This window comes from Kaistella sp. CFF1-2 (genome assembly GCF_059509915.1).
In genome coordinates this window covers 173,015-288,357 of sequence record NZ_JCAKLF010000002.1, presented here as the reverse complement: position 1 = coordinate 288,357, position 115,343 = coordinate 173,015, and the positions used below count along the sequence as shown (strand labels likewise).

At 36.4% G+C, this 115,343-nt stretch carries 116 protein-coding genes, 1 tRNA gene and 2 riboswitches (2 of these 119 running past the window's edge); of the genes, 67 read left to right on the top strand and 50 right to left on the bottom strand.

Annotation, left to right across the window (positions count from 1 at the left end; all coding sequences use genetic code 11):
- The 26 genes from rplB to AC5XHR_RS06350 form a co-directional block, all read left to right on the top strand.
- On the top strand, nt 1–292 hold the 3' end of the coding sequence (gene rplB, locus AC5XHR_RS06475) for a 50S ribosomal protein L2 (RefSeq protein WP_495949966.1). Its footprint begins 530 nt before the window's first position; 292 of the gene's 822 nt are visible here — the last part of the coding sequence; the start codon falls outside the window, past its left edge; the stop codon is at nt 290–292.
- Nucleotides 293–294: 2 nt separating this feature from the next.
- The gene (gene rpsS / locus AC5XHR_RS06470; RefSeq protein WP_495949965.1) at nt 295–573 is read left to right on the top strand and encodes a 30S ribosomal protein S19; all 279 of its coding nucleotides are present in this window, start codon (nt 295–297) and stop codon (nt 571–573) included.
- A gap of 2 nt (nt 574–575) precedes the next feature.
- On the top strand, nt 576–974 hold the full coding sequence (gene rplV / locus AC5XHR_RS06465; protein WP_495949964.1) for a 50S ribosomal protein L22: 399 nt from the start codon (nt 576–578) through the stop codon (nt 972–974).
- Nucleotides 975–982: 8 nt separating this feature from the next.
- Complete coding sequence (gene rpsC / locus AC5XHR_RS06460) at nt 983–1,720, top strand: 30S ribosomal protein S3 (protein WP_495949963.1); 738 nt, start codon at nt 983–985, stop codon at nt 1,718–1,720.
- A 97-nt stretch (nt 1,721–1,817) separates the two neighbouring features.
- A complete protein-coding gene (gene rplP / locus AC5XHR_RS06455; RefSeq protein ID WP_495949962.1) occupies nt 1,818–2,243 on the top strand; it encodes a 50S ribosomal protein L16 in 426 nt (141 codons plus the stop codon).
- A 10-nt stretch (nt 2,244–2,253) separates the two neighbouring features.
- Nucleotides 2,254–2,442, top strand: a complete 189-nt coding sequence (gene rpmC, locus AC5XHR_RS06450; RefSeq protein ID WP_495949961.1) for a 50S ribosomal protein L29 — start codon at nt 2,254–2,256, stop codon at nt 2,440–2,442.
- Between the two features lie 12 nt (nt 2,443–2,454).
- On the top strand, nt 2,455–2,709 hold the full coding sequence (gene rpsQ, locus AC5XHR_RS06445) for a 30S ribosomal protein S17 (RefSeq protein WP_495949960.1): 255 nt from the start codon (nt 2,455–2,457) through the stop codon (nt 2,707–2,709).
- Nucleotides 2,710–2,711: 2 nt separating this feature from the next.
- Nucleotides 2,712–3,080, top strand: a complete 369-nt coding sequence (rplN, locus tag AC5XHR_RS06440) for a 50S ribosomal protein L14 (protein ID WP_002983226.1) — start codon at nt 2,712–2,714, stop codon at nt 3,078–3,080.
- 21 nt (nt 3,081–3,101) lie between these two features.
- Entirely contained in the window at nt 3,102–3,422 is a 321-nt protein-coding gene (rplX, locus tag AC5XHR_RS06435; RefSeq protein ID WP_495949959.1) for a 50S ribosomal protein L24, read from the top strand.
- Between the two features lie 13 nt (nt 3,423–3,435).
- Entirely contained in the window at nt 3,436–3,987 is a 552-nt protein-coding gene (gene rplE / locus AC5XHR_RS06430; protein WP_495949958.1) for a 50S ribosomal protein L5, read from the top strand.
- A 3-nt stretch (nt 3,988–3,990) separates the two neighbouring features.
- Nucleotides 3,991–4,260 (top strand): 30S ribosomal protein S14, encoded by a 270-nt coding sequence (gene rpsN / locus AC5XHR_RS06425; RefSeq protein WP_495949957.1) that lies wholly within the window; start codon nt 3,991–3,993, stop codon nt 4,258–4,260.
- 160 nt (nt 4,261–4,420) lie between these two features.
- The gene (rpsH, locus tag AC5XHR_RS06420; RefSeq protein ID WP_495949956.1) at nt 4,421–4,819 is read left to right on the top strand and encodes a 30S ribosomal protein S8; all 399 of its coding nucleotides are present in this window, start codon (nt 4,421–4,423) and stop codon (nt 4,817–4,819) included.
- 17 nt (nt 4,820–4,836) lie between these two features.
- Nucleotides 4,837–5,382: a 50S ribosomal protein L6 gene (gene rplF, locus AC5XHR_RS06415; protein ID WP_495949955.1), complete on the top strand. Its 546-nt coding sequence runs from the start codon at nt 4,837–4,839 to the stop codon at nt 5,380–5,382.
- Nucleotides 5,383–5,396: 14 nt separating this feature from the next.
- Nucleotides 5,397–5,750 carry a 50S ribosomal protein L18 gene (gene rplR / locus AC5XHR_RS06410; RefSeq protein WP_495949954.1) on the top strand — a complete coding sequence of 118 codons (354 nt, stop codon included), beginning with the start codon at nt 5,397–5,399 and terminating at the stop codon, nt 5,748–5,750.
- A 23-nt stretch (nt 5,751–5,773) separates the two neighbouring features.
- Nucleotides 5,774–6,295, top strand: a complete 522-nt coding sequence (gene rpsE, locus AC5XHR_RS06405; protein WP_495949953.1) for a 30S ribosomal protein S5 — start codon at nt 5,774–5,776, stop codon at nt 6,293–6,295.
- Nucleotides 6,296–6,306: 11 nt separating this feature from the next.
- Nucleotides 6,307–6,483 carry a 50S ribosomal protein L30 gene (gene rpmD / locus AC5XHR_RS06400; RefSeq protein WP_495949952.1) on the top strand — a complete coding sequence of 59 codons (177 nt, stop codon included), beginning with the start codon at nt 6,307–6,309 and terminating at the stop codon, nt 6,481–6,483.
- Between the two features lie 80 nt (nt 6,484–6,563).
- Nucleotides 6,564–7,013, top strand: coding sequence for a 50S ribosomal protein L15 (gene rplO / locus AC5XHR_RS06395; protein WP_495949951.1), 450 nt, complete (start codon nt 6,564–6,566; stop codon nt 7,011–7,013).
- 9 nt (nt 7,014–7,022) lie between these two features.
- Nucleotides 7,023–8,402: a preprotein translocase subunit SecY gene (secY, locus tag AC5XHR_RS06390; protein WP_495949950.1), complete on the top strand. Its 1,380-nt coding sequence runs from the start codon at nt 7,023–7,025 to the stop codon at nt 8,400–8,402.
- A gap of 3 nt (nt 8,403–8,405) precedes the next feature.
- Nucleotides 8,406–8,621 (top strand): translation initiation factor IF-1, encoded by a 216-nt coding sequence (gene infA, locus AC5XHR_RS06385; RefSeq protein WP_079667196.1) that lies wholly within the window; start codon nt 8,406–8,408, stop codon nt 8,619–8,621.
- 50 nt (nt 8,622–8,671) lie between these two features.
- The gene (rpmJ, locus tag AC5XHR_RS06380; protein WP_007839480.1) at nt 8,672–8,788 is read left to right on the top strand and encodes a 50S ribosomal protein L36; all 117 of its coding nucleotides are present in this window, start codon (nt 8,672–8,674) and stop codon (nt 8,786–8,788) included.
- Nucleotides 8,789–8,797: 9 nt separating this feature from the next.
- Nucleotides 8,798–9,175: a 30S ribosomal protein S13 gene (rpsM, locus tag AC5XHR_RS06375; protein ID WP_495949949.1), complete on the top strand. Its 378-nt coding sequence runs from the start codon at nt 8,798–8,800 to the stop codon at nt 9,173–9,175.
- Between the two features lie 12 nt (nt 9,176–9,187).
- Entirely contained in the window at nt 9,188–9,577 is a 390-nt protein-coding gene (gene rpsK / locus AC5XHR_RS06370) for a 30S ribosomal protein S11 (protein ID WP_484026127.1), read from the top strand.
- 20 nt (nt 9,578–9,597) lie between these two features.
- Nucleotides 9,598–10,206 (top strand): 30S ribosomal protein S4, encoded by a 609-nt coding sequence (gene rpsD / locus AC5XHR_RS06365; protein WP_495949948.1) that lies wholly within the window; start codon nt 9,598–9,600, stop codon nt 10,204–10,206.
- 31 nt (nt 10,207–10,237) lie between these two features.
- Nucleotides 10,238–11,233, top strand: a complete 996-nt coding sequence (locus tag AC5XHR_RS06360) for a DNA-directed RNA polymerase subunit alpha (RefSeq protein ID WP_495949947.1) — start codon at nt 10,238–10,240, stop codon at nt 11,231–11,233.
- Between the two features lie 6 nt (nt 11,234–11,239).
- Nucleotides 11,240–11,761 (top strand): 50S ribosomal protein L17, encoded by a 522-nt coding sequence (rplQ, locus tag AC5XHR_RS06355; protein ID WP_495949946.1) that lies wholly within the window; start codon nt 11,240–11,242, stop codon nt 11,759–11,761.
- 108 nt (nt 11,762–11,869) lie between these two features.
- Nucleotides 11,870–13,747, top strand: coding sequence for a glycoside hydrolase family 35 protein (locus AC5XHR_RS06350; protein WP_495949945.1), 1,878 nt, complete (start codon nt 11,870–11,872; stop codon nt 13,745–13,747).
- A gap of 59 nt (nt 13,748–13,806) precedes the next feature.
- Here AC5XHR_RS06350 and AC5XHR_RS06345 read toward each other — a convergent pair whose 3' ends face one another.
- Nucleotides 13,807–14,208: a hypothetical protein gene (locus AC5XHR_RS06345; protein WP_495949944.1), complete on the bottom strand. Its 402-nt coding sequence runs from the start codon at nt 14,206–14,208 to the stop codon at nt 13,807–13,809.
- 149 nt (nt 14,209–14,357) lie between these two features.
- On the opposite strand from AC5XHR_RS06345, the gene AC5XHR_RS06340 reads away from it, so the two are divergent.
- The 3 genes from AC5XHR_RS06340 (at nt 14,358) to AC5XHR_RS06330 (ending at nt 19,134) form a co-directional block, all read left to right on the top strand.
- Nucleotides 14,358–16,274 carry a SulP family inorganic anion transporter gene (locus AC5XHR_RS06340; RefSeq protein WP_495949943.1) on the top strand — a complete coding sequence of 639 codons (1,917 nt, stop codon included), beginning with the start codon at nt 14,358–14,360 and terminating at the stop codon, nt 16,272–16,274.
- Between the two features lie 64 nt (nt 16,275–16,338).
- Nucleotides 16,339–17,631 (top strand): phosphopyruvate hydratase, encoded by a 1,293-nt coding sequence (gene eno / locus AC5XHR_RS06335; RefSeq protein ID WP_495949942.1) that lies wholly within the window; start codon nt 16,339–16,341, stop codon nt 17,629–17,631.
- A 216-nt stretch (nt 17,632–17,847) separates the two neighbouring features.
- Nucleotides 17,848–19,134: a citrate synthase gene (locus AC5XHR_RS06330; protein WP_495949941.1), complete on the top strand. Its 1,287-nt coding sequence runs from the start codon at nt 17,848–17,850 to the stop codon at nt 19,132–19,134.
- 45 nt (nt 19,135–19,179) lie between these two features.
- Here the strand turns inward: AC5XHR_RS06330 and AC5XHR_RS06325 are convergent, their stop codons facing one another.
- A complete protein-coding gene (locus AC5XHR_RS06325) occupies nt 19,180–20,070 on the bottom strand; it encodes a DMT family transporter (protein WP_495949940.1) in 891 nt (296 codons plus the stop codon).
- 250 nt (nt 20,071–20,320) lie between these two features.
- On the opposite strand from AC5XHR_RS06325, the gene AC5XHR_RS06320 reads away from it, so the two are divergent.
- Nucleotides 20,321–21,235 carry a dimethylarginine dimethylaminohydrolase family protein gene (locus AC5XHR_RS06320; protein ID WP_495949939.1) on the top strand — a complete coding sequence of 305 codons (915 nt, stop codon included), beginning with the start codon at nt 20,321–20,323 and terminating at the stop codon, nt 21,233–21,235.
- A 73-nt stretch (nt 21,236–21,308) separates the two neighbouring features.
- On the opposite strand, the gene AC5XHR_RS06315 is transcribed toward AC5XHR_RS06320, so the two are convergent.
- From AC5XHR_RS06315 to AC5XHR_RS06300, 4 genes are all read right to left on the bottom strand, one after another.
- Nucleotides 21,309–23,570, bottom strand: a complete 2,262-nt coding sequence (locus tag AC5XHR_RS06315; protein ID WP_495949938.1) for a glycoside hydrolase family 3 C-terminal domain-containing protein — start codon at nt 23,568–23,570, stop codon at nt 21,309–21,311.
- 126 nt (nt 23,571–23,696) lie between these two features.
- Nucleotides 23,697–26,171, bottom strand: a complete 2,475-nt coding sequence (locus AC5XHR_RS06310) for a beta-mannosidase (protein ID WP_495949937.1) — start codon at nt 26,169–26,171, stop codon at nt 23,697–23,699.
- Nucleotides 26,168–26,833, bottom strand: coding sequence for a copper homeostasis protein CutC (locus AC5XHR_RS06305; protein ID WP_495949936.1), 666 nt, complete (start codon nt 26,831–26,833; stop codon nt 26,168–26,170). Before AC5XHR_RS06305 ends, AC5XHR_RS06310 begins: the two co-directional genes overlap by 4 nt.
- Nucleotides 26,834–27,835, bottom strand: coding sequence for an isoaspartyl peptidase/L-asparaginase family protein (locus tag AC5XHR_RS06300; protein WP_495949935.1), 1,002 nt, complete (start codon nt 27,833–27,835; stop codon nt 26,834–26,836).
- Between the two features lie 139 nt (nt 27,836–27,974).
- Between AC5XHR_RS06300 and AC5XHR_RS06295 the strand changes: the two genes are divergently transcribed.
- The gene (locus AC5XHR_RS06295) at nt 27,975–28,670 is read left to right on the top strand and encodes a hypothetical protein (RefSeq protein WP_495949934.1); all 696 of its coding nucleotides are present in this window, start codon (nt 27,975–27,977) and stop codon (nt 28,668–28,670) included.
- A 19-nt stretch (nt 28,671–28,689) separates the two neighbouring features.
- Nucleotides 28,690–29,250, top strand: coding sequence for a hypothetical protein (locus AC5XHR_RS06290; RefSeq protein WP_495949933.1), 561 nt, complete (start codon nt 28,690–28,692; stop codon nt 29,248–29,250).
- Between the two features lie 14 nt (nt 29,251–29,264).
- On the opposite strand, the gene AC5XHR_RS06285 is transcribed toward AC5XHR_RS06290, so the two are convergent.
- Entirely contained in the window at nt 29,265–31,523 is a 2,259-nt protein-coding gene (locus AC5XHR_RS06285) for a glycoside hydrolase family 20 protein (RefSeq protein ID WP_495949932.1), read from the bottom strand.
- Nucleotides 31,524–31,650: 127 nt separating this feature from the next.
- Nucleotides 31,651–31,749: riboswitch (SAM riboswitch) on the top strand.
- Nucleotides 31,750–31,865: 116 nt separating this feature from the next.
- Between AC5XHR_RS06285 and AC5XHR_RS06280 the strand changes: the two genes are divergently transcribed.
- Entirely contained in the window at nt 31,866–33,161 is a 1,296-nt protein-coding gene (locus AC5XHR_RS06280; RefSeq protein ID WP_495949931.1) for an O-acetylhomoserine aminocarboxypropyltransferase/cysteine synthase family protein, read from the top strand.
- Between the two features lie 87 nt (nt 33,162–33,248).
- Nucleotides 33,249–34,172 (top strand): citrulline utilization hydrolase CtlX, encoded by a 924-nt coding sequence (ctlX, locus tag AC5XHR_RS06275; protein WP_495949930.1) that lies wholly within the window; start codon nt 33,249–33,251, stop codon nt 34,170–34,172.
- 188 nt (nt 34,173–34,360) lie between these two features.
- Here ctlX and AC5XHR_RS06270 read toward each other — a convergent pair whose 3' ends face one another.
- From AC5XHR_RS06270 to AC5XHR_RS06245, 6 genes are all read right to left on the bottom strand, one after another.
- The gene (locus AC5XHR_RS06270) at nt 34,361–36,655 is read right to left on the bottom strand and encodes a TonB-dependent receptor domain-containing protein (RefSeq protein WP_495949929.1); all 2,295 of its coding nucleotides are present in this window, start codon (nt 36,653–36,655) and stop codon (nt 34,361–34,363) included.
- 321 nt (nt 36,656–36,976) lie between these two features.
- Nucleotides 36,977–39,226 carry a TonB-dependent receptor domain-containing protein gene (locus tag AC5XHR_RS06265; RefSeq protein WP_495949928.1) on the bottom strand — a complete coding sequence of 750 codons (2,250 nt, stop codon included), beginning with the start codon at nt 39,224–39,226 and terminating at the stop codon, nt 36,977–36,979.
- Between the two features lie 250 nt (nt 39,227–39,476).
- Entirely contained in the window at nt 39,477–39,824 is a 348-nt protein-coding gene (locus tag AC5XHR_RS06260) for a DUF3817 domain-containing protein (protein WP_495950497.1), read from the bottom strand.
- Between the two features lie 18 nt (nt 39,825–39,842).
- Complete coding sequence (nadD, locus tag AC5XHR_RS06255; RefSeq protein ID WP_495949927.1) at nt 39,843–40,433, bottom strand: nicotinate (nicotinamide) nucleotide adenylyltransferase; 591 nt, start codon at nt 40,431–40,433, stop codon at nt 39,843–39,845.
- 6 nt (nt 40,434–40,439) lie between these two features.
- On the bottom strand, nt 40,440–42,152 hold the full coding sequence (gene recJ, locus AC5XHR_RS06250; protein WP_495949926.1) for a single-stranded-DNA-specific exonuclease RecJ: 1,713 nt from the start codon (nt 42,150–42,152) through the stop codon (nt 40,440–40,442).
- A 123-nt stretch (nt 42,153–42,275) separates the two neighbouring features.
- Complete coding sequence (locus tag AC5XHR_RS06245) at nt 42,276–43,901, bottom strand: ABC-F family ATP-binding cassette domain-containing protein (RefSeq protein WP_495949925.1); 1,626 nt, start codon at nt 43,899–43,901, stop codon at nt 42,276–42,278.
- A gap of 155 nt (nt 43,902–44,056) precedes the next feature.
- Here AC5XHR_RS06245 and smpB point away from each other — a divergent pair, with 155 nt between their 5' ends.
- From smpB to AC5XHR_RS06230, 3 genes are all read left to right on the top strand, one after another.
- Complete coding sequence (smpB, locus tag AC5XHR_RS06240; protein ID WP_495949924.1) at nt 44,057–44,515, top strand: SsrA-binding protein SmpB; 459 nt, start codon at nt 44,057–44,059, stop codon at nt 44,513–44,515.
- Nucleotides 44,516–44,592: 77 nt separating this feature from the next.
- Nucleotides 44,593–46,053 carry an OmpA family protein gene (locus AC5XHR_RS06235; RefSeq protein ID WP_495949923.1) on the top strand — a complete coding sequence of 487 codons (1,461 nt, stop codon included), beginning with the start codon at nt 44,593–44,595 and terminating at the stop codon, nt 46,051–46,053.
- A 93-nt stretch (nt 46,054–46,146) separates the two neighbouring features.
- Entirely contained in the window at nt 46,147–46,887 is a 741-nt protein-coding gene (locus AC5XHR_RS06230; protein ID WP_495949922.1) for a YebC/PmpR family DNA-binding transcriptional regulator, read from the top strand.
- 52 nt (nt 46,888–46,939) lie between these two features.
- On the opposite strand, the gene AC5XHR_RS06225 is transcribed toward AC5XHR_RS06230, so the two are convergent.
- Both AC5XHR_RS06225 and AC5XHR_RS06220 read right to left on the bottom strand, forming a co-directional pair.
- Complete coding sequence (locus AC5XHR_RS06225) at nt 46,940–47,227, bottom strand: GNAT family N-acetyltransferase (protein ID WP_495949921.1); 288 nt, start codon at nt 47,225–47,227, stop codon at nt 46,940–46,942.
- 33 nt (nt 47,228–47,260) lie between these two features.
- Nucleotides 47,261–48,013, bottom strand: a complete 753-nt coding sequence (locus AC5XHR_RS06220; protein WP_495949920.1) for an RDD family protein — start codon at nt 48,011–48,013, stop codon at nt 47,261–47,263.
- A 23-nt stretch (nt 48,014–48,036) separates the two neighbouring features.
- Here AC5XHR_RS06220 and AC5XHR_RS06215 point away from each other — a divergent pair, with 23 nt between their 5' ends.
- From AC5XHR_RS06215 to AC5XHR_RS06185, 7 genes are all read left to right on the top strand, one after another.
- Nucleotides 48,037–49,017, top strand: coding sequence for a stage II sporulation protein M (locus tag AC5XHR_RS06215; protein ID WP_495949919.1), 981 nt, complete (start codon nt 48,037–48,039; stop codon nt 49,015–49,017).
- Nucleotides 49,018–49,102: 85 nt separating this feature from the next.
- Complete coding sequence (locus tag AC5XHR_RS06210) at nt 49,103–49,966, top strand: DUF4013 domain-containing protein (RefSeq protein WP_495949918.1); 864 nt, start codon at nt 49,103–49,105, stop codon at nt 49,964–49,966.
- A complete protein-coding gene (locus AC5XHR_RS06205) occupies nt 49,956–50,750 on the top strand; it encodes a DUF4129 domain-containing protein (protein ID WP_495949917.1) in 795 nt (264 codons plus the stop codon). The genes AC5XHR_RS06210 and AC5XHR_RS06205 overlap by 11 nt, the downstream gene beginning before the upstream one ends.
- A gap of 5 nt (nt 50,751–50,755) precedes the next feature.
- A complete protein-coding gene (locus tag AC5XHR_RS06200) occupies nt 50,756–51,919 on the top strand; it encodes a DUF4350 family protein (RefSeq protein WP_495949916.1) in 1,164 nt (387 codons plus the stop codon).
- A gap of 30 nt (nt 51,920–51,949) precedes the next feature.
- Entirely contained in the window at nt 51,950–52,972 is a 1,023-nt protein-coding gene (locus tag AC5XHR_RS06195) for an AAA family ATPase (RefSeq protein WP_495949915.1), read from the top strand.
- A 15-nt stretch (nt 52,973–52,987) separates the two neighbouring features.
- Entirely contained in the window at nt 52,988–54,310 is a 1,323-nt protein-coding gene (locus tag AC5XHR_RS06190; RefSeq protein WP_495949914.1) for a DUF58 domain-containing protein, read from the top strand.
- A gap of 27 nt (nt 54,311–54,337) precedes the next feature.
- Nucleotides 54,338–54,766, top strand: a complete 429-nt coding sequence (locus tag AC5XHR_RS06185; RefSeq protein WP_495949913.1) for an OsmC family protein — start codon at nt 54,338–54,340, stop codon at nt 54,764–54,766.
- A gap of 55 nt (nt 54,767–54,821) precedes the next feature.
- Here the strand turns inward: AC5XHR_RS06185 and AC5XHR_RS06180 are convergent, their stop codons facing one another.
- The gene (locus tag AC5XHR_RS06180) at nt 54,822–57,425 is read right to left on the bottom strand and encodes an MGH1-like glycoside hydrolase domain-containing protein (RefSeq protein ID WP_495949912.1); all 2,604 of its coding nucleotides are present in this window, start codon (nt 57,423–57,425) and stop codon (nt 54,822–54,824) included.
- Nucleotides 57,426–57,659: 234 nt separating this feature from the next.
- Nucleotides 57,660–57,764: riboswitch (SAM riboswitch) on the top strand.
- Between the two features lie 55 nt (nt 57,765–57,819).
- Here AC5XHR_RS06180 and AC5XHR_RS06175 point away from each other — a divergent pair.
- The 7 genes from AC5XHR_RS06175 (at nt 57,820) to metF (ending at nt 67,458) form a co-directional block, all read left to right on the top strand.
- Nucleotides 57,820–58,764: an alpha/beta fold hydrolase gene (locus AC5XHR_RS06175; RefSeq protein WP_495949911.1), complete on the top strand. Its 945-nt coding sequence runs from the start codon at nt 57,820–57,822 to the stop codon at nt 58,762–58,764.
- A 6-nt stretch (nt 58,765–58,770) separates the two neighbouring features.
- Entirely contained in the window at nt 58,771–60,309 is a 1,539-nt protein-coding gene (locus tag AC5XHR_RS06170) for an ACT domain-containing protein (RefSeq protein ID WP_495949910.1), read from the top strand.
- A gap of 59 nt (nt 60,310–60,368) precedes the next feature.
- Complete coding sequence (locus tag AC5XHR_RS06165; protein ID WP_495949909.1) at nt 60,369–61,544, top strand: O-succinylhomoserine sulfhydrylase; 1,176 nt, start codon at nt 60,369–60,371, stop codon at nt 61,542–61,544.
- Nucleotides 61,545–61,573: 29 nt separating this feature from the next.
- Entirely contained in the window at nt 61,574–62,593 is a 1,020-nt protein-coding gene (locus AC5XHR_RS06160) for a homocysteine S-methyltransferase family protein (protein ID WP_495949908.1), read from the top strand.
- Between the two features lie 63 nt (nt 62,594–62,656).
- The gene (locus AC5XHR_RS06155; protein WP_495949907.1) at nt 62,657–63,754 is read left to right on the top strand and encodes a fatty acid desaturase family protein; all 1,098 of its coding nucleotides are present in this window, start codon (nt 62,657–62,659) and stop codon (nt 63,752–63,754) included.
- A 53-nt stretch (nt 63,755–63,807) separates the two neighbouring features.
- Nucleotides 63,808–66,471: a methionine synthase gene (metH, locus tag AC5XHR_RS06150; RefSeq protein ID WP_495949906.1), complete on the top strand. Its 2,664-nt coding sequence runs from the start codon at nt 63,808–63,810 to the stop codon at nt 66,469–66,471.
- 27 nt (nt 66,472–66,498) lie between these two features.
- Complete coding sequence (gene metF, locus AC5XHR_RS06145) at nt 66,499–67,458, top strand: methylenetetrahydrofolate reductase [NAD(P)H] (RefSeq protein WP_495949905.1); 960 nt, start codon at nt 66,499–66,501, stop codon at nt 67,456–67,458.
- A 32-nt stretch (nt 67,459–67,490) separates the two neighbouring features.
- Here the strand turns inward: metF and AC5XHR_RS06140 are convergent, their stop codons facing one another.
- Together AC5XHR_RS06140 and AC5XHR_RS06135 are read right to left on the bottom strand one after the other, a co-directional pair.
- Nucleotides 67,491–68,645, bottom strand: a complete 1,155-nt coding sequence (locus AC5XHR_RS06140) for a hypothetical protein (RefSeq protein ID WP_495949904.1) — start codon at nt 68,643–68,645, stop codon at nt 67,491–67,493.
- A 91-nt stretch (nt 68,646–68,736) separates the two neighbouring features.
- On the bottom strand, nt 68,737–69,216 hold the full coding sequence (locus tag AC5XHR_RS06135) for a hypothetical protein (RefSeq protein WP_495949903.1): 480 nt from the start codon (nt 69,214–69,216) through the stop codon (nt 68,737–68,739).
- A 183-nt stretch (nt 69,217–69,399) separates the two neighbouring features.
- Here AC5XHR_RS06135 and AC5XHR_RS06130 point away from each other — a divergent pair, with 183 nt between their 5' ends.
- The 8 genes from AC5XHR_RS06130 to AC5XHR_RS06095 all read left to right on the top strand — a co-directional run bounded on the left by AC5XHR_RS06130 (nt 69,400) and on the right by AC5XHR_RS06095 (nt 78,556).
- Nucleotides 69,400–70,257, top strand: coding sequence for a YicC/YloC family endoribonuclease (locus AC5XHR_RS06130; protein WP_495950496.1), 858 nt, complete (start codon nt 69,400–69,402; stop codon nt 70,255–70,257).
- Between the two features lie 11 nt (nt 70,258–70,268).
- Nucleotides 70,269–70,835 (top strand): guanylate kinase, encoded by a 567-nt coding sequence (gmk, locus tag AC5XHR_RS06125; RefSeq protein ID WP_495949902.1) that lies wholly within the window; start codon nt 70,269–70,271, stop codon nt 70,833–70,835.
- Between the two features lie 3 nt (nt 70,836–70,838).
- Complete coding sequence (gene nadA, locus AC5XHR_RS06120) at nt 70,839–71,858, top strand: quinolinate synthase NadA (RefSeq protein ID WP_495949901.1); 1,020 nt, start codon at nt 70,839–70,841, stop codon at nt 71,856–71,858.
- Nucleotides 71,859–72,152: 294 nt separating this feature from the next.
- On the top strand, nt 72,153–74,582 hold the full coding sequence (thrA, locus tag AC5XHR_RS06115) for a bifunctional aspartate kinase/homoserine dehydrogenase I (RefSeq protein WP_495949900.1): 2,430 nt from the start codon (nt 72,153–72,155) through the stop codon (nt 74,580–74,582).
- Between the two features lie 12 nt (nt 74,583–74,594).
- A complete protein-coding gene (locus AC5XHR_RS06110; RefSeq protein WP_495949899.1) occupies nt 74,595–75,515 on the top strand; it encodes a homoserine kinase in 921 nt (306 codons plus the stop codon).
- Between the two features lies 1 nt (nt 75,516).
- Nucleotides 75,517–76,818, top strand: coding sequence for a threonine synthase (gene thrC, locus AC5XHR_RS06105; protein WP_495949898.1), 1,302 nt, complete (start codon nt 75,517–75,519; stop codon nt 76,816–76,818).
- Between the two features lies 1 nt (nt 76,819).
- Entirely contained in the window at nt 76,820–77,179 is a 360-nt protein-coding gene (gene folB / locus AC5XHR_RS06100; protein ID WP_495949897.1) for a dihydroneopterin aldolase, read from the top strand.
- Nucleotides 77,180–77,191: 12 nt separating this feature from the next.
- The gene (locus AC5XHR_RS06095) at nt 77,192–78,556 is read left to right on the top strand and encodes a DUF4403 family protein (protein ID WP_495949896.1); all 1,365 of its coding nucleotides are present in this window, start codon (nt 77,192–77,194) and stop codon (nt 78,554–78,556) included.
- Nucleotides 78,557–78,567: 11 nt separating this feature from the next.
- Here AC5XHR_RS06095 and AC5XHR_RS06090 read toward each other — a convergent pair whose 3' ends face one another.
- Together AC5XHR_RS06090 and AC5XHR_RS06085 are read right to left on the bottom strand one after the other, a co-directional pair.
- On the bottom strand, nt 78,568–79,563 hold the full coding sequence (locus tag AC5XHR_RS06090) for an LLM class flavin-dependent oxidoreductase (protein WP_495949895.1): 996 nt from the start codon (nt 79,561–79,563) through the stop codon (nt 78,568–78,570).
- 72 nt (nt 79,564–79,635) lie between these two features.
- Nucleotides 79,636–81,771 carry a helix-turn-helix domain-containing protein gene (locus tag AC5XHR_RS06085; protein ID WP_495949894.1) on the bottom strand — a complete coding sequence of 712 codons (2,136 nt, stop codon included), beginning with the start codon at nt 81,769–81,771 and terminating at the stop codon, nt 79,636–79,638.
- Between the two features lie 80 nt (nt 81,772–81,851).
- Here AC5XHR_RS06085 and AC5XHR_RS06080 point away from each other — a divergent pair, with 80 nt between their 5' ends.
- Nucleotides 81,852–82,334 carry a hypothetical protein gene (locus AC5XHR_RS06080; RefSeq protein ID WP_495949893.1) on the top strand — a complete coding sequence of 161 codons (483 nt, stop codon included), beginning with the start codon at nt 81,852–81,854 and terminating at the stop codon, nt 82,332–82,334.
- Here the strand turns inward: AC5XHR_RS06080 and AC5XHR_RS06075 are convergent.
- On the bottom strand, nt 82,309–82,845 hold the full coding sequence (locus tag AC5XHR_RS06075) for a GNAT family N-acetyltransferase (protein ID WP_495949892.1): 537 nt from the start codon (nt 82,843–82,845) through the stop codon (nt 82,309–82,311). The two genes, AC5XHR_RS06080 and AC5XHR_RS06075, sit on opposite strands and share 26 nt — an antisense overlap.
- Nucleotides 82,846–83,358 carry a gamma carbonic anhydrase family protein gene (locus AC5XHR_RS06070; protein WP_495949891.1) on the bottom strand — a complete coding sequence of 171 codons (513 nt, stop codon included), beginning with the start codon at nt 83,356–83,358 and terminating at the stop codon, nt 82,846–82,848.
- Between the two features lie 123 nt (nt 83,359–83,481).
- Here AC5XHR_RS06070 and AC5XHR_RS06065 point away from each other — a divergent pair, with 123 nt between their 5' ends.
- The gene (locus AC5XHR_RS06065) at nt 83,482–84,360 is read left to right on the top strand and encodes a NifU family protein (protein ID WP_495949890.1); all 879 of its coding nucleotides are present in this window, start codon (nt 83,482–83,484) and stop codon (nt 84,358–84,360) included.
- Nucleotides 84,361–84,396: 36 nt separating this feature from the next.
- Nucleotides 84,397–85,455, top strand: a complete 1,059-nt coding sequence (hemH, locus tag AC5XHR_RS06060) for a ferrochelatase (protein WP_495949889.1) — start codon at nt 84,397–84,399, stop codon at nt 85,453–85,455.
- Between the two features lie 61 nt (nt 85,456–85,516).
- On the opposite strand, the gene AC5XHR_RS06055 is transcribed toward hemH, so the two are convergent.
- Entirely contained in the window at nt 85,517–86,731 is a 1,215-nt protein-coding gene (locus tag AC5XHR_RS06055; RefSeq protein ID WP_495949888.1) for a type IX secretion system plug protein, read from the bottom strand.
- A 105-nt stretch (nt 86,732–86,836) separates the two neighbouring features.
- On the opposite strand from AC5XHR_RS06055, the gene AC5XHR_RS06050 reads away from it, so the two are divergent.
- Nucleotides 86,837–87,475 (top strand): MBL fold metallo-hydrolase, encoded by a 639-nt coding sequence (locus AC5XHR_RS06050; protein WP_495949887.1) that lies wholly within the window; start codon nt 86,837–86,839, stop codon nt 87,473–87,475.
- Between the two features lie 27 nt (nt 87,476–87,502).
- Here AC5XHR_RS06050 and AC5XHR_RS06045 read toward each other — a convergent pair whose 3' ends face one another.
- The 11 genes from AC5XHR_RS06045 to AC5XHR_RS05995 form a co-directional block, all read right to left on the bottom strand.
- Complete coding sequence (locus AC5XHR_RS06045) at nt 87,503–88,354, bottom strand: phage tail-like protein (protein WP_495949886.1); 852 nt, start codon at nt 88,352–88,354, stop codon at nt 87,503–87,505.
- Between the two features lie 6 nt (nt 88,355–88,360).
- Nucleotides 88,361–89,206: a phage tail-like protein gene (locus tag AC5XHR_RS06040; RefSeq protein ID WP_495949885.1), complete on the bottom strand. Its 846-nt coding sequence runs from the start codon at nt 89,204–89,206 to the stop codon at nt 88,361–88,363.
- Between the two features lie 4 nt (nt 89,207–89,210).
- Nucleotides 89,211–90,122, bottom strand: coding sequence for a phage tail-like protein (locus AC5XHR_RS06035; protein ID WP_495949884.1), 912 nt, complete (start codon nt 90,120–90,122; stop codon nt 89,211–89,213).
- Nucleotides 90,123–90,242: 120 nt separating this feature from the next.
- Complete coding sequence (locus tag AC5XHR_RS06030) at nt 90,243–90,800, bottom strand: thioredoxin family protein (protein WP_495949883.1); 558 nt, start codon at nt 90,798–90,800, stop codon at nt 90,243–90,245.
- 46 nt (nt 90,801–90,846) lie between these two features.
- Nucleotides 90,847–91,746, bottom strand: coding sequence for a tRNA (adenosine(37)-N6)-dimethylallyltransferase MiaA (miaA, locus tag AC5XHR_RS06025; RefSeq protein WP_495949882.1), 900 nt, complete (start codon nt 91,744–91,746; stop codon nt 90,847–90,849).
- Nucleotides 91,747–91,828: 82 nt separating this feature from the next.
- Entirely contained in the window at nt 91,829–92,176 is a 348-nt protein-coding gene (locus AC5XHR_RS06020) for a YkvA family protein (RefSeq protein ID WP_495949881.1), read from the bottom strand.
- 50 nt (nt 92,177–92,226) lie between these two features.
- The gene (locus AC5XHR_RS06015; protein ID WP_495949880.1) at nt 92,227–92,775 is read right to left on the bottom strand and encodes a TlpA family protein disulfide reductase; all 549 of its coding nucleotides are present in this window, start codon (nt 92,773–92,775) and stop codon (nt 92,227–92,229) included.
- 96 nt (nt 92,776–92,871) lie between these two features.
- Nucleotides 92,872–93,441 (bottom strand): thioredoxin family protein, encoded by a 570-nt coding sequence (locus tag AC5XHR_RS06010; RefSeq protein WP_495949879.1) that lies wholly within the window; start codon nt 93,439–93,441, stop codon nt 92,872–92,874.
- Between the two features lie 74 nt (nt 93,442–93,515).
- Nucleotides 93,516–94,580, bottom strand: coding sequence for a chorismate synthase (gene aroC / locus AC5XHR_RS06005; RefSeq protein WP_495949878.1), 1,065 nt, complete (start codon nt 94,578–94,580; stop codon nt 93,516–93,518).
- 33 nt (nt 94,581–94,613) lie between these two features.
- Nucleotides 94,614–96,251: an LIC_10190 family membrane protein gene (locus AC5XHR_RS06000; protein ID WP_495949877.1), complete on the bottom strand. Its 1,638-nt coding sequence runs from the start codon at nt 96,249–96,251 to the stop codon at nt 94,614–94,616.
- 63 nt (nt 96,252–96,314) lie between these two features.
- Nucleotides 96,315–96,857, bottom strand: coding sequence for a YMGG-like glycine zipper-containing protein (locus AC5XHR_RS05995; RefSeq protein ID WP_495949876.1), 543 nt, complete (start codon nt 96,855–96,857; stop codon nt 96,315–96,317).
- Between the two features lie 290 nt (nt 96,858–97,147).
- Between AC5XHR_RS05995 and AC5XHR_RS05990 the strand changes: the two genes are divergently transcribed.
- On the top strand, nt 97,148–97,426 hold the full coding sequence (locus AC5XHR_RS05990) for a YHS domain-containing protein (protein WP_495949875.1): 279 nt from the start codon (nt 97,148–97,150) through the stop codon (nt 97,424–97,426).
- Nucleotides 97,427–97,493: 67 nt separating this feature from the next.
- On the opposite strand, the gene AC5XHR_RS05985 is transcribed toward AC5XHR_RS05990, so the two are convergent.
- A tRNA-Cys gene (locus tag AC5XHR_RS05985) sits at nt 97,494–97,564 on the bottom strand.
- 122 nt (nt 97,565–97,686) lie between these two features.
- On the opposite strand from AC5XHR_RS05985, the gene ribB reads away from it, so the two are divergent.
- Nucleotides 97,687–98,811, top strand: a complete 1,125-nt coding sequence (ribB, locus tag AC5XHR_RS05980; RefSeq protein ID WP_495949874.1) for a 3,4-dihydroxy-2-butanone-4-phosphate synthase — start codon at nt 97,687–97,689, stop codon at nt 98,809–98,811.
- Between the two features lie 33 nt (nt 98,812–98,844).
- Here ribB and fmt read toward each other — a convergent pair whose 3' ends face one another.
- The 5 genes from fmt to folK all read right to left on the bottom strand — a co-directional run bounded on the left by fmt (nt 98,845) and on the right by folK (nt 105,185).
- Nucleotides 98,845–99,795: a methionyl-tRNA formyltransferase gene (gene fmt / locus AC5XHR_RS05975; protein WP_495949873.1), complete on the bottom strand. Its 951-nt coding sequence runs from the start codon at nt 99,793–99,795 to the stop codon at nt 98,845–98,847.
- A 3-nt stretch (nt 99,796–99,798) separates the two neighbouring features.
- Nucleotides 99,799–101,712: a RecQ family ATP-dependent DNA helicase gene (locus AC5XHR_RS05970; RefSeq protein WP_495949872.1), complete on the bottom strand. Its 1,914-nt coding sequence runs from the start codon at nt 101,710–101,712 to the stop codon at nt 99,799–99,801.
- A gap of 72 nt (nt 101,713–101,784) precedes the next feature.
- Nucleotides 101,785–103,242: an OmpA family protein gene (locus AC5XHR_RS05965; RefSeq protein ID WP_495949871.1), complete on the bottom strand. Its 1,458-nt coding sequence runs from the start codon at nt 103,240–103,242 to the stop codon at nt 101,785–101,787.
- Between the two features lie 27 nt (nt 103,243–103,269).
- On the bottom strand, nt 103,270–104,751 hold the full coding sequence (locus AC5XHR_RS05960; protein WP_495949870.1) for an OmpA family protein: 1,482 nt from the start codon (nt 104,749–104,751) through the stop codon (nt 103,270–103,272).
- Complete coding sequence (gene folK / locus AC5XHR_RS05955) at nt 104,748–105,185, bottom strand: 2-amino-4-hydroxy-6-hydroxymethyldihydropteridine diphosphokinase (RefSeq protein ID WP_495949869.1); 438 nt, start codon at nt 105,183–105,185, stop codon at nt 104,748–104,750. Before folK ends, AC5XHR_RS05960 begins: the two co-directional genes overlap by 4 nt.
- 23 nt (nt 105,186–105,208) lie before the next feature.
- Between folK and sppA the strand changes: the two genes are divergently transcribed.
- The gene (gene sppA, locus AC5XHR_RS05950; protein ID WP_495949868.1) at nt 105,209–106,957 is read left to right on the top strand and encodes a signal peptide peptidase SppA; all 1,749 of its coding nucleotides are present in this window, start codon (nt 105,209–105,211) and stop codon (nt 106,955–106,957) included.
- A gap of 65 nt (nt 106,958–107,022) precedes the next feature.
- On the opposite strand, the gene AC5XHR_RS05945 is transcribed toward sppA, so the two are convergent.
- The 8 genes from AC5XHR_RS05945 to lnt all read right to left on the bottom strand — a co-directional run bounded on the left by AC5XHR_RS05945 (nt 107,023) and on the right by lnt (nt 113,691).
- Entirely contained in the window at nt 107,023–107,280 is a 258-nt protein-coding gene (locus tag AC5XHR_RS05945) for a GlsB/YeaQ/YmgE family stress response membrane protein (protein WP_495949867.1), read from the bottom strand.
- A 127-nt stretch (nt 107,281–107,407) separates the two neighbouring features.
- Nucleotides 107,408–108,361 (bottom strand): signal recognition particle-docking protein FtsY, encoded by a 954-nt coding sequence (ftsY, locus tag AC5XHR_RS05940; protein WP_495949866.1) that lies wholly within the window; start codon nt 108,359–108,361, stop codon nt 107,408–107,410.
- 114 nt (nt 108,362–108,475) lie between these two features.
- Entirely contained in the window at nt 108,476–109,024 is a 549-nt protein-coding gene (locus tag AC5XHR_RS05935; RefSeq protein WP_495949865.1) for a hypothetical protein, read from the bottom strand.
- Nucleotides 109,025–109,036: 12 nt separating this feature from the next.
- Nucleotides 109,037–111,013: a CshA/CshB family fibrillar adhesin-related protein gene (locus tag AC5XHR_RS05930; protein WP_495949864.1), complete on the bottom strand. Its 1,977-nt coding sequence runs from the start codon at nt 111,011–111,013 to the stop codon at nt 109,037–109,039.
- 309 nt (nt 111,014–111,322) lie between these two features.
- Entirely contained in the window at nt 111,323–111,475 is a 153-nt protein-coding gene (locus tag AC5XHR_RS05925) for a DUF4295 domain-containing protein (RefSeq protein ID WP_495949863.1), read from the bottom strand.
- A gap of 22 nt (nt 111,476–111,497) precedes the next feature.
- A complete protein-coding gene (gene rpmG / locus AC5XHR_RS05920) occupies nt 111,498–111,680 on the bottom strand; it encodes a 50S ribosomal protein L33 (protein WP_039341297.1) in 183 nt (60 codons plus the stop codon).
- A gap of 10 nt (nt 111,681–111,690) precedes the next feature.
- Entirely contained in the window at nt 111,691–111,927 is a 237-nt protein-coding gene (rpmB, locus tag AC5XHR_RS05915) for a 50S ribosomal protein L28 (RefSeq protein ID WP_495949862.1), read from the bottom strand.
- Nucleotides 111,928–112,059: 132 nt separating this feature from the next.
- Nucleotides 112,060–113,691 carry an apolipoprotein N-acyltransferase gene (lnt, locus tag AC5XHR_RS05910; protein ID WP_495949861.1) on the bottom strand — a complete coding sequence of 544 codons (1,632 nt, stop codon included), beginning with the start codon at nt 113,689–113,691 and terminating at the stop codon, nt 112,060–112,062.
- A gap of 75 nt (nt 113,692–113,766) precedes the next feature.
- Here lnt and AC5XHR_RS05905 point away from each other — a divergent pair, with 75 nt between their 5' ends.
- Nucleotides 113,767–114,198, top strand: coding sequence for a VanZ family protein (locus AC5XHR_RS05905; protein ID WP_495949860.1), 432 nt, complete (start codon nt 113,767–113,769; stop codon nt 114,196–114,198).
- On the opposite strand, the gene AC5XHR_RS05900 is transcribed toward AC5XHR_RS05905, so the two are convergent.
- On the bottom strand, nt 114,195–114,620 hold the full coding sequence (locus AC5XHR_RS05900; RefSeq protein WP_495949859.1) for a hypothetical protein: 426 nt from the start codon (nt 114,618–114,620) through the stop codon (nt 114,195–114,197). The genes AC5XHR_RS05905 and AC5XHR_RS05900 overlap by 4 nt on opposite strands.
- Nucleotides 114,620–115,343, bottom strand: partial view of a UDP-N-acetylmuramate dehydrogenase gene (gene murB, locus AC5XHR_RS05895; RefSeq protein ID WP_495949858.1) — the 3' portion only. It continues 296 nt past the right edge of the window; only the last 724 of its 1,020 coding nucleotides appear in the window; its start codon lies off the right edge, out of view; it ends in the stop codon at nt 114,620–114,622. The genes AC5XHR_RS05900 and murB overlap by 1 nt, the downstream gene beginning before the upstream one ends.

Here is a 115,343-nt window from a genome sequence, read left to right as displayed (position 1 = left end):
TTCAGGAGAATCAAGAATGATCCTTACTGAATGTGTAGCGATGATCGGATCGGTATCTAACTCGGATCACCAACTTACCGTTTCTGGTAAAGCAGGTAGAAGCAGATGGTTAGGTAGAAGACCAAGAACAAGACCAGTAGTAATGAACCCAGTTGATCACCCAATGGGAGGTGGTGAAGGACGTTCTTCAGGAGGTCACCCAAGATCTAGAAACGGTAAACCAGCTAAAGGTTACAAGACTAGAAAGAAAAACAAAGTGTCTAACCGTTACATCGTATCTAAAAGAAAATAATTATGGCAAGATCACTTAAGAAAGGACCATTCATTCATCACACTTTAGATAAGAAGGTTCAGGCAAATAAAGAGTCTGGTAAGAAGACAGTAATTAAAACTTGGTCTAGAGCATCTATGATTTCTCCAGACTTCGTAGGTGAAACTATCGCTGTTCACAACGGGAAAACTTTTGTTCCTGTATACGTAACAGAAAACATGGTAGGTCACAAGTTAGGCGAATTTTCTCCAACAAGATCTTTTAGAGGTCATGGTGGTAACAAAAATAAAGGAAGCAGATAATCATGGGATCAAGAAAACAAAATAGTGCAATCGCAAATAAAGAAGCGAACAAAGATGTTGTTAAAGCTTCATTAAACAATTGTCCTTCTTCTCCTAGAAAAATGAGATTAGTTGCTGATATCATCAGAGGAGAGCAAGTAGATAAGGCTCTTTATATCCTAAAATATTCTAAGAAAGACGCTTCAAACAAATTAGAAAAACTTCTTCTTTCTGCCATGGCAAACTGGCAGACAAAGAACGAAGGAGCTGATATTGAAGAAGCAAACCTTATCGTTAAAGAAATTTTCGTGGATAGCGCAAGACAATTGAAGAGACTAAGACCAGCTCCACAAGGTAGAGGGTATAGAATCAGAAAAAGATCAAACCACGTAACATTAATCTTAGGTAATAAAGAAAATTAATTCAAGGTATGGGACAGAAGACAAATCCAATTGGTAATAGATTAGGTATCATCAGAGGATGGGATTCTAACTGGTTTGGCGGAAACGATTATGGAGACAGAATCGCGGAAGACTACAAAATCAGAAGATACCTTGATGCGAGATTATCTAAAGGAGGAATTTCGAAAATCTATATCGAAAGAACTCTAAAATTAGTTACAGTAACAATTACAACAGCAAGACCAGGACTTATCATCGGTAAGGGAGGTCAAGAAGTTGATAAATTGAAAGAAGAGTTGAAGAAACTTACAGGTAAGGACATTCAAATCAACATCTTCGAAATCAAGAGACCAGAACTAGATGCAGTATTAGTTGCAGAAAGTATCGCTAAGCAAATTGAAAACCGTATCTCATACAGAAGAGCTGTGAAAATGGCTATCGCTTCAACAATGAGAATGGGTGCAGAAGGAATCAAAGTTCAAATCTCTGGTAGATTGAACGGAGCTGAAATGGCAAGATCAGAATCTTTCAAAGAAGGAAGAATCCCATTGTCAACGTTCAGAGCTGATATTGATTACCACTGGGCAGAAGCGAGTACTACCTATGGTAGACTTGGTGTGAAAGTTTGGATTATGAAAGGAGAAGTTTACGGTAAAAGAGACCTTACTCCACTAGTAGGACAACAACAAAAGAAATCTAACTCTGGAAGAAACGATAGAAACGAAAGAGGAGGAGATAGAAGACCAAGAAGAAACAATAATAATTAAAATTTTAGATTAGAAATTTTGAATTTTAAATTACCGTTACTTTTTTAAAATAAAAAAAATCTAAAATCTAAAATCTAAAATCTAAAATTTAGAAATTATGTTACAACCAAGAAGAACCAAGTTCCGTAAGATTCATAAAATGAAAATGAAGGGGATTGCTCAAAGAGGATCTCAACTTGCATACGGTACATTTGGTATTAAGGCTACAGAAGGTGCGTGGGTAACAGCTAGACAAATCGAAGCTGCCCGTATCGCTGCAACCAGATATATGAAAAGAGAAGGACAACTATGGATCAAAATATTCCCAGATAAGCCTATTACTAAAAAACCTGCCGAAGTACGTATGGGTAAAGGTAAAGGTGCTGTAGAATATTGGGTAGCTGTAGTAAAACCAGGTAAAGTAATGTTCGAAGTTGGAGGAGTTCCTTACGATGTAGCGAAAGAAGCTCTTAGACTTGCAGCACAGAAATTACCAATTGTTACGAAATTTATTGTTGCTAACGATTTTGTTAAACCTCTTTAATCTTTGAATAATGAAAACAGCTGAAATCAAAAATTTAAGCGCAGCGGATCTTCAAGCAAAATTGGCTGAAATTCAAGCAGAATACACTAAGTTGAAGCTTGCTCACAAAATTAGCCCAATCGAAAATCCAATTCAAATCAGAGATTTGAGAAAGACTATCGCGAGACTTAATACAGAATTAACTAACAAACAAGCGTAATTTCGTTTTACAATGGAAAGAAATTTAAGAAAAGAAAGAATCGGTGTTGTTTCCAGCAATAAAATGGAAAAAACCATTGTTGTTAGTGAAACAACTAAAGTAAAGCACCCACTGTACGGTAAATTCGTAATGAAAACCAAAAAGTACACGGCGCACGATGAGAACAATGAGTGTAACGAAGGTGACACAGTTCTTATCCAAGAAACTCGCCCAACGAGTAAGAGTAAAAGATGGAGATTAGTAAGAATCATTGAAAAAGCTAAGTAATAATGTTACAAACAGAATCAAGATTAAAAGTTGCTGATAACACAGGTGCTAAAGAAGTATTGGTTATCAGAGTTCTGGGAGGAACCAGAAGAAGATATGCTTCAGTTGGTGATAAAATCGTTGTTACTATCAAAGATTCTACACCATCAGGAAACGCTAAAAAAGGACAAGTTTCTAAAGCAGTAGTAGTACGTACTAAAAAAGCAGTAAGAAGAAAAGATGGATCTTACATCAAATTCGACGATAACGCTTGTGTACTTCTTAACGCTGCTGGAGAAATGAGAGGAACACGTGTTTTCGGACCAGTTGCTCGTGAGTTGAGAGACAAAGAATACATGAAGATTATTTCATTGGCTCCTGAAGTACTTTAATTTTTAAAATTTAGAAAAAAGATGACAAAAGTTAAAATCAAAAGAGGAGATAACGTAATCGTTACAACTGGAAAAAATAAAGGAAGTAAAGGTGAAGTTCTTGAAGTAATCAGAAAAGAAGGAAAAGATCCTAGAGTAATTGTTGCAGGTATCAACATCGTGAAAAAACACGTGAAGCCATCTGCACAAAGCCCTCAAGGTGGTATCGTAGAAAAAGAAGCTTCTTTACATATCTCTAACGTAGCATTGCTAGACAAAGCTGGGAAAGCTACCAAAGTTGGATACAAAGTAGAAGGTGATAAGAAAGTAAGAGTTGCGAAATCAACCGGTGAAACTTTATAATCAGTAAAAGACGATGGAATATATAGCAAGACCTAAAAAGGCATATAAAGAAAAAATTGTTCCTGCAATGATGGAAGAGTTTGGGTACAAGTCTATCATGCAAGTACCTAAATTACAGAAAATCGTTGTTTCACAAGGTTTAGGTGCAGCAACTGCTGACAAGAAAATTGTGGATTACGCTGTAGAGGAACTTACTGCAATTACAGGACAACAAGCTGTAGGTACAGTATCTAAAAAGGATGAGGCATATTTCAAATTAAGAAAAGGAATGCCAATTGGAGCTAGAGTAACGCTTAGAGGAAACCAAATGTATGAGTTCCTTGACAGATTAACAGCTTCTGCTCTTCCAAGAATTAGAGATTTCAACGGTATCAAAGCTGATGGTTTCGATGGTAGAGGTAACTATAACTTAGGTATCACAGAACAAATCATCTTCCCTGAGATCGTGATTGACAAAGTGAAAAAAATCCAAGGTATGGATATCACTTTCGTAACATCTGCAAATACAGATAAGGAAGCTAAGGCATTATTAACTCACTTCGGTTTACCATTCAAAAAGAACTAAGAAATGGCTAAAGAATCAATGAAAGCGCGTGAGCGCAAAAGAGAAGCACTAGTTGCAAAGTATGCTGCGAAAAGAAAAGCTTTGAAAGAAGCTGGTGACTACGAAGCATTACAAAAACTTCCTAAAAATGCATCTCCAGTAAGACTACACAACAGATGTAAACTTACAGGAAGACCAAGAGGATATATGAGAACGTTCGGACTTTCCAGAGTAACTTTCAGAGAAATGGCAAACAACGGTCTTATCCCAGGAGTTAAAAAAGCAAGTTGGTAACAATTTTGTAAACAAATCGAGGCAGTAAAGTTGGTTTGTCAAGATATAAGATGGACGATGTCAGATTACAGACATGTACCATTTGTCTGAAATCTGATATCTAAAATCTGAAGTCTAAATCAAAACTTGCTGTCATTAACCAATAATTTAAAATAAAGAAATGGTAACAGATCCAATTTCAGATTTCCTAACTAGAGTAAGGAACGCACAAAGCGCAGGCCACAAAGTGGTGGAAATTCCTGCATCAAAAATCAAAAAAGAGATTACTAAAATCCTTTTCGACCAAGGGTATATCTTGAACTTCAAGTTCGAAGATAACGCGGTACAAGGGATCATCAAAATCGCTTTGAAGTATGACAAGCAAACCAACAAACCAGCTATCAAGTCTATCCAAAGAGCTTCTAGACCGGGTTTAAGACAATACAAAGGTTCAGAAGAACTTCCAAGAGTATTGAACGGTTTAGGAGTAGCTATTATCTCAACTTCTAAAGGAGTTATGACAGATAAAAAAGCTAGACAAGAAAAAGTAGGCGGGGAGGTAATCTGCTATGTTTATTAATTTTTAATCAAAGGAAAATGTCAAGAATTGGTAAAGCAATTATAACGATTCCAGCTGGAGTTACTGTCACTGAAAAAGACGGTGTAGTAACTGTAAAAGGACCTAAAGGAGAACTTTCTCAGGAACTTAAAGAAGGAATTACGTTAGAACAAAAAGATGGCGAGCTTACAGTAAGCAGACCGTCAGACTCTAAGTCACATAAAGCTCTTCACGGTCTATACAGAGCACTTATCAACAACATGATTGTAGGTGCATCTGAAGGTTTCCAAAAGAAACTAGAACTAGTAGGAGTTGGTTATAGAGCATCTCACAGTGGTCAAAAACTGGAGTTGGCTCTAGGTTTCTCACACGGTATCGTGGTAGAACTGCCTACAGAAGTAGCAGTACTTACAGAAACTGAGAAAGGTAAAAACCCAATTATTACTTTAACATCGCACGATAAGCAACTTTTAGGAATGGTAGCTGCAAAGATCCGTTCTTTCAGAAAGCCTGAGCCGTACAAAGGAAAAGGTATCAAGTTCGTTGGTGAAATCTTGAGAAGAAAAGCTGGTAAATCTGCATAATAAATTTTAATACAATGGCTTTAAATAAATTAGAAAAAAGAAACAGAATTAAAAGAAGAGTTAGAGGAAAAATCTCTGGTTCTGCAGAATTGCCAAGACTATCTGTTTATAAAAGTAATAAGGAAATTTACGCTCAGTTAATTGATGATAAAGATGGTAAAACATTAGCATCAGCTTCATCAAGAGAAAAAGGCGTTGATGCGAAAGGTACTAAAGTAGAAATTTCTTCTGCAGTAGGTAAAGCAATTGCTGAAAAAGCAAAAGCAGCTGGTATCGAGAAAGTCGTATTCGACAGAAACGGATTTGTATATCACGGAAGAATCAAAGCTCTAGCAGACGGTGCAAGAGAAGGAGGTCTTCAATTCTAATCAATTAATTTCGGAAAAACATTATGTTAGGACTAGATAATATCGAAAAAGTAAAACCGGGAGGATTAGAATTAACAGATCGTCTCGTAGCTGTAAATAGAGTAACTAAAGTAACAAAAGGAGGTAGAGCTTTCGGATTTTCTGCTATCGTTGTAGTAGGAAACGAAGATGGAGTTATCGGTTTCGGATTAGGTAAATCTAAAGAAGTAGCTTCTGCAATTGCTAAGGCAGTAGAAGATGCTAAGAAAAACCTAGTGAACGTACCTGTAATGAACCACACGATCCCTCACCAAACTTCTGCTAGATACGGAGGTGCAGACATCTTCTTGAGACCAGCTTCTCACGGTACAGGGCTTATCGCCGGTGGTGCTGTAAGAGCGGTACTAGAATCTGCAGGTATTAAAGATATTCTTTCTAAATCTAAAGGATCTTCTAACCCACATAACGTAGTGAAAGCTACTTTCAAAGCGTTATTGGATATCAGAAGACCTGAAGAAATCGCTAGATTAAGAGGTGTTTCTTTAAGCAAAGTATTTAACGGTTAATAATTTGAACAATGGCAACAATTAAAGTAAAACAAGTAAGAAGCGCTATTGGGAGAACAAAAACCCAAAAAAGAACGCTTGAAGCATTAGGACTTAAAAAACTTCACCAAGTAGTAGAGCACGAAGCAACTCCTTCTATCTTAGGAATGGTTGCAGCAGTAAGCCACTTAGTAGAAGTTCAAAAATAAGACAATAGACGAAGAGAAGGGAGACTTTTAGAATCTTTAAGTCTCTAATCTCCACTCTTTTAATCTCAAATCTAAACGAAATGAATTTAAACAATATCAAACCTGCAAAAGGTGCTACACACAATTCCAAGAGAATTGGTAGAGGACAAGGATCCGGAAAAGGTGGTACTTCTACAAAAGGTCATAAAGGTCAGAAAGCAAGAGCTGGTTACTCAGAAAAAATCGGTTTCGAAGGTGGACAAATGCCTTTACAAAGAAGATTACCGAAATTCGGTTTCAACAATGTAAACAGAAAAGAATTTAGAGGAATCAACCTAGATACAATCCAAACTCTAATTGATACAAAAGACATCAAAGGTGATATCACAAAAGATGTATTAGTAGCAAACGGATTAGCATCTAAAAATGAGTCAGTAAAAATCTTAGGAAGAGGAGAATTGAAATCAGGTGTTTCTATCTCTGCTGACAAATTCACAAAATCTGCCGTAGAATTAATCGAAAAGGCAGGAGGTAAAGCAATTACTCTATAATATTCTATAATGAAAGGATTTATACAAACACTTAAAAACATTTGGAGTCTTAAAGAACTAAAAGATAAAATTCTTTTTACTTTAGGTCTTATCTTAGTGTATAGATTCGCATCATATATTTCACTACCTGCTATTAACATGGCAGAAGTAGGAAGTTTATTGGAACAATATAACAACCAAGGAGGCAGCAAACAAGGAGCTGGTCTCCTTGGTTTGCTTTCGTCTTTCACCGGAGGAGCATTCAGCCGGGCATCCATTATGGCGCTAGGGATCATGCCGTACATTTCGGCATCCATTATCGTTCAGTTGATGGGTATGGCCGTTCCGTATTTGCAGAAATTGCAAAAAGATGGAGAAAGTGGAAGAAACACATTAAACCAAATCACAAGATGGTTAACAATCGCAGTATGTTTGGTGCAAGCACCATCGTATTTGGGATCAATCACAGGATATTTCTTACCATACGCTCAGTTTTCACAAGCGTATTACGTAAATCCTGAGTCTATCATGTTCTGGTTACCAAGTATAGTTATCTTGGTTGCAGGATCGGTATTCGCAATGTGGTTAGGAGAAAAAATTACAGACAAAGGTATCGGAAACGGTATTTCTATCCTTATTATGGTTGGGATCTTGGCAGATCTTCCTGCAGCATTCGTTCAGGAATTTGCTACTCAAACAGGTAAAGGAGGTTTAGGAAACGTAATGATCCTTGTCGAGGTGTTGTTCTGGATGTTGGTAGTATTACTAGCAATTGTACTTTCAGTTGCCGTGAGAAAAATCCCAATTCAGTACGTAAGCCGTGCTCAAGCAAGAGGTGGTGTAAACCGTAACCTTATGCAAGGAGCTAGACAATGGATTCCTTTGAAAGTAAATGCAGCTGGGGTAATGCCAATTATCTTTGCGCAAGCATTAATGTTTGTTCCAGGACTATTAACCAATATTGATGAATCGAATACATTTTTTGCTGGTTTCAAGAACGTATTTAGCTGGCAATACAATGTGTTATTTGCATTATTAATTATCATTTTTACGTTTTTCTACACCGCAATCACGATTCCTGTGAATCAAATGGCGGATGATTTAAAGCGTAATGGTGGGCTTATTCCAAAGGTAAGACCAGGAAAAGAGACTGCTGATTATCTTGATGATATCCTATCAAAAATTACTTTGCCAGGTTCAATATTTTTAGCTATCTTTGCAGTCCTTCCGGCACTAGTGTACGGAACCCTCGTGCAAACGGACAGATTCGCCCTGTTTTTCGGCGGAACTTCGTTGTTGATCATGGTGGGCGTTATTATGGATACCGTTCAGCAAATTAATACGTATTTGTTGAATCATCATTATGACGGGTTAATGCAATCCAAATTATCAAGAACAAGCGGAACATAATATATGGCAAAGCAAAAACATATCGAACAAGACGGCGTTATTACGGAAGCACTTTCTAATGCGCAGTTTCGGGTAGAACTAGAAAATGGGCATATTCTTATTGCCCATATTTCTGGTAAAATGAGAATGCATTATATTAAATTGCTTCCTGGTGACAAAGTAAGGCTAGAAATGTCTCCTTACGATCTTACTAAAGGAAGGATCACTTTCAGATATTAGTTATCTGGATGAAATTTTATTTGAATACTTAAAAAGAAAATTACTCTCAAATGAAAGTTAGAGCATCAATTAAAAAAAGAAGTGCTGATTGCAAAATTGTACGTCGTAAAGGTGTGCTTTTCGTAATCAACAAGAAGAACCCAAAATTTAAACAAAGACAAGGCTAAAATTAAATTATGGCGAGAATTTCAGGTATTGATTTACCAAAAAACAAAAGAGGCGTTATCGGTTTAACTTACATCTACGGAATCGGAAGAAGTACTTCTTCTGAAATCTTGAAAGCAGCCGGTATCAGCGAAGACAAGAAAGTCAACGAATGGAATGACGATGAATTGGCTGCCATCAGAAACTACATCACTGAAAACGTAAAAGTTGAAGGTGAATTGCGTTCTGAAGTGCAATTGAACATCAAGCGATTGATGGACATAGGATGCCAACGAGGAATACGTCACAGACTAGGATTACCTTTAAGAGGCCAAAGAACGAAAAACAATTCTAGAACCCGAAAAGGAAGAAGAAAAACTGTTGCTAACAAGAAAAAAGCTAGTAAATAATCGTTAGGAATTATGGCAAAACAAACTAAAGTTGTAAAAAAGAGAAAAGTAAAAGTTGAAGCGATCGGGGAAGCACACATCCAAGCATCATTCAACAATATTATTATTTCTTTGACGAATAAAAACGGAGAGGTTATCTCTTGGGCGTCTGCCGGTAAAATGGGATTCAGAGGTTCTAAAAAGAATACTCCTTTCGCAGCTCAAATGGCAGCGGAAAACTGTGCAGCAGTTGCACACGAAGCTGGTCTTAGAAGAGTTAAGGTGTTCGTGAAAGGACCTGGAGCAGGTAGAGAATCTGCTATCAGATCTATTCACAATTCAGGAATTGAAGTTAGTGAAATCGTAGATGTGACTCCAATGCCACATAACGGTTGTAGACCACCTAAAAGAAGAAGAGTTTAATTTTTAGAATTATAACCATTATGGCAAGATATATTGGACCAAAAACTAAGATTGCTAGAAAATTCGGAGCAGCAATCTTCGGAGACGATAAAAACTTCGAAAGAAGAAAAAACCAACCACCAGGACAACACGGACCAAACAAAAGAAGAGGTGCGAAGAAGTCTGAATACGCAGTTCAGTTAGCTGAAAAGCAAAAAGCAAAATATACATACGGTATCCTAGAAAGACAATTTGCAAATCTTTTTGAGAAAGCAGACAGAAGTAAAGGAGTTACAGGTGAGGTACTTTTGCAATTATGTGAGTCTAGATTAGACAACGTAGTATACAGATTTGGATACTCAAAATCTAGAGCTGGTGCAAGACAGTTGGTTTCTCACAGACATATCACAGTAAACGGAGAGATCGTAAATATCCCTTCTTACTTATTGAAAGCTGGTGATGTGGTTGCAGTAAGAGAAAAATCAAAATCACTAGAAGTTGTAGCTGATGCTCTTGCATCAAAAGCAAACTACGAGTGGTTACAATTCAACGACGAGAAGAAAGAAGGAACTTTCATTTCTGCTCCTGAAAGAATCCAAATTCCGGAGGACATCAAAGAACAGTTGATCGTCGAACTATACTCTAAATAATTTTAATCTAAATTTTTGCTCAACCAACAATATGGCAATTTTACAATTCATAAAACCCGATAAAGTAATTCTACTTAACTCTGATGATTTCAAAGGACAATTTGAGTTCAGACCATTAGAGCCAGGTTTCGGTCTTACGATCGGTAATGCTTTGAGAAGAGTACTTCTTTCTTCTCTAGAAGGATATGCTATTTCATCTATCAAAATTGAAGGTGTAGAGCACGAGTTTTCAACCATACCAGGAGTTATTGAAGACGTTACTGAGATTATCTTGAACCTAAAGCAATTGCGTTTAAAAGCAAAAGCTGAAGGACAAGCTAATGAGCAAGTAAATGTTAAACTTTCTGGTAAAGAAACAGTGACAGCAGGAGATTTAGGAAGCACGATGGCTGGTTTTGAGGTTTTGAACCCTGAGCTTATTATCTGCAACTTGACAAAAGACGTTACTTTCGAGATTACTTTCAACATTGAAAAGGGAAGAGGTTATGTTCCTTCAGAACAAAACAAATCGAACAATGCTCCTATCGGAACTATTGCTATCGATTCTATTTTTACCCCAATCAAAAAAGTAAAGTATTCTGTTGAAAATTACCGTGTAGAGCAAAAAACAGACTACGAAAAACTTGTATTGGATATCGAAACTGACGGGTCTATCACTCCTCAGAACGCCCTTACAGAAGCTTCTAAGATCTTGATCTACCACTTCATGTTGTTCTCTGATGAGAGAATTACGTTGGAGACGGAAGCTGTAAAAGCATCAATCCAATACGACGAAGAAACTTTACATACAAGACAGCTTCTTAAAACTAAACTTGCCGATATGGATCTTTCTGTAAGAGCATTGAATTGTTTGAAAGCTGCTGAAGTAGAAACTCTTGGAGAGCTAGTTTCTTATAGTAAGTCTGATTTGATGAAATTCAGAAATTTCGGAAAGAAATCTTTGACAGAACTAGAAGAATTAGTGCATTCAAAAGGTCTTAACTTCGGTTTCGACGTAGCAAAATATAAATTAGACGCTGATAAATAATTAACAATGAGACACGGGAAAAAATTCAATCACTTAGGAAGAACTGCTTCTCACAGAAGCGCATTGCTTTCTAATATGGCTTGTTCTCTTATCGAGCATAAAAGAATCAACACTACTGTTGCAAAAGCGAAAGCTTTAAGAGTATATGTTGAACCTATTCTTACAAAAGCAAAAGAAGATACTACACATAATAGAAGAACAGTTTTCTCTTATTTACAAAGCAAAGAAGCGGTTACTGAATTATTCAGAACAGTTGCTCCTAAAATTGCAGAAAGAAATGGAGGATATACAAGAATCATCAAAACGGGATTCCGTCCAGGTGATGCTGCTGATACAGCTATTATCGAGTTAGTTGACTTCAACGAGCTTTACAACCCTAACGCTGAAGAGAAGAAAACAACAAGAAGAAGTAGAAAATCTACAACTGCTAAGAAAACCGAAGCTGTTGCAGAAGTTAAAGCTGAAGCTCCAGTTGAAAAAACAGAAGAGCCTAAAGCAGATTCTACTGAAGAAAAAACTGAAGAATAAGAATACGTATTCTCAGATATACAAAAAGCCACCTAATCTAGGTGGCTTTTTGTTTTGTTATACTTTTTTTGCTCTTTTTTCCTACCTTTCCTATTCTAAAATATAGGTATGTTTAAAACTCGATTTATTTTCTTGATGTTCGTTTTTATCGGATTATTTGCTTTTGCCCAAAAGAAGAAAGAAACTTTTGAAATTAAAGATGGTCACTTTTATTTGAATGGAAAACCAACACGTATTCTTTCAGGAGAATTGCATTATCCAAGAGTTCCGTCCCAATATTGGAAACATCGTTTAGAAATGATGAAAGCCATGGGACTGAATACGGTAACTACCTATGTTTTTTGGAACTATCATGAAGAAAGCCCAAACCAATGGAATTGGAGTGGCGAAAAGGATTTGAAACGTTTTATCAAGACAGCGCAAGAAGTTGGTTTGTATGTTATTCTTCGTCCAGGGCCATACGTTTGTGCGGAATGGGAGTTTGGAGGTTATCCGTGGTGGTTACAAAACATCGCTGGCTTAAAGATTCGCGAAGACAATGCGCAGTTTTTAGAGCAAACTAAAAAGTATTTAACACAATTGCATGGTCAAGTCAAGGATCTTCAGATTACCAATGGAGGTCCCGTGATAATGATTCAAGGGGAAAACGAGTTTGGTTCTTTCGTTGTTCAACGAAAAGACATTTCTTTGGAAAGCCATCGTGCTTACAACGCAAAAGTGATACAACAATTGCATGATTTAGGATTTACGGTTCCTATGTTTACATCCGATGGTTCATGGCTTTTTGAAGGCGGAACCGTTGTTGGTGCTTTACCAACCGCGAATGGCGAAAACGATATTGAAAAGCTTAAAAAAGTAGTGAACGAATATCATAACGGAAAAGGGCCATACATGGTTGCGGAGTTTTATCCGGGTTGGTTAGGGCATTGGGCAGAAAAATTCCCTCGAGTTGACGCCGGGAAAATCGCTCGTCAAACGGATAAATATCTCGCCAACGATGTTTCTTTTAATTACTATATGGTTCACGGCGGAACGAATTTCGGCTTTACAAGCGGAGCGAATTACGATAAAAACCATGATATTCAACCCGATTTAACTTCGTATGATTATGATGCACCAATTACGGAAGCGGGTTGGAGAACGCCAAAATACGACTCGATCCGAAATGTAATTGCGAAATATACCAAAGAGAAACTTCCAGAGGTTCCGAAACCCATATCGGTTATTGAAATTTCGAAAATTCACTTGACAAATGTGTATAGTTTATTGGCTTTTGCAGATAAAAAGGAGAAAATAAGCAACGACAAACCTTTAACTTTTGAACAACTGAATCAAGGTTATGGTTATGTTTTGTACCGCAAACATTTTAATCAACCTATTTCAGGGGCTTTAGATATTACAGGTTTACGTGATTATGCGACAATTTATGTAAATGGTGAAAAAGTAGGAGAGCTGAATCGATATTATAAGAATTATACGATGCCTATAGAAATTCCGTTCAATGCAACTTTAGAAATTTTGGTTGAAAATTGGGGTCGAATTAATTACGGCGCCAAAATCATTGAAAATACGAAAGGAATTGTTCTTCCAGTTAAAATTGATGATGTTGAACTTACTGGAGATTGGGAAATGGTAAAACTGCCGTTCGATGCTGAAATGCTGAATCCGTCGAAATTTGTAAAACTCAATTCAAAACAAATTGATGAGCAAAAGAACTTACCGGTTTTATATCAAGGAGAATTTACTTTGAATGACGTTGGTGATACTTTTTTGGATATGAGAGATTGGGGAAAAGGTTTGGTCTTTATCAACGGCAAAAATCTAGGGAGATTTTGGAAAGTTGGTCCGCAACAGACGTTGTACGTTCCTGGTGTTTGGTTGAAAAAAGGTAAAAATGAAATTGTTGTTTTCGATCAACTTAACGAAAAAGTTCACACCGAAATTTCAAGTATTAAAACACCTATTCTCGATGAGTTGAAACCCTAATACAATAAAAAAGCCCTCGCTTGAGGGCTTTTTTATTAGTTCTATGATGTGTGATTTGTTTAGAATCTCACTAAATCAATTTGCGTGTCTCCTTGGGTGATAATTAAAGAGTCGCCTTTAATTTCTGCACCAACGCCGTTTCTCTCGTATCTCGCTCCGTTTGCCGTCAACTCTTTTCGATCCAACTGGAACATATGATTATTCGCTTTAATTAGAATAACATTAGACTTATCGGTGTTGGTCAACGTAGCTGTTGCTCGGCTTCCATCGATTGCTTTATAGCCAATAATTACTTCTTTTTGTGTGTTATTAAGGTCTAAAGCCGAAGGTTCCGTTTGGATATTCGTTTCTACCGTTGGCAATTCTTCAGTAGAAATTGCACTTTTATTTCCTTCTTCTTTCTTTGTACAACTGATAGCAACTAAACCAACTATCGCTGCTGAAAATATGATTTTTTTCATATGAAATGGTTTTATAACGCTAAGGTACTTTTAATAAAGGAAATTTCCAATCCTGATGTAAATTAATTTTCATTAATTATGAATTTTTTCTATAATGTTTTTGGATATTATAGATTTTATGAATAATTTTATAGGTGAAAATTAATTCTATGTTCAAAGACTATTTTACTTTTAAGAATATCAAAGGAGATTTTTTCGGAGGTATCACGGCCGGGATTGTGGCGTTACCATTAGCATTAGCTTTTGGTGAGCAATCAGGATTGGGTGCTGCTGCCGGACTTTTCGGTGCCATTGCCATCGGTTTTTTCTCCTCATTATTCTGTTCTACACAACCTCAAATTTCTGGACCAACCGCTCCGATGACGGCGGTAAGTGTGGTTGTTGTTTCCGAAATCGTCCAGAGTTTTAATGGCGATTTAGGAAGTGCGATGCCCGCCATTTTGAGTGTCTTCTTCCTCGCAGGGATTTTCCAGGTTCTCTTGGGGATTATCGGTGTTGGAAAATACATTAAATACATTCCGTATCCCGTGATTTCTGGATTTATGAACGGTATTGCCATTATTATTTTGATGGGTCAAATTTTCCCACTTTTAGGCTATGTGGCTAGTGAAGACAAAGCTTTGCTGGAAAAAAATATGGTTATTGCTGAATCTAATTTACTCGCAAAAGAATTTCAGAACTTAAGCAAAGATAAAACCATTGGCATTGATGATTTGGCTTTGTTTGAGTCGAAAATTAACGAAGTGAAGAATATTTCCCATGATGAAATTGTAAAAGAAGCACAAACGATTTCTAAAATGCAAGTGAAATCTCCCGCAGGAATTTTATCCAATATCGATCGTGGCTTGAAAAACATTAACTGGCTCGAATTCGCCTTTGTCGCTGGAACCGTTTTGGTGATTTATGGTTTCAAATATGTGCTGAATCTCTTGCCAAGCCGATTCAAATTTATCGATGCGTTAAAGAAAATGGCCTCATCCATTCCTGCAACGTTGATTGCTTTAGTTTTGGTGACAGCAATTGCGATTTATTTTAATTTTGATTTATATCGAATTCAAGAAATTCCAACCGGATTCCCGTTACCGCATTTAGAAATTTTCTCAGGTTTCAATTTAGGGTTGATAAAACCGTTTATTATGGCTGCAATTTCATTAGCGATGTTGGGATCTATTGACTCGTTACTGACGTCGGTGATCATTGATACCAAAGAAAAAACGCAGCACAATAGTGGAAAAGAATTGATTTCTCAAGGAATCGGAAATTCCATGGCGGCTTTCTTCGGAGGGATTCCCGGATCTAGTGCGACGATTCGTACGTTATTGAATTACAGTTCTGGTGGTAGAACGCGTCTTTCAGGGATTTTTGCTTCACTTTTATTGTTGAGTATTCTCTTGTTTTTTGCGCCAATTGCATCTAAAATTCCGTCTGCGGTTTTAGCAGGTGTTTTGATTACGGTTGGTGTTGGGATATTTGATTACCGTGGATTGAAAGCCATTCGAAAAATGCCTATTTGGGACGTAATCGTGATGATTGTAGTGATGCTACTAACGGTTTTCGTGGATTTGGTTATTGCCGTAGGTGTCGGTTTGGTGATTTCGGCATTGATTTTCATGAAGAAAATGGGTGATTTGAACACGAAAAAATCGCAAGTAATTTCATTTGACAATATTGAAGAACTTCCCTGGGATGATGAAAAAAGTATTTCCGATGATATTGCGAAAAGCATTTTTGTAAAACATTTGGAAGGGCCATTGTTCTTTGGTTATACTAACGATTTGCAACAACTCTACACGCAAATTCCAGAAGATGCACAATACGTAATTCTCAGAATGGACAAGGTGCCGTACGTGGATCAAAGTGGTTTGTACTCGTTGGAAGATATTATTATTGATCTCGAGAATAAAAATAAATGCGTTCTTATTGTTGGACTTCAAAAGCAGCCGGATTACTTGATGCGTAAAATCGAAATCATCCCAAATTTAATTGGCGAACATGAAAATTTTAAAACCTTTGACGCGTGTTTATTATGGATGAAAGAAGACATACAAAACAAAGCGAAAAATTAGAATACATTGCATAAGGCTACCTCAATTTTAAGTATCTTTGTGTAGTTAAAAAAATTAATGCATTATGAGTTATATTTCTTACATCGAAGCAAGACAGATTTTAGATTCTAGAGGAAATCCAACAATTGAAGTTGACGTTTTTACTGAAAGTGGGGCTATGGGCCGTGCTGCCGTTCCGTCGGGAGCATCAACAGGAGAACATGAAGCGGTAGAATTAAGAGACGGTGGATCCGATTTCTTAGGTAAAGGGGTTCTAAAAGCCGTAGAAAATGTAAGAGAAGTAATTGCTCCAGAAATCGTTGGGATTTCCGTTTTCGAACAAAACCTAGTCGATCAAATTATGATTGAGGTCGATGGAACATCTAACAAAGGAAATTTGGGTGCTAACGCTATTTTAGGAGTTTCTTTGGCGGTTGCAAAAGCAGCAGCAGCCGAATTGAGATTGCCTTTGTACAAATACGTTGGTGGTGTTAATGCAAACACGCTTCCCGTTCCAATGATGAACGTAATTAACGGAGGTTCACACTCGGATGCACCAATTGCATTCCAAGAATTTATGGTAATGCCAGTGAAGGCAGATTCGTTTTCTCACGCATTGAGAAAAGGAACGGAGATTTTCCATAATTTGAAGTCAATTCTTCACGGAAGAGGACTTTCAACAGCGGTTGGTGACGAAGGAGGTTTTGCGCCAACATTTGCGGGAACAGAAGATGCTTTGGATACGTTACTTCAAGCGATTGAAAAAGCTGGATACAAGCCAGGTGATGATGTGATGATCGCTTTGGACTGTGCGGCTTCAGAATTCTACAAAGATGGCATTTACGATTATAGAAAATTCCAAACTCCAGATTCAGCACAATTCAACAGAAGTGAGCAAGTGAATTATTTGGCTGAATTGGCTGCAAAATATCCGATTATCTCAATTGAAGATGGTATGCATGAAGACGATTGGGAAGGATGGAAAATGCTTACGGACAAAATCGGAGACCGCGTTCAGTTGGTTGGAGACGATTTATTCGTAACAAACGTAGAAAGACTTTCTAGAGGAATCAAAGAAGATATCGCAAACTCAATTCTAGTAAAAGTAAACCAAATTGGTTCACTTTCTGAAACGATGGCAGCGGTACAAATGGCTCAGAACAACAAGTATACATCGGTTATGTCTCACAGATCTGGTGAAACAGAAGATGCTACAATTGCTGATTTAGCGGTAGCGATGAACTGTGGACAAATCAAAACAGGTTCTGCTTCACGTTCAGATAGAATGGCGAAATACAATCAATTGATTAGAATTGAAGAGGCTTTAGGTGAAACCGCAATTTTTCCAGGTCTTGACGCCTTCAAAATTAACAGATAATTCATATTGAATTTTATATGCAAAGCATTCGAAATAATTCGGATGCTTTTTTTATTTTTCATCTAATTTTAGGGCATTTTAAGTTGTATTTGCTCAGAAATGATTTCGTTTCAAACCAAATTAAACTTATAGATTTTTTTTATCATGATATACTAAAGAATCTCATTTGACAATACGTGTCAAAATGCTTATATTTAACGAATAAAATATTAACAAATGTCAGATAATAAAGTCGTATTGAACTATGATGGGAAATCATTCGAATATCCTATTGTAGATAGCACACTTGGAGATCGTGGAATCGATATTTCGAAGCTTAGAGATCAAACTGGTTTAATTACTTTAGATCTTGGATATAAAAATACCGGAGCTACGTTAAGTGATATCACCTATTTGGATGGTGATAAAGGAGAATTGTATTACAGAGGATATCCTATCGAGCAAATTGCTGAGAAATCGAATTTTACAGAAGTAATGTATTTGTTACTTCACGGTGAATTGCCAACAGAAAGTCAATTTACTTCTTTCGATAAAGGAATCAAAAAATACAATTTCGTTGCAGACGAAATGAAGAAAATTCTTGACGTTTTCCCTCGTTCTGCTCACCCTATGGGAGTTCTTTCTTCGCTTACATCTGCGTTAACGGCTTTCAACCCAAAAGCAGTAAACGTAAATTCTAAAGAAGAAATGGATCACGCAGCAGAATTAATGCTTGCTAAATTCTCTCACCTTTGTGCTTGGACTTACAGAAAAACTCAAGGTTTACCAATCAACCACGGCGATAACAGCTTAAGCTATGTAGAAAACTTCTACAGAATGGCTTTCAGATTACCAAACGAAGAGTTTGTTATGGATCCAGTTGTTGTTGATGCTTTAGATAAATTATTAATTCTTCATGCTGATCATGAGCAAAACTGTTCTACTTCTACTGTAAGAATGGTAGGTTCTGCACATACTGGATTATTCGCTTCTATTTCTGCGGGTGTTTCTGCACTTTGGGGGCCACTTCACGGTGGTGCAAACCAAGCAGTAATCGAAATGCTAGAAATGATCGAAGCGGATGGTGGAGATGTTGCTAAATGGGTAGAAAAAGCGAAAAACAAAGAAGATAACTTCCGTTTGATGGGCTTCGGACACCGAGTTTACAAAAACTTCGATCCAAGAGCGAAAATCATCAAAAAAGCGGCTGATGATATCCTTAACGCATTAGGAATTCACGACAAAGCTTTAGATATCGCAATGCAATTAGAAAAAGTAGCGTTAGAAGACGATTACTTCGTATCTAGAAAATTGTATCCAAACGTAGATTTCTACTCAGGAATTATCTACAGAGCATTAGGAATTCCAACTGAAATGTTTACCGTAATGTTTGCATTAGGAAGACTTCCAGGGTGGATTTCTCAATGGAAAGAAATGAGACTTCACGGAGACCCAATTGGTCGTCCAAGACAAGTTTATCAAGGAGCAGGAGTACGTGATTATGTTTCTATGGAAGCAAGATAATTTTACTCTTACTAAATATAAAACTCCCCAATTTGGGGAGTTTTTTTATGCAGTTTGTATGGCTTTTTTCTCGTTTCGCCGATTGGATAAGACATTCAGCAAAACTCCGCTAAGAATAAATACAATTCCGATGAGTAGATTGGTCGTGAACTCTTCTTGAAAAAATAAAACACTTACCGCAACAGCGATCACGGGTTCTAAAGCGCCCATAATTGCCGTTGGTGTTGATCCGATGTACTGTATCGCAATCACCAAAGCAACACTTGAAATTAACGTGGTTACAAAAGCAAATACAACTAAGTTTATCAAAATCGATGTGTTCGGAACCATTAAAGAATCGCCTTTAATTGAAGATTTTACTAAAAAATAGAATGCCGTAAAAAGCATGGAATAAAATGAAAGTTTGAATCCGTTCATTGCCAATCCGCCTTTATTCACAATAATCATATATAAAGCATACGCCAAAGCGCTAAACATAACGATTCCCAATCCAGTATAATTGAGCTCGAAAGAGCCTTCCTTCAAACAAAGTACTAAGACCCCAATAAAAGCTAAAATCAATGAAATAATGCCCATTTTGCTAAGCTTTTCCTTATACACAAAAAACATAATCAAAGCCACCAAAACAGGATAAACGAACAAAACGGTTGAAGCGATTCCCGCCGAAAGATAGTCGTAACCGATGAATAAAAATTCGGATGATAATGCATAGCAAAGTCCTAATATTGCTAATACTCCTAATTCCTTTTTGTTGATTTTCAAACTTATTTTTTTCGACAATAAGTAAACACCGACCATTAAAGCAGAAAATAAAAACCGATAAAAAAGCGTTACATCCATAGAGAATTGTATCCGCTTCAGTGGTAAAATAAAAATCGGGATTAACCCGAATGAAATGGCAGAAATTGTGGCGATAATGTAGCCTTTTGTTTTCATAAATTGATTTCAATCGGCAAAGGTACAGCTTGCTTTTGGGTTTCCCAAACAACGCATGCTCTTGAATTTTTAAAGTTGAAATTTGGATAATTCTTCCATAAAATAGGAAATATTAAGATGGAAAGTTTAGGATTTAAAAATCCATTGAAAAAAAGCTAAACAAAATGATGACAATTCTAGATTTTAACGCTCTTAAAATTCATTTTTGAGTGCTTTTTATAAACTATATTTGCTTTTGAGGAAAGAATCTATGAAACTGAACATTACGAACGAAACTGGAAAACTAAAATCTGTTGTACTCGGCCAGCCCAATTCTATTGGTGGAACGCCTTCTTTAGAGGAAAGTTATGATGCTAAATCGTATTACGCGATTGAAAACGGAATCTACCCAAAGGAAGAATCTGTTCTTGAAGAAATGAATGCTTTTGAGGAAGTTTTGAAAAAATACGGTGTCAAAGTGCATCGTCCGAGCATCATTGAAAATTACAACCAAGTATTTTCGCGTGATGTTGCGTTTGTAATTGATGATAAAATGATCATTTCTAACGTCATCAAAGATCGGGCAGATGAGCAAGATGCTTATCGCAAGATTTTTGAAATGGTGGAGTGGCGAAAAATCATTAACCTTCCCGAAAAAGCCCATGTAGAAGGTGGCGATGTTATTGTTTGGAATGACTTTTTGTTTGTAGGAACGTGTTATTCGGAAGATTATCGAAATTTTAAAACAGCGCGAACCAACGAATATTCGATTGATATATTAAAAGAATATTTTCCAAAGAAAAGAATCATTGACTTTGATTTGAAAAAGAACGATACCAATCCGCATGAGGGAATATTGCATTTGGATTGTACATTCAACCCAATTGGGACCGATAAGTGTATTTTATATAAAAATGGTTTCGTTGATGAAAGCGACAGCCATCTGATTGTCGATATTTTTGGACAGGAAAATGTTTTTGAAGTGACCGATGAAGAAATGTTCGAGATGGTTCCTAATGTCTTTTCTATTTCACCCAATGTTGTGGTTTCTGATGTTCGTTTTAAACGAATGAATCAGTTTTTGAGAGAAGAATGGGGTTTTACTGTTGAAGAAATTCCATACGTTGAGATTTCTAAAATGGGCGGTTTGCTTCGCTGTTCAACAATGCCATTGGTACGGGAATAATAAGACCATATTAAGCTAAAATAGAAAGGCTGCTCAGATTCTGGGCAGCCTTTCACTTGTGTTACTAGTATGATTATTGTAACGTAAATTTCACTTTTGTTTTAATCGCATCGGATGCGTTTCCGATCGAAGCTTCAAATTCTCCTGGTTCGGCAACCCATTCGTGCTTTTTATCGTCGAAATAACTTAGCGCCGCTTTATCGATTGTAAAGCTTACTTCTTTCGATTCACCTGGATTTAAGAAAACTTTTTCAAAACCTTTTAACTCTTTAGTTGGTCTTAAGACTGATGATTTCAAATCGCTGATGTACAACTGAGCAACTTCGGCACCTGCTTTTTTACCCGTATTTTTCACGGTAACTCGGAAGGTGATTTGGTCGTTTTGCGTCATTTTTGATTTATCCGCACTCGCTTTTCCGAATTCAAAACTTGTGTAGCTTAATCCATGACCAAATGCAAACTGAGGTTTGATATTTTTGGTGTCATGCCATCTATAACCCACCAAAATTCCTTCGTTGTAGGTAATATTGATGATGTTCTTTTGATCTTTTCCTTTGCCAGCCGCCAATTCTGCTTTGTTTCCAGGATATTCTCCCATCGTGTGGGCAGCGTTGTCCGAAAGCTTAACTGGAAAAGTAAATGGTAATTTTCCTGAAGGGTTTGCATCACCCGCCAAAATGGAAGCTAATGAATTTCCCGCTTCAGAACCTAGATACCATCCTTGAACAACCGCAGGAACTTCTTTTACCCAAGGCATCGTTACGGCATTTCCGGTAATTAGTACAACTGCTAGGTTTTTGTTTGCTTTAGCTAATTCAGCAATTAACTTATCTTGCGCGTAAGGAAGATCCATGCTTTTTCTATCGTTTCCTTCACTATCTTGGAAATCGGCTTTATTTAAACCTCCAACGAAAACAACGAAATCTGCATTTTTCGCAACATCAACTGCTTCACGAATCAACTCAGCTTCCGAACGACTGTCTTTTAGATCTTGTCCGGATTTAACTCCATTGTATTCGCCACCAACGTCTCCAACGTAGCCTCTCGCATAGACAACCTCGGTTTGTTTCCCGAAACGATCTTTGATTCCGTCTAGTGGTAACGTTTCGTATTTTACTTTTAATGAAGAAGAACCTCCACCAACAGTCATCATTTTAATAGCGTTTTCACCGATTACGGCGATTTTCTTGGTTTTAGAAAGATCGATTGGTAATACATTTTTATCGTTTTTCAAAAGAACAATTCCTTCTTCACCGATATGTTTTGCAACCGCTTTGTGCTCTTCCGAAGCGATGTTTCCGAAAGGCTTATTTCGGTTCATCGTCGTGTTGTAAGCCAAACGCATAATTCGTCTTACTTTGTCATCCAATTCTTTGGTTCCTACTTTTCCTTCTTTGATTAATTTCAAATATGGTTGTGCTAGATAGTAATTGTCATATGCGTTACTTGTTCCTTCAGAAAGACCATTCGTCCAACTTCCGAATTCCATATCCAATCCATTGGTAATGGCTTGTTCGGTATCGTTTGCTGCTCCCCAATCGGAAACAACCACACCTTTATATTTCCATTCTCCTTTCAGAATGTCGTTAATCAGGTATTTATTGTGGCTGGCAATTTGTCCTTTATAGTAATCGTAAGCACCCATAATTGTCCAAGAATCTCCTTCTGTTACCGCTGCTTTAAACGGTGGGAGGTAGATTTCGTACAAAGCACGATCATCAACAGTAACATTACTTGTATGACGGAACATTTCCTGGTTGTTCATTGCAAAATGCTTCACACTGGTTGCAACTCCGTTAGACTGTACTCCTTTGATGTATGGCACGACCATCTTAGAAGACAAATACGGATCTTCACCCATATATTCGAAGTTTCTACCGTTTAGTGGTGTTCTGTAAATATTAACACCTGGACCTAGAAGAATGTCTTTTTTACGGTAGCGAGCTTCTTCTCCAAGAGCTTTTCCGTAGTTCCAAGACATCGTTTTATTCCACGTTGCAGCAAGAGCTGTTAAGGCAGGGTAGGCGATGATGGAGTCGTTTGTCCAGCCTGCTTGATCCCATTCATCCCACATTACTTCCGGGCGAACTCCGTGAGGTCCATCGGTAGCCCAAAATTCAGGAATTCCTAATCTAGGAACACCATGTGACGAAAATTTGGATTGCGCATGTGTTAATCCTATTTTTTCTTCCAAAGTCATACGAGACAACGCGTCTTCTATTCTTTGCTCTACAGGTTTCGTTTCATCTAAATAAATAGGAACTTTCGTCTGCTGGGCATAAACCGAGTAAGTTGCCACAGTAAGTAAAGAGGTCAGAATAATTTTCTTAAACATATCCGAGTTTTTTCATTAATCGGGTTAAAGATAATAAAAAAAATCAAATGTCTCAATTTGAGATAATAAAAATTTTAAAATGTGAAATTTAGCCTAAACTAGGGCTGAAAAGGCGATTGTAATGCTTTACTTTTTGAGAATATAATCGTTAAGTGTTCTAATTTTAAATTCCGAAATAGGCTCTTGAGCTGTGATGACTTTTGCTTTTCCCGGAATCAATGTAAAGAAATTGTCATCAAAATTGGTCATTTTGTTGGTTTCAACATGCACATCTTTCGCAACAACATTCGAAGTTAGTTTTAGTGTTTTTGCATCGATACGCTCCACTTTTACTTGAGCTTTTTCAAGCTTTAAATCCTTCGGTTTCGCTGGAAAATAGTCGAAATAGTATGTTTCTTTAGTAGACGTTTCTATTTCAACAGAAATCAACATATTCGTTGGATCGTAATTCGGAATTTCATTTCTCACAATCGTTTCTAAAGTGAAAACTCCTAGCGCATACGTTTCGCGAACATGTCGTTTTGTATAAACCGTTTTGCCTTTTAAATCTTGAATTTGAATGTCAAATTTTATCAATTGATCTTTATTCAAATCGTTATTTATTTGAATGCTAATTCCTTTTTCATCCACTTTGAACTTCGCAAAAACATCTTGAAAAAGTCGCTTCGCGGAATAATGCGATGCTTTTCTATTGTTGTAAAAATCAATGCTGCTCCACGAAGTAACTGGCCAAACGTCGTTCAATTGCCAGTACAACGTTCCCATATTAAATGGTTTCTTTCCGCGATGCGCTTGTACAGCGATTTCTAATCCGCGGGCTTGTAAAAGTTGGGAGATATAGGCATAATCTTCGAATTGATCGGGCACAGGGTAATCCCGCTCCATATATTCTCGAATAGTTTCGTAGCCCGTTTTATGTTTTTGATGGTTTTTAATTCCTGGATCACCCCATTGAAGATTGGAGGAAATTTGCGTTAAAGTCTTTATCGGAGGCATTCCTTGGAAGCCGTATTCACTTACAAAACGCCCTGTTTTTTCTTCATATTTTTCGAAAGGCTCCTTTCCCCACCAAACGCCCCAATAATGAACATCGCCTTCTTGGTAGGATTTTTCTCGGCCCCAACCGTTTTTTGGTGAACTTTGCCAATACAAAGGTTTTTCGGGATAAACTTCGGCTAAAGTTTGCGGAATTATTTCGCGGAATGTTTTCACATAATCATTCCAAATTTTTGTAGAATCTTGCTTCGAATAATTGAATTGTTTTTGCCATCCCCAATTATGCCAGCCTTCGTCATTCTCATTATTACCGCACCAAATGGCTAAGCTTGCATGGTTTTGCAATCGTTTTGCATTATCAATTACTTCATGTTTTACATTATCCAAAAAAGCGTCGTCGCCAGGATACATGGTGCATGCAAATGCAAAATCCTGCCAAACCAAAATTCCGTTTTCATCACAAAGATTGTAGAATTCATCGTCTTCGTAAATTCCGCCTCCCCAAACACGAAGCATATTCATGTTCGCAAATACCGCTTCATCGATTAATTTTTGATAGTCTTTTTTCGTCACATTGGGTAAAAAACTATGCAGCGGAATAGTATTCGCTCCTTTAATATAAACAGGAACGCCGTTGAGTTCAAAATAAAAGCCAACGCCTTTATCGTCTGGTTTTTCAATGAGTTTGATATCTCGAATTCCAATTTTCAATTTTCGCTCATCCAAAAGCTGATTGCCTTTTTTCAACTGAATGGAATACGAATACAGATGAGGTTCGCCCAAACCTTTAGACCACCAAAGTTTTGGATTTTTAATTTCGATAGGAACGGAAACGGTCTCAAGCCCCTTTTTTAAAGGAATATTCTTTTTGGTTTCATTTATTTGAAGCGTATAATTTCCTTCTTTTTCAACTTGAATTTGAGTTTTGAAGGTAAGTTGCGCTGCATTTTTTTCAATTTTTTGAGAATGTCCGATGGATTCTATTTGCGCATTTTTGATGAATTCTAAACGCACAGGTTTCAAAATTCCTGCAGTAACAAATCGCGGTCCCCAATCCCAACCAAACTGATATTGGGCTTTTCTAACAAATACGCGTTCGCCTTCGGGAATTTCGTACGGAAGTTTTTTTGCAGCTTCTTTTCCTTTTTTTACAGCAGATTCAAATCGAATTTCCAACGAATTATTTCCTTCTTTTAGCAAGGGCTTGATTTCCTTTTGCCACGTTCGGAACATATTATTTGCTGAAATAATTTTTTGACCATTCAAATAAACATCCGCATACGTGTCCAAACCCTCGAATACAAGCTTGATGGCATCGTTTTGAAAGTCCGATTTTGAAATTCGAAAAGAGGTTTTATAAATCCAGTTTTCATTTTCAATCCATTGAAGTTTTTGCTCGTTATCCGAATAATACGGATCTGGAATTTGGTTGTTTTTAAATAAATCTGTGTGAACCGTTCCGGGAACGGAAGCGGGAAGAATTTTTGCTTTTCCTTCTTGCTGAAAAGTCCATTTTTCATGTCCTAAATTTTTAGTTTTTACTTGGCTAAATAAAAACAATGAGCAAAATAGGGTAATTAGCGAAAGGAAAAGCTTTAGCTTCATTCTTCAATAGATTTTTTTAGGTTTTTAATTTCGGCAACGTTGGTGAAACTTTCGTACGGTAAAATCGCGGAAGAATGGTAACGTCCTCCTTTGGTAACATCCATTAATTCTAAAATATTAGACGAACGTACACCGCCACCGATTAAGATTTTAATTTTGTCATCAAAGTCTGAAATCAGTTTTGCTAAGGTTTCTTTTCCTTCAATCGCCGAATTTTTTCCACCGGAAGTAAGAACTTCTTTAAATCCAATTTTAATTAAGGTTTTAGTCGCCTCGAAAATTTCAGGCGTACGATCGATAGCGCGGTGGAAAACACAGGTTGTGTCTCCCGCCAAATCCACTAAAATTTGATTCTTTTCTTGATCGATAAACTGATGATGAGTTAAAATTCCGAACACAAAACCATCTGCTCCCGCATTTTTAAATTCGAGAATATCGTTTTGCATTTGAATGAATTCGGCATCGTTGTAGAAAAATGGTCCACCACTTGGCCGAATCATCACATGAATCGGTTTGTCATACTTACTTCGTAAATATCTGAATTCCTCAATGCTGGGCGTTGTTCCACCAGCGGAGACATCGGCACAAAACTCAATACGATCCGCAACGGATTGCAGCGCTAGTTCGGCAGACGTTATTTCAAAACAGGCTATTTCTAACATTTAAATTAAGTTTTTAGAAGGGAATAATTGGTTTGCTTTTTTGTCATGAACTGCGTAATTAAAGCCTTTTTGAAGGCAAAAAGCGCCATGTTCCCCTTGTTTATTCAAAGCAATGAATCCGATTTGAATGTCTTTCGGATCTTTACCTCTTTGAATGATAAATTTATGAATTCTTCGGACAGCTTCCTCACAAGCGGCTTGCGGATTTTTCCCTTGACGCATTAATTCGACCACCAAATGGGTTCCACATGTTCGGATTACTTCTTCACCATGACCCGTTGCGGTCGCGGCGCCAACTTCATTATCGACGTACAAACCCGCTCCAATAATGGGCGAATCTCCAACACGACCGTGCATTTTGAACGCCATACCGCTCGTTGTACAAGCGCCTGAAAGATTTCCTTTATCATCAATAGCGATCATCCCAATCGTATCGTGATTTTCAATATTTACAATGGGTTTATATTCGGAAGTTTTCAACCATTCCTTCCATTCCTTTTCTGACTCTGCAGTGAGTAAGTTTTCTTTTTTGAATCCTTGCGAAATGGCAAATTCATACGCGCCATCACCTACAAGCATCACATGCGGTGTCTTTTCCATGACCGCACGCGCTACCGAAATTGGATTTTTAATATGTTCCAAAGCTGCAACCGAACCAATGTTCGCATTTTCATCCATAATACAAGCATCCAAAGTTACTTTGCCATCGCGATCGGGTCGCCCGCCGTAACCGACACTTCGTTCTGTTGGATCATTTTCTGTAAGCATAACACCTTTTTCAACAGCATCTAATGCTCGTCCACCTTTTTCCAACACTTTCCAAGCTTCTTTGTTGGCTTCCAAACCGAAATCCCATGTCGAAAGAACCACTGGCTTTCGCACGGTTTTTGGTTTTGTTATTTTTCCTAGACTAGAATTAGCAAAAAGCTCCAATGGATTTAGAACTATCGCTGATGATAATAATGCCGTATGTTTAATGAATTTTCGTCGGTTTGAACTCATGGTGTCATTTTAAATGTAAGCTAAAACAAATATCAATATAATGTCTGATTATGCAAAATATATTCAACAAATCATATTACTAATCGTATCAAATCAATTGTTTTTTTGTTAAATTCAAATTTCGAAAACTAAATTTTTGATGATGAATATCAAAACTATCCTATTCCCCGTGTTTATTGTTCTTGCTACTTTTCAAATTTCTTGTAAAAAAGCGGAGCAAAAGATTTTGGAAACGTACGCAACTAAAACGGATTCAACGAAAATTGATGCTAACGCAGGTGACGTAATTTCGACACACGCGCCGAAAGTTTATGATTTTAAATATCTGGAAATGGAAAATGTTTTAGTGAATGGTCATAAAGTGTATTTAGATAAAAAGGAATTCGATGCCTTGTACAAAAACAAAATTGACTCTACCAAAACGGATATTTGGGAATGCGGAACTCCTTTTGAATGGTTGGATGAAAAATGGATGGCTCAAAAGTACGGGCCAAAATCGGAGTTGGGAGACCTTCCAAATTTTGACGGAAAGATAACAACGATATATGGTAAAAACATCGAGTTTACGACCAATGATCACATGGTTTTGCTCAATAGTGGGAACGTGGAAAGCAATTCATTTCATATTGTTTCGCACAACATAACGTTGGATAAAAATACCAAGCTAAAGGATTTTAAAAAGCTTTTCCCCAAAGGAGATTATTATGTTTTAGAAGACTCGGATGAAATGCATGCTCGATTTTCAATTGGTAAAAATGATGTGGAAGATGCTTTTCATTTAGTTTTTAAAAATGGAAACTTAGAGTTAGTTACTTTATGGTGGCTTTTATGCTAAAATTAGGTTGAAACTAAAGATGAAATTAATAAAAAACACTAAAGAATTCCTGAGAAAAATAGGTTTTCCAATACTTGGATTGGCTTTACTAGCTTGTGAAGCGAAGGAAGGAAAACAGACCGAAGTGGAAAACGCCTCTGAGCTAAAAACACAAATTATTCATGAGATTGCAAAGACAATGTCACCGAAAGACACATTGTTTTTAGTGAATGAAAGGACAGTTGGAGTTTGCGGTAACGATGACCGATATGATGGGGTAACGACTCCCGAAGAACGATTTGAAGAACTTAAATACATTAAGGAAAATCCGTATTTCATCGATCTTGCGACCGGTTTTGATGAACAGTATTCAATTAATGGAAAAACAATTTTTGTCGGTCACGGTTTTGATGATGAATTTACTTCTGCAACACATCATTTTTACAACGATTCATTAAAAATCAAGAAAACGGTGCACGACATTCATCCTTTAAAAGTTACAAAAGACAGCGTTGAAATCCTTATCCAAAATTATTCGGATAGTCAAGATTTTAAACAATTACTTTTCGTAAAACGTAATTCTAGTTGGGAAAAGCGATAAGTTTTTTTAATCTTTTAATTCACTGAAATTTCATCGACAAAAAGCCAAGCTTTGTTTTCTGCTCCAGGCATTCCTTTCGGGATCACACCAAAGTTGGAAACAATAACTTTTACATATCGAGCCGTAGTTTTCGGCAGGTTGATTTCGATTTTTCCTTTTGCATTTTGAATTTCATTTGCTTCAACGACTTTTATCGTTTTAAAGTTTTTTTGATCTGATGAGGTTAAGATTTCTACTCGCTTTGGTAAGTATATCCAACTTCCTTGACGTTCTAAAGAATTCAAAGAAATCGAACTAAACTCTTCTTCTTTTCCTAGATCGATCGTTGCATTTACATCATCACCCGAGAAACCTAACCATGACTTACCGTGATTTTTAAAATCTCCTTGAATCCCATCAACAAGAGTAAAAGCACCGCCAACATTGTAGGCAACATTGGGTTCTTTTTCTAACGTAATTGGTTTTCCCGTAGCTTTAGAGAAGCTGAAATTTCTTTTGGTTATTGGACTTTTCATCAATCCATTTTCAAAGTATCCTGATTTTATAGTCGTTGATTTTGCAATGGTAAAAGGAGCATTATATGTTGGTGATTGCGTAGTCGGATCTGTTCCATCTAATGTGTAATGAATATTCGTGGGATCATTTGCGGCCGAAAGTTCATATTTAATAGTTCCATCCGCATTTTTAGTGATCTGATCCGAAACTTCAAAAATAGCCTTTGAATATCGAATTCCTAACTTATTAAAATCTTTAAAATGCTCTAAAACACGGTTTTCAAACGCTTTGTATTCTTTTGGTTTTGAAGTTCCCCAAGCCACTTCAGAAAGAGCGAGCATTCTTGGGAAAATCATATGTTGAACATGTGGAAAATTCAAAATATATTCCGTCCATAAATTTCCTTGGGTTCCCCAAATATATTTGGCTTGCGCTTCATCTAGTTCTTTCGGTATTGGCTGATATTCGTACACTTTTTTCAAACGAAGGTCGCCTCCGATTGAAATAGGTTCTGTTTCTGGATTTCCTTGATAGTAGTCAAAATAATTGGTAGAAGTAGGCGTCATAATCGCTTTATGCTGTGTTTTTGCGGCATGAATTCCGCCTTCAATACCTGTCCAACTCATAACTGTTGCATTAGGAGCGAGTCCACCTTCTAAGATTTCATCCCAACCAATAATTTGTTTTCCCTTGGAATTCACAAATTTTTCAATTCGGGTGATGAAGTAACTTTGAACTTCCATTTCGTTCTTGAAGCCTTTTTCTTTCATCAAATTTTGTACAAACTGACTTTCTTTCCACACAGTTTTGGGAGCTTCGTCTCCACCAATATGGATGTATTCGTACGGGAAAAGCGGCATTACTTCGGATAAAACATTTTCTAAAAAAGTGAAGGTTTCTTCTGTTGGGCAAAAGATATTTTCCGAAACGCCCCATTCTTTCCATACTTCGAAAGGTCCTTTAGTACAAGCGAATTCTGGATAAGCCGCCAACGCTGCTTGAGCGTGACCAGGCATTTCGATTTCGGGGATTACATCGATATGGAGTTTTTTAGCATAAGCAACAACATCTTTAATTTGATCTTGTGTGTAAAACCCACCGTATGGGATTTCATCAAATTTCATATCAGCATAGTGACCAACTTGAGAACCGATTCTAAATCCACCAACAGAAGTTAATTTCGGGTATTTTTTAATCTCAATTCTCCAACCTTGATCGTCTGTAAGATGCCAATGAAATTTGTTGTATTTATACATCGCTAGATAGTCCAAATAACTTTTCACTTCGTCAATAGTAAAGAAATGTCTACAAACATCGAGATGCATTCCACGATATTCAAATTTTGGATAATCGGTTATCTGCAATGCAGGAAATTGATTGTCTTTGCTTTGTTTTAAAATTTGCACTAACGTTTGTATTGCATAAAATTTAGACGCTGGCGAAGTATATTGAATGTGAATTGATTTCGACTTTCCATCGGAGTTTAATTGATATTCATCTTCGTTTTTCGACGTATATTTTTCAACGAAAACTTTCGTTTTAGAATTTTGATTGGTAAATTCGAACGGATATTTGTTTAGAAAATGATTAAATAAATCCACTTCTTTAGCCAAATTCGGGTTGTTTTTGTCAATGAGCTGAAGCTGCTTTTCGATAGCAAATGACGAGTTCGAGTAACTTGCTGAAACAGGCTCTGGAATTAGCGCTAATTTAGTTTGTCCAAATACAAATTGCGTTGCAAATAATGCAATAAGAAAAGCAAGTAGGCTTCGTTTCATAAAGGAAGATTTAGAATTCTAAATTTAGATTTTTTTAATGAATACGCAAAAAAAAGGTTAGTCCACTTATTTGGTAGATTAAAATATTTGATTTACATTTGTCATGTTAAACGATCATTGAACACATCACTTATCAAGAAAGGCGGAGGGAATTGACCCGATGAAACCTTAGCAACCTGTTGAAAAATAAGGTGCTACTTTCAACCTGAAAAGGAACAGATAAGACGAATACAGTAGAATTCTATTTTCAAGATACTCACTCTTTCGGCTTGTCGAAGGAGTTTTTTTATGCTCTTTCGCTTCTTTTAAAGCTGATGTTTCGGTATTAAAAAAATTAAAAAGATGAGTACATTACATTTTGAAACATTGCAATTGCATGCGGGTCACGAAGTTGATCAAGAGACGAATTCTAGAGCGGTACCTTTGTACCAAACAAGCTCGTATACCTTTAATAGCGCAGAACACGGCGCGAATCTTTTTGGATTAAAAGAATTCGGGAACATCTATACCCGAATTATGAACCCAACTACGGATGTTTTCGAAAAACGAATTGCTGCTTTGTATGGAGCGGCGGGAGCATTGGCGGTGGCTTCTGGTCATGCGGCTCAATTTTTGGCAATCACTAATATTTTGCAGCAAGGCGATAATTTTGTGACGGCGCCGTATTTGTATGGTGGTTCGCACAACCAATTTAAGGCGAGTTTTAAGAAATTGGGCATTGAAGCGCGTTTCGCAAAAGATGATAACCCAGAAGATTTTGAGGCTTTAATTGATGAAAATACAAAAGCCTTGTATTTGGAAACCATTGGAAACCCGACATTGAATATTGCCAATTTTGATGCGATTTCTGCGGTGGCAAAAAAACATGGAATTCCGTTAATTGTTGATAATACATTTGGTGCGGGAGGTTTCTTGTTCAATCCATTCAAGCATGGAGCAGATATCGTTGTTGAATCGGCTACAAAGTGGATTGGAGGTCACGGAACTTCCATTGGTGGTGTGATTGTGGATGGTGGAACTTTTGATTGGAGTTCTCCGAAATTTCCTTTGCTTTCTCAACCTTCAGAAGGGTATCACGGATTGGTTTTCGCTGATGTTTTCGGAAAAAATTCACCTTTTGGAAATATTGCATTTATCATTAAAGCGCGCGTAGAAGGATTACGAGATTTTGGTCCAGCGATTTCACCTTTCAATTCATTTTTACTTTTGCAAGGTGTAGAAACGCTTTCTCTTCGTGTGGAACGTACAGTTGAAAACGCTTTGAAACTAGCTAATTATCTAGAAAATCATCCGAAAGTTTCTCGAGTTTTGTATCCAGGTTTGCCCAGTTTTCCCGACTATGAAAACGCAATTAAATACCTAACCAAAGGTTTTGGTGGTGTTTTAACGTTTGAATTGAAGGGCGGAAAAGAAGCCGCTGTTGGCTTAATCGATCATTTGAACTTAATTTCGCATTTAGCCAATGTTGGTGATGCAAAAACATTAATTATTAATCCCGCTTCGACTACGCACGAACAACTTTCTGAGGAAGAACAGAAAAATGCTGGAATCTCTCCAGGCTTGGTGCGCTTAAGCGTGGGAATTGAACATATCGACGATATCATTGCCGACTTATCTCAGGCTTTAGATACGTTGTAAACCCATATTTCTCATTTTTATTTTCAATTTTGGCTCTGTCTTGTTGCAGAGCCTTTTCTTTAGTACATTTGCGAAAAGTCTAATATTATGCAAACAACGGATACTGTTTTGATGGTGGAACCTATCGCATTTGGTTTTAACGCGCAAACGGCAGAAAATAACTATTTTCAAGTTCAAGACAAAAGTCAAAATACGCAAGCCAAAGCATTAGAAGAATTTCAAAATTTCGTTAGTAAACTTAGAGAAGCAGGGGTTCGTGTTTTGGTGGTAAAAGATACGCTGGATCCGCATACGCCAGATTCTATATTCCCAAACAATTGGGTGAGTTTTGGTGAGGATGGAGAAGTTGTTTTGTATCCTATGTTTGCTCCGAATCGACGTGTAGAAAGACGTCAAGATATTTTAGATTTTGTTAAAAACGAAGGTTTCGAAATCTCTAAAGTAACCGATTGGTCTCGTTTTGAAAATGAAAATCGTTTTTTAGAAGGAACGGGAAGTATGATTTTCGATCATCCAAATAAATTAGCCTACGGTTCTGTTTCATTGCGTTTAGATGAAAAGTTATTTATCGATTTTTGTGAATCGATTAGTTATAAACCGGTTGTTTTTCATTCCTATCAAACGGCAGGAAATGAACGATTACCAATTTATCACACCAATGTGATGATGTGTGTTGCTGATCAATATGTTGTTATTTGTTTGGATTGTATTGATGATGAGCAGGAACGCAAGAATGTTGTAGAAACTATTGAGAACTCAGGAAAGGAAATCATCGAAATTTCAGAAGGACAAATGCAGCAATTTGCTGGAAATATGCTTCAAGTTCGCAATACGGAAGGAACTCCTTTTCTCGTTATGAGCGCCGCTGCGAAGAATTCTTTAAATGAAGAACAAATTCAGAAAATCGAAAACTACAACGCGATTATTTCTTCGGATTTAACAACAATTGAAACCAATGGTGGCGGAAGTGCTCGTTGCATGTTAGCGGAGGTTTTTTTACCGAAAGCATAAATCTCTAGCCCTGATGGAAGCGGCATCCTTTGGGATTGACGTGAGGCGGCGGAGCGAAGCGGAGCCGTCCGAGCCACAAGCCTAAAGATACAGCGGACAGCAGGAAATAGCTTCTAATAAAAATCAAAAAAACTTCAGCAAACGCTGAAGTTTTTTCTTTGAAAAATATAATTTAATATGAAGTGAACTTATCTTGTTCTGTTTCTAATTTCGTCTGCAGCACTGTTTACACTACGCATTTTTTTGATTTTCTGATTTCCAAAATTGTACACAACGCTCAACGAAACATTTCGTCTAAACTGATCATTGCTTACGTAATTGTAGTTTCCATTGTCCTGATAATCTTCGATCACGACAACGTTTGTTTTCAAAATATCAGTTGCATTTAGAGCAAACGTCCAGTCGTTCCAGATTTTTTTGATGCTGAGGTCCAAACTCCCTAGGCCTTTCAGCAAGCCAAGTTCAATCTGTTGTTTATTAACATAGAAGAAATTTACGCCCGCAAACCATGTTTTTGCTCTGTCTAGACGGATGGTGTTATTGGTTTGAATAAAGAAACTCGTGGATTTTGTCGAATTTTGATATTCTGGAAACGTGTCGCCTGAAGTTGGGTCGATGCTTAAGCTACCGTCATTGATATTTCGTTGAACTCCAACATTGAAATTGGTTGTCCAATATTGTTTAAACAAAGATTTTTGAATTCCAAATGTAAGTGACATTTCTTGTCTGTCTCCAAAATTGGTTCGAATGTAACGTAATTGATGCTTGTCATATGTCGTTCCATCGGGCCTAGTCGGGATTCCTTGCAACGGAACTTGCGTAATTACATCTTGCATCAAAGAATGATTCAAAATCAAGAAATAGGAATTTTTGTACATATACGTTAACTCTTGATTGTAACTAGATGATGCTTTTACAAAGGGATTATTCTGCGTATAGTTGGTATCGGTAAGGATATTTCGAACTGGGTTTAATTCCCAGAAACTTGGTCTTCGCATACGGCTTGAGAAGGCATACGAAACATTATTGTTATCGTTAATTGCATAGTTCATGCTGACGTAAGGCAACCAATTGGAATAGTTTCTGTCGATTTTAGCCAAACTTGGATCAGGTGCATTGTCTGATGTTCCTAAACTTTTCGTGTATTCAAAACGAGTTCCTACTTTTCCAGAAAATTTTTCCGAGAATTTTTTTTCTGCGGTAACATACGCTCCAATAATATTTTCTTTGTAGATGAAATGGTTAGGTTCGTACTTTGGATTTTCTAGTTTATCTCCATTTTCGTCCTTCAAATCAGCTATGTTTCCGTTTGGATCATAAATGGTTGTTATGTTTTTTGTGTCGTTGTCAGTTTGGGTATGGTTGTAATTTCCGCCAATAGAAAGTGTAAAATCTCCTATGAATTTCTGAATAAAATCTGCCATCGTCGAAAAATTGTTGATTTTTTGCGGCATATTTTGATACACATATTGCGATTTTTGATACGAATTTTGGTCTGCCGTGCTCAAATAGGTGAAATTATCCGTTGATTGAAATCGTCTGTAGTTTAAATAAGCGGCATTTAGGTTTAATTTACTTCCTAAACTGTCTGTTTTTAGCTCGTAGTTTAGGTTAAAATTATTGTTGTAGCTACGTGCGTTTTCCTTGTTTTTGGTTTGCGTATATTTTGTTGCCCAAGCATTTTTGTCTTTATCAAATGTTCGAATGGTATTAAAAAATTCCATTCTCGAATCATAACTTTTATTTGCCCAAGTGTTCCAAGTTAATGCAATATTGGATTTGTCATTTAGCTGATAATCGGTGTTGACGTAACCGCCAAGGTTTTTATTTGGATCGGATGTTTTACCAATAGATTCGTTTGTCGAAGTTGAATTTCCGTTTCGTAAAACATACTCTTGAGCCTCGGTATTGCTTCCGCCAGAAAGGTTTGCACTCAACCCAAATTTATCTTTTCTGTAATTTGTGCTAAAACTAGCCGATTGATTGTTGTATTTACTTTGCGTATTAGCCATTCTCATGTTTCCATTCCAGCCATCGGTCGTTTTCTTTTTCAAAACGATATTGATAATTCCGTCTGAAGCTTCCACTTGATATTCGCTTCCAGGCATGGTAATCACCTCAATTTTTTGAATGTTTTCCGCTGGTGTATTTTTTAGGAACGAAGCCAAAGATTCCGCATCCATATTGGATTTTCTCCCGTTGATGTACACTAAAGCATTGTTTTTTCCAGCAATACGGAAGGTTTTATCATCGGTAGAAGAGAGTAGTGGCGTTTGTTTGAGAACTTCAAAAGTCGTGTTTCCCTTGACTGCAGGTGCGTTAGAAACATCATAAACAAAGCGGTCGCTTTCTTTTTTGAAGACCTTTTTGGTCATCATAACTTCTTGGATGTTCGATACTTTGGCTGTATCTATTTTCTGCTTTTCTTGCGCAAAACCTAGCATGGAAGTAAGTATTGCTATGGTGAATAGACTCTTTTTCATGATGTTTATTTTTTTCTAGCGACCTAGTTTTAAGCAGCTTTTGGGTTGTTTTGATTAATAAGTAGTTGGTTATGCAAAGTAGTTACAAAATATGTATTTAATATTTATAACTAATTGAAAATCAATTATTAAATTTTAATTTACTTATTATTTCTATTAAATAGACAATTCAACTTCTGGAATTGTTACATACCTATTTAATAAAAATTGAAAAATAATTTGATCCTATTTTTAACTCTGTACTAATGTGTGGTTTACAAAAACAAAAGCTTCAGTTTAGAAACTGAAGCGCTTTGCTTGAAAAATTTAATATACTATAGTTTAACGAGTTCTTGACTTGATGTCATCAGCAGCGCCATCAACTTTTCTAGCTTTTTGTACTTTTTGATTTCCGAAATTATAGGTAAAACTCGCTGTTACGCCTCGTCGGAAGGTATCATTGTACAAATAGTTGAAATTTCCGTCTGCTTGTTCATCTTTGATTTTTACAATATTGGTTCTTAAAACATCGTTGACATTGACTGCGAACGTCCAATCATTCCAAAGTTTTTTGATGCTTAAATCTAAACTAGCCAGGCTTTTTAACTGTCCAAAATCGATTTGTTGCTTGTCTACATAAAAGAAGTTAACGCCTGCAAACCAAGTTTTTGCCTTATCCAAACGAATGGTGTTATTGGTTTGAATAAGTAAACTTGTCGACTTTTTTGTATTCGTATACGTGTCAAAAATTTCGCCAGTTGTTGGATCCGTATTCAAAGTTCCGTTATTGATATTATGTTGCAAACCGAAATTAAAATTGGTTGTTAAATACTGGTTGAAGAAACTTTTCTGCATTCCTAACATCGCTGACATTTCTTGTTTGTCGCCATAATTACTACGGATGTAAGCCAATTGTCTGTACGTATTTCCGTCGCGAACGACATCTCTTTGTAACGGAACCATCGTGATAACATCTTTAAAATATGAGTGATTAAGGATCAAGAAATACGAGCTTTTGAACATATACGTCAACTCTTGATTGTATATCGATGATGCTTTTACAAATGGATTATTTTGCGTATAGTTGTCTTGCGTAATAATGTTTCGTACGGGATTCAGCTCCCAAAAACTTGGTCTTCTCATTCGGCTAGAGAACGCATACGAAATGTTATTCTTATCATTAATCGCATAATTCAGACTTAAATATGGTAAAATATTATTGTAGTTTTTCTCAACGCGCGCCATGTCTGGTCGTTCTGCTGGTGGATTATCCGAAGTTCCGACGCTGTTGGTGATTTCGTAACGTGTTCCAACTTTTCCTGAAAACTTGTCAGAAAATTTCTTTTCTAATGTTAAATAGAAACCATAGATATTTTCATCATATTCAAACAGATTTGGTTTGTATTTGGTCGCTTCGTTTGCTGCGAAATTGGTGCTTTCGTATTTGGTGTCATTTTCAGTTTTTGTTTTATTGTAGTTTCCACCAACTGAAACCGTAAAATCATTTTTGTATTTTTTGATGTAATCGGCCATTGCAGAAATATTGTTGATGTTTTGTGGTGTATCTTGAATAATTTGATTCGCTAAAGCCCCTTGATTCCAATTGGCGTATGAAGTATACGTTTTGTTATCCGAATCTTGAATTCGTTTGTAGGTAAGATAAGCAGCATTCAAATTTAATTTACTTCCTTCTTCATCGGTTTTCAATTCATAATTCAAGTTGAAATTATTGTTGTAAGATCTGTTATTGAGCACATTTCGGCTCAAATTATAAAAACGATTCGTCAAGTTTCCATTATCGTCGTAGTTGCTGTACGTGTTGTTAAGTAAAATTGTCGCGCCTTTACTATTACTCGCCCAAGTGTTCCATGACAACGCAAGATTACTTTTGTCAGTCAGTTGATAATCCATGTTGATGTAACCACCCAAGTTTTTCTCGGGACTGTCGATAGGACCAACAGATTCGGTTACTGTATTTTTATTTCCGTTTCTGATGATGTATTCTTGTGGTTCGATTTCTTGACTTCCTGTGATATTGGCGTTAAGACCGAATTTTCCTTTTCTATAATTAAGCGACGCACTACTCGATGTCGAGTTGTATTTGTTTTGTGTGTTCGACATTCTGAAATTTCCGTTAAGACCATCCGTCATTTTTTTCTTCAAAACAATATTGATGATGCCATCTGAAGACTCTACTTGATATTCGCTTCCAGGAAGCGTAATAACTTCAATTTTCTGAATGTTTTCTGCAGGTGTGTTTTTTAGAAAGGAAGCCAAAGACTCCGCATCCATATTGGATTTTCTTCCGTTGATGTATACAATCGCGTTGTTTTTCCCAGCGATTTTCAATGTTTTATCGTCTGTTGTTGAAAGAAGTGGTGTTTGTTTCAACAAGTCAAAAGTTGTATTTCCTTTGGCAACAGGCGAAGCAGAAACGTCGTAAACAAAACGATCGCTTTGCTTTTTGAAAACCTTTTTGGTCATTGTTACTTCATCTATGCTTTTTACTTTAGCAGTATCGGTTTTAGTTTGCTCTTGCGCAAAAGTGAAAATCGATGTAAGTATTGCTACGGTGAATAGGCTCTTTTTCATGATATTATTTTTTTCATGCATTTCTCTGTATAAGATCATGCAGGGTTATTTTGATTAATAAGTAGTATGTTATGCAAAGTAGTTACAAAAAATTTATACTAAATATTTAACATGTTGAAAATCAGGTATAAAAAATTTATTTAATGCTGATTTCTACTATTTAGACAAATGATCTCTGAAAAATGGTACATCATAAGACAAAAAAAAACTCGAATTCAATTCGAGTTTTATGATTGTGAGAACGCTATTTTTAATCGGTTTCTCGATCTTTTTTTGCTAATTTTTTCTCAACCCATATCGTTGCAAATGGAAAAAATGCAGATAATAAGGCCAAAACAAAATCTTCGTCGTCCCAATTGTAAATCTTTTTTGCTGGCAAACAAAGTAGTAAATACAGCGTAAAAAATAAACCATGAATATTTCCAATAATAATAATGAATATCGTTGATGCCAGGCCTTCCGGATCATAACGACGCCAAACCATCGCAACTAAATACAGTAAAAAACAGGAAATCGCTTCGGCAATACATACTTGCTTAAACCATTTGATGATTTTTTCTTCGGAATATTTCGCAAAAAAGCGATCTATGAATTTAATTTCCATGTACTTGGAATTTTAAAGTGTTTCTTTATAGAATGATGATCCATCCAGATATTCGAAAACCTCTGGTGGAAGCATTGGGCGAACGTTTTTATTTTCTTTAATCATCGTGCGAATTTCCGTTGCAGAAAGCTCGATGATGGGTGCTTGAACGAGTTTTATGTTCTCATGTTCTGGATATTCAATTGGAGCATTTTTTTCATCATAAATCCTAGGATAAACGATGATTTGATAATTGTCCATCAAAAATTCAGAATTTTTCCACTTTTTTAATCCTGCCAAATTATCTTCACCCATAATTAAGGCAAATGAATGCTCGGGATGTTTTTCTTTTAAATACGCTAATGTATCAACGGTGTAGCTTGGTTTTGGTAGCGAAAATTCCACATTGGAAGCACGCATATTGGGATAGTTTTTAACAGCCAATTGCACCATGTCCAAACGATTGTGGTCATTCAGAAGTGTTTTTTTCTCCTTAAATGGGTTTTGTGGACTAACCACAAACCATAACTGATCCATGTCGGTGTTTTCTAAAATGTAATTCGCTAAAATTAAATGTCCAATATGAATCGGGTTGAACGATCCAAAAAACAAACCTATTTTCATGCTTTTTTACGAATGAAATTTAACATCTTTTAGATTCAAATAATGCGTGACATTTCCTTTCCAGTGGTTTTCTTCAATGGTAAAAGCTATATCGAATTCTTTATCTCTAAAATCATCTGCATATTGTCCAAGTTTGAAGCCTACACATTCAATATTTCGGCCACTAGACTCTTGTTTAACGTAGAATTTAACATGGTTGTTTTCTTTACCCATCGTTTTGAGAACTCCTGATATTTTTTGATTTTTCAAAACCAAAACAGGTTTCATATTTAAAGGCCCGAAAGGCGCTAGTTTACGATGAAAATTATAGAATTCACGATTCAAATAATCGATGTCAATTACCGTGTCGATTTGAACGCTTGGAACTTTTTGATATTCTTTAATCTTAGAAGCAACAACTTCTTCAAACTTTTTCTTGAATTCTTCAAAACGATCTTTTTCCATCGAAAGCCCTGCCGCAGCTTGATGTCCACCAAATTTCAAGAAATAATCTGAACAAATATCCAAGGCTTCATGCACATCAAAATCGGAAACGGAACGAGCCGAAGCAACCATTTCACCATTATTTCCCTCAGTGAAAACCAAAGTTGGCTTGTAGTAGGTTTCAGTTAAACGTGAAGCTACAATTCCGATGACTCCTTTGTTCCATTCTGGATTGTAAACGATGGTCGTGAAGTTACTTTCTTGCTTCGATGTTTTAATTTGTTCTAAAGCATCGTGTGTGGAGTTCATATCCAATTCGCGACGTTCATCATTTAGTCCCATGATGTCACCAACAATTTGCTCCGCTTGTTTTAAATTGTCCGAAACCATCAACTCAACAGCTGCTTTTCCATGAGAGATTCGTCCTGCTGCATTGATTTTTGGAGCAATTTCAAAAACAATATTTGATATTTCAAATGTGGAAAGTTTATCGTCTGGAATGAGCAAACGTAAACCTAATTTTCTTGTTTTGCGAAGTGTTTTTAATCCCAATTTGGCAAGAACACGATTTTCGCCCGTCATTGCAACAATATCGGCTGCGATAGAAATGGCCAATAAATCGGTTAATTCAAACAATTCGTTCTCCGGAATTTTATAAATCGTATTGATTCCTTGACAAAGTTTGAAACCAACGCCACAGCCCGATAATTCTTTATACGGATAACGGCAGTCTTTTCTTTTTGGATCTAACACAGCATATGCATTCGGAATTTCGTCGCCTGGTAAGTGGTGATCGCAAATGATAAAATCAATTTCCAAAGAATTCGCGTATTCAACTTTATCGGAAGCTTTAATTCCACAGTCAAGTGCAATAATCAGCGAAAAACCATTGGCTTTTGCAAAGTCAATTCCTTCGGTTGAAATTCCATAGCCTTCGGAGTTACGATCGGGAATGTAGAAATCTAAAAATTTCTTCTCAACAATTTTGCTGAGGTATAAGTACATCAAGGCAACCGCGGTAGTTCCATCAACATCATAATCCCCGTACACTAAGATTTTTTCGCCATTTTCAATTGCCGTTGCAATACGTTCTACCGCTTTTTGCATATCAGCCATTAAAAATGGATTGTGAATGTCTTCTACTTTGGGTTTGAAAAACTCTCTCGCCTTCTGATAATCATCAATTCCTCGTAACACCAAGATTTTCGACTCAAAAGTTCCAAATCCTAGTGACGTACTCAAAGCATCAACGATTTCTTCGTCGGGTTCAGGTTTATAAATCCATTGTACATCCATAATCTCACAAAAATACTAAAAATATGCTTAATTTGGAATCGTTCTGAATATGAATGTTTTAAGAATAGGGAACAAAAAATCCACCTCTCGAGGTGGATTTTTATTATTTATATAAGTAAATGATTAAGAATACATTTGTTGTCTTAATTCTTTTACTTTTTTATCGTCTAGATATTCGTCATACGTCATTTCTCTGTCGATAAGACCTTTTGGCGTCAATTCGATAACACGGTTACAAACGGTTTGTAGCAATTCGTGGTCATGAGACGAAATCAAAATATTTCCTTTGAAATTCATCAATGAGTTGTTCAATGCTGTAATACTTTCTAGGTCTAAGTGGTTGGTTGGTTCGTCTAAAATCAATGCATTCGCTTTCTGAAGCATCATTCTACTGAACATACAACGCATTTTTTCTCCTCCAGACAATACGGTTGATGATTTTAACGCTTCATCTCCTGAGAAAAGCATTCTTCCAAGGAATCCACGCATAAATTCTTCGTGTCTTTCTTCATCATTTTTGGTGAATTGTCTCAACCAATCAACCAAATTCATATCCGATTCTTTGAAGTAACTTGTATTGTCCAAAGGCATATAACTTTGATTTGTAGTAACTCCCCAACGGTATTCTCCTTTATCTGCTTCTGTGGTTCCAGAAATGATTTGCAAAAATTCCGTGATTGCTAATGAATTTTTAGAAATAACAGCAACTTTATCTCCTTTTTTAAGATTCAAATCAACATTAGAGAACAATAATTCGCCGTCTTTTGTTTTTTCTAAACCTTTAATTTCTAAAATTTGATCTCCAGCTTCTCTTTCCATTTCCCAAATAATCGCTGGGTAACGTCTAGATGACGGCTTGATTTCATCAATATTCAACTTGTCAATCATTTTCTTTCTTGCTGTAGCTTGCTTAGCTTTGGCTACGTTAGAACTAAAACGTGCGATAAAGTCTTGTAATTCTTTTTTCTTCTCTTCCGCTTTCTTGTTCGCTTGCGCTCTTTGTCTGGTCGCTAACTGAGAAGCTTGGTACCAATATGAATAGTTACCTGTATATAGGTTAAGTTTAGCATAATCTAAGTCACCAATATGCGTACAAACTGTATCTAAGAAGTGACGGTCGTGAGAAACAACGATTACGGTGTTTTCATAATCCGCTAAGAAATCTTCTAACCAAGCTATGGTGTCGATGTCCAAGTCGTTTGTAGGTTCATCTAAGATAAGTACATCAGGGTTTCCGAAAAGTGCTTGCGCAAGCAAAACACGAACTTTGTCCTTGTTTTCTAATTCGCCCATCAATTGATAATGCATATCTTCTTTAATACCAACGTTAGAAAGCATGGTTTGTGCATCCGTTTCAGCATTCCAACCACCCATTTCATCGAAAACAACACCAAGTTCTCCTGCTTTAATTCCATCTGCATCAGAGAAATCTTCTTTTGCATACAAAGCATCCATTTCCGCTTTGATTTCGAACATTTTTTTGTTTCCACGTAAAACGGTTTCTAAAACAGTAAAGCCATCATACGCAAAGTGATCCTGCTCTAAAACAGACATTCTTTTTCCTGGTTCTAACGAAATGTGACCTGTTGTAGGGTCTTGTTTTCCACTAAGGATTTTAAGAAAAGTAGACTTTCCGGCACCATTGGCACCGATAATTCCGTAGCAATTCCCTTTCGTGAATTTTATATTGACTTCGTCAAAAAGTACTCTTTTACCGAATTGTAAAGATAAATTGGATACAGTTAACATAAGGTTTTGTAAATTTGTGCAAAATTACAAAAATATATTGGTATAACTATATAGAGTAGTTCGCCAACATTTGATTACGAATTATAAAAATTTTGTAATTTTTTGTTAAGAATATTGTAATTGGCATATTTTTTAGTTGTTAGATATTTGTCCAGATGAAAATTGAACGAAATGTTACTATTTTAAATAAGAGAGCTCGCTTTGAATATGAAATTATTGAAGAAGTGGAGGCTGGAATTGTTTTAACAGGTACTGAGATTAAATCTTTAAGATCATCAAAGGCATCTATTACAGAAGCATTTTGTCAATTTATAGATCGAGAATTGTATATCATTAATATGCTAATCGATGAATATAAATTGGGGACATTTTATAATCACAAAACAAAAAGGGAACGTAAATTGCTGCTGCATAAGCAAGAATTACAAAAGTGGGAGAAGAAGATGAAAGATGTAGGCGTTACTATTGTTCCACTTAAACTTTTTATAAACGATCGAGGAAAAGCGAAACTTAAAATTGCTTTAGCTAGAGGAAAAAAACTCTTTGATAAGCGAGAAGCGATAAAAGATAGAGAAAATAAACGGAATCTCGATAGAATATTAAAGAAAAGTTAAAAAATTACGGGAAAACTTTGTTTAATAGGAATTTTTATATTTATTTTGCATAATCAATTATTTAATCATTTAATTCTATGAAAAATCTAAAATTAGGAATTTCAGCATTGGCACTTACTGTTGCCTCTACTGTTTTTGCTCAGACGACTACCAATCCGTGGTTAATCGGAGTTGGAGCGCACGGAGTAAACCACGTAGCTGCTGGAGGTGGTATTGGTAAATTGTTTGATAATCTAACAAGCAAGCAATTGTATAGCATCAATAACTATACGATTACTCCACCATTATCAAAATTAACAGTAGCAAGAAACTTATCTAAAGGATTTGTTATCGATTGGCAAACTTCAGTAGGTAATGTTGATAACAAAAGATTCGGTACAGATAAGGAGTTTTTCTTAATGACTGGTCTAGGTCTTCAATTTAAATTCAATTCTCTTTGGAATGAAGAGTCTTGGTTTGATCCGTATATCAGATTGGGTGCTAACTACCTTAGACATGATTATACGGGGATGACTTTCCCTACTACTGATGTTAATGGAGTTTATTATGCGGGTTACGCTAATGAGCCTAATACTCAGAGAAGAGCTGATCATTTCGCAGTTAATGGAGGTTTAGGATCTAACTTCTGGATTACTAAAAACTTCGGTTTAGGTATTCAAGGAGATTATGTGACTACTCCAATTGATCATAAAGCTGATGTTGCCAACTTTTGGCAAGCTTCTGCTTCATTGTTATTCAGATTTGGTAACACTGACAGAGATAAAGATGGTATTCCAGATAAAGAAGATGCATGTCCAGATGAGCCAGGTTTAGCTGAGTTCCAAGGATGTCCAGATACTGACGGTGATGGTATTCCAGATAAAGATGATGCTTGTCCAGATGTTGCAGGTCCAAAAGAAAACAACGGTTGTCCTTGGCCAGATACTGACGGAGACGGAGTATTAGACAAAGATGACGCTTGTCCAGATGTTGCTGGTCCAGCTGAAAACAACGGTTGTCCTTGGCCAGATACTGATGGTGACGGAGTATTAGATAAAGATGATGCTTGTCCTACAGTTCCAGGTCTTAAAGAATACAACGGATGTCCTAAGCCTGATTCAGCGTACGCAGAAGAAGCTACAAAAGAATTAAGAGATATCTTGTTCGACTTTAACAAAGCGACAATCAATGCTCAGTCTAACGCTAAATTAGATCAAGCTGCTTCAATTATCAAAGGTTCTAACTCAGGAAGATTCTTACTTGAAGGTCATACTGATAAGAAAGGTGCTGATGCTTACAACTTGAAGTTATCTCAACAAAGAGCTGCTGCAGTTGTTAAAGCTTTAGAATCAAGAGGAGTTAATCCAAGTCAATTGAAATCTAGAGGCTTAGGTGAGCAAGAAGCTACTGTAGCTGAAACTGCTTCTAACGAAGAAAGACAAGCTGATAGAAAAGTAGTTGTGAAAGCTATTGATGCTAATGCTTGGGAAGCTATCCAAAAATCAGACTTACCAGTAGTTAAAACTTCTTCTAAGAAAGTTGTTAAAAAGAAAAAATAAGTAAATTATTTTTCTAAATAATAAGCGCCCTCAGTAATGAGGGCGTTTTTTTATTTCAAAATTTTGTATTTTTGCAATCTAAAATTCATAAATATGGGTCGCGCATTCGAATATAGAAAGGCTTCAAAAATGGCTAGATGGGATAAAATGGCCAAAACATTCTCAAAAATTGGTAAAGATATAGCTATTGCGGTAAAAGCTGGCGGTCCGGATCCGGAATCAAATCCTGCGCTTAGACGTTGCGTTCAGAATGCGAAAGGTGCGAATATGCCTAAAGATAATGTAGAGAGAGCGATTAAAAAAGCTTCTGGAGCAGATGCTGAACAATACGATGAAATTACGTATGAAGGATATGGGCAAGGAGGAGTTGCTTTTTTTGTAGAGTGTACAACAAATAACCCAACTCGTACGGTTGCTAATGTTCGTGCCGTTTTTAATAAATTCGACGGAAACCTGGGTAAAAATGGAGAACTTGCTTTTATTTTTGATCGTAAAGGGGTCTTTACTATTGATAAAGCTTCCATAAAAATGGATTGGGATGAGTTCGAAATGGAGATGATTGATGGTGGAGCTGAAGATATCGAGTCAGATGATGAAGAGGTTTTAGTGACAACAGCATTTGAAGATTTTGGCTCGTTTTCACATAAATTAGAAGAAATTGGAATTGAAGCTAAAAGTGGAGAACTTCAACGTATTCCCAACAACACCAAAGAGGTTACGGAAGAGCAGTTTAAAAATAATATGAAGATGTTAGAGCGTTTTGAAGAAGACGATGATGTTCAGAACGTGTATCATAATATGGAAATAACGGACGCTCTATTAGAAAGTTTGTAAACTAATTTCAAATTAAAATAGAAATAAAAAACTCAGGCTTAGCCTGAGTTTTTTATTTTAGAAAGATATCTTCAACATCGGTCATACGCATCATAACAGATCTTGCATAGGAGCAATGTGGATACACTTTTAGATTGTTTTCACGAGCAAATTTGATAGCTTCTTCAACCAAATACTTACCCATTCCCCGTCCTTCGAATTTTGGGTGAACCAAAACAAATGAAATTATCATTTTATGATCTTCGGGAAAAATAGTATAAGTTAATCTACCAATTTCCTCCGTTTCATTATGAAGGGCAAGAAAACCTCCATTTCCTGATTTATTATTTTCGAATCGCATTTTCTTATTTTTTAATAATCTAATCTACAAAAATTATGCTTCTTTTCCAGTATAGAAATTATAGTCTTTGATTACGATACCCACAAATTGCTTTTCCGTCATCGCCGTTTTATCAAAATCAACTTTAATAATTTCCTTAATCTTGTCCGAAAGCTTTGTGATCACCTGTCGATCGTCGATAAGTATCGCTTTTTGATAATTTGATTTTATAATTCGCATATCATTATCGGATAAGGCAATAACTTGCGGGAATGTAGGGATATAATCTTCTTTTAGATTTTCTAAAATCGTATGGGAAATATTGATGTTATTTTTAAGCGAAATGACCGCTGTTCCCGAAGCTAAACCACCCAAACGTTGATTGTTGGTGGATAGAATCATACTAAGGACACCCGCGATTCCAGCGGTAATGTAAATGTCAATTAAACGAAAAATCCAACGGATAAAAAAATCGGTAAACGTCGCTTGATAGCCGTCAATTTTTACCACTTTAATTTTCATCAATTTTTTACCAAAGGTTTGTCCCTCCATAAGGCTTTCCAGTACCAACGTGTAAATATGGGCCGGTAATGTTATAATGGTGAATAACGCCATTGCTGACGTGGTATCAATTGAACCTAAAAAATCCCCGATTCCCAATAGATGTAAAACGATATAGTAGATAAAACTGATAAAAGCTATTCTAATTAAGCTATCAATGATGAAAGCCACAATTCTGTCGCCAATACTCGCCAAAGCAAAATTAATATTTACATTTTGTGATGTGGTAATAGCAATTTGAGACATATTTTTTATTATTTTAGCTTGGTATGAGAGAAGTTGCCTTTATAAAGCAAAATAAAGAAAAATGGTTGGAAGTAGAGCGGGTGATCAACGGAAAAGATAAAAAAAATCCGGATGATCTCTCTTCTATGTATATTAATTTGATTAACGATCTCTCTTTTGCCCAAACCTATTATCCGAAAAGCAATACAACGGTTTATCTCAATTATTTGTCTTCTCGAATCTACCAAAATATTTACAAAACCAAGCGTGCTGAGAAAAATAAACTTGTAGAATTCTTTAAAACCGAGGTTCCTTTAACGATCTATCAATATCGTCGATATCTTATTTATGCGTTTGCGCTTTTCACTATTTTTGTTTCTTTTGGGGTGATTTCTTCCATTTACGATAAGGAATTTGCCAATCTAATTTTGGGAGATGGTTACGTAAATATGACTATTGAAAATATTGAAAAGAACAATGAAATGGGCGTTTATCAGCAAGGCTCTTCTTGGGGAATGAGCTTTTTGATTATTTTAAATAACCTAAAAGTTGGGGCAACCTTATTCTTACTTGGGATTTTTGGAGGTATAGGAACGGTTTGGTCTTTGTTTCGAAACAGCGTTATGTTAGGGACATTTCAGTATTTTTTTGCGGAGCGTCATGCTTTATTAGATTCTGCGAGAGGAATTTGGTTGCATGGAACTTTTGAGATTTTTGCAATGGTGATCGAGGCGATGGCAGGTTTGGTTTTGGGAGCTTCTATTTTGTTTCCTAAAACACGATCGCGGTTGGATTCATTTAAAGATGGTTTTCGCGATTCATTTAAGATATTTGCGAGTACCATTCCATTTACCATTGTTGCGGGTTTAATTGAGGGCTATCTTACACGGCATGCATTGAAATTACCTTTATTTGTCAATGGAATCATCATCTTCGGATGTTTATTTATATTAGTATATTACTACATCATTTACCCATTTCTGGTTCATAAAAAAGCAAAAAACACCTATGCTGCAATTCTTTAAAAAGAGGGATTTCGGATCCTTTATTTCCGATACATTTAATTTTTTCAAGGTTTACGGAAAAAACTATTTCAAAAATTATTTTTTATTGAATGGAATTTTTCTACTACTAATGTTGGTGGTTCTTGCCGTAGGTTTTGGTCAATTTTTTGCGCAATTATTTGGATCTAACGTTTCGGGGCAGAGTTATTATTTTGAACAGTATTTTCAGGAAAATGAATTCATGTTAATTATAACGGTTATTGGAGTTATTATTTTGTCCATTGCCATTTCCGTGATTGCGTATGCATTTCCTGTTTTTTATATGAAATTGGCTTCGGAAACAGGACGAAATAATTTTAAAAGCGATGAACTTCTTGCCGAATTGAAGAAGAATGCAGGAAAACTTTTCAAACTTTTTCTTGGAATAACATTTATCGTTACCCCTATTTTTCTAATTCTTTTGGTTGTTTCCTACTTATTGGTACTTATTTTAATCGGGTTTTTCTTGTTGTTACTTTTAGTTCCAACGTCATTTAACATCATTTATTTCTTGATGTTTGATTATCTGTCAAGACCCAATCGAAGTTTTTTTGATTCGTTAAGCTATGCGTTTCGTTCGCAATTTTCGTATCAAAATGCGAATGAAAAATCACCTTTTTGGAAGTATTGGGGCGCTACATGCGTTATTTTTATCATCTATTACGTCTTGTCTACGATCATTTCTATTGTTCCGTTTCTGATAATTTGGTTTTCAGCTTTCACGGTTCCGCAAGGCGGCGAGGCCAATCCATTCAATGAAACAACAGCGATTATCTTAGTGGTTACCTATATGGTTTCAATTTTCGTTTCCTATGTATTGATGAACATGATTGCAGTGAATTCTGGGTTGATGTATTACGATAACAGAACCGATATTCATCAGGAATTGGATATGCAAGAAATTGATCGAATTGGACAACATGAAATCTAAATTTTTATTTGTTTTTGTATGTATTTGTAGCTTGGCCTATGGTCAGGTAGATTCTGTCGTTACCAAAACCGTGGATAGTGTGACGGTCGAAGTAATACCTTATAACAACAAAGATTATCTAAAAGTTGATTCATTAATAAAACTAAAACCAACAACGGAAAACGTCGTTTTCCCAAAACATTTTCCAGAGAAATTCAAATCAAAATATAAAGGAGAGGAGTTTGATTACACCTTGGTTAAGCCAAAAGAATCCATTATGGAACGCATGCTCCGTAGGATTTCTAAAATACTTTCATCGATATTCGGGGAAATGGATCCCTTTAAAGCGGGGGATATTGCAACAACTATTTTTAGGATTATCGCAATCGGGGTAATCGGATTTTTGCTGTATTTTTTAATTCGGTTTTTGGTGGGGAAAGATGGGAATTTCTTTTTCTCGAAGAAGAATAAAAAGCTTAAAATCGCTTCACATGATTTGGATGAAAATATTCATGAAATAGATTTTCATACAAGCATTGCGCAATACGAAGCTCAAAAAGACTGGCGTTATGCAATCCGATATCAGTTTTTATTTGCTTTGAAAAAACTTTCAGACCAAAAAATTATTGATTGGAATCCTGAAAAAACGAATAAAGATTATTTGAAAGAAATTCAAAATTCATCCGATAAACAAGCATTCCGAAAGCTGGTTTATATTTTCGATAATGTTTGGTACGGCGAATTTGAAGTTGGAGAGTCCGAATATCACGTGTTCAAAACCGAATTTCAAAACTTTAGAAAATAAGCGGTATGAATAGAACACTGAAACTTTATGCTATTATTTTCGTTGCCTTGGTGGCGGTTTTGGCCATCATGCAATTAACGCGCAAGGAAGTTACCGATTGGCGCAAGAATTATGAATTGACTTCCAAAACTCCTTTTGGATTGTATATTTTCAACAAAGAAGCCTCATCAATTTTTAAAAATAAAATAACGAAAATATCCGAAACTCCTTTTGAATACTATCGCGCAAATCCCAAGAAAGGGGCTCACAATATTCTTATAATTGAACAAAGTTTGGATCAAAGTTCGTGGCAAAAAATTGTTCAAGAAGCTCAAAAAGGAGCAGACGTGATGATTTTTCAAGAACATTTGTACGGTTTTGTATTGGATACGCTGAAAATTGGTTCGCCCGCGAATGTCAATTTTGAAGAGATCAATACAATGAAACTTACTGATGTGAAATTCCAAAAAGACAGCATTGTTATTGATAAACTTCCTGGGAGAAGTGGTTTTCATGGCGTTGGAAAGGAGGTTGAAATTTTAGGATTGAATAATTCTTCTTCAAAAAAGATAGGTGCCAATTTTATTAGAAGAAAGGTGGGCAAAGGTGCAATTTATATTCATACAGAGCCTTTGGTGCTTACCAATTATTATCTGTTAGAAAAGCAGAATTATCGTTATACACAAGATATTTTGTCCTATTTGCCAGATCGAGAAACCATTTGGTTTAATGAAAAAGCAGATGTAAGATCGTCTTCAGAAATGCGGTATATTTTAAGCCAACCCGCATTGCGTAATGCATGGTGGTTGTTTTTAGCAGGAATGATCTTGTTTGTATTTTTCACCGCAAAACGTAAGCAACGCATCATCCCAACGATTGAACCATTACAAAATAAGTCGGTTGATTTCGTGAAAAGCATTGGAAATTTATATCTTCAAGAAGGTGATTTCCATGACATGATGGCTAAAAAAGCACAATATTTTTTACATAAAGTTCGATTAGAATTACTTTTGGATACGTCTCAATTGAATGAGGATTTCGTTCGAAAACTCAATCTCAAAACGGGAGTGTCGATAGATAAAATAACAGAAGCTGTTGGTTTAATGAAGAAAGCGATTGATCCTTATTCTGCCGTAATGAAGGAGGATTTGGAGAGAATGAATTCACTTTTAGACGAAATATACAAATAACAGTTTCCACCAAAAATTAAAAAAAAGCGTATGGAAAATTTTGAAAATAACGAAACCCCAATTCAGTCACAAAGCTCTGAAAATACCCCTTTTCAGTCCCGAATTGATATGACGGAATTAAGACAAAATATCGAAAAAGTAAAAAACGAAATTGGAAAAGTGATTGTTGGCCAAGAAAGTATGGTTGAACATCTTTTGGCGGCTTTGCTATCCAACGGACACGTGATTATTGAAGGAGTTCCTGGAGTTGCGAAAACGATTACGGCAAAACTTCTAGCAAAGACGGTGGATGTTGGCTTTAGCCGAATTCAGTTTACGCCTGATTTAATGCCTTCTGATATTTTGGGAACATCAATTTTTAATGTCAAAAACTCAGAATTCGAATTCAAAAAAGGACCGATTTTCTCGAATTTCATTTTAATTGATGAGATCAACCGTTCGCCAGCGAAAACGCAAGCTGCCTTGTTCGAGGTGATGGAAGAGCGTCAAGTAACGATGGATGGAACAAGGTATCCGATGGATGAGCCTTTTTTGGTTGTGGCGACACAAAACCCAATTGAACACGAAGGAACGTATCGTTTGCCGGAAGCGCAACTTGACCGTTTCTTATTTAAAATTGAAGTAGGCTATCCGAATTTGGAGCAAGAGGTGAAAATCATTCAGAATCAGCATCAATCCAAGTTGGTTGATAAAACCGATGTCGTGGAGCGTGTGATTTCGGGAGCGCAATTAAAAACGTATCAACAACAAGTGAAAGATATTATTGTTGAACCGAATTTGATTGAATATATCGCTAAAATCATTATAAACACAAGAGAAAATCAGTTTTTATATTTGGGAGCTTCACCAAGAGCGAGCTTAGCTTTGTTGAATGCGTCTAAAGCTTTTGCCGCAATCAGAGGTCGTGATTTTGTGACGCCAGAAGACATTAAAGAAGCAAGTTATGCGGTTTTAAGACACCGTGTTATGGTTTCTCCAGAACGAGAAATGGAAGGTCTTACGGCGGATGAAATCATTCGTCAAATTTTAGAAACCATCGAGATTCCTCGTTAATTTCGATTTCGAATTATGAAAAAATTGTACATCAATAATCGTTTTTATTACGTGCTTTTAGGAGTGTGTGTGGTGTACGTGTTGGCTTTCTTTTTCCCGAAAATAATGCTACTTGGGCATATTTTGTTGGTGCTTTCGATTTTAGTGTTTTTAGTGGACATTTTATTGGTGTTCATGCAGAAAAACGGAATTTCTGCGCAACGTATTTTACCCGATAAAATGTCTAATGGTGATGAAAACGAGATTAAAGTAGATATTAAAAATCAATATTTCTTTAAAATTTTCACCAAAGTTATTGATGAGATTCCATTTCAATTTCAAAAAAGAGATTTTGCGATTGAGAAGCAAATTGCACCATCAAAAAATGCGTTTTTTCAATATACTTTGATTCCGAAATCGCGTGGTGAATACAGTTTTGGAGATCTTAATATTTACGTTTCTTCCGTTTTAGGATTGGCTTGCAAGCGCTATTCGTTTCAAAAAGGAGCGATGTTGGCAAGTTATCCATCTTTTGTTCATCTTAGAAAGTACGAATTGATGGCGCTTCAGAATGAATTTCTATTGGGTGGAATCAAGAAAATTCGGAAGCTAGGACACACGATGGAGTTTGAACAAATTCGGGAATATGTACAAGGAGACGACATTCGTTCGATAAACTGGAAAGCGACATCCAAGCAGAATAAGTTGATGATTAATCAATATCAAGATGAAAAATCACAACGAATTTACATGCTAATCGACAAGGGGAGAACGATGCAAATGCCGTTCAATGGGCTTAGTTTGCTCGATTATTCCATCAATGCAACGATGGCACTTTCGCATATTATTTTGAAAAAAGGCGACCGGGCTGGAATGATGACCTTCTCCAAGAAAGCCGAAAATAAAGTCGCCGCCGAAAATAAAAACGGACAATTAAAGAAGATTTCCGAAGCCTTATACAATATCCAAACGAATTATTTTGAAAGTGATTTTAATCGTCTGTATCAGGATGTAAAATTCAGCATTAGTCAACGAAGTTTGGTGATTATGTTTTCGAATTTTGAAACCTTAGATGCGTTAAATCGCCAAATGAAATACCTACGTGGAATTGCAAAAAATCATTTATTGGTAGTTGTTTTCTTTAAGAATTCGGAGTTTCAGAAACTGATTCATTCCAATCCCGAAAACATGCAAGATATCTACGATGAAATTATTGCAGAGAAGTTTGAATTTGAGAAAAAGCTCATTATTCAAGAGCTTCGGAAATACGGAATCTACACGGTTTATACGCTACCCGAAAATTTGAATATCGATGTAATCAATAAATATTTGGAGATTAAAGCGCGCGGAATTTTATAACTTTACACTTCTAAATACAATCTTTTTATGAAAATTAACTTAAATAGAATCAACGACGACTATCTTTTTGAATGTACGAATAGCCAAGGCAACAAAATCTTGATCGATAATGCGAGTTTACCTGGTTCAACAGGGGTTTCGCCGATGGAAACGGTTTTGATGGCGGTTGCTGGATGTAGTGGAATTGATTTGGTTTCTATTTTGAAAAAACAAAGACAAACGATTACGAATTTTTCTGCGGAAGTTGAAGGAGAACGCATTCCTGTGGATGAAGCAAAACCTTTTAAAGCAATTAAAGTAAAGTTTTTCCTAGATGGTGAGGTTGATCCTAAAAAAGCATTAAAAGCAGCTCAACTCTCATTTGAAAAATACTGTTCTGTTTCGAAAACCTTAGAACCGAATGTTGAAGTTACCTACGAAGTTACCGTGAATGGAACGCTTGTTTCTGCGGAATAGTTTGAAAGTAGTAAAGCATAAGAAAAATCGGCCTTGGCCGATTTTTTTTATTTTATTACATAGGTTTGGGTTGAATTAATTTAGCTACCGTTGCCGTCCAACCGCACTGATGGCTTGCTCCAACGCCACGACCATTATCACCATGAAAATATTCATAAAACATAATGAAATCCTTGAATTCGGGATCGTAGTTGAAAATTTCGTTTCCGCCATTAAAAGCACGTTCTCCTTTTTCGTTTCGTAGGAAAATTCCTTGCAAACGCTTGCTCAAATCATCAGCAACCACATTTAATGAAACTTCGTTTCCGCTGCCTTTTGGAAGTTCTACATTCAAGCTATCACCGTAATAGAAATAGAATTTTTGTAAACTTTCCACAATCAAAAAGTTGATCGGGAACCAAATAGGACCTCGCCAATTCGAATTTCCACCAAACATCGACGAATCACTTTCTGCGGGTGTATAATGCACTACATATTCGCGTCCGTGAACTTGGAAAACAAACGGATTTTTTTCATAAACCTTCGACATCGCTCGAATTCCATAATCACTTAAAAATTCGTTTTCATCAAGCATTCTATTGAGAACATTTTTCAAACGCGTTCGTCTCAAAATACTCATCAAATGTTTACGACCTTCACCTTCAACTTCCCAATGCGAAACGAGGTTTGCGAGTTCTTTTTTGTTTTTCAGAATCCAATCCATCCGTTCTTGGAACTTCGGCATGTTTTCCAACAAATTATGGTCGATAATTTCCACCGCAAACATCGGAATTAATCCAACAATACTTCTCAAACGTAATGGCAACGCTTGCCCATCGGATAATTGTAAAACATCATAGAAGAAACCGTCTTCCTCATTCCAAAGACCTTGGTTGTTGGTTCCCAAATTTTCCATCGCCTCTGCGATATACAGATAGTGCTCGAAAAATTTAATCGCCATATCTTCATAAACACGATAATGCTGCGCCAACTCCATCGCAATACGCATCATATTCAGTGCGTACATTGCCATCCAAGACGTTCCATCAGCTTGTTCTAAGTGATCGCCGTCTTCAAGTTCCATATTACGGTCAAACGCACCAATATTATCGAGTCCTAGGAATCCGCCACCGAAAATATTTTTTCCGTGTTTATCCTTGCGATTCACCCACCAAGTAAAATTCAACAATAACTTTTGGAAAACTTTTTCTAAAAATAGTAAGTCGGGACGTCCGTGGATTTTTTCATCAATTTTAAAAACCCTGAAGCAAGACCAAGCGTGAACAGGCGGGTTTACATCGCTCATGTTCCATTCGTACGCTGGAAGTTGCCCATTCGGGTGCATGTACCACTCTTTGGTAAGCAACAACAACTGATTTTTTGCAAAATGCGGATCAATCAACGCGAAAGGAACGCAGTGGAACGCCAAATCCCAAGTCGCATACCATGGATATTCCCATTTGTCGGGCATGGAGATGATGTCCTTGTTGTGAAGGTGTTTCCAATCTGTGTTTCGAACGTAATGATTGAAATCTCGTGGCGCTTCAAAATTAGGATCACCTTTCAGCCATTTTCCAATATTGTAATGGTAGAATTGTTTGTTCCACAAAAGTCCTGCAAAAGCTTGTCTTTGGATGTTTTTTTCATCTTCATTGGTCACATCTTTCTGTACCAAATCATAGAATTCATTACTTTCTTGAAGTCGAAGATTAAAAATAGCATCGAAATCTTCAAAAGCGTTTTCTAATTCTTTTTCCGTTAATCGGAAATCAAAATGCTGCCTAGCGCCTGGCTCTAAAACAGTTTTAATGATAAAACTAGCTTTGGTTCCTTGTTTTTCAGGGTTGATAGTTTCACTTCCATGAACTATAAAATCATTGATTCCATCCTTGAAATACCCATCTGAAACAAAATTATAAAGTTTTTTGGTATTGGTTTCGTTTTCACAAAAAGCATCGTCTAATGGTGTTCGAGAGTAGAAATTCTTCATACTCAAATCGTCATGCGAAATTTCAATGTTTCCTTCTTTTATATGCTTTAAGGAAGGTTTGTATTCATTGTATCCCCATTTCCAATTGTTGCGATACCAAATAGTTGGTAAAATGACTAATGGAGCCGTTTTATGACTTCGGTTAACTGCAGTAACTCGAATCAAAATATCCGATTCCGAACCTTTTGCATATTCAATAAAAATATCGAAGTAGTCTTTGTTTTTGAAAATATCTGTATCGATAATTTCAAATTCTTGCTCTTTTTTAGTTCGCTTTGCATTTTCCTCGATCAATTGTTCGTAAGGAAAGGCTGTAGTAGGATATTTATACACCATTTTCATGTAGGAATGCGTTGGTGTATTATCGAGATAGTAAAAGATTTCTTTAATGTCTTCGCCGTGATTTCCTTGATAATTGCTCAGTCCAAAAAAACGCTCTTTAACGCGTTTATCTTGGGTGTTCCAAAAAGAAAAAGCAAAACATAAACGTTGCTTTTCATCGGAGATTCCTGCAATTCCTTCTTCTGCCCATCGATAGGCGTAGCTTTCGGCGGTATCGTGACCTGTGTATTCCCAAGCGTTGCCACTTGGACTATAATCTTCGCGAACATTTCCCCATTGGCGGTTACTTACATAAGGTCCCCATTTTTTCCAATTTTCGTCTGCTGAACGTTTCAGTTCTTCACTCATCATTTCAAATTTGTGCAAAAATAAAAAAGATTTAGTAGAATATTTAATTTGTTGATTCCTAATTTTTTATATAAAATTTTCAATTTTGAACATGATGAATTTAATAAAAACTCCAACAAAGTCCGATGTTGAGGAGTTTACAACGAATTGTAGAAATTCTATAAAACTTTTTTGGTAGATTAAATTTCGTTAGCGTATATTTGCATAAGAAAATTGTTCATTTACATATTGAAAATGTTATTGAGAAAGGTGGAGAGATTAGACTCTGTGAAACCTTGGCAACCCTTCGGAAACGAAGAAGGTGCTAAATTCTACTCCTAATATTGGGAAAGATAACAAAGACTTTTACTTCTACAGGTAGCATTTTCGATGGATTTTTAAGGAAAAAAAGAAATTGAAAACTTCGCTACACCATATTCAACTACATAATTTTACAAGCTCGAATGCAACGCATTGGGAGACACTTTCATTGTCGTATCAAGTATTCGGACAAGAGCTTCATCATGCACCTTTGGTGCTTATTAATCATGCACTAACAGGGAATTCCCATGTTGGTGGTGACGATGGCTGGTGGAAAACGTTGGTGGGAGCCGGAAAAGTGATCGATACAGATAAATACACCGTTCTTTCATTCAATATTCCGGGGAACGGCTATGACGATTTCACAATTGAAAACTCCAATACATTTACTGCAAAAGACATCGCTCGTTTGTTTTTGTTGGGACTTAAAGAGTTAAAAATTTCATCACTGTTCGCTTTAATTGGAGGTTCCGTTGGCGGTTCTGTTGGATGGGAAATGTTGGCTTTAAATCCGAATCTAACACAAATTTTTATTCCCGTTGCCACCGATTATAAAACATCAGATTGGTTGCATTCGCAATGTTTGGTTCAGAAATTTTTATTGGAAACAGAAGAGCAACCTCTAGAAAAAGCTCGAATTCATGCCATGTTATGCTACCGAACTCCCGAATCCCTCAATTTAAGATTCAAAGGTGAAACAGACGCGGTAAAACAAATGCGAAAGTCGCACGATTGGCTTTCGTATCACGGAAAAAGTTTGAGCGAGCGATTTACACTTAAAGCCTACCGATTGATGAATCATTTATTGATGACGATTTCGGTTACCGAAGAGCAAATCAAAACCATTCAAACAGAAATTCATTTGATATCCGTGGATACCGATCTTTTTTATCCCGCATTTGAAATCAAAAAAACCTTTGAAATTTTAGATGAAAATCAAACAAACGTAAGCTATCACGAAATAAAATCCATTCATGGGCATGATGCCTTTTTAATGGAATACGAACAATTAAACGCAATTTTAAAACCTATATTTTAAGTAATTATGTCAGAAAAGAACACAATCAATATATACAGAAACAAGGCTTTGGTGAATTTTGAAGGAAAAGATTTCCTTGGACAAATAGGCGTCGATTCTCGAATTTTTAATGCTTTAAATGGAGGAGGAATTAGCGTCGGAGTGATCTCACAACAGGCGATTGAAAACGGGATTTCTGTACTCGTTGATGAGAGCGATGCCGAAAAAGCCGTCCAAGTTTTGAAGGACGAGTTCCTAAAAGAAAACAACCAAGGCGTGGTGAGTGGGATTTACAGTATTCATCAATTGACGGTTATTGGCTTTGTTTCGGATAATTATTCGAAAATTTTGTCGGAGCTTCAACGTCATAAAATTTACCCGTTATTGTTGAATCAGGTGGCTTCAGCCGGACGTGTGAATATTGTCGTTACCGAAAATCAAACGGAACTTGCTAAAAACATCATTGAAACCGAAATTTTCGGAAAGCCAAAAGCGGTTCATTTAGCGTTAATTGGTCACGGAAATGTTGGTGGAACTTTAGTGGAGCAAATTTTAGATTCGGCACACGATATTTTGAATCGAAAGAGAATTGATTTAAAGGTAGTAGCCATTGCAAATTCACGAAAAATGGCTTTGAATAAAGCGGGTTTTGGAAGTGATTGGAGACAAAAAATTAACTATTCGCAGAATGAGTTTAATATTCAAGATTTAATCGCTTACGCGCAAGAACATCATCTAGAAAACCTTGTGATGGTGGACAATACGGCGAGTAAAGAATTTGTTTTGAATTACGATGAGTTTGTAGAAAACGGATTTGATGTGATTTCGTCCAACAAAATTTACAATACTTTGCCCATTGCGAAATACAGAAACTTCCGTCAAATTTTAAATAAAAACAAGAAACATTATTTGTACGAAACCAATGTTGGCGCTGGTTTACCGTTAATTGATACGATTAAATTATTACACTTATCAGGAGAAAATATCACTCGAATTAAAGGTGTATTTTCTGGTTCGTTAAGTTATATTTTTAATAATTTTTCTGTTCGTGACGAGGTGTTTTCCACGATTATTGGCGAAGCGATGGAAAAAGGATTCACCGAGCCAGATCCACGTGAAGACCTTTCTGGAAACGACGTTGCGAGAAAACTGTTGATTCTTGCTCGTGAATTGGATTTGATTAATGAGTTTTCGGATATTAATATTCAAAATTTGATTCCACAGAATTTATTGGAAATTCCAAAAGACGAATTTATCGGTCGTTTGGATGAGTTGAATACCGAATATAAGTCGATAAAAGAAAATCAAAAACCAGATCACGTATTGCGTTATGTGGGTGATCTTCATGGAGATTTAAGCCAAGACAAAGGGGTTTTGGATGTGAAATTAGTTTCTGTTCCTGCAAATTCGGCTTTAGGTCAATTGAAGGGTTCTGATTCGATTTTCGAGATTTACACCGAAAGTTATGGTGAGAATCCAATCGTAATCATGGGAGCAGGCGCAGGCGCGAAAGTTACGGCTCGTGGCGTTTTTGGAGATATTCTACGTTTAAGCGAAACGATTTAAAAATAAATTGAAATAAAAAACACGTTTTCTGAGCTAATTTCAGAAATCGAAAATTGAAAATGGAAAATAAGAAAACCAATCATTTTGAAACCAATGCCATCAGACAGCAAGCGGAAAGAACGCAGTTTGATGAGCATTCCGTACCGTTGTATCTAACGTCAAGCTTCGTTTTTGAAGATGCGGAAGATATGCGTGCCAGTTTCGCAGAAGAGAAAGATAAAAACCTGTATAGCCGATTTTCGAACCCAAATGTGACGGAATTTGTAGATAAAATTTCACAAATGGAAAGTGCCGAAGCGGGTTATGCATTCGCAACGGGAATGGCGGCTATTTACTCGACATTTGCAGCTCTGCTAAATGCAGGTGATCACATTGTAAGTTGTCAATCGGTTTTCGGTTCGACACACACGTTGTTCACGAAATATTTCCCAAAATGGAATATTGAAACTACGTATTTCAAAGCAGAAAATGCAGATACGGTTGAAAGTTTAATTCAACCCAATACCAAGATTTTATATCTTGAAACACCGACCAATCCTGCGATTGAGGTGTTGGATTTAGAATATTTTGGAACTATTGCGAAGAAACATAATTTGCTATTTATTGTTGACAATTGTTTTGCGACGCCCTATTTACAACAACCAATTAAATTTGGAGCAGATGTCGTGGTACATTCCGCAACTAAATTGATTGATGGTCAAGGTCGTGTTTTAGGCGGTGTTGCCGTTGGTAGAGCTGATTTAATTCGTGAAATTTATCTTTTTGCACGGAACACAGGTCCTGCGATGTCGCCTTTTAATGCTTGGGTCTTGAGTAAAAGTTTAGAAACGCTAGCTATTCGAGTTGAAAAGCATTGCGAAAATGCGCTTAAAGTTGCTGAGTTTTTAGAAAACCATCCAAATGTTGATTTGGTGAAATATCCGTTTTTACCTTCGCATCCGCAGTACGAAGTTGCTAAAAAGCAAATGACATTAGGAGGAAATATCGTTGCTTTTGAAGTGAAAGGAGGTATTGAAGGTGGCCGAAATTTTTTGAATAAAATTAAAATGTGTTCACTTTCTGCCAATCTTGGAGATACGAGAACGATTGTTACGCATCCTGCATCAACTACGCATTCTAAGTTATCAGATGCAGAAAGAGAAGAAGTGGGAATTACCGCTGGTTTGGTACGTTGTTCCGTTGGTTTGGAGCATGTAGATGATATTATTGCTGATCTAAAACAAGCTTTAGATTAAGCCGTAGAATTTTTAAAAAGAAGATTCGTATGAAAAATTCAGAAAAATTATATGAAGCGCTATCCAATCGAATTTTGATTTTGGACGGTGCGATGGGAACGATGCTTCAGCGATACAAATTCGAAGAAGAAGATTATCGTGGAACACGTTTTCAGGATTGGGCGTCGCCCGTTAAAGGAAATAATGATTTGCTTTCATTGACGCAACCACAGGCAATTGCCGAGGTTCACAGAAAGTATTTGGAAGCAGGAGCGGATATTTTGGAGACCAATACCTTTTCCGGGACAACCATTGCGATGGCGGATTATCACATGGAAGAATTGGTTTATGAACTGAACTACGAATCGGCTAAAATTGCACGTGAAGTATGCGATGAGTTTACGGCTAAAAATCCAGATAAGCCTCGTTTCGTTGCGGGTTCTATGGGACCTACGAATAAGACGGCGAGTTTGAGTCCCGATGTTAATGATCCTGGCTATCGCGCGATTACGTTTGACGAGCTTCGTTTGGCGTACAAACAACAAGCGGAAGCGCTTTTGGATGGTGGTTCAGATATTCTTTTGGTAGAAACGATATTTGATACCTTGAATGCAAAAGCAGCGCTTTTTGCCATTGACCAAATTCAAGATGAACGTAAAATTCAGATTCCGATTATGGTTTCAGGAACAATTACAGATGCATCAGGAAGAACGTTAAGCGGACAAACGGCAGAGGCTTTTCTGATTTCTGTTTCGCATTTGAATTTGCTAAGTGTTGGTTTCAATTGTGCTTTGGGAGCAAAACAATTAACACCGTATTTAGAAGCGATTTCGGCACATTCTGATTTCGCAATTTCTGCGTATCCAAATGCGGGTTTACCAAATGCGTTTGGACAATACGACGAAACGCCAGAACAGATGGCGGATCAGGTGAAAGAATATATGGAGAAAGGTTTAATTAACATTATTGGTGGCTGTTGTGGGACAACGCCGGAGCATATTGGTGCTTTAGCCGTTTTAGCAAAAGACTATGCGCCGCGACCAATTGGAGTGACAGAAAATTTGGATTAAATAGCATTTTGTATTTAGGATTTCATTCGTATTTTTGTTAGGAAACCATACAAGATTGCGAAAATGAAAAAGCCGATTTACAATAAGAATCAAGAAGATACGCAGCTGTTTAATGAACTTCGAGCTCGTGTGAATAAACGGGTGGAAGCCATTCCTGAAGATCGAGACAAGATCATACGCATCAAAGTTTTTTTGCTTCCAGCATTATACTTAGCGTCGTATTTGGTAGCGATTTTCAATTCGCAAAATGTAGGGGTTTATGTGGCTAGTTTCGTAGCAATGGGCATTTTGTTAGTGCTTATTTATCTGAACTTAGTTCACGAAGCAGCTCACAACAATATATTTAAAAATAGAAAATACAATAAAGCTGTTCTCAAGATTTTTGATTTTATAGGAGCCAACAGTTTTATATGGGAGAGAAGGCATATCGCGAGTCATCATGCCTATCCAAATGTGGATGGTTGGGACACGGATATTGAGCAAAGTGGACTTTTGAAAATTTATCCATACGGCGGACCTCGGGGTGTACAAAAATTTCAACATTGGTTTTTTATTTTTGTCTATCCTTTATATCTGTTCAATTGGATGTTTATTCGAGATTTTCGAGATTTTTTTGATGAGGGTAGAGTTATTCAGAAAACCCAATCAAAAATTGCAACGAAAGAGAAAGTGAAAATGGTTTTGTACAAAGCATTTTACTTTTTCTACCAAATCGGAGTTCCTATTTTGTTCTTTGGGGTTTCATGGAAACTGGCTTTGGGAGCTTGGTTTTTGCAAATCATTGTCGCAAGTTCGTTTGCGTTATTTGTTTTGTTACCGCTGCATCCACTGCCGGAAAATGATTTTCCACTTCTCGATAAAGAGAATCATTTGCCACACAGCTGGCTCAAACATCAGTTTGAAGTCACCAACGATTTGAAAGAGCATAATCAATTCGTTCGGTTTGTGTTGGGGAATTTTAATTATCATGTGGCGCATCATCTGTTCCCGAATTATAGCTACGAATACTATCATGAGATTACAGATGAGATTAAAAAATTTGCGCACGAACATAATTTTAGATACAAACAATATCCTCTTTTCACCGCTTTGGGAATGCATTATGACTTGCTGAAAACCAATGCGACTTCCATAGGGGAAGTGTTAGAGGAAACCATGTGACAGACTAGAGAAGTCTGTTCATGTTAAAAAAAAACAGACTTTTAAAAAGATAAATGAAATATTTAAAACTTTCTGGTCTAGAACCATTGATTATTACTCCTGAAAGTAATTTTATCAACGTTGGCGAACGTACCAATGTTGCTGGATCCAAGAAATTCTTACGCTTGGTGAAAGAAGAAAAATTTTCAGAAGCGTTGGACATCGCCAGAAATCAAGTGGAAGGAGGCGCTCAAATTCTCGATGTTAACTTCGATGATGGATTGATTGATGGTAAAGAATCGATGGTTAAATTTTTGAATTTAATTGCGTCCGAACCCGATATTGCTCGAATTCCAATCATGATTGACTCTTCTAAATGGGAGATTCTAGAGGCGGGAATGCAAGTAGTACAAGGAAAACCTGTGGTGAATTCCATAAGTTTAAAAGAAGGCGAAGCCGAATTTATTCACCATGCGAAAACAATCAAAAGATACGGCGCAGCAGTAATTGTTATGGCGTTTGATGAGGTTGGGCAAGCGGATAACTATCAACGTCGAATTGACATCGCAAAACGCTCCTATGATATTTTGGTGAATCAACTTGATTTTCCCGCTGAGGATATTATTTTCGATTTAAATATTTTCCCTGTAGCAACAGGAATGGACGAGCACCGTCGCAACGCAATTGATTATATTGAAGCAACAAAATGGGTGCGCGAAAACCTGCCTTACGTCTCTGTAAGTGGCGGTGTGAGTAACGTTTCCTTTTCTTTCCGTGGAAATGACACCGTTCGTGAAGCGATGCATTCCGTTTTTCTGTATCATGCGATCAAAGCGGGAATGAATATGGGAATTGTGAATCCTACGATGTTGGAAGTCTATGACGAAATTCCAAAAGAGCTTTTAGAGCTGGTGGAAGACGTGATGTTAGACAGACGAGAAGATGCTACCGAACGACTTTTAGATTATTCTGAAAAGCATAAATCTGTTAAAAAGGAGAAAGTTGAAGATCTTGCGTGGCGCGAACAACCTTTGCAAGATAGAATTACACACGCCTTGGTTAAAGGTGTCGATCGTTTTATCGAAGAAGATGTCGAGGAAGCGCGACAATCAGCTTCTCGACCGCTTGAGGTTATTGAAGTCAATTTGATGACCGGAATGGGCGTTGTCGGTGATCTTTTCGGAAGTGGAAAAATGTTCCTTCCGCAGGTGGTTAAATCGGCTCGTGTAATGAAAAGAGCAGTAGCTTATTTGCAACCATTTATTGAAGCCGAAAAAGACTCGTCAAGGCCTGCAAATGGGAAAATTTTGATGGCAACGGTGAAAGGCGATGTTCACGATATTGGAAAAAATATTGTTTCCGTGGTTTTGGGTTGTAATAATTATGAAATCATCGACCTTGGTGTGATGGTTCCTGCCGAAAAAATTATTCAAACGGCGATTGAAGAAAATGTTGATGTTATTGGATTGAGTGGTTTGATCACACCGAGTTTGGATGAAATGGTTCATGTTGCTGCCGAATTGGAAAGACAAAATTTAAATTTTCCTCTAATGATCGGTGGTGCGACGACTTCCAAAGCGCATACCGCCGTGAAGATTGATCCAAAATATAAAAATACCGTTGTTCACGTAAACGATGCTTCTAGAGCGGTGAACGTCGTTAGTTCACTTTTGAATAAGGAAAAATCAAATGCATATACTTTAGATTTAAAAGCCGATTACGAAGATTTTAGAGAAAAATTTCTAAATCGTCAAATCGTCAAAGAATACATCAGCATTGAAGATGCGCGTAATCAAAAATTTAAAATTGATTGGGATACAACCGAAATTGTAAAACCGAAACGAATTGGAGTTCAAGTGATTCAAGATCAAAATCTTGAAGATTTACTTCCGTTCGTCGACTGGTCGCCTTTCTTTAGAAGCTGGGATTTGCATGGAAAATATCCGCAGATTTTAGACGATAAAGTTGTGGGCGAACAAGCTCGTGAGTTATTTAAAGAAGCAAAAGCAATGTTAAATAAAATCATCGATGAAAAGCTGTTAACAGCGAAAGCGGTTTTCGGTATTTTTCCTGCAAATTCAGTTCATGATGACGATATTTTACTTGAAAATGAAGGTAAAGAATTTACATTCAGAACACTGAGACAACAATTGAAAAAGTCCGAAGGTAAATACTATTTGGCTTTGGCAGATTTCATTGCGCCTCAAGAAACAGGAAAAACCGACTATGTTGGAGCTTTCTGTGTGACTACGGGATTTGGAACGGATGAATTAGCAAAACACTACGAAGATGCAAACGATGATTATAACGCAATTATGGTAAAAGCCCTGGCGGATCGTTTAGCAGAAGCCTATGCCGAATTTTTACATCACAAAGTTCGTACAGAAATTTGGGGTTATGCAAGGCAAGAAAACTTGAGTAATGAAGATTTAATTGCTGAAAAATATAAAGGAATTCGACCGGCACCAGGATATCCAGCGTGTCCAGATCATACCGAAAAATCAACGATTTGGGAACTTCTAAATGTGGATGAAACGATTGGAGTGACTTTAACGGAAAGTTTAGCAATGTGGCCTACAGCAGCGGTTTCTGGATATTACTTCGGAAATCCTCAAGCAAAATATTTTGGTTTGGGTAAGATTGAAGAAGATCAATTGGAAGACTACGCAACACGTAAAAACATGCCTTTAGAAGAAGCGAGAAAATGGCTTGCACCGAACTTGGTAAACGGTATTTAAATAAATAGTAAGAACGAAAACAGAACTATGAAGATTACGGATCATATAAAAAATGCCGATGGCAAAACATTATTTTCTTTTGAAATTGTCCCGCCACAAAAAGGCGTAGGTATTGCCGATTTATACAAAAACATCGATCCTTTAATGGAGTTTAATCCTCCGTTTATCGATGTGACAACGTCTCGCGAAGAGTATGTTTTTATCGAACATGGAAATGGTTTGATGGAGCGAAAATTAACCAGAATGCGTCCTGGTACGCTTGGTATTTGCGCCGCAATTCAGCATAAATACAATGTAGATACGGTTCCGCACGTTTTGTGTGGAGGTTTTACAAAGGAAGAAACCGAATATCTTTTGGTGGATTGTATGTATTTGGGGATTCAAAATATTATGGCATTGCGTGGCGATGCGATGAAAGGCGAAAAATATTTTAAAGCAAGCAAGGGCGGAAATCAATATGCTTCCGATTTGGTGGCTCAAATTCAAGATTTAGGAAAAGGAAAATATTTGCACGGTGAGCAGATTGATTGTGAGGAGCAAAATAGCTTCTGCATTGGCGTTGCCGGCTATCCAGAAAAACATATTGAAGCACCTTCCATGAAGTATGATTTGGAAATGTTGAAGAAAAAAGTGGATAACGGAGCCGATTATGTGGTTACTCAAATGTTTTTTGACAATCAGAAATATTTTGAATTTGTAAAGCAAGCTCGCGAATACGGAATTGATGTTCCAATTATTCCAGGAATTAAGCCTATAGCGACTTTAAGTCACCTTCAGTTGTTACCTCAAGTATTCAAAATTGATTTTCCTGAAGCTTTAATCAAGGAAATTATGAAGTGCAAAACGAATGCAGATGTTCGTCAAGTGGGTATCGAATGGTCGATTGCACAGTGCAAGGAGCTTTTAGATTTTGGCGTTCCTGTGCTTCATTTTTATTCGATGGGAAAAAGTGATAACATTTTGAAAATTGGCCGCGAGGTTTTTTAAATAGAAAAAAGATGCTGAAAAGCATCTTTTTTTTATAATATAGGGTGACGTTCGAATTCACTATTTGGATCGAAAAGATAGCGGTATGTTGCTAATTTTCGAGTAACTTCGGTATCTAAGTTCTCTGCAATTCGCGTCATTTTCGGGTTGAAATCTCCAATCCATTGCAATTCGGTATCAATGAAATCGGTATGCTTGCGAATATGTTGTGTACCTTCCCAAATCATATATCCATCAACGCCTTTCTTTTGCCATTCGGGAACAATTCCAAAAACCAAACCTACCATTTTGGTGTTTTTTGTGAAAGTTTTCACCCAAAGAAACTTTAGTTTTTGCCATAAACCGAATTTTCCATTCAAATATTTAAACCATTGATTCAAATCCGGAATATTGATCCACATGCCGATAGGTTTATCATTTTCATAAACAAACCACGAAATATGATCGTTCAGAACGGGTTTCATCGTTTTAAACATTTTCAACATCTTCGCTTCTTCCATTTCTTTGCCTTCACCATGACTTGCCCAAGCTTTGTTATAAACTTCTGTAAAATTTTTTGCAAACTTTTCCAGGTTGTTTTTCTTCATCGGAACGGCTTTGATACTTGGATTGTTGGAGTATTTTCGGTGCATGACCGTAAAAACTCGTGAAACGTCCGCGTGAATTCCTCGGCTGTAACACAACTGGTTGAAATAAATTTGCAATCCATACCCTTCAAACAATTCCTTGTAATAGGGTGGATTGTAATTCATCGCATACAACGGCGGCTGAAATCCATCAATAAGTAAGCCCCAAAATTTATCACGTTCTCCAAAATTAATGGGTCCGTCCATAGCTTGCATTCCTTTTTCTTGAAGCCAATTTTTGCAAAAATCAAAGATATAGTTGGCGACTTTGGGATCGTTTACACAATCAAAAAAACCAAATCCACCGGTTGGGATTTTCTGTGCATATTTTTCATTAACAAAAACCGCCACTTTCCCTACGGTTTTTCCTTTTTCATCTTTAAAGAGGTAGCGTTCGCAGGTTCCGTTCCGGAAAACTTTGTTTTTCTTAGGGTCGAAAACTTCTTCAATGTCTTTATCTAAAGGTCGAATGTAGTTTTTATCACCCGCAAATAAACGTGCTGGAAATTCCAAAAATTCGTTTTGGCTTTCTTTCGTTTTTACCAACTCCTTTTGTATCATTTTTTTACGACCCGTCGGGTTTTTAGAATGTCAATCCAGATTCAATTTGAATACTTACTGAATCTAAATGGTAACTATTTAGCAATTTTGTTTAATAACTTGGGCAATCCTGAACTTTAATATTGTGTATTTCCACTTGGTGCCCTTTGTATTCTATCGTGATTTTAGGAAAAGCGCCATACGTACAATCGCTTGTCATTTCATCAAAATTTCCGTTCTCTGCTTTAATTTTGATATCATCACCCGATATTTCGTACTGATTTTCTTGGAAACTCAAGTTTTTTAAAGGAATATTTTGCCCGTCAATATTGATAATTCCTGAATTTGAACGTGTGTCAAATGAAATTAAGGTTTTTGAGTTTTGGGTGAAAACTGTTTTCCCAGGCTCCACTTGGTCTTGGATAGGCTCTACCGAAAAAGCATTGGGGTTTTCTTGAGGCCCCATTGTTGCAGAATCTCCCGCTTGTACTGAATCTGTCGTTGTTGTACTTTCAATAGAAGCTTCTTTTTTACAACTTGCTAGACTTAAGGCTGCAACGCATGCAATACCCATTATTTTCCTAATTTTCATTGTGTATGGTTTTTCCTAGGTAGGCTAAGGTACTAAAAACTGAAGAAAAATGAAAAAAACGAACCTGTTTTTAAAAAAATGGAATCAAAAACCGTGTCGTAATCTAGCTTAAGTTACTTTATTCAATCCGATTTTTCAGTGTTTTTCGAAATGCGTACTTTTGTACTTATTATCAAAAAGCCTATGATTTTGTCCATGACCGGCTTCGGAAGAAGCGAAGGGATTTACGAAGGAAAAAAGATTTGTGTAGAGATTAAATCGCTTAACAGCAAATCATTCGATTTAAATATCAGAGTACCTGTTCGATACAAAGAAAAAGAATTTGAAATTCGAAAAATTTTAAACGATACCATCCTTCGAGGAAAGGTTGATTGTTTTATAAATTGTGAACTTTTAGACGATTGTTCTGATGTGAAAATCAATAAAGATTTGATTACAGCCTACATGAAATCGTTGAAAGAATGTGCCGATGACGCACCCGAATTCGAGTATTTGAAGATGGCGGTTCGTATGCCAGAAGCCATCAGCTCAAAGCCTGAAGAACTTCAAGGTGGTGAGTGGGAATTCCTTCAATCTGTTGTTCAGTCGGCTTTAGAGAGGTTTTTAGAGTTTAGAAAAACGGAAGGAGCAAATTTAGAACGCGATTTAATGAAATCAGTGGAAGGTATTGGTTCGCAATTGGAAAAAGTAATTCCGTTTGAAGAAGCAAGAATGCAGTCCATTAAAGAACGTTATAAAAAGTCGTTAGCGGAGTTTGAAAATGTTGATGAAACGCGATTCTATCAAGAAATGGCGTACTTCACAGAAAAAATTGATATTTCGGAAGAAAAAGTACGTTTAACTCAGCATTTAAAATATTTTAAAGAGGTTTTGGAAACGGAAGAGTTCAATGGTAAAAAACTAGGATTCATCGCTCAGGAAATTGGTCGAGAAATCAACACCATGGGTTCTAAAGCCAATCATGCCGACATCCAAAAATTGGTGGTTATGATGAAAGACGATTTAGAAAAAATCAAAGAACAAGCGTTAAATATTTTATAGATTTTCAAGTTTTGAAACAAAAAGTTATCATATTTTCGGCACCATCAGGAAGTGGGAAAACGACTTTGGTGAAACATGCTTTAGCGCATTTTTCCGATTTAGAATTTTCAATTTCGTGCACAACGCGTAATCCTCGCGGTGAAGAGCTTCACGGAAAAGATTATTATTTTCTTTCTCCGGATGAATTTCGTGAGCGTATCTCCAAAGAGCATTTTGTGGAGTTTGAAGAGGTTTATGAAGATAAATTTTACGGGACGCTAAAAGAAGAAGTTGAGCGCATTTGGAATGCCGGAAAAGTTGTTATATTTGATGTGGATGTGAAAGGCGGCGTTGCCCTTAAAAAGTATTTTGGTGAGAAAGCGTTATCGATTTTCATTGTTCCACCTTCTATTGAAGAATTGGAACGAAGATTGATTTCTAGAGGTACAGATGATGCGGAAACGATAAAAACTAGAGTGGCAAAAGCGGAAGAAGAATTAGCGTACCAAAACCAATTTGATGAGGTGATTATCAATACAGTTCTTGATGAAGCTAAATCACAAACCGATGCAATCATCCAAAATTTTATAAATGCATAAACTATGAGTACAGAAACATTAGACATTGCAAAAGCCAAGCTTCCTGTTTTCGGATATATGAAAATGGAGGATATGAAAATTCCTCAAGGTGAAGCGTTGGTACAAGCGATTTTGGATCTTAAAGAAGAAAAAAATGCAGTGATTTTAGCGCACTATTATCAGCCTGCAGAAATTCAAGATATTGCAGATTTTTTGGGAGATTCTTTACAATTGGCAAGACAAGCGAAAGATACAGATGCTGATATGATCGCCTTTTGTGGAGTTCATTTCATGGCGGAAGCAGCAAAAATTCTTAATCCAACTAAAAAGGTAGTTTTACCAGATACGTTGGCTGGATGTTCTCTTGCTGATGGTTGTTCGGGAGAAGGTTTACGCGCGATGCGTGCTCAACATCCGAATGCACTTATTGCAACCTATATTAATTGTAATGCAGAAACGAAAGCAGAAAGCGACATTATTGTAACGAGTTCTAATGCAGAAACCATAATCAAAGCGTTGCCAGAAGATCGTCCAATTATTTTCGCTCCCGATAAAAATTTGGGACGTTATTTAATGAAGAAGACAGGTCGCGATATGATTCTTTGGGATGGAAGTTGCATCGTTCACGAAGCATTCTCCATGGAACGAATCGCGCAGCAGCTTGCTGAGAATCCTGATGCTAAATTAATTGCACACCCAGAAAGTGAAACTGTGGTATTAGATCTTGCGCATTTTATCGGTTCTACATCAGCATTGCTGAATTATGTTGAAAAAGATGATTCTCAAAAGTTCATTATTGCTACAGAAGAAGGAATTCTTCATGAGATGAGAAAACGTGCGCCGCACAAAACCTTAATTCCAGCTTTAGTTTTCGATGAGAGCTGTAATTGCTCGGAATGTTTCTACATGAAGCGAAATACTTTAGAAAAATTGTATTTGTGTATGAAGTACGATTTACCTGAGATTTTGATTGAAGAAGAGCTGAGATTAAAAGCATTGAAGCCTATTGAAGCCATGTTAGAGCTTTCAAAAAATATTAAATAATTCATTACGAATTTTGAGAAATCTTTCCTTTTTTGGAAAGATTTTTTATTTTTATTAGAAATTAACATTGTATTTTTGAGAAAAGTTATACTTTTGCTAAGTAAATGAAGACGCAAAGCAACATATTTTCTTTTAACACCAAGCCATCAGGTTTTGGTATTGCTTCGTCAATTTCAACTACGATTATTACGATTACCCCGTAAAGGGGAAAACATGTACATATAATTCCGGACCTAGGATTCTCTTTTGGATAGAGAATCAGCATTTTTCATTTAATTTTTACAACACAATAGTATGGAGATACTCAAATTTGGAGGCGAATCATTAGTACATGCGCAGCATTTTGCAACCATTGAAGAAATTCTTAAACAAGATTTAGAAACACCAAAAACGCTTGTTGTTTCAGGATATAATCGTAGCGAGGATAAATTAACATCCATGATTTTTAAGGCCTCGAGCGGCGATCCTAGCTTTAAGACCGAATTGGTAGACTTAGAACAAACTTATCTTGATTTAGTTAAAACCGTTTTTAAAATAGATAACCAAAGTCGTTGGTTAAGCTTGGTAAAAAAGAACTTCAATGATATTGAAGAGTTTATTAATAGCATTTATATTTTAGAAGAGTTCACGGAAAAAACCAAAGCTAAAGTTTTGGGAATTGGTAAGGTTTTAACTGCAAATTTAGTTTGCGGATATCTTTCAGCGATGGGTTTTCAGGTGACTAATTTTGATGTTAATGTACTCCACATACAAGCAGATTCGCAACTTTTAGATAAAAAGATGCTTTCACATTATGTAAAAGACTTATATCAAAAGTCGGATGAAAATTCTATTTATGTGGTTCCTGGAGGTTTGTTTGTGCAGAATGATTCCTGGTTTACTTTTCCTAAAGGCGGGGATGATTACACGGCTTCTTGCATTGCAGAATGTATAAACGCGACCGAATTACAAATCTGGACTGGTGATTCCGGCTTTTACACGGCTGATCCAACTCTTGTTTCTCATGCAAAAAAAATCGAATATTTATCATATCAAGAAGCGATGGAGTTATCGCATTTCGGTACAGAGGTTTTCTATCCGCCAATGACACAAGGTTTACGCGACAAAAACATTCCGACAAAAATATTAAATATCAATGCTATTTCGGAAGTTGGAACTTTGATTCAAGATGTAGATAATGTTCAAAATTCAAATACTGCAGTGGGAATTTCGCATTTAGATTCTATGGCTTTACTGACTTTAGAAGGAAGCGGAATGGTTGGGATTCCTGGTTTTTCGGCTAAGTTTTTTGGCGCATTAAGTGAAGCGAAAGTGAATGTCGTTTTAATAACGCAAAGTTCGTCGGAACATAATATCACAATTGCGATTCAAGAAAATCAAGTAGATCAGGCGATTCAAGTTTTAAATGAAAAATTCCGTGATGAATTGGAAAGACAGAAAATCGACCCAATTGATGCGGAGAGGGACCTTTCTATTGTCGCTTTGGTGGGAGCGAATATGAAAAATAAAACTGGAGTGAGCGGGAAACTCTTTAGCGCTTTAGGTTCTAATGGAATTAATGTTCGTGCGATTGCGCAAGGATCTTCGGAAAAGAACATTAGTGTAGTGATCACAAAATCAGATGTTCAAAAAGCTGTAAATGTTCTTTACGAACGCTTCTTTGACGACGAAATCAAGCAGGTTCATGTCTATTTATGCGGCGTGGGAAATGTTGGATCCAAATTGTTAGAGCAAATTCAAAGTCAAAACGCCTATTTGCAAGAACATCTTAAAATGAATTTGAATATTGCTGGCGTTTCGAATAGTAAAAAGATGAATTTCCATGATCGTGGATTTACGATTTCGGAACTAAATGAAGCTTTAGAAAATGGTTTTGTAGCGTCACCAGAGAAATTTGTAGATGAAATCCTTCAACGAAATAAGAGAAATGCGGTGTTTGTAGATGTAACGGCAAGTCAGCAAGTTGCAGACGTTTACGAAAAGCTACTTCAAAAAAGCGTCAACATTGTAGCTTGTAACAAGATTGCAGCTGCTTCCGAATATTCGAAATACAAAAAACTAAAAACTTTGGCGAAGAATAATAATTGCAATTTCTTCTTCGAAACCAATGTAGGAGCTAGTTTGCCGATTATTGGAACGATGAATGATTTGGTTCGAAGTGGAGATCAAGTATTGAGTATTCAAGCGGTTTTAAGTGGAACGATGAATTTCGTATTTAATACATATGATGGAAATATTTCATTTGCTGAGGTTGTGAAACAAGCGCAAAATGAAGGCTATACAGAGCCGGATCCGCGCCTGGATTTATCGGGAACAGACGTCGCTCGGAAGATTTTGATTTTGGCTCGTGAAGCGGGTTATCAATTGAATTTTGAAGATATTGAAATTCAATCTTTTTTACCCGAATCCTGCATGCAAGGAAGTGTCGCCGATTTTTATAAAGAATTAGAAAATCATGAAGGTTACTTTAAAAATTTGTTGAATAATGCTCAGTCAGAAGGAAAGCGACTAAAGTTCGTTGCTAATTTTAGTCAAGGAAAAGCATCTATTGGTTTGCAACATATTGATTCAACCAGCGATTTATACCATTTGTATGGAAAAGATAATATCGTGATCCTAAAAACGCAGCGCTATCAAGATCAGCCTTTGGTGATTAAAGGAGCAGGCGCAGGTGCCGAAGTTACCGCTAGTGGTGTGTTTTCTGATGTTGTACGTTCCGTTTAAAAAACAATAAAAATGAAAGAAATAAAGATAAATGTACCGGCAACGGTAGCAAATATGGTTTGCGGTTTTGATATTCTAGGAATGGCTCTTAGTGAACCTTTCGACGAAATGACATTCCAATTATTAGATGAACCAAAAGTGGTGATTGAGCATTTGGATGCGTTTCAATTGCCAACACAACCCGAGCAAAATGTAGCGGGAATCGTCGCACTAAAAATGATTGAAGGACTGAAGCTTTCCAAAGGTGTGAAAATTAGCATTCAGAAAAATATTAAGCCGGGAAGTGGTTTGGGATCGAGTGCTGCAAGTGCCGCTGGTGCAGCGGTTGGATTTAATTTACTGTTGAATGACTTACTTTCCAAGGAAGAGTTGGTAAAATATGCGATGTTTGGGGAAGAATTGGCGTCAGGAGTTCAACATGGTGATAATATTGCGCCTTGTATTTATGGGGGAATTACACTGGTGAAATCCTCGGTTCCTGTGGATGTGATTCCGCTTTCTTCACCGAATTTATATGTGACAGCGGTGCATCCACAAGTCGAAGTGAAAACCTCTGATGCTCGTCAAATTCTCAAAAAGAACGTGAGTATGAAAGATGCCGTTCAACAATGGGGGAATGTCGCTGGTTTGGTTGCTGGAATTTTGAAAAACGATTTTCCCTTGATTGGTCGAAGTTTGCACGATGGTATTGTTGAGCCTGTACGCAGTATTTTGATTCCGAAATTTGAGGTCATAAAATCCAAAAGCCTTGATTTAGGAGCTTTGGGTGGAGGAATTTCGGGTTCTGGACCATCCATTTTCATGTTGAGTGAAACCAAAGAAACCGCTGAGAGTGTGGCCAAAATGATGCAACAAGAATATGAAGAAATTGGAGTAAAACAGTTTGTGTACGTGTCGAAAATTAATGATTTAGGAATTCAAGTAGAAAAGTAGAATGAACTATTATAATCTAAAAAATAAAAACGAGATCGTTAGTTTTAAAGAAGCAACGATCAAAGGTCAAGGCGAACAAAAAGGTCTATTTTTTCCTGCTGAAATACCGTCTTTTCCAAATGAAGTTGTCCAGAATTTAAATGCCTATTCGGATGTAGATTTGGCATTTTTAACAGTAAGAGACTTTGTTGGCGATGAGATTCCAGAGGATGTTTTGTATAAAATTGTTTCCGAAACGATTGAATTTTCAATTCCACTAGAGAAGATATCCGATTCGATTTTTTCTTTGGAACTATTTCACGGTCCAACATTAGCGTTTAAGGATGTTGGCGCTCGATTTATGAGTCGTTGTTTATCGTATTTTTTGAAAGATGAGAAGCGTAAGGTAACGGTTTTGGTGGCGACTTCTGGCGATACTGGAGGTGCGGTAGCCAATGGTTTTTATAATGTTCCTGGAGTTGAAGTTGTTATTCTATATCCTAAAAATCGAGTAAGTCTTGTTCAGGAAAAACAATTAACCGCGTTGGGTAGAAATATCAAAGCGCTTGAAGTGGATGGAAGTTTTGATGATTGTCAGAATCTCGTTAAGATGGCTTTCGCTGATTCTTTGTTGAATGAGAAATTGGTTTTAACGTCGGCGAATTCAATTAATGTAGCTCGGTGGCTTCCGCAGCAGATGTATTATGTTTTAGCAAAAAAACAATGGCAAAAGAAGTTTAGTGAAGATCCTGTTGTTTGTGTTCCTAGCGGGAACTTCGGGAATCTTTGTGCTGGAATTTTGGCTTCTAAACGAGGAGTTTCGGTGAAGAAATTTATTGCTGCTTGCAATGAAAATGATGTAGTTCCGCATTATTTACAAACGGGAGATTTGCTTCCTAAGGAAACTGTTGCAACTTTGTCTAACGCGATGGATGTTGGTAATCCTAGCAATTTTGTCCGAATCTTAGAATTATTTAATCAGGATTATTCAGAGACAAAAAATAATTTGGAAGGTTTTGTGGTTTCTGATGTAGAGACGCGGGAAACGATTAAAAAAGTACATCAGGATTTTGGATATGCTTTAGATCCACATGGTGCCGTTGCTTTTGCGGCATTAAATCAATATCTTCAGAAGCATACCAATGATCAAGGATTTATTTTAGAAACCGCGCATCCGATAAAATTTCCAGATGCCGTAGAGGTGGCTATTGGTCAAAAAATTGATTTGCCTTCAGATATTAAAAATTTAATGCAACAAGAGAAAAAAACTGTGGAAATAAATCCTAATTTTGAAGACTTAAAACAGTTTTTATTAGCTTTATAGCATGACCACAAAAATTTATTTAGAAGACGTAAAAATCTATGCATATCACGGGGTTTTACCCGAGGAAAATTGTATTGGAACCTATTTTTTGTTGAATTTAGAATTGCATACTGATTTTTCTAAAGCGTTAGATAGTGATGATTTGAATCATACAGTGAGCTATGCGGATATCAACGATATTTTACATCAGGAAATGAAAACGAATTCCAAACTAATGGAACACGTTTGTGGTCGAATTTTAAAATCAATTCATCATAAATTTCCTCAAATCACGTTTGTAAAAATAAAAATGACCAAACTAAATCCACCAATGCCTGGCGAGATGAAAGGCGCTTCCGTTGAGGTGGAAGAAGTTTTCTAGTAAACGATTTGTATGAAAAAAATCCTATTTTTTCTTGTTTTGTTCTTGACGGTTTTTAGTTTCGGACAAACTTCAAACGGCGTTAGTCCCGTGTTTCCAAGAATAAAATCGAGTATTTCAGTTCCTGTAAGAATTCCTTTGGCGGAGATTAGCAAAATGGCAAATGCATCCGTTAAAGACCTAATTTTTGAAGATAATTCGTATTCTGATAACAACAACGATCAATTCAAAATTAAGGTATGGCGAACCAAACCTATTCGATTTGTATCGGGGACGAAACAGAATTTGTTAATTGAAGTTCCTTTGAAAATCTGGGCAGAAAAAGGAGTGGGAACTTTAGGTGTTTACAGCTATCAGGAAACAACATTCGAGACCGTGATGTATTTCAATACATCAATGGAGTTTATGAATAATTGGACAATTGCTACGACTACGCAGCCGAATGGTTTTAAATGGGTGAGCAAGCCTGTTCTCGATTATGGTCGAATTAAAATTCCCATTTCAACGCTTGTTGAAAAAAGTTTAAAAGAAGAACAGCTGAAATTTTGCAAGACCATTGATGATCAACTAAAAAGCCAGTTGAACTTTCAACCAACCGCTCTACTAGCTTGGAATGCTTTTTCACAGCCAATTCAAGTTTCCGAAGCATTCAATACATGGTTGAAAATTTCTCCGGTAAATGTTAATGCAAGTCCGCTTCAGTTTTACAAAGATGCGATCGACGTAACATTTAGTATAGATGCTTTTTCCGAAACGTTTACAGGAAGTAGACCAGAAGCTGCGCAACCGATCACACGAGTTCCGAATTTTAATTTTATTCCAAACTTGAATTCTAATTTCGTCCTTCAAACGACGGCAAACATTCCATTTTCGGAAGCAACACGACTTGCTCAAGAAATGTTTTTGAACAAGGAATTTGATTTTCGTGAAGGAAAATCAAAAGTAAAAGTGATCGGAATGGAAGTGAGCGGAAAGAACAACGAAATCCAAATCGAAATTGATACAGAAGGCGCTATAAAAGGAAAATCTTTGATTACAGGAATTCCCGTTTATGATTTAGCTAAGCGAAAAATTGTTTTATCAAAAACGCATTTTAAATTGAAAACGGCAAACGTTCTGCATAAAACGGCTTCGTTACTATTTCAAGGAAAAATTGTCCGAATGATTCAAGACGAATACGGAATTCCAACTGCTGAGTTAGAAGATTTTTCAAAAAAATCGACGGAAGAAGCGTTCAACAAAGACTATTATAAAGGCGTGAAGCTTTCTGGAAAAGTGAATAGCATGAAGCCTGGAACTATTTTAGTAGGCCAAAACGGATTAACGGTTGTGGTTGATATGCAAGCGCAACTTCGAGTTCTTGTTCAAGGTTTTTAACTCTGTAAAAGCTAGAAAAGCCCTTCAATAGATTCTTTCAATAACGAGTACGATTTTTTTCGTGCCTCGTGATCAAAAATGTGAGCATTGAAGATGATTTCGTCAACATGGAATTTCGTTTGAAATTGAGCCAATTCTTCACGAACCTTTTCTTTAGAGCCAGCGAAAGTCCATCTCAGTTTTTGCATCACCAAAGCACGCTCTTGCACCGACCAAATGCTGTCCATATCTTCCACAGGTGGAGCATAAGGCTTACGATCGTTTCGGATAATATTGACAAAAGCTTGATACAAGGTCGTTACTAAAAATTCGCCTTCTTCATCCGAATCTCCAACACTTTGATTGACACAAGCCAAAATATACGGCTGGTCTAGATAAGGACTCGGTTTAAAATTATCTCGATAAATGGTGAACGCAATTTCCATTTGTTCGGGAGCAAAATGTCCAGCAAAAGCATACGGTAAACCCATTTCTGACGCCAGCCAAGCGCTATCGGTACTCGATCCCAAAATATACAACGGAACATTCGCTCCTTGACCTGGATACGCATGTACAGGTCCTGGATTGTTTTCTGAAAAATAATGCTGCAATTCTTGAATTTGATTCGGGAACGAGTCATTCATCGTGGAAATATGTCTCCCCAAAGCGTGAGCCGTTAATTGATCAGTTCCCGGCGCACGACCTAAGCCCAAGTCAATACGATTTGGGAATAAACCATCGAGCGTTCCAAATTGTTCTGCAATAATTAGTGATGAATGGTTTGGAAGCATAATTCCGCCCGATCCAACTCGAATTCGTTGGGTTCCATTGGCGATATAGCCAATAAGAATTGACGTTGCGGCACTTGCAATGCTTCGCATGTTATGGTGTTCGGCAAGCCAATATCGTTCAAAACCTAAATCTTCCGCATGTTGAGCGAGATTTAAACTGTCGCTAAACGTTTCTTGGTACGTTTTTCCTTGTTTTACGGGTGCTAAATCAAGCACAGAAAATTTAAATGGCTTCATAACGATGCAAAGTTATAGGATTTTGACGGGAAAACGACTTTTCGGGAATATATCATGTTTTGATTTTCCCAACTAGTCTTTGTTTTCTTTTTTACGTTTTTGATACTGAAAATGATTCAGCAATAATCGGATTTCATGAAATTCCACTTGAGACGGAAGCGCTTTTCGCCATTCTGTTAAAGTTTCAAATTCATGTTCTTTAAAGACTTTTTCAAAAGATTTGATATTTTCTTTTGGAATAATTCGGTTGATATCCACCAAACCTTGTTCGGCATATTTTGCAAGATGTCCAAAAACCGTTTCAATAACCAAACCTCGATCTTTAGCTATTTCTGATATGGATTTTCCTTCCTCAAAAAGCTGATACGTAACCACATGACTTGGGACTTTTGCCACATTTGAGGTTATTTTGATGTCCTGACTTTGGTCAAATAACGCTTTGTCAAGAAGGTGAACGGATTTAAGATCGGTGAGATAATCCTGCAAATCATCAATCAAGGTTTTGATGATTTCGTTGTATTGTTTTAAACCTTTTACACCTTTGGTTTCAGCATAAAAGCTTTTAAAAGGTGAAAATATATGCTCGTTGATTTGTTTTAGAAAATAGGTGACAGCGCCTTCGGCTTTAGTTTCTATTTCCCTCCAATCTTCGCCAGTTTGGGTGAATTTATAGGTTTTCTGCAACAAGATTTTTTCAAACTTCTCATAAATTTCATTCAGTTTTTTCGCTTCTTTATTGGTTTGAAAATAAATTTGCTTAACCTTTTCTTTGTCGATGTTTTTAGATGAAAGCGCTTGATTATTCCACTCGTCAATGCTGTTTTTTATCCATTTCGGATCCACATAACGAAGGACTTTCTTGATAGAATAATCGAATTTTTCTGCTTGTAAAATCTGATCAACATGTTCATTCGCATTGGTAGAATCTTGAAACTGATAAACACGATGGTCACTAAAAATAACGTCGGGTGTGATTTTCGATTTTAAAACGATTCCTTCCAAAGTTCGGCAACGCGACAGTGCCACATAAACCTGTCCTGACGCAAAAGATTTTCCGGCATCAATAATCAATCGATCGAACGTTAAACCTTGAGATTTATGAATGGTAACCGCCCAAGCCAAGCGAATCGGATATTGCTCAAAACTTCCCAAAACATCTTCTTTGATATTTTTTTCGGCATCCAAAGAATAGGCTTTTTGCTCCCAAACTTCTTGTTTTAGTTTGTAATCTTCATCATCGCCATCAATTCGAACCCAAATTTCATCTTCGTCAAGACGCGTAACTTCGGCTAGTTTTCCGTTATAATATTTCTTTTCGCCGCTTGCATCGTTTCGGATGAACATGATTTGGCTTCCTACTCGCAGTTCAACAATCAATTCATTGGGATACTGCGTTTCTTTAAATTCACCAACAACTTTTGCATCGTAATGATAGGATTTACCAGGTAAGGCTTTCAGTTCTTTTTGGTTGATTTCATCCGCCATTCGATTGTGCGACGTTAAATAAACATAAGCTTCATCCGTTGGTTTAAAATTCGGGTCATAGCGTTCGTTAAGTTTATCAAAATCGATATCTTCTTTTTCGCCATCGCGAATTGCATTTAAGATTTCAAGAAATGTTTCGTCTGTTTGACGATACACTTTCGTTAATTCTAACGTAACTAAAGGAACTTGCTTAATAGCGTAACTGTCGAAGAAAAATGGAGAATTATAGAATTTTTTCAAGAAAAATTCGTCTCGAACAACGGGCGGAAGCTGATATAAATCTCCAATAAAAAGCATTTGTACACCGCCAAAAGGTTGCTGATTTCGGCGAACATGACGTAACGAAAAATCCATCATATCGAGAACATCCGCACGAAGCATCGAAACTTCGTCAATAATCAAAATTTCAACTTCACGTAAGAGTTTTAATTTGTCTTTACGGTATTTGAAATGGTGCATAAGATCTGGAATATTGTTCGCCATATTCTGATCAATGCGATCTAAAGTTGGAATAAATGTACGCAACGGTAGCCCAAACATGGAGTGAATGGTTACACCGCCAGCGTTAATTGCTGCAATTCCCGTGGGGGCAACAACAATGTATTTTTTCTTGGTTTTTTGAATGAAATTATTGAGAAAAGTCGTTTTTCCCGTTCCGGCTTTTCCGGTAAGAAATATACTTCTCTGCGTGTGTTCGGCAAGATCGAAGATCGTTTCGTTCATGTTTCAAAAATAGCCAAAAAAAACTTGGAAAGGAAAAGTAAAAAAGGCAAAATTTTTGCATCTTTAACGAAAATTAGATTATGAAATTTTCCATTCTTAGCCTTTTAATTGTAACGATGATGTCATGCAAACCTAAACAAACTGTGGATACTCTTCCGAAAGATATTTCCCAAAAACCAGGTCATGAATTTGGAGGTCCTAATGTAAATCAGAATCAAAAAATGGAAAAAAGAATGGCTGAAATTCGTCAAGAATTCGAAAAAATCAAAAAAGAACCGTGTACAGATGCTAGTTTATGGAAATTTGCTCCTGTTGGTTCTAAATCATGTGGTGGGCCTCAATTTTACACGGCTTATCCAATCGCAAAAGAAGTTGATGCGCAAAAACTGATTCAGGAATACAACGCCCTTGAAAGTGAATATAATCGTATTAATAATGCCATGTCGGACTGTTCCGTTGTAGAAGCACCAGGGGAATTACAGTGTTTTAATGGTCAAATATTAATGCAACCCAAATTGTCTGTTGATCAAGGTGTTGTTAGCGAAGTAAAGAAAGACGAATAACATCCAACGTATGTCCGTTTTTGATGTATTCTTGTCTCAGAATACCTTCTTCAATCATGCCTACTTTTTTTAGAATATGTCCTGATGATGGGTTGTGTGTGAAATACGTTGCGTAGATTTTATTTAGATGCAAGGTTTCAAATCCGAAATACAAAACCGACTCTAATGCTTCGGTCATGTAGCCTTGGTTTTGAAAATTTTCACCCATCCAATAGCCAACTTCTGCTTTTTGATGTTGTGGAGAGACATGAAGTCCGATTGCGCCCATCATTTCTAACGTTTCAGAATTTCGAATAGCAAAAATGTAGGCTTCTTGGTTTTCAAGTCCTTTTTCCGCCAATTGAAGCCAAAAATGAGCATGCTCTTCCAAATAAGGATAAGGAATGTTTAGCGTGTTTTCCGAATAGATTTCAGACGTATTCAAAAGTTGCAGAAGATTCGGGATATCTTCTGCAACAGGTTTATTGAGTACTAATCGTTTCGTTTTAATGTAAGGGAACTGATTTTCCATTTATTTATACCAACTCGAATATTTTACGTAGTTATTAGCAATTCGTTGGATTTCGCCTTCCAAAAGTTCTTCGGAAATATCCTTAATTTTCACCGCAGGAATTCCGGCCCAAACTTCTCCAGATTTAATATGCGTTCCTTGCGTTACCACAGATCCAGCGCCCACAATGGAATTTTCTTCTACCAAACAATCGTCCATAACAATCGCGCCCATACCAATTAGAACATTGTCTTTAATCGTGCAACCGTGAACAATCGCGTTATGACCGATAGATACGTTGTTTCCAATGTTTAATGGGAATCTTTCGTACGTTGCATGAAGCATGGTGTTATCCTGAATATTTACTTTATTACCGATTTTGATGTAATGAACATCACCTCGAATTACGGCATTAAACCAAACGCTGCAATCAGCGCCCATCGTAACGTCGCCAACAATTGTTGCAGTTTCTGCAATAAACGTATTTTCTCCAATTTGTGGTGTTTTTCCTAAAAGTTCTTTGATAATTGCCATGATTCTTTTTTTATGAATTTGAAGCGGTAAGAACCCATATTCGTTCTATTGATAAAATCTAAATCTTAAATTCTGTCTTCTGAGTTCTTATCCGTATTTTTGTATTCCAAATTTAATGATAATATGCGACAAATACATATAGAACCGACTGCAAATCCCAAAGTGATGAAATTTGTAGCGGATTATAATTTGATTCCAGGTTCTGTTGAGTTGGACCGTACTTCTGATATTTCAGAAATTCCGATGGCTCAAGAACTTTTCAATTATCCATTTGTGCAAAAAGTCTTTATCACAGCCAATTTTATTGCGGTTGCGAAAGAAGATACGGTGGAGTGGGATCATGTGGTAGAAAGTTTGAAAAACGTAATTGAAGATGAATTGTTGGCGAATCCAAGAATTTATCTTCAGAAAAAGCGTGAGATGTTCCCAATTTATGCGGAAATGACGCCAAATCCAGCTGTAATGAAATTTGTTTCAACAGAATTGATTATTGATGGTTTTGTTGAGGTAAAATCTCGTGAAGAAGCTGCTGAAGTTCCTATTGCGAAAGCAATTATGGATGAATTTGCGTTTGCGCAAGAAGTTTTTGTTTCTGATAACTTTGTAGCGGTTACTAAAGATTTTTCAGTGGAATGGCACGAAGTGATGATGCCAGTTCGTAGTTTTATTGCAGAATATTTGCAAAGTGGAGGTGTGGTTTCTACAATTGAACCTCAAAAACACGAAAATCCAGTTGAAAAAATCATCAACCGTGAATACACCGATATCGAGCAGAAAATTTCAGATGTTCTGAACGAATATGTGGCTCCAGCGGTAGAAAATGATGGTGGGAAAATTTCGTTAATGGAATACGATGCGGAAAATAAAACAGCGAGAATGCTACTTCAAGGAGCTTGTTCTGGTTGTCCAAGCTCAACAGCAACATTGAAAAACGGAATTGAAAATATTTTGAAGCAGTTTTTGCCAGACGTGGTAGAGAAAGTAGAAGCAGTAAACGGATAATCGAAATTTAACCAAACAAAACTTAAAAAAGGTATTTTGCAAACAACGGATCAAAACCTTAGTGGACAGCGAAAAAAAGGAATATTATTGGTGAATTTGGGATCTCCAAAATCGACTAAAGTAGAGGATGTAAAGGAGTATCTTGACGAGTTTTTGATGGACGAACGTGTTATTGACTATCGTTGGTTTTTCAGAAATTTGTTGGTTCGTGGCATTATTCTAAGAAATCGTCCTGCAAAATCTGCCGAAGCCTATAAAACGGTTTGGACGGATCAAGGTTCGCCTTTAATTGTGATCACAGAGCAGATTCAAGCCAAATTGCAAAAATTGGTTGACGTTCCTGTCGAAATCGGAATGCGTTATGCAGAGCCAAGTATCGAAACGGGAATCCGAAAGTTGACAGAACAAGGCGTAACCGATATTGTTTTGTTCCCTTTGTATCCGCAATACGCGATGAGTACAACTGAAACGGTGGTTGAGAAGGCTGAAGAAGTTAGAAAAGCAAAATTCCCAACGGTAAAAATCAATTATATAGAGCCTTTTTACAATCGAGATATTTATTTAGATTGTTTGGCGGAGCACATTCAAGAAAATTTACCAGCTGATTACGATGCGCTTCAGTTTTCGTATCATGGCGTTCCAGAACGACATTTGTACAAAACCGATCCAACCAAAACATGTAAAATTGGTGATTGTTGCTTCCAAGACAACAATCCTTCCCATAAGTTTTGTTACCGTCATCAATGTTTTAAAACGACGGAAGAAGTTATCAAACGCTTGAATATTCCAAAGGAAAAAACCGCAGTAACTTTCCAATCTCGATTGGGAAATGATAAATGGATCGAGCCGTACACCGATGAAACATTAGAAAAGTTGCCTTCTAAAGGAGTAAAAAAGTTAGCGATTTGCTGTCCTGCTTTTGTTTCTGATTGTTTGGAAACCTTGGAGGAAATTTCCGTAGAAGGAAAAGAAGAGTTTTTACATGCTGGAGGTGAAGAATTTCACTATTTACCATGTTTAAACGATGATGATCGCTGGATTCAAGTTGTAAAAACGCTTTGTGAAGAAAAGCTACACGAGTTTTATTTAGTGTAGATTTTTGAAGTTTTAAAGTATTTATAAAGTTTCGGGCGGCCCAAAGGGCCGCCCGAAACACTTATTTTACAGGTGTGCGAAACTCACCGTAGCCTAGAAGACCGTCGTAGTTTCGTCCAAAAGGTTGATAATACAAAAGGGCTTGATATAGGTTTTCCGTTTGCCAGAAATTCCCGTTGACTTCACCGAAGTTTAACTTACCATCTCCTGAATCGGTCGCTAAAATATAGTTGTAAAAACCTTGCTTCAAATAGATTTTAGCTTCATAACCTTTTGCCACTTCGTTGTATTTCATTTCGGCTTCTTGCGAAGGTTGAAAATTATTAAAACCACCAAGAACATAGAATTTTTTGTCAACAGGTTGCGATTCTAAAAAGAAATGCACCCACGAATAATCGCCTTCTCGATTGGCATCACGTTCGTTTCCGCTTCGACTACTTCTAAAGTAATAGGCACCATTTACATCGGGTTGGTATTGATAATTTAGAGGAAATGCCCAAACCGGAAACAAATACGTATGCAAAATGCCATCTTGATTTTCTGCTTTCGCAATCATGTCATACGCCTGATCAATACTTCGATTGTTGAAATAGTAAAACTCATTGTTTCCTGGAAAAGCGAGTTGCATTTGTTGAAACAAAATTTTGTTTCCCAGAGAAGAACTTGGTCTAAGATTCGTCAAGGTTTGATTCCAGTTGTTATTTTGCATCACATTTAAACTAACCGAATTGATGTTTCTAGACAAAAGATCATTCAAACCCACGGCTTGCACTTGAACTCGTTGATTAATTTCAGGATTTGAAGAGTTCGTAATTCGGCTAACATCGACTGCAACGGTTGCTTGATTTTCAGAAACCATAAATCGTTTGGTGAAGAGCGGTTGTGAAGGTGAATCTTTATAGACTATTAATTCAAAATTTCCAGAAATAATGGGTTGAATTTTATCATTGGGAAATTGAAGTTCGTAATGCGTGTATTTTTGATAGGTGTTAAAGGAATATTGAAATTGATCAATTAAGCCATTCATCGGTCCTTTTGCAAATTCCGTAAAAAACAATCCATCATCTTTCCAGTTTCGATCGTAATGTTTAATGGTGTATCGATAGACGGTCGACGAGTTGCTTAAATCATCAAACTTTAAAATAAGTTGTTGATTTTTTGTGATCACGGGAGTCTCGTCATTCGTCTCGGGATTAAATAGCATGATTCCTCGAATATCTTGTGAGAAAATCAAGGTGCTAATTAAACTGAAAATCAAAAAGAAAAAGTTCTTCATAGGTTGTGTAGACTGCTATTTTTATTCCAAATTAGAAATTTAAAGCTTCTAATTTCTCAAAATGTAAATATCTCAATACTTTTGTAGAATTCAAAATCGGAAATTATGATTCATATTCAGAAATTTACATTCAACCCATTTGGGGAAAATACGTACGTGGTTTATAACGATGAAAAGCTCGCTTATATTGTTGATCCTGGAAATATTCAGGATTTTGAAACGGCTGAAATTGAATCGTTTATTTCCAAAAATGAACTAAAGATTGAATCGATTTTGCTTACCCATGCACATATTGATCACGTTTTGGGATTGCAATGGGCGCGTGATACCTATAAAGTTCCTGTTTTCTTGCATGAAGTAGAGCAAGAGATCTTGGATCGAAATCCTTTTACAGCGAAGCAATACGGCTTTTTTATGAAACCATTTGAAGGTGATAAAAAGTATATTCAAGAAGGAGAAAAGCTTCACTTAGGAAATAATGAATTTGAGATTCTCTATGTTCCAGGGCATTCTCCAGGGCACATTGCATTCCATAATACCGATCAAAAAATAGTTTTATCTGGAGATGTCCTATTTGAAGGGAGTATTGGTCGAACTGATCTTTACAAAGGCGATTACGAACAACTTTTAGATAGTATTCGTACAAAATTATTCACTTTAGACCCGGAAACGAAAGTATATTCCGGACATGGAAATCCAACAACTATTGGATTCGAAAAAGACTACAATCCGTTCTTTAAATAAAAAAGCTCCCATTAGGGAGCTTTTACTTTATTCTGCCAATCTCGTAATACGTATTGATTTTTTGATGTCAGCGGCTAGCCTAGTATTAATTGCTGTACCTTGAATATAATTTGCCGTTGGTACAGCTGGTGTACTTGTGGGTACAGGTCTTGAAATTACAAATCTAATTTTATCATTTGCACCAAACTTGTGTACGATATTTGGGAAAACAATACTCATTATTTTTTCGGTTGCCTCTTGCTCTATGGGTCTAGAGGACGCAACGACATTTGTCCAAGCACCGGTTCCTCCAATCTGTTTCTGTAATGTTAATACAAAATTTGTTGCGGCACTTGAAGGGGTGCGAATGGTTACCGAAAAGGAGCCAGACAACTGATAAAATGATGCCGTTTTAATGGTGATATCTGTGCCGTCAGGAGCTGTAATATCTGCAGTATTTGCAATTAGAACATCTGAAGCTAACCATTGAATAGGGATAGTTCCACCATTATTAATCGTATTACGTTCTTGAGCATCAAAATCCTGTTTAATAGTGGATACTCTTGCGAAATCAATTGGCTTCTTTAAATTTTTAATTTCTGTTAAATAGGTAAAAGTTCCCCATTTACTACTATCCCAAGTGTAAATTCGGTTTCCTTCAATTAAAAGGTTTCCTGAATTTGCGGTGGTTGTGTTGTAGGTCATCAAAGATAGCGCCGGATTCGCGATCGTTTGGTTGTCATTGATTGCTTTTAACGCTACTTTAGGTAACAAGACACCTTTATTTGTTGAGGTTACATCTAAGAGTGCGGACGAATTTGGGGTTGTTGTTCCTATTCCCACCTGAGCTTGAAAAATTCCAGCTACACCAAGAAAAAATAGGGTATATAAATTTTTCATCTTTTGTTAGTTTAAATATTGAATTCGTAAACTTCTAGAATAGGTCATTCCTGTTCCAATGTATATTTTTGAACCAGATCCATGAGTTCCAACGGTGGAGTAAACAGTACAACGAATTTTTGCATCTTTTGCCACGTTGACAACCATTGGTGATATGATAATGGTTTGTGAATTTCCACCAGTTTGTTGCCCCCAAACAGCAGTGTTTTTTCCAATATCCGTCCAGTTTGTTCCATCGGTTGAGTATTGAATCGTAAACTCAAGATTAGCCGAGCTGCTTAAATCAACATTCGGATTCATTGTAATTGAGCCTGAAACTTCGTATTGCCCTGTTTTATTTACAGTAAATGTATTGTCTGAATTTAGGGTAATGTTATTGCCACTGTTAAGATGAATAACAGAGCTTCCCGTGGTATCAGTTTGCCAATTGACAACAATTGGGGCGGCGCTCACCGTACTAGTGGATTGATTTTGCTTTCCTACAATAAAAAAAACTTGCGGGAATAGTTCTCTCTTTACAACATCTAAAGTTGCTATATCAATCCATTGAACACCATTCCAAAAATAGAACATATCTTTAAAAACGGCTGTTGTTGCATTCCCGTTAAGCATGGAATCTTGTAAGTTAAATACGATTAGTCCAGCGGCTGGGTTCGTTATAGTAGTAATGTCTTTATTATGAGTAAGATTTACTCTTGGTAATAAAAATCCTTTTTTGCTTGCTAGGTTACTTACGTCCATATCTAATGCAGCAGAAGCGTGAGGCGCATTAGTTCCAACTCCAACTTGAGCATAGACAATATTTGTAAATAGGATTACAAAAAAGAATAGTAAAAATTTTATATTTTTCATAACCTTATAAATTAAAATCTAACAGTTGAACACGAATCGATTTTGAAATGGGAGAATTGGGTTGCGTGCCAATATAAGGTTGTCCATCATGTCCATGATCATTTCCTGCGGAAGAGACAAAAGGATTTGCAATTACTAACCGGAATCGATCTCCTTTATTCAATTGTATTGGGAATGCAATGATATTAGCTGTTCTAAGATTTCCAGCTACTCCTTTTCCCCATCCAATTCTTGATAAAGCCTCAGTGTCCGTCCATGTTGTACCATTATTAGTTGATCGCTGAATTTTTACATTTAAAAAGGCACGTTGATTCCCATTAGCAACATTTGTGTCTAATGTAATATTCATAGGGTTGTAATTAACATATGCCGAAAAATCATACAAGCCTGTTACGTTAATGGTGAACGAATTATCAGTATTCTTGGTGATAATGTTCCCTACATTGATTGTTGGAGTTCCGGAAAAGGTTACTACTTTATTATTGGATGAGCTTGCGGTTGTGTAGTTCATTTCGGTTTGGGTAAACGTTTGCGTACCTGTACCTTCAATATAAAAGATTCTCGGTTTTACGGCTTCCTCTACAAAGGATTTTAAAGGCATTGATAGCCATTTTGCTCCATCCCAAAAATAATAGTTATTGGCAACGACATTATTCGGGTAGGTCCCGGCATCGCCAAGATTGTAAACTAACAATCCTTTTGCTGGACTTGCAATTGTAGATTGGTCTATTGAACTTTGTAATTGAACACGCGGTATGAGAAGCCCGTGCTTAGCGTTGATATTTTTTCGGTCCTGAGAATTAATGTCCAATATGGATGATGGGTCCGGATTGGCTGTGTTAATTCCTACTTTGCCTTTTTGTGAAAAGACACAGGTACTCACTAGGATACCTCCTAACAGTACAATTTTTTTCATCACAGATTTTTTGCAAATATAGAATATTTTTGAATATTCATAATTTTAATCTTCTAATAATGAAAGCTTTGTAGTGAAATCATTGAAAAAGCTCCCAATCAGGGAGCTTTTATTCTTTCTTTATTTCCATTTGATATTGCAACCTAAACTTGGACGCTGGATGTCTTCTTGAGGTTCGCCTGCTAAGAGATTTTCAAAGGCGATAATTAAATCTTCACCCGTAATTTCTTTATTGTTTCCAGGTCGGGATTCGTCCATTTGACCACGGTAAATTAAATCCAATTTGTCATCAAATAAGAAAAAATCTGGTGTACAAGCTGCATCATATGCTTTCGCGATACTCTGACTTTCGTCGTACAAATACGGGAAGTCGAATTTTCTTTCCACTTGAAATTCCACCATTTTTTCTGGAGAATCGGCAGGGTATTTTTCAACATCATTCGCGTTAATTGCGACAAACTCAATTCCCTTATCTTGATAATCTTCGTATAATTCGGTCAATTTATCAATAACATGCAATACAAAAGGGCAGTGGTTGCACATAAAAATAAGTAAAGTCGCTTTTTCGCCTTTCAAATCTTCTAAAGATTGCATTTCATTCGAATGTGAAGGATTAGGAAGTTCAAAAAAAGGAGCTTTTGTTCCCAAAGCGAGCATGTTAGAAGGTGTATTTGCCATTTTTTGTATTGTTTTAGAATGTTTTAGTGTATTTAATTTTTCCTTTTTAGAGAAGTTCTTTGAGCAAAGATACGGATTCTGTCATTGCATTTTCGTAGTTTACCCAATGGATGTTTTCTTCTTTTCGGTACCAAGTTAATTGTCGTTTTGCAAAGCGTCTTGAGTTTTTTTGAATTTCAGAAATCGCAAAATCGAATTCCCAATCTCCTTGTAAATATTTGAAAAGTTCGGTATAGCCTACGGTTTTCAAAGCCACTAAATCTTGATGGCTTTCTAATTTTTTTATTTCATTGAGAAGTCCGTTTTCCACCATTAGTTCAACACGTTTGTTGATTCTTTCGTAAATAATTTCACGTGGTGCTTCAATTCCGATTCGGATGGTTTTGAAATTTCGTTGATGCGTCGGATTTGATATTAAACTAGTATAAGTTTCACACGTTTGCCACATCACATCAATCGCTCGTAGAAGTCGACGTGGGTTTTCTAAATCAACTTTTGAATAATAATCTGGATCCAAATCTTTTAGAAGATTTTGCAATGCTTCTAAACCTTGGATTTCCCAAATATCTTTTAATTTTTGTTGATTTTCTTCATTGGCTTCTGGAAGATCATTAAGACCTTCAATTAAGGCTTTTTCGTACATCATACTTCCGCCAACCAAAATAACGACATCGTGCTTTTCGAAAAGCTGCTCAACCAGTTTTAAAGCATCCACTTCATATTGTCCGATGGAATAATAATCTGTTACGGCTAAATGGCCAATAAAATGATGTTTGACCTCTGAAAGTTCTTTTTTTGATGGTGCGGCGGTTCCAATTTCCATGCCTTTAAAAAACTGTCTAGAATCGCACGAAATAATTTCAGTAGCGTAAAATTTAGCCAAATCGATAGCCAATTTAGTTTTTCCAATTCCTGTGGTTCCTACGATGGAGATTAACGTTTTCACGCTGTAAATTTCAGCAAAAATTCGGCAAATAAAAAATCACCCCAAACATTGAGGTGATTTTTGTTTATTTTGTGTTTAAAATTTATTCAACTGCACTTACTTCAATTGTCTTAGAAAATGAAGCCGAATCTTGTTTTTCTGCTTGCCAGAATAAAAATTTATCAACTTCCTTAATCAATCGAGGCATGATGAGTGACAAAACGGCCAAATCATCCAAAGCTCCAACAAAAGGAACCGCAATTCCCGGAATTAAATCGATGGGCGAAATGATGTAGATAACACCCGCTAAAGGTATCGCTAAGTCCCAAAAATTGACTTTATACGTCCCTTTGCGCCATGCGTTGAACATTCTAAAAATATCTGGAATCTTTGCAATAAAACCTTTGTTTTTGATTGCTTCCTTTACCAAGTGAATTTTTGAGTATTTCATTTTTTATAAATAAGTTTACGTTACTAAAATCTCAAAATCCGTACCAAATTTTATGGTGTCACATTGTCTATAAATTCATGGATTTCTTTAGAATTCCAATCAATTGATGAGGTTTCTTTTTTCAAAATTTGCCCTGAACCGCTTAACAAATAGGTTGTTGGGAAAACTTTCGGTAGCATTTTGTCAGAAATCGGACTTTCTGCAATATAAACTGGCGCTGTGTAGTTGTTTTTTTTCAAAAACTCGCGCACTTTTTCTTCTTGATCTTGCATTGCAATAAGTACAAAATCAACTTTTCCGTTTTTAGATTCGTATAATTTTTGGATTGAAGGCCATTCTTCACGACAAGGTGGACACCAAGTTCCCCAGAAATTTAGGAAAACCGTTTTTCCTTTCAAGTTTTTTAAATTCGTACTCGCGACATTGATTCCCTTTAATTGAACGTCTAAATCAGCTTCCGTGAAACTAGAAGCAGATTGAACGGTTGCAACAGGAAAAAATTGATCCGTGATTTTTTCTCGAATCGAAGGAATTAAAAATACAGCACCAAGCGCCAATACGATGACAATATATACTGCGTTTTTCTTAAAAAAATTCATACCATTTTCTTTATTATAACCTTAAAAATACGAATGTCAAAGTTACGTTTTTTTGAAAGGTAACTTTGACATTAAGTTTTGGAAAAAAAAGCTTTTTTAGATTTTTTCTAATAATTCTTCAATAATATCTTTTCCTTTATTTTTTGTGTAATACACTTGCAATTCGTTGTGGAAATCGTCTTTGGTGTAGGTTTCCGGATTGTCTTTATGTTTTAGCAATAATTCGGTTCCTGCTTCTGGACGAGGCCCCCAATGGGAGATTACGTCATCATTTTCGTCGAGAATCAAAATAATGGGAATTGATTTTCCGCCATTGGTTAAATAGCTATCAATTAAATCATTTTGATCTCTATATGTGATTCTAACTTCATTTGTTGGAGAGAAAAAAGCGTTTACTACAGGAACAATCATGGCTGCATCACCGCACCAGCCTTCGGAAATAATTAATATTTTGCCTTTGAAATCTTTTTGGTTGAATTTTTCTACCAATTCCTCTTGAGGTTTGTAGGTTTTATCAACACGATGCATGCGCATTAACCCCAATTTATAATATTCTAAATACGTTTTGTCTTCTTCTGAAGTACTGTTTTCTAACGATTGAATTTTAGCTTCGCTATCTAACAAATAGGTTGAATAGCTTATCGCATTTTCCCAATAGGTATTCATAGATTTTTATTTTGATACAAATATCCCACAAATTTCGGATAGTGAATGTGATAAATGTTACGTTAGATTCGGGATTAATTTCCTATTTTCCTTGTTTTGTTAATCAGATACATATCGGCTAAAACAAAGGCAGCCAATGCTTCTACAATTGGAACTGCTCTAGGAACAACACAAGGATCGTGTCTTCCTTTTCCTTCCAAAATTACTTCGTTTCCGTCTTTATCTAAAGTAGTTTGAGGTCTAAGTATGGTTGCAATAGGTTTGAACGCAACGCGGAAGTAAATATCCATTCCGTTACTGATGCCGCCTTGAATTCCACCTGAAAGGTTGGTTTTCGTTGTAAAGTCGTCGTTGAACAAATCATTATGTTCTTTACCCGTCATTCGAGAACCGCAGAAGCCACTGCCATATTCAAAACCTTTTGCTGCATTAATATTCATCATTGCTTTGGCAAGTTCGGCTTGAAGTTTCATGAAAATTGGTTCGCCTAAACCAACAGGAACATTTTTGATCACGCACGTAATAGTTCCGCCAATTGTATTGCCTTCTTTTTTGATTTCTTTAATTCTTGAAATCATTTTCTCAGCAGATTCCTCATCAGGACATCGAACGATATTGGATTCCGTTTTTGTGAAATCTAAATCTTGGTACGGCTTTTCACAGAAAATATCACCAACAGAGGAAACATAGGCATTAATTGAAATTTCAGGAAGCATTTGCTTTGCCAATGCACCAGCAACAACCCAATTTAAAGTCTCACGAGCTGATGATTTTCCACCACCGCGAAAATCTCGGAATCCGTATTTCTTGTCGTATGTATAATCGGCATGACTTGGGCGATAAGCTTGTGCAATATGATTGTAATCTTTGCTTCTTTGGTTTTCATTTTCTACCAAGAAGCCTATGGGTGTTCCCGTTGTTTTTCCATCAAAAATTCCTGATAGAAATTTCACTGTATCGCTTTCTTTTCTTTGCGTAACAATAGCAGATTGTCCAGGTTTTCTGCGATCCAAATCCAATTGAACCGCTTCCAAATCTACTTCCAATCCTGCTGGAAAATTGGTAATAATTCCGCCATAAGCCAATCCATGGCTTTCCCCGAAAGTTGTTAATGTCAATAAGTTTCCTAATGCGTTCATATGAGTACAAAAATAGAGAATAAGTAAAGAACTCTAACGTTTCTTACTGTTTTCTTCCCAGTTTTTTAAAATGATTTCTAATTTTTGCTTTTCTTCTGGATTTATTTTCTTCCAAATAAAGCCCTTTTTAAGGTTTTTCCCGTCTTTTATTTGAGGAAAAATACCTGCATCTTTATATTCAACAATAAAACCAGGAGAAATTGCTGGAAGTGGCGTATCAAAACTAAATGGATACGAATCAACAACGTTTATTTTCAGATTTCCAATTTGATAGGTTTTGAATTTTTTTAAAGAATATTCTGATGGCTTTATAAGCTGACTAGCTTTAAATGTTCCCATAAAATGCCCTAATTTAAAGCTCGGAATCCATGTTCGTAACCAAAATGGATTAAATAAAATGGAAAGGAGTAAAAGGCTCAAGCCAAATGACGCAATGAGCACCGTTTTCTTGGATTTTATTTGATAAAATAACATCAAAATAATCACAAAAAATACATCTAATAAAAATCGATATTGAGCAGAAACAGCGATAATTAGTAGTGATTTTAGTAAAATTGAAACAAATAATATGGTGATTGTTTTTGATTTTCGAATGAAAGCAAAAACGCCTATAACTAGCAAGCTTAATGCGAAAATTTGGTGGATAATCGATTTGATTCCTTTTAGAAAAAACCAATGATAGACTTTGTCTCCAAAACTAAAATGTTGAATTTGTTCCACTGAAAATTGCATATCAAATGTTTTCTGAATGGAAATTTTAGCTGAATTTTGCATGAGTTCAGCATTTGGTTTCCAAGGTAAATTGAAGTCTAAAATGGTCATTGGAAATACAGGATATCCGAACGTCCAAAGATTCTTTAACATAAAAAGTAGAAGGATGCAACCTCCGGGAAGCCACCATACGTTTCTTTTCTTTAGGACGAAAAGCCCATACAGGAAAACAGCAAGTGGTGCCCAAATTAATGTTGGTTTTATCAATATTATGAAACAAGATAAAGCAAATAGACTGGAGATGTTTTTGTTGTAATTAAGCAATTCATTGACGAGTAGTAACCCAAAAATGATAGCGGGAAGGTCGGGACTTGGCGATTGTACAAAGAGAAGGAGAATTGGAAGGATTAAAAAATGAATCCATTTTTTCTTTTCTAAAGCGTAAATTAAATAGACAAGCAACACCAAAGTGTTCAATCGCAAATAAGGATCTGTGAAATTGGAAAATCCTGCTTGTAAAATATGCCATGTAGACATTTGACCCAATATCAAATCCAGATTGGAGATTCCTTGCACCAAACCATATTCCCTTAACCAAAAAATTGTTGGAACATAATATCCAAAATGGTCTAAAATGAAAGGGTAGAAGCTAGAAGCGAACAAAATAATTCCAAAAAAGGGAAGGAAAATCTTATAGTTTTCTTTTAAAAAATCCCAAAAAAGGAGATAGAGTTTAGATTGGATAAAAAATCCAATTCCAATCAGGATGGTTGTTGTTTCGACCCAAATAGAAATTCCTGTAAAAAATGCGATTACAGTACATAAAAAACCGAGGGAAACAAACCCTGCAACTAGATAACTGCTTACTCTTTTTTGTATAGGAAAAACATAAGTAGCGAGAAATCCCCATCCTAATAAGGTCGGTAGTATAAGCGCCAAAGTTCCTAGTAAATACAGCATAAAAAAGATTGCTTAAAATTAAGCAATCTTTTATAACCAATATATCTATATTATACTTAGATCTTATCTTTGGACTCTACCGTCCTTTCTATCTTGCGATCTACCGATTGTGTAACCCGTTGCACCACCTACGATACCACCAATTACGGCACCAGCACCTCTGTTTCTTTTATTAATAATTGCACCTGCAGCAGCACCACCTACGGTACCGATAATTGTTCCTTTTGCGGCTTTACTCATCCCCTGTTTTTGTTGAGTTGCTTGTCCAGAACCATTATTTGCATAGGCTCCGTTGCTTGAACTCGAACTTGGAGCGTCACGATAAACGGTTCTTGTAACAACACGTTGTTTAGAACTACTTGCTGCATTAGAACGAGCAATAGAAGCTTGTTTCTCTTTTTCAGATTTTGCTATACTGTCTTTAGCTTTTTCGAAGGCGATTTTTTCCTTCTCAATTGCTAATTTTTGTTTTTCAATTTCTAATTGTCTCGCCTGAAACTCTAATCTTTCTTGCTCAATTGATTTTTGAGCAGTTACAGTTTCGTCTTTTTTACAGGCAGTTAAAGTTAATACTGATAAAATACCTGTCATCATTATATTTTTCATAGCGTCTATTTTTCAGGTTGTATTAGGGAAGTGGCAAGAAGCAAACCATTGCAATGTTAAGAAAAAGTTAAAACTCTCATGTTTTGTTTTAAACATCTATGAATAAAGGGTTTTTAAGAAGTGTTTATTTTTAAAATTATCGTTAATAAATCAAAAATGACCAAAAATGTTCGTGGTTTTTAATGTTCAATTCTGGTGAAATTCGTTTTTGATGCCATTTCCAATTAAAATCTAAATTTTATAGAGTAATTTTACCTTTTTAAAACGTTGAAATTTTAATTACGAGAATAATGAAGAAGTCCTTAGTTGCCCTGTTTGGTTTGATTTTAATTGTTTCTTGCTCTAAAAATGAAAATTTTGAAGTGAAGAAAGTGAGCAAAATGAAAGCGGAGAATAGTTTAAGTGGAGTAGTTGTTGTGAATGAGTTGGATCCTGTTTGCGAAATGGCAACAAAGGATTATTTGAAAGATACGGTTGTCTATAATAAGCAAGTTTATGGATTTTGTAGTGATCACTGCAAAGCTGAATTCAAGAAGAATCCTGAAAAATTTTCAGCCAATCTTAAATGATTTTACAATTTAAATCAAATAAAAAACCCTAAACGATTGAATGTTCAAAGTTTAGGGTTTTTTTTAGAGGTGCCTAGCGGATTCGAACCGCTGTAGATGGTGTTGCAGACCACTGCCTAGCCGCTCGGCCAAAGCACCATTTCGGTGTGCAAATTTAGTAAAATATTTTTATTAAAGAAATAATATCATAGAAATTGATAGAAATCATCATAAAACCGAAAAGACAATTAGTATCTTTGTGGAAATAAAATCTATATAAAATGTCAGATATTGTTCTCAATACTATTCCTGAAGCCATTGAAGATCTTAAAAATGGTAAAGTAATTATAGTAGTTGATGATGAAGATAGAGAAAACGAAGGTGATTTTCTTTCAGCAGCCGAGTTGGTAACGCCAGAAATTATCAATTTTATGACCATTCACGGTCGTGGTTTGATTTGTACGCCGCTTCCCGAAAAGCGTTGTGATGAGCTAGGTTTAGATGTGATGGTGACTCGTAGTAGCGATCCGAAAGAAACAGCTTTCACGGTAAGTATTGACCTTTTAGGAAATGGTGTTTCTACTGGTATTTCTGCAAGTGATCGTGCACGTACGATTTTAGCTTTGATGGATGAAAAAACAAAACCTGCAGATTTCATGCGTCCAGGGCATATTTTCCCATTGCGTTCTAAATCGGGTGGCGTTTTAAAAAGAGCGGGACATACAGAAGCCGCGACAGATCTTACAAAATTGGCTGGTTTAAAAGAAGGTGGCGTTATTTGCGAAATCATGAATGATGATGGTAGCATGGCGCGTCTTCCAGATTTAATGGTTTTGGCGAAGAAATTGGATCTTAAAATTATTTCAATTGAAGATTTAATTGATTATCAGCTTAAAAAAGGAGATTTAGTACACCAAATTGAAGAGCGTAAAGTAAAAACGCATTATGGAGATTTTGATTTCCATGCGTTTCAAGAAAAACATACGGATCAAATCCATTTTGCATTAACGAAAGGATCTTGGGAAATTGATGAACCGGTGATGGTTCGTGTACAAAGTTCAAGTGCGTATTTTGATGTACTTTCTCGATTGACAAATGGTGAAAAACCATTGTTAGAAAAGGTTACCGATATCATTAACAAAGAAGGTAAAGGAATTGTAATTTTCATTAATAACGTTTCGAATGCAGAAAATACATTGCGTAAATTGCAGCAATTCAACGATTATCAAGATGGAAATGTAAACAAGCCAACATTGAGTGCAAACTTTATGGAATACGGAATCGGAACTCAAATTTTAAAGAAATTGGGAGCAACGAAATTCCGCGTTTTGACACAAAATGTAAATCAAAAACCAATGATTTCAGGTTATGGAGTAGAAGTAACCGAAATGGTCCAAATAGACTAATTCAAAGTGATTTGAATACGAAATTAGCGCAGTTTACTGCGCTATTTTTATTTGATCTAGACTTTTAAAACCGTTGATAAAGTCTTTAATATTCATCCTTTTCTTTCCTTCCAATTGAACTTCTGAAGGGTAATATATTCCACCATTAACGTAAATTTCCATGGAATTTTTTGTGAATTCGAGTGTTCCTGAAGGTTTGTTATGATTTGTTTTTTTCATTTTTCCTTCGGATATTTTCAAACCTTTATTTTCTTGATCGATTTGTAAAGTTGTAAAAGCGCACGGATATGGCGACATTCCTCGCACGAAATTGTGAATAGTCGTAATATCTTGAGACCAATCAATTCGCGTATCTTCTTTGAATATTTTAAACGCGTTTTTCGGGTTTTCGGAATGAGGCTGAGGTTTTTCTTCAATAGTTCCTTCGGAAAGTCCATCAAGCGTTTTAACAACCAATTGCGCGCCCATAACCATCAATCGATCATGTAAACTTCCAGCATTTTCTTCGGGATCAATAGGAAGTTCTTCTTGAAGTAAAATATGGCCTTCATCAATCTTTTCATTAATGAAAAAAGTTGTCGCTCCCGTTTTAGATTCTCCATTGATGATGGCGTAATTAATTGGCGCAGCACCACGATAATCGGGCAAAAGCGAAGCGTGAAGATTGAATGTCCCTAATTTTGGAATTTCGAACAACATCTTCGGCATCATTCGGAATGCTACAACAACAAAAACATCTGCATTTAAGTCTTTCATTGATTCCAAAAATTGAGGATTCCTTAGTTTTTCTGGTTGGAAAAGAGTGAGATTGTTTTCTACAGCATATTTTTTAACAGGCGATTCGTTTATCTTTTGTCCTCTGCCACTTGCTTTATCGGGAACAGTAATGACGCCGACAACTTCGTGTTGAGAGTGATGAATAGCGTTTAAAGATTGAGCGGCAAATTCGGGAGTTCCGAAAAAAACAATTCGTAATGATTTCATAGTTTAAGCGATCGTATAGGTTCTGAAGTTCAACATTCGTACTTTTCCATGGTCGAGTAGGAGAATGAGCTCTTCAAGTATTTTTTCTTTGTTTGGATTAGCTAAAATAATGCTCAATTCTTCTAATGAGCTTGGTCTAGCCTTTAATGTTTCTAAAAGTTCTTTTTCTAACGATGGTTTCTCAAACATCGTCGAAAGTTTTAATTTTTGATGACAGTACGAGCAATTTCCACAATCTTTCTGGTCTTTTTCGCCAAAATAGCTGAGAATCATCCGCATTTTACAAAATGAATTTTCACGTATAAAATACTTCATTTCTTCCCATTTCTGAATTTTATTTTTCAAAATGGAATAGAATAGTTTCCAATAGTGATTGAGAAGCATTCGTTCGTTTCTTGGATGCAAAAATCGAATTGTATCATTTGCACTATTCAAATATTCCAAATAGCCTTTCTCCTGAAGTTCTTTTAAACGCTCGTGGAATAATTGAGCGCCAATTTGAATTTTGTCTAAAACGCGTTCTTCATTAAAGTGAACTTTTCCTGTCGTAAATCCGGTGATATTTCGTTGTAAAAGTTCTAAAAAGTAAGCATCAGATTTCGCTAAAGATTCAATTTGATCATGATCAATTAGCAATGTAATTGATGATTGTCCTGACCTTGATTTTTTTAGATAAACAATTTCTTGCTGATGTAAAAAGTGAACTACTGATCTAATCTTAACAGGCGTTAGTTTTGTTAATTTTTCTAACCTCGTAATGTGAAAAGGAAACTCAATATCGGTTTGTTCGTGATCGGCAATTTGATAAAGAGAATACAAATAGGTGATTACTTTTTCATATTCTACTTTGGTTGGCGTTTGATTTTTTAAAATATCATCACTACGCATTAAATCTTGTTCCGTCCACAACATATACGCCGCACTGTCATTACCATCACGACCTGCTCGTCCAATTTCCTGATAGTAATTTTCAAGAGAATAGGGCGGTGAATAATGAAATACAAAGCGAACTTGATTTTTGTCAATACCCATTCCAAAAGCATTGGTGGAAATCAAGATATTTTGATTGCTGTTCATCCACCAGTTTTGCTTCCTTTCTTTGATATCGGGATGCAAACCTGCGTGAAAAAAATCTACATTCAACAATCCTTTTGAATTAAGGAATTGCGCTAGTTTTTCAGCTTCATAACGCGTGTTGGTATATATAAGACCCGAAGCTTTGTTAAGCTTTAAAAAATGATAAATATGATCGTATTTATCGGCTTTTGGTAACGTATGGATCTGGAGATTGGTTCGTTTAAAACTTTGTTGAAAGATTTGAACTTTCTTCAAGTTGAGTTTAGAAACGATTTCTTCTAAAACTTTTGGTGTTGCCGTTGCCGTTAACGCAATAATTGGAATGTTTACGAATTGCTCCCGGAACATGTTGATGTTTTGATAACTCGGTCGGAAGTCCTGCCCCCATTCGGTAATACAATGCGCTTCGTCGACTGCAATAAAAGAAAAGTCAATTTCCGGTGCTTGCATCAAAAATTTTTGATTGCTTAAACGTTCTGGAGAAATGTAAAGAATTTTTGTCGTACCATTTTTACAATTTGCATAAACTTGATCTTCTTCAATGAGATTTAGATCTGAGTTTAAAAAATCAGCTTCAATTCCTAATTTTTGTAATTGATCAACTTGATCTTTCATCAAAGCTAGGAGTGGAGAAATGACAAGACAAGTTCCTTCAGAAATTAAAGCGGGGAGTTGATAACATAAGGATTTACCGCCACCTGTCGGTAAAAGACATAAAGAGTCTTTTCCAGAGAGGATACTATCAATAATTTCTTCTTGTAATGGCCGGAACGTAGGAAAGCCCCAAATAGTTTCTAGGGTATTTTTCTTTAAATTTTGATATGCTTGTTCCGAATTCACTTCGTAAAATTAGGGATAATAAAAGAAAAAACCACGCAGAACTGCGTGGTTTTTATATAGAGATTTACTCGATTATTTAGCTTCAAAATATACTCTTCTGTTTGCTCTGTTTTTCCATTCTGGACATTTAGTTGCAGGCTCGCATTCTGGGTATTTCAAGTTTTTCTCACCTCTACCTTCTGCTTCTAACTTACCGCTAGAAACTCCGTTTTGGATTAAGAAGTTCTTAACGTTGTTAGCTCTTCTTTCAGAAAGTTTTTGGTTGTAAGCATCAGTACCTCTTGTATCTGTTCCACCAACTACTTTGTAGCTACCTCCTTGAGAAGAGTTAATATAATTAACTGCATTGTTAAGGATTGGTGTGTTAGAAGGTAAAATTCTATCAGAATTTAAGTCGAACTCAATTCCTTCAAGAACTCTTACATCATCAGTTACAGTACCTGTTCCTGTTGGAGTTGTAGGACAACCATTGTTTTCTACTGGTCCTGGAACAGTTACACACTTATCGTAAAGGTCGATAACACCGTCTAAGTCAGCGTCTAAAGCTACACCAGCACCGTCAACTCTTGCACCAGCTGGAGTATCTAATTGTCTATCCCAATCGTCGCAAACTCCGTCGTTATCAGCATCACCATTTTTACAAACTTCAACATCTTGGTTTTTATCAGCCAATACGTCTAACTTGTAGTAGATTTCTTGTAATGGATCATGCCAGAATAAATGAGATTGGTGTTTTCCTAACTTTAAAGTAACCCCTAAAGTTGCGTTGAACATATTGTCAGAGATTTGATCTTCTCTTTTGTTAATGCTGCTATATTGTGCACCTCCACCATCAAATTCATCATCACCAGTTACAATATACATTAATCGACCTTCGATATCGATTCTTCTAGATGCTTTGTATTTAAGACCAGCACCCGCTTGACCAAATAAAGAATTGAATTTAAAAGGCTTAACTTCAGTCATAAGTCTTTGACCAGCTGCATCTTCTAAATACGCTCTATAAGCTAAAGTTCCAACACCAGCATAAGCGTGTAGCGCCCATCTGAAAGGAGAGTGATTATCAACTCTTCTTAAAAGGTTAGATACATTTAAATCTCCTAAAATTGAGATCGCATCATATTGAGTTCTAGCACCAACATCTTGGTAACCAGTCCCTGTTGCGTTGTCTTTTTTCGTATTAAACCAACCTTGTCTGGTTTCACCCTTATCGTATTGTAATTTTAATCCAAATGCATGAGTGATTGCTTTGTCAACACTGAAATATGCTGAATAACCAAATAGATTCTTACCGTTTCCATTCTTAACAGAAGTTAAGTCTGCAGATTGTACTAACGGTACCCCTGCACCAGCTGAGATTGACCAATCATTAAATCTTTTAGATTCTTTGGTAAATGGCGATACATTAGCAGATCCCGACGAAAATGTGTTTGGATATCCGTCAACAGTTGCTACAGCAACGGTATCTTGAGCAAATCCTAAAATCGGTAACGTTAATGCTAATGCTACGCTAGCTAAATTTAGTTTCATATAGTGAATTTTTAGTTAAAAATTAAATTATTTTTGTTTGAAGTAAACTCTTCTGTTTGCTTCGTTTTTCCATTCAGGACATTTTGTAGCAGGATCACATTCTGGATATTTAAGATCTGTTTTCCCCCTACCTTCAGCTTCTAACATTGAGTTATTTACTCCTTGATTGTTTAGATATTTTACAACAGCATTTGCTCTTCTTGCCGAAAGATCCATGTTGTATTTATCAGAACCTCTCGTGTCTGTTGCACCAATTACCAAGAACTTATCACTTGAGTTTAAAGTTTTAATAATTGAAGCCGCTTGATTTAATTTGTCATAAGAAGTTGGTCTAATCTTATCGCTATTTAATTCGAATTCGATTCCTTCAAAGTTTTTATTAACTTCATCGATAGTACTTAAATTACTACTTACAGTAGGAGTTGTAGGACAACCGTTGTTTTCCACTGGCCCTGGAACCGTTACACATTTATCGTAAAGGTCGATTACTCCATCTAAATCAAGGTCTAAAGCTACACCGGCACCATCAACTCGTGCACCAGCAGGAGTGTCAAGTTGTCTATCCCAATCATCACAAACTCCGTCATTGTCGCCATCACCTTTTTCACAAACCTCTAAATCAACTTGTTGATTCTCTAGAACTCCAGCTCTGTAATAAGCCTCTTGAAGTGGGTCATGCCAAGCCAAGTGTGAAAGATGTTTGCCAAGTTTGAAAGTTAAACCTAGATTCACCGTCCACATATTATCAGAGTATGAATCGTTGATTTCGTTGTAATTAATTGACGGCTTACCTGTTCTAGCCCAACCACCGCCATCGAATTCTTCATCCCCCGAGATAATATACATCGTTCTTAATTCAACATCAACTCTACGTGACGCTTTGTATTTCAATCCAAGACCTCCTTGGTAGAAGAATGATGCAAGACCTAAATCTTGTGTAATAATGATTGGAATTCGAGCAGGGCTTGTGCTCCAACGAGATGCGTTTTGATCAATTAATTCCGTGTTATACGATTGGAAACCAATACCTGCATAACCATGTAAAGCCCATCTATAAGGAGAATGGTTGTCCACTCTTCTTAGTAAATTAGAAAAGTTAATGTCTCCCAACAATGAGATTTGGTGGAATTTTGTCCAAGCATCTGCAACACCCGCAAGTTGGCCCTCAACTCCTGGAAGTTGTCCTTTTTGATTTGTTTTACCGGTTTGGTATTGTAAACTTAGCCCGAAAGTATGGCTAATTTGTTTATCCAAACTTACGTAAGCATTCCATCCCCAATTGATTTTTTTATCGTGGAAAGAAGTAAGGTCAGCATGTGCCATGAAAGCAGCACCTCCACCTACCGAAATTGCCCAATCGTTGAATCTTCTAGCCTCGTTGTTGAATTTACTTACGTTGGCTGAACCAGAAGAGAAGGTATTAGGATAGTCTGTAGAAGACCCTGTACCCTCGTTCTGTGAATAGATTGCAATAGGCAATGATAAGGTTAGTAATAAACTTAATTTCATATTCTATGTTTTTCAGATAGTTCGAGATCTTGTAGCAATTCCCTAGAGAAAAGCCTCTCTTCCATATGTTTTTTATGTGGTATGGTTAGTGCATTGCTTTCATAAGAAAGCGTATTGTACTCCACAATATCAATGTCAATAATACGATCATGGTACTCTCCAAATGCTTTAGAGTCCTTATCTCGTCCCATTTCTCTTTCAATATTTTTCACTTCTCTTAATAGCTGAAAAGGTGAAAGATGCGTAATAATCGACAGTGCAATATTACAAAAAATATTAGAACTGACAAATTCTACGGGGTCTGACATTATTTTTTTTGAACGGTTACAAATAGTTCCTATTCTATTTTCTATTTCACTGATTGCGAGATCGATATTCTTATTTTGATCTCCAATATTACTTCCTAGTAACAAAACGGCTTTTTGTTGCGACATATTGAGCAAATTAGGATTTGAATATGAAAAGTTTTTTTAAAAACGTGCTAGCAAATATTGTAGCCATTTTTATTATTTTATTTATTGGTTTTATTTTAATGATCGGGATGATTGCCGTGAGTGCTATGGGCGATTCTTCGTCGGTAAAAGTAAAGAAAAATTCAGTATTAACCTTGAATTTGAAAACCAATATTATTGATAGTCCAGCAGATGAAAAAGACGATTTTTTTAATTTTGAAGACAAGCAAGATTATGTCGTTTTGTACGATGCTATAAAAGCTATTAATGCAGCTAAAACGGATGATAATATCAAAGGAATCTCTATTGAGGCGGATTATTTGTCTGCTGGAATAACCCAATTAGATGATCTACGAGCTGCCATTACGGATTTCAAGAAGTCAGGAAAATTTGTAACGACTTACGGAAATAATGTAAACCAAGGAACGTATTATTTGGGTTCTGTGGCGGATCAATATTATTTGCATCCTGCTGGCGGAATCGACCTTCGTGGAATGTCAGCGGAAGTGATGTTCTTCAAAGAATTTGCAGAAAAGTATGGAATTGGAATTGAAGTTATCCGCCATGGTAAATACAAATCTGCGGTTGAACCGTATTTACGTAGTGACCTTTCGGAAGAGAACAAAGAACAACTTTCCGTTTTGATTAATGATATTTGGAACAATGTTTCTGGTAAGATTCAGCAATCGAGAAAAATGAATGCTACAGATTATAAATTGGTTGTAGATAGTTTGTATTCCGTAATTCCAGATAATAATTTGAAATTCAAAACGGTTGATAAATTAGTTCAGAAATCCGAATACGATGATATTTTGAAAGACAAATTGAAAATCAAAAAAGACGATAAACTAAACAAAATTTCACTAGCGAATTATGTGAAATCAATGAAAGAGAAAACGTCGAGTGACAAAATTGGAGTTTTATATGCGTCTGGAGAAATCTTTAGTGGAGAAGGTTATGATGGAATTTATTCGGTTAATTTAATTAAAGAAATCAAAAAATTAGCAAAGAACAAGGAAGTAAAAGCAGTTGTTTTACGTGTAAATTCTCCAGGAGGAAGCGCGAATGCTTCAGACGAAATTTTATTTGAATTGCAAGAGTTGAAAAAGAAAAAACCATTGGTGGTATCTTTCGGAGATTATGCAGCGTCCGGAGGCTATTATATTGGTATGGCTGGTGAGCGAATTTTTTCTGAACCGAACACATTAACAGGATCTATCGGAGTTTTTGGTATGATTCCATACTTCAAACAAATAGCAAATAAAAATGGTATTTATGCCGATGCAGTTTCTACCAATGCAAACTCGAACGAATACTCTGCAGTAAATGGATTAAGTCCAGGTTATAAAACGATTTTAACAAAAAGCGTGGAGCAAACGTACAAAAGATTTGTACACTTTGTAACGCTGAATAGAAAGAAAACGTTTGAACAAATTGACGAAGTAGGAGGTGGTAGAGTTTGGTCTGGCGTGCGAGCCAAGGAATTAGGACTTGTAGATCAGTTAGGTTCTTTGAACGATGCGATTGCTTATGCAAGCCAAAAAGTGAAATTGAAAGACTATCAAGTTGTTTCATATCCAAAAAAAGTTTCTATGTTTGAACAGATTTTCTCTGATATGAATCCAGAAGAAATGGAAATGAAAATAATCAAAAGAAAAATAGGGGAAGATAAGTTTAAGATTTTTGAAACCCTGACAGAACCAAAACTAAATAATTCTGTATTGATGGAAAGTCCGTACCGAGTTACATTTTAAATTAAATTATACAAGAAAAAAGTCCACTCGATTGAGTGGACTTTTTTCTTGCTATTTGTGAAGAATTATCCTCTTCTCGTAGCCATTCCGTAAAGCCAAAGAACAATAAGTGCTCCTCCTACGGCTAATAAGAAACTTTTAAAGTTGAATCCGGTTACATCACCCCATCCAAGAACATAAGTTCCGATTGCGCCTCCTACGAAGGCTCCAATAATTCCTAAGATAATAGTGATTAACCAATTGCCACCTTGAGTTCCTGGCATAATTGCTTTAGCAATTGCTCCAGCAATTAATCCGAAGATAATCCAAGCTAAAATTCCCATAGTTTTATAATTTTAAAGTTAGTATTGTATATGTAATTTTGTTTATCAGCTACTCAAAGTTAGACTATTTTTACATACACGTCCCACTTTCTCAAAATTGTATAAAAAAAGGGAAAAATTCTAAAAATTAGTTTTTTCTAAAGAAAGAATCTACAAATTGCTCTCCGTTAAAGAGTTGTAGGTCGGTCATTTTTTCCCCAACACCGATATATTTCACTGGAATCTGAAATTGATCTGAAATTCCGATAACAACGCCTCCTTTAGCAGTGCCGTCCAATTTAGTTACTGCCAAAGCATTAACTTCTGTTGCAGCTGTAAATTGTTTCGCTTGTTCAAAGGCATTCTGTCCTGTTGATCCATCCAAAACCAATAAGATTTCATGTGGAGCATCAGGAATAAGCTTTTGCATCACACGTTTGATTTTCGAAAGTTCGTTCATCAAATTAACTTTGTTATGGAGTCTTCCTGCCGTATCAATAATGACAACATCGGCTTCTTGCGCAATGCCACTTTGAAGCGCATCAAATGCCACTGACGCTGGGTCGCTTCCCATTTCTTGTTTTACAATAGGAACGCCAACTCTTTGACTCCAAATAACCAATTGGTCAACGGCTGCTGCACGGAACGTATCAGCTGCTCCAAGGACAACTTTCTTTCCTTGCGATTTGAATTGATGGGCTAGCTTACCAATTGTAGTGGTTTTTCCAACACCATTTACACCGACAACCATAATTACATAAGGTTTTTTAGATTCGTCGATATTTCCAGATTGCGCATGAGGATTTTCTAGTAAAAGTGCAGAAATCTCCTCACGAAGGATTTTGTCTAATTCTTCTGTATTTACGTATTTGTCACGTGAAACGCGATCTTCGATTCGCTCGATCACTTTAATCGTTGTTGCAGCTCCTACATCGGAAGCAATTAGGATTTCTTCAAGGTCATCTAAGACCTCGTCATCCACTTTACTTTTCCCAATGACAGCCTTAGATATTTTATCAAAAAAACCTTGTCTCGATTTTTCTAAACCTTGATCAAGACTTTCCTTCTCTTCTTTATTGAATATTTTCTTAAACCAGCTCATATATCTGAATTTCCGAGAACAAATATATCAAAAAATGACCAACAAATCATGTTGGTCATTCCAGGGTTGTTTTTGGATTATTTAAAAATCTAATTCCGAAATTTTAGTGTTTATTTAAATTATTTCATCAGCTGCCAAAAACGTCCAATCTGTACCATTAAAAACGCATAATAAATCGTGTTGTAAATCGTAAGCAATCATTCCTGGTGAAGGATTGACAATGCTTTGATAATTGTCTATTAAGGGTAAAATCATGGCTTTATTTGTGTCTTCCAATACAAGAATTCCTGGTGCACTTTTGGGTGCTCCAACCGAAACTTTTGCTGTTGGAATCGACTCTAAATCATCCTGAGCAGAAGTATCTACCTTTCCATTGGTATTGAAGGTGAGATCTTTCCACGAAGGTGTGTTCCCACCTTTGTAGTATTTTACTTTTTTATCTGTGCTATCAAAAATCAAGGTTCCAGGTTCTGGAGTGTTTACTTCTTTAGCTTCAATTACCCATGGGAGAAGAAGTCCTTTTTGTTTTTGGGGATTTCCAACTTCATTTCCGAATTCTAAGGAGACAAAATTAGAGCTGATTTCTGTTTTCCGAATCGCTACTTGTGCATTAAAACCAACAGCTAAGCAGAAAAACAAAATACTAAATGCAAGATTTTTCATATGAATTTATTTTTAGTCGGGACATGAGAAAGTGGTGAAACATTTCCATGAAGTTCCTGTATATATTTTTAAACAATTATTGGTTGTATCGTACACCATCATTCCCTTTTTAGGATCCATAATGGATGGAATTTGTCCACCAAAGCCTTCGTGATTTGCTGCCACTCGATTAATTACAAAGCCGGTATTTCGAGATTCTAAAGCTGTCCAAGCTCCTGTTCGGATTTGTGGCCAATTCGTTTTTCCTCTGTCAATTGTTCTAAGTGCGGTGATACCGTGATTGGTTTGTAATCCAGGCCCAGAGGTATTGGCTGGTTTTTGACAAATTTTATTATACAATCCAAAGTTGATACCGAGCTTATTACCTGAGTTGTCGATTGTAACGTCGGTTTCACCATCAAAAGGCGTTGTATCTGTTGAGGATACATGAAGGTATTTTGAGCTACGTGGAATTACTTTGACGTAATAATCACCATAATCAACATTCAAGAAAATATAAGATCCCCATGGTGTTGTTGTTGCGGTTCTATGTAAGGTGTTGTCAGATTTTTTGTATAATTCAACTTGGATATTCCGCAAAGGTCTTCCGTCAGGTTTTGCCCCATCTTCATCAAAAAATACGGTTCCCATAATGTTGAAGGGTTGCTGGATGATGGCAATCATATGATCTTCAACCTCACCATCTGGAGCGAAACCCGTTGGTAATAAATCTTTTTGGGAACTGATACGTAAGCGGATATAGTAAATTCCACCAGGTAAATCGGCAATATTTTTTAAATTGAACGTGTGAGTTTGCTTTGTGGGATTTGATGGAATGACGGCTTCTAATCGGTCAGCTAAATCAAATTTACCATCATTGTCCTTATCTATCCAGAGATACAAATAGGTGTCTTTTCCTGTATTGTTATAAACAGGAATGTGTAAGTTTTGGATTGGTGCGACTCTGTCATACCACGTAAGTTCTTGTGGTAGAGCATCTTCATCATCAAGGTTTTGGTTGTCATCAATTTCTGGTGCTCCACCTAATTCCGGATATTGAGGTGCAAGATAATCGGCGTCTACAATATCTCCTAAAAATAATTGTGGGGGGACAGGTTTCGCAAGCTGTCCTGTTAGCGATTTAATATCATCCAAATTACTTGTCGTATTTACCTTGGTAGTTTCGTCAGGAACTGTCCCACCTGTAAATGATGAGTTTATTAAATGCCAAGCAAGTCCATAGACATTAGGTCCATCCGAATAATCAACGTCCTCCATGAAGCCTAAAGCAATGTGTTGGTATCCGGCGCCTTTTAATTCAACATCTATAAATCCCACACCTTCTGCGAAGAGCATTACGTCACCACGACCGTTGTCACCTCCTGAAACTTGAGTTGCTTTAATGGTTCTTCCGGTATTTGTTGCGACAACATCTACATTATAGTTTTTCCAATCGTTATTTACTATATATTTGTCAATAACCCGGAGTTGTCCACCGGTATTTTTTGAAATATCCAAGGTGTAATGTTCTCCAGAGCCGCTTAAGCTTTCAGATCCAGCAATTACAAATCCTTTGGGGATACTAATATTTCCATAAGGATCTTTGGAAGAGATGGTTAGTCTGAAATTTGCTAATGCGCCATTTGCACTATTTTTTATGGCCAATATGTTGGAAGCAGGAGAGAACGATGTGTAACCGTTTGGGAAACTGTTTAGGTTGTAATCGGTTGTTGTACTCGAGACAATTCTATCTTTGTTATTGTTAATCATTTCCAACTTAATGGTGTAAATGTAACCTGAAGGCGATTTGTATTCACCTGAGATGCCTCCAGAAAGTACATCGTCCGCTTTATTATTGCTATTGATGTCCCAATTGATCCACCAGATTTTTGAAGTATGTAACCCGATTCCTCCCGTTGCTTTAGAAGCTTTAAAGGTATGATTCCCTACCTGTGCATTCGTTGAAAGAGAAATAAAAAATAGGAGAATAAAAATTAGAAATCTGTTCATTAAAACGACTTTTAGATGTTTTTGTTCATAAAACAGCTAGTAAAAGTTCGTTCGGAAAAAGGCAAAGGAAGTGTTGTCTGTAATACGTTTCCTTGGCAATTTAGTTTTCAAAACGAAGACCAGCTTGGTAAACACATTAACAGATTTGTGTAATTTTCCTCAAAGGTAGTGTATTATTTAATTATCGCCAAGTTTTATATAATTTTAATCTACAGCAAAAAGAAAAGCCTTAATTTTTTACTAAGGCGAATAAAAAAAGACTCACTTATTAGTGAGTCTTTTTATTTTGGATAAATCCTGATTATGCGATTACTTCTTCAAGAAGGCATCTACATCATCAGCATTCATTACTTGCTCTTCGAAAACGTAAGCTCCAGTTTTTGGAGATTTTACCATTTTCACCACTTTGGTCAACTTCTTAGATGATCCATCCTTAAGTGTAGCTACTACTTTCTTTGCCATGGTAAACTATGTTTTTTAAATATTACTTAATTTCTTTGTGAACGGTATACTTCTTCAAAACTGGGTTGTATTTTTTCAACTCCAATCTTTCTGTTGTATTTTTTTTGTTCTTTGTCGTGATGTATCTGCTCATTCCAGCAACACCAGTTTCTTTATGCTCAGTGCATTCTAGAATTACTTGAACTCTATTTCCTTTTTTTGCCATGATCTGATAATTACTTAATTAAACCGTTTCTTGTTGCTCTTTCAATTGCTTCTTCAATACCAACTCTGTTGATAATTCTCAATCCGTGTGCAGACACTTTCAAAGTGATGTGCTTATCCTGCTCTGGAAGATAAAATTTCTTCTCCAGTAAGTTTATTTCAAAACGTCTCTTCGTTTTGTTGTTAGCGTGAGAAACGTGGTTACCAACCATTGCACGCTTTCCTGTTATTTGGCAAATTCTTGACATATCTCGATGTTCTTATTTACTATATAAATATTTGAGGTTGCAAAATAACGAAGTTTTTTTCAGATAGACAAATATTTTCCAAAATGATTTTCTTAAACTTTTCGTTATTCCCATTTTATGCGGTTTTCCAAGCTAAGAAAACCACTTCTTTTGTATTGCTTTGATTAAGATGTAAAAAACTAAAAATCCTAAAATGAAAACACAAATTCTCGAAATGAAATCTCCAGAACGTACATAGAAAGTTTCTCCGTCGTATAGATTTATTTTAGCATAAAGTGCCGTTTGATCGCCGTACAACGTACTTTGTTCGATTTCTCCCAAAGCGTTTATATGCGCTGAAATTCCACTATTTGCAGAACGGGCAATCTCTCTTCTCGTTTCGATAGCGCGCAGTCGAGCGTACGAAAGTAATTGCTTGTGTCCTTGGGTAACGCCCCACCAAGAATCATTGGTCATAATCGCTAAAAAGTTGGCTCCATTTTTCACATAATCAGTTACAAATTCTCCATAAATACTTTCATAGCAAATGATTGGAGCAAGCGCAGCTTTGTTATATGGATTTTTAAAAACTTTTCTTTTTTCATCAATTCCTAGTGAAGCAACCGTTCCGCCTAAATTCAACATAGCATCACCTAGCAACGGTTTCAAAACATTCATGTACGGGAAGATTTCAACTCCCGGAACTAATTTTCCTTTATGATAGGTTTCAATTTTTTGATTTGGAATAATTTGAATAGCCGTATTGTAACTTTCCACCCAAGGTCCAAAGTTGGTTTTATATGCGTTTTTCGGAATGTTTTCGCCTTCCATAAAAAAGCGATGCGAAGAAACGCCCGTTGCAAAAACAGATTTTGGTCTCTGCGCTAAAAATTGTTTAATGCTATCTAAAATTGGACTTTTATCCATACCTTTTTCTGAAAAAGATCCTGGTCCGGGCAAAGCAGTTTCAGGTGCAATGTAAAAATCTACTTTGGCTTGATCAGCCGTTTTTGCTAAGGTTAAAAGCTCATTAAGTATCGTTAAACTGTCTTTAGAATATTTTTCATTGTACGGATCAAGATCGGGTTGTAACATCAAAACAGAAGTTTGTCCCGAAGGTTTTTCGTTAAAATTTTGATATTTCGAAAAAGAAATTAGCATTGGACCAACGATTAACAAAACTAATACAGATGAATTGATAATCAAACTTTTTTTCTTTCTTCCCGCTTCCCAAATTCGCAAACTGTAGAAAAAATAGACGTTGATTAACAAAATCCAAAAGCTTCCTCCCGTCGCTCCTAAGGTATCATACCATTGAATAAATTTTGGATATTCTGAGAAAACATTTCCAAGATTTAACCATGGCCAAGTGAGTTCCCAATTCATGTGAAATTTCTCAAAACACATCCAAATGGCAACAAAAAAAGTAAGTCCCCAATAGGTTCCTTGATAGTTTTTGTACCAATGATAGCATTGGAAAACTAAGGAATACAAAAGTGAATTGACTAAAACCGGAAATACAACCGCCATTAAAGAATGGCTTCCATCTGGGTTTTTAGAGCCGTATAGCCAACCTGTGGTCACGATATTCCAAATGATAAAACACAAATACGAAAGTCCGAAAATAGCCCAACCTTTTCTTTTGATGGTTGAAAATTTGGAAAGGTCGTGTTCCATCATTAAAAGCGGAACTAATGCAATAAATATAAAAAATGGAATTCCATACGTAGGCCAAGAAATGCTCAGTAAAACCGCTGATAGAAGCGTGAGTAGTATATATTTCATACTGCTAATGTACTTTTTGAGGTTATATTCAAAATCTACACAAAATTAGTCTTTTATATTGAATACTTTTGCATCATGCAACTACGAACTGTTTACCGTTTTCTGATTTTTCCATACACCTTGATGTTGCTGTATTTCATGTTTTTGGGGTTTGGAAGGACGGTGATGGATGACCATATTGTTCGAGTAAAACCGGTGTATTCTACATTTCTTTTTGTGTATCAAAAGTTTTTGCAACAGGATTTCAGAACCATTTGGATCAATTTGGTAGGAAACATTGTGATGTTTATTCCGTTCGGATTTTTGGGTTGGGTTTTTCCTAAATTATCGAAGTTATCCCAATTAATGGCGACTTTTTTAACCACTATCTTTTGTGTGGAAGGGCTTCAATACTTTACTCGGCTAGGGATTTTCGAGTTGGATGATATTATTCTGAATTCCATTGGCGTTTTACTAGGCTTTTGGATGTTTCAGAAATTAAACAAGAGTGAGGTTGCTAAAGTTTAAGCTTCGCTCGCAAAAGCTGATTCGAAGTCGATTTGCGGAATGTTCCCTAATCGATTGAATGGGAAATAATACATGCGCGATTTCAAAGCCAAATAATCATCTTTCATCTTGAAAAACAAACCAATGGCTTGCTGACTTTTTCCATGAAGAGGAACTTCAGTTTGAAAGACAACGCAAAAACCTTCTGCTTTTTCGGTTTCGATTTGTTCGTTTCCAAATTCCTTCAAACTGTCTATTAAAACAGAATTATCGAAATAATAATCTCTTGAACTTGGAAGAACTTCGCTTACACAATGCGCGTCTTGAATGAGCATCGCAAATGTTTCAAGTTCGGTTGATTTACTTAACTCGACAATGGCTTTGTCTAAAGCTTTTTCAATGGTTTTATCAACGAGTTGATCGATGTATTCTTGCGTTTTCATTAGATGATATTTACTTCTCGTTCTAATGTGATTCCGTATTTTTCGTGGATGGATTCAATGATTTTCGTGGAGAAATCGTAAATCTCTTTTCCCGTTGCAAGTCCCGTTGCGTTAATGATAACCAGTGCTTGAAGTTGATTGGAAGCTACATTTCCGATTTGTTTTCCCTTCCAACCAGCGTTTTCGATAAGCCAACCCGCGGGAACTTTCACTTCATCGTGATTTGGATATCCCGGAATGGTTTCAAATTTCTTTTGAAGTTCGTCGTATTGCGATTTTGGAATAACTGGATTTTTAAAAAAACTTCCAGCATTTCCAATCTTTTTAGGATCAGGAAGTTTGCTTTCGCGAATAGCGATTACCGCTTTAGAAACATCCTGAATGCTTGGATTTTCAATATTCATTTTGTCCAATTCACCACGAATTGCACCGTATTCCACTTTGATAGAATGCTCCTTTGTCGTTAATTTAAAACGAACTTCAAGGATTACGTATTTTCCTTTGCCTTCCTGTTTGAAAATGGAATCTCGATATCCAAAACGACAGCGGTTTAAATCAAAGGTTTCGATTTCTAATGTTTCCAAATTCAATGCATCACAGGAGTGGAAAATGTCTTTAATTTCGGTTCCGTACGCGCCAATATTTTGCATCGGCGATGTTCCAACATTTCCTGGAATGAGAGATAAATTTTCGAGTCCACCATAATTTTTACCCAAACACCAA

Bases quoted from the DNA above. Each gene is read 5' to 3' on its own strand.
- AC5XHR_RS06070 (WP_495949891.1), bottom strand. From the start codon at position 83,358: ATGGCAATTATCAAAGAACTTTTAGGAAAAACACCACAAATTGGAGAA.
- aroC (WP_495949878.1), bottom strand. From the start codon at position 94,580: ATGAACGCATTAGGAAACTTATTGACATTAACAACTTTCGGGGAAAGC.
- AC5XHR_RS06345 (WP_495949944.1), bottom strand. From the start codon at position 14,208: ATGAAAAAAATCATATTTTCAGCAGCGATAGTTGGTTTAGTTGCTATC.
- AC5XHR_RS06165 (WP_495949909.1), top strand. From the start codon at position 60,369: ATGGAAAATAAGAAAACCAATCATTTTGAAACCAATGCCATCAGACAG.
- AC5XHR_RS05945 (WP_495949867.1), bottom strand. From the start codon at position 107,280: ATGGGAATTTTAGCTTGGATTATCTTCGGATTAATTGCTGGAGCAATT.
- rpsM (WP_495949949.1), top strand. From the start codon at position 8,798: ATGGCGAGAATTTCAGGTATTGATTTACCAAAAAACAAAAGAGGCGTT.
- AC5XHR_RS06030 (WP_495949883.1), bottom strand. From the start codon at position 90,800: ATGGCAAATACACCTTCTAACATGCTCGCTTTGGGAACAAAAGCTCCT.
- AC5XHR_RS06315 (WP_495949938.1), bottom strand. From the start codon at position 23,570: ATGTTTAAGAAAATTATTCTGACCTCTTTACTTACTGTGGCAACTTAC.
- AC5XHR_RS05995 (WP_495949876.1), bottom strand. From the start codon at position 96,857: ATGAAAAATATAATGATGACAGGTATTTTATCAGTATTAACTTTAACT.
- rpsC (WP_495949963.1), top strand. From the start codon at position 983: ATGGGACAGAAGACAAATCCAATTGGTAATAGATTAGGTATCATCAGA.
- AC5XHR_RS06180 (WP_495949912.1), bottom strand. From the start codon at position 57,425: ATGAGTGAAGAACTGAAACGTTCAGCAGACGAAAATTGGAAAAAATGG.
- AC5XHR_RS06040 (WP_495949885.1), bottom strand. From the start codon at position 89,206: ATGAAAAATATAAAATTTTTACTATTCTTTTTTGTAATCCTATTTACA.
- metF (WP_495949905.1), top strand. From the start codon at position 66,499: ATGAAGATTACGGATCATATAAAAAATGCCGATGGCAAAACATTATTT.
- AC5XHR_RS06045 (WP_495949886.1), bottom strand. From the start codon at position 88,354: ATGAAAAATTTATATACCCTATTTTTTCTTGGTGTAGCTGGAATTTTT.
- rplF (WP_495949955.1), top strand. From the start codon at position 4,837: ATGTCAAGAATTGGTAAAGCAATTATAACGATTCCAGCTGGAGTTACT.
- ctlX (WP_495949930.1), top strand. From the start codon at position 33,249: ATGCAAACAACGGATACTGTTTTGATGGTGGAACCTATCGCATTTGGT.
- AC5XHR_RS06140 (WP_495949904.1), bottom strand. From the start codon at position 68,645: ATGATACAAAAGGAGTTGGTAAAAACGAAAGAAAGCCAAAACGAATTT.
- rpsD (WP_495949948.1), top strand. From the start codon at position 9,598: ATGGCAAGATATATTGGACCAAAAACTAAGATTGCTAGAAAATTCGGA.
- sppA (WP_495949868.1), top strand. From the start codon at position 105,209: ATGAAAAGTTTTTTTAAAAACGTGCTAGCAAATATTGTAGCCATTTTT.
- AC5XHR_RS06205 (WP_495949917.1), top strand. From the start codon at position 49,956: ATGAAATCTAAATTTTTATTTGTTTTTGTATGTATTTGTAGCTTGGCC.
- AC5XHR_RS05960 (WP_495949870.1), bottom strand. From the start codon at position 104,751: ATGAAATTAAGTTTATTACTAACCTTATCATTGCCTATTGCAATCTAT.
- AC5XHR_RS06080 (WP_495949893.1), top strand. From the start codon at position 81,852: ATGAAATTTTCCATTCTTAGCCTTTTAATTGTAACGATGATGTCATGC.
- AC5XHR_RS06290 (WP_495949933.1), top strand. From the start codon at position 28,690: ATGAAATTAATAAAAAACACTAAAGAATTCCTGAGAAAAATAGGTTTT.
- AC5XHR_RS06010 (WP_495949879.1), bottom strand. From the start codon at position 93,441: ATGAATACCTATTGGGAAAATGCGATAAGCTATTCAACCTATTTGTTA.
- rpsH (WP_495949956.1), top strand. From the start codon at position 4,421: ATGGTAACAGATCCAATTTCAGATTTCCTAACTAGAGTAAGGAACGCA.
- thrA (WP_495949900.1), top strand. From the start codon at position 72,153: ATGGAGATACTCAAATTTGGAGGCGAATCATTAGTACATGCGCAGCAT.
- AC5XHR_RS06020 (WP_495949881.1), bottom strand. From the start codon at position 92,176: ATGAAATACTCAAAAATTCACTTGGTAAAGGAAGCAATCAAAAACAAA.
- AC5XHR_RS06085 (WP_495949894.1), bottom strand. From the start codon at position 81,771: ATGAACGAAACGATCTTCGATCTTGCCGAACACACGCAGAGAAGTATA.
- rpsE (WP_495949953.1), top strand. From the start codon at position 5,774: ATGTTAGGACTAGATAATATCGAAAAAGTAAAACCGGGAGGATTAGAA.
- rplE (WP_495949958.1), top strand. From the start codon at position 3,436: ATGGAATATATAGCAAGACCTAAAAAGGCATATAAAGAAAAAATTGTT.
- AC5XHR_RS06215 (WP_495949919.1), top strand. From the start codon at position 48,037: ATGAGAGAAGTTGCCTTTATAAAGCAAAATAAAGAAAAATGGTTGGAA.
- AC5XHR_RS06230 (WP_495949922.1), top strand. From the start codon at position 46,147: ATGGGTCGCGCATTCGAATATAGAAAGGCTTCAAAAATGGCTAGATGG.
- AC5XHR_RS06050 (WP_495949887.1), top strand. From the start codon at position 86,837: ATGATTCATATTCAGAAATTTACATTCAACCCATTTGGGGAAAATACG.
- ftsY (WP_495949866.1), bottom strand. From the start codon at position 108,361: ATGAGCTGGTTTAAGAAAATATTCAATAAAGAAGAGAAGGAAAGTCTT.
- rpsS (WP_495949965.1), top strand. From the start codon at position 295: ATGGCAAGATCACTTAAGAAAGGACCATTCATTCATCACACTTTAGAT.
- AC5XHR_RS06035 (WP_495949884.1), bottom strand. From the start codon at position 90,122: ATGAAAAAAATTGTACTGTTAGGAGGTATCCTAGTGAGTACCTGTGTC.
- AC5XHR_RS06185 (WP_495949913.1), top strand. From the start codon at position 54,338: ATGAAAATTAACTTAAATAGAATCAACGACGACTATCTTTTTGAATGT.
- thrC (WP_495949898.1), top strand. From the start codon at position 75,517: ATGAACTATTATAATCTAAAAAATAAAAACGAGATCGTTAGTTTTAAA.
- AC5XHR_RS06195 (WP_495949915.1), top strand. From the start codon at position 51,950: ATGGAAAATTTTGAAAATAACGAAACCCCAATTCAGTCACAAAGCTCT.
- rpmC (WP_495949961.1), top strand. From the start codon at position 2,254: ATGAAAACAGCTGAAATCAAAAATTTAAGCGCAGCGGATCTTCAAGCA.
- rpmJ (WP_007839480.1), top strand. From the start codon at position 8,672: ATGAAAGTTAGAGCATCAATTAAAAAAAGAAGTGCTGATTGCAAAATT.
- rplN (WP_002983226.1), top strand. From the start codon at position 2,712: ATGTTACAAACAGAATCAAGATTAAAAGTTGCTGATAACACAGGTGCT.
- rplR (WP_495949954.1), top strand. From the start codon at position 5,397: ATGGCTTTAAATAAATTAGAAAAAAGAAACAGAATTAAAAGAAGAGTT.
- AC5XHR_RS06200 (WP_495949916.1), top strand. From the start codon at position 50,756: ATGAATAGAACACTGAAACTTTATGCTATTATTTTCGTTGCCTTGGTG.
- AC5XHR_RS06265 (WP_495949928.1), bottom strand. From the start codon at position 39,226: ATGAAAAAGAGCCTATTCACCGTAGCAATACTTACATCGATTTTCACT.
- rpsQ (WP_495949960.1), top strand. From the start codon at position 2,455: ATGGAAAGAAATTTAAGAAAAGAAAGAATCGGTGTTGTTTCCAGCAAT.
- rpmG (WP_039341297.1), bottom strand. From the start codon at position 111,680: ATGGCAAAAAAAGGAAATAGAGTTCAAGTAATTCTAGAATGCACTGAG.
- AC5XHR_RS05990 (WP_495949875.1), top strand. From the start codon at position 97,148: ATGAAGAAGTCCTTAGTTGCCCTGTTTGGTTTGATTTTAATTGTTTCT.
- AC5XHR_RS06015 (WP_495949880.1), bottom strand. From the start codon at position 92,775: ATGAATTTTTTTAAGAAAAACGCAGTATATATTGTCATCGTATTGGCG.
- AC5XHR_RS06300 (WP_495949935.1), bottom strand. From the start codon at position 27,835: ATGAGTTCAAACCGACGAAAATTCATTAAACATACGGCATTATTATCA.
- rpsK (WP_484026127.1), top strand. From the start codon at position 9,188: ATGGCAAAACAAACTAAAGTTGTAAAAAAGAGAAAAGTAAAAGTTGAA.
- AC5XHR_RS06270 (WP_495949929.1), bottom strand. From the start codon at position 36,655: ATGAAAAAGAGTCTATTCACCATAGCAATACTTACTTCCATGCTAGGT.
- nadA (WP_495949901.1), top strand. From the start codon at position 70,839: ATGAGTACAGAAACATTAGACATTGCAAAAGCCAAGCTTCCTGTTTTC.
- smpB (WP_495949924.1), top strand. From the start codon at position 44,057: ATGAAAATTGAACGAAATGTTACTATTTTAAATAAGAGAGCTCGCTTT.
- rplO (WP_495949951.1), top strand. From the start codon at position 6,564: ATGAATTTAAACAATATCAAACCTGCAAAAGGTGCTACACACAATTCC.
- AC5XHR_RS05965 (WP_495949871.1), bottom strand. From the start codon at position 103,242: ATGAAACTAAATTTAGCTAGCGTAGCATTAGCATTAACGTTACCGATT.
- AC5XHR_RS06220 (WP_495949920.1), bottom strand. From the start codon at position 48,013: ATGTCTCAAATTGCTATTACCACATCACAAAATGTAAATATTAATTTT.
- rpsN (WP_495949957.1), top strand. From the start codon at position 3,991: ATGGCTAAAGAATCAATGAAAGCGCGTGAGCGCAAAAGAGAAGCACTA.
- eno (WP_495949942.1), top strand. From the start codon at position 16,339: ATGAGTTATATTTCTTACATCGAAGCAAGACAGATTTTAGATTCTAGA.
- rplX (WP_495949959.1), top strand. From the start codon at position 3,102: ATGACAAAAGTTAAAATCAAAAGAGGAGATAACGTAATCGTTACAACT.
- AC5XHR_RS06095 (WP_495949896.1), top strand. From the start codon at position 77,192: ATGAAAAAAATCCTATTTTTTCTTGTTTTGTTCTTGACGGTTTTTAGT.
- AC5XHR_RS06075 (WP_495949892.1), bottom strand. From the start codon at position 82,845: ATGGAAAATCAGTTCCCTTACATTAAAACGAAACGATTAGTACTCAAT.
- fmt (WP_495949873.1), bottom strand. From the start codon at position 99,795: ATGAAATCATTACGAATTGTTTTTTTCGGAACTCCCGAATTTGCCGCT.
- rplQ (WP_495949946.1), top strand. From the start codon at position 11,240: ATGAGACACGGGAAAAAATTCAATCACTTAGGAAGAACTGCTTCTCAC.
- AC5XHR_RS06190 (WP_495949914.1), top strand. From the start codon at position 52,988: ATGAAAAAATTGTACATCAATAATCGTTTTTATTACGTGCTTTTAGGA.
- AC5XHR_RS06360 (WP_495949947.1), top strand. From the start codon at position 10,238: ATGGCAATTTTACAATTCATAAAACCCGATAAAGTAATTCTACTTAAC.
- AC5XHR_RS06170 (WP_495949910.1), top strand. From the start codon at position 58,771: ATGTCAGAAAAGAACACAATCAATATATACAGAAACAAGGCTTTGGTG.
- AC5XHR_RS06330 (WP_495949941.1), top strand. From the start codon at position 17,848: ATGTCAGATAATAAAGTCGTATTGAACTATGATGGGAAATCATTCGAA.
- AC5XHR_RS05930 (WP_495949864.1), bottom strand. From the start codon at position 111,013: ATGAACAGATTTCTAATTTTTATTCTCCTATTTTTTATTTCTCTTTCA.
- AC5XHR_RS05935 (WP_495949865.1), bottom strand. From the start codon at position 109,024: ATGAAAAATCTTGCATTTAGTATTTTGTTTTTCTGCTTAGCTGTTGGT.
- AC5XHR_RS06285 (WP_495949932.1), bottom strand. From the start codon at position 31,523: ATGAAACGAAGCCTACTTGCTTTTCTTATTGCATTATTTGCAACGCAA.
- AC5XHR_RS06160 (WP_495949908.1), top strand. From the start codon at position 61,574: ATGAAAAATTCAGAAAAATTATATGAAGCGCTATCCAATCGAATTTTG.
- rplP (WP_495949962.1), top strand. From the start codon at position 1,818: ATGTTACAACCAAGAAGAACCAAGTTCCGTAAGATTCATAAAATGAAA.
- AC5XHR_RS06235 (WP_495949923.1), top strand. From the start codon at position 44,593: ATGAAAAATCTAAAATTAGGAATTTCAGCATTGGCACTTACTGTTGCC.
- nadD (WP_495949927.1), bottom strand. From the start codon at position 40,433: ATGAAAATAGGTTTGTTTTTTGGATCGTTCAACCCGATTCATATTGGA.
- AC5XHR_RS06110 (WP_495949899.1), top strand. From the start codon at position 74,595: ATGAAAGAAATAAAGATAAATGTACCGGCAACGGTAGCAAATATGGTT.
- folB (WP_495949897.1), top strand. From the start codon at position 76,820: ATGACCACAAAAATTTATTTAGAAGACGTAAAAATCTATGCATATCAC.
- AC5XHR_RS06090 (WP_495949895.1), bottom strand. From the start codon at position 79,563: ATGAAGCCATTTAAATTTTCTGTGCTTGATTTAGCACCCGTAAAACAA.
- AC5XHR_RS06305 (WP_495949936.1), bottom strand. From the start codon at position 26,833: ATGTTAGAAATAGCCTGTTTTGAAATAACGTCTGCCGAACTAGCGCTG.
- AC5XHR_RS06310 (WP_495949937.1), bottom strand. From the start codon at position 26,171: ATGAAGCTAAAGCTTTTCCTTTCGCTAATTACCCTATTTTGCTCATTG.
- recJ (WP_495949926.1), bottom strand. From the start codon at position 42,152: ATGGATGTACAATGGATTTATAAACCTGAACCCGACGAAGAAATCGTT.
- AC5XHR_RS05905 (WP_495949860.1), top strand. From the start codon at position 113,767: ATGCAACTACGAACTGTTTACCGTTTTCTGATTTTTCCATACACCTTG.
- AC5XHR_RS06065 (WP_495949890.1), top strand. From the start codon at position 83,482: ATGCGACAAATACATATAGAACCGACTGCAAATCCCAAAGTGATGAAA.
- AC5XHR_RS05900 (WP_495949859.1), bottom strand. From the start codon at position 114,620: ATGAAAACGCAAGAATACATCGATCAACTCGTTGATAAAACCATTGAA.
- AC5XHR_RS06295 (WP_495949934.1), top strand. From the start codon at position 27,975: ATGATGAATATCAAAACTATCCTATTCCCCGTGTTTATTGTTCTTGCT.
- AC5XHR_RS06135 (WP_495949903.1), bottom strand. From the start codon at position 69,216: ATGAAAATTAGGAAAATAATGGGTATTGCATGCGTTGCAGCCTTAAGT.
- AC5XHR_RS06340 (WP_495949943.1), top strand. From the start codon at position 14,358: ATGTTCAAAGACTATTTTACTTTTAAGAATATCAAAGGAGATTTTTTC.
- AC5XHR_RS06155 (WP_495949907.1), top strand. From the start codon at position 62,657: ATGAAAAAGCCGATTTACAATAAGAATCAAGAAGATACGCAGCTGTTT.
- AC5XHR_RS06280 (WP_495949931.1), top strand. From the start codon at position 31,866: ATGAGTACATTACATTTTGAAACATTGCAATTGCATGCGGGTCACGAA.
- AC5XHR_RS06245 (WP_495949925.1), bottom strand. From the start codon at position 43,901: ATGTTAACTGTATCCAATTTATCTTTACAATTCGGTAAAAGAGTACTT.
- infA (WP_079667196.1), top strand. From the start codon at position 8,406: ATGGCAAAGCAAAAACATATCGAACAAGACGGCGTTATTACGGAAGCA.
- secY (WP_495949950.1), top strand. From the start codon at position 7,023: ATGAAAGGATTTATACAAACACTTAAAAACATTTGGAGTCTTAAAGAA.
- ribB (WP_495949874.1), top strand. From the start codon at position 97,687: ATGTCAGATATTGTTCTCAATACTATTCCTGAAGCCATTGAAGATCTT.
- AC5XHR_RS06350 (WP_495949945.1), top strand. From the start codon at position 11,870: ATGTTTAAAACTCGATTTATTTTCTTGATGTTCGTTTTTATCGGATTA.
- folK (WP_495949869.1), bottom strand. From the start codon at position 105,185: ATGTCGCAACAAAAAGCCGTTTTGTTACTAGGAAGTAATATTGGAGAT.
- rpmD (WP_495949952.1), top strand. From the start codon at position 6,307: ATGGCAACAATTAAAGTAAAACAAGTAAGAAGCGCTATTGGGAGAACA.
- AC5XHR_RS05925 (WP_495949863.1), bottom strand. From the start codon at position 111,475: ATGGCAAAGAAAGTAGTAGCTACACTTAAGGATGGATCATCTAAGAAG.
- AC5XHR_RS06000 (WP_495949877.1), bottom strand. From the start codon at position 96,251: ATGCTGTATTTACTAGGAACTTTGGCGCTTATACTACCGACCTTATTA.
- metH (WP_495949906.1), top strand. From the start codon at position 63,808: ATGAAATATTTAAAACTTTCTGGTCTAGAACCATTGATTATTACTCCT.
- AC5XHR_RS06225 (WP_495949921.1), bottom strand. From the start codon at position 47,227: ATGCGATTCGAAAATAATAAATCAGGAAATGGAGGTTTTCTTGCCCTT.
- AC5XHR_RS06325 (WP_495949940.1), bottom strand. From the start codon at position 20,070: ATGAAAACAAAAGGCTACATTATCGCCACAATTTCTGCCATTTCATTC.
- lnt (WP_495949861.1), bottom strand. From the start codon at position 113,691: ATGAAATATATACTACTCACGCTTCTATCAGCGGTTTTACTGAGCATT.
- rpmB (WP_495949862.1), bottom strand. From the start codon at position 111,927: ATGTCAAGAATTTGCCAAATAACAGGAAAGCGTGCAATGGTTGGTAAC.
- AC5XHR_RS06130 (WP_495950496.1), top strand. From the start codon at position 69,400: ATGATTTTGTCCATGACCGGCTTCGGAAGAAGCGAAGGGATTTACGAA.
- rplV (WP_495949964.1), top strand. From the start codon at position 576: ATGGGATCAAGAAAACAAAATAGTGCAATCGCAAATAAAGAAGCGAAC.
- AC5XHR_RS06320 (WP_495949939.1), top strand. From the start codon at position 20,321: ATGAAACTGAACATTACGAACGAAACTGGAAAACTAAAATCTGTTGTA.
- AC5XHR_RS06055 (WP_495949888.1), bottom strand. From the start codon at position 86,731: ATGAAGAACTTTTTCTTTTTGATTTTCAGTTTAATTAGCACCTTGATT.